Genomic DNA, 114,764 nt, shown 5'->3' with positions numbered 1-114,764 from the left:
ATGCCTCTTGCAGCTCCCGCAGGTTGCGGTCGGTCGCTACGTACTGCGGCCAGTCGTCAGTGTGGCACTCGGCCGCGTGTAGAGCTGTGCGGATCTGGACCAGCAGGGCGTTGGCGGCGCTCTCGAAGTCAGGGGCCTCGATGCTCGTGGCGAACTCGACCGTGCGGTCAGCGAGACTCGCGGCCATTTGCACCTCGTGCTCCAGCTCGTCCAGGTGCTCCTGGACGGCGTCGAGGAAGTCTTCGTACTGCGCGTCAGTCCCGTGAGGGTCGCTTTCGAGCGTCATCTGGATCGCGATGCGATGCTGCCGCATGATCAACCTTTCTCCCAGCATGTAGCCCGCTTGAGCTGCCCGATCAGGTCTCTCAAGTAGTTCGCCCCCGAGGGGGTGCACTTCACGGTCTTCCAGTGCTTCTCCGGACAGGGGCAGTACATCTTGAAGTAGCTCTTCCCACCGCCGGTGATCCTCCAGTCCTTGCGCTCGGCGTCCTGGAGAACGTCCTCAAGTTCTTTGTACCTGTGCTTGGGGCGTGACACTTGGTAAACGCTCCTTGCCTCTTGAGGTTACATACCCAGAAGATCGACTAACAGGCGCGCTCGGTCACAGCCACGTCAACGGGATCAGACCGAGAGTGAGCACGGTATGGAACACCTGCGGCGAAACGCCCTACTCGGGTCGTCAATGCGACAGTCCAGGAGTTCGTAGGCATAGCGCGAAGCGCCCCCGGCCGGTATGACCGGGGGCGCTTCCGTGTGTCGGTGGTGGCGGTTACCTCCCACACCCTCCGCCAACCCGAACGCCGAGCTTGATCCACTCGGCTTCCCGGAAGCCGGGGTGTTCGGTGCTCAGGAATACGCCGATACCAGTGAATGCGAGTGAATCAACTACCGCAGCGAGTAGGCATCGACGGGTGCCTAATCGCGGCGTATGGTCGGGTACACGATGTACCCCACACGGCGAGGTGCTTCATGGCGGATCAGCAACCCACCCCCGGCCAGCGCGTCGAGCGGCTTCGTCGAGCCGCCGGCCTCTCCCGCGAGCAGCTCGCCGGCCTTGCCGGGCTGTCGCCGACCACCATCAAGTTCGTGGAAAACGGGCGTCGCGGCCTGACCCTGCGGGCCGCCCAACAGGTAGCACCCCACCTCGGCGTGCGTGACCTTGGTGATCTGTTCGGCCCACAGGTGACCCTGTCCCTGGATGGTCGACCCAGTCATCCCGCGATCGGCGATGTCCGCCGGGCACTCACCGCCTGGCACATTTCTATCTCCGGTGAACCGGATTCCCCCGACTACCTGCGCGGCGCTGTCGACTCCGCGTGGCAGACCTGGCACACGTCTCGGCATCAGCGCACCGAGGTGAGCGTCATCCTTCCCGGGCTGCTCGACGCCACTCAGCGGGCTGCCCGGCTGCACACCGGCGACGACCGGCGTGACAGCCTCGCTCTGCTCGCCCAGGCGCACCACCTCGCGCAGGCCTACCTTGCCTGGCACGGTGACCGCGAGCTGTGTTGGCTGACTGTCGACCGCGGCATGGCAGCGGCCCTCGACGCTGACGACCCCCTCGCCATCGCCCAGTCCACCTGGTACGCGGCGCACCTGTTGCGGGCCGTCGGCCGGGGTGACGAGGCGTTGGAGCGCTTGCGGGAGGCTCGCGGTCTGATCGAGCCCCGAGTTGCCGATGGTGGCAGCGAGTGGGCCGAGATGCTGGCCGACCTGCATCTCTGTACCGCGTTGACGCGGGCTCGTACCGGTGACCAGGGCGCCTGGTCCGACTGGGATGCCGCTCGGCGGGTGGTCGAGCAGGCCCTGCCGGCTGGTTTCGTCGGCCTTCGCACTCGGGTGTCGCGACCGTTGGTCGACGTGTACGCGGTGATGTGCGCGGTCGACCTGGGCGATCCTGACGAGGCGCAACGGCGGGCGCATTCGCTCGACCCGGCGTCGATCCCGTCGACTGAGCGGCGGGGCCGGCACTACGTGGAGTTGGCTCGCTCGGCCGACCTGGAGGGGGCGCAAGAGGCAACGCTTCACCTGTTGGGCCTCGCGGAGGCCACCTCTCCCGAGACGGTCCGATACTCGCCAGCGGCTCAGGAGTTGGCGGGCCGACTGGCCCGGGAGGCACCGGCTGCCATCCGTGCCGAGGCGATCCAGTTGGAGAGCAGGATCGCGGTGCCAGAGCTGTAGGGGTACCTCCTGTCGCTGGGTACGCCGCGTACCCTGCACCCCCTCCTTCGCTGCCTAGCGTGTGCTCACGATTGCAGTGGGTGCGCGGCATCGCCCTCGATTGGGGGATGACCCGTCGCCCCTAGACGGGAGGGCACCGCGATGATGTGGCCGTTCAACCTGCTCCGTCGGCAAGCTAGGCGGCTGGCGGCTTTTGTTCCGCTCGGTGCTGCCGGCCCGGCGATCCAACGCGCAGAGCAGGAAGCTGCCCGGGAACGGTTGTTGGCTCAAGCTCGGCGTCACTCCGCCGGCAATCGGGACTGCGGTGCTGGCCGATGATGGGCGAGGTCCCCACCACAGTCAGAGCGGCCGTGGATGCCCGATCGGCACAGGGCCAACGGGCCGCCGCTGTCTTGGCGAGCCGCCTCGACGACCAACACATCCCGCGCCGGCCCGAGTGGACCTGCCGCAGCTGCGAGCAGGACACGCCGTGGCCCTGCGCGCCGGCCCGAGTGCGGCTGTCCGAGGCGTACGGCCAGGATCGGATCGGGCTGTCCATGTACCTGGGCAGTCTGCACGCGGTGGTGGTCACGGAGTTGCCCGCCGTCGCCGCTGGCGAACTGTTCGAGCGCTTTGTCGGGTGGGCTCGTTGAGCGGCGTGGTCACTCTGGTGGGTCTGCGGCCCGCCGCTCCTCGCGGATCGTCTCTTCGGCAAGTCGTTCGACAGCGCGTCGGCGTTCCCGGGCGAGCGACTGCTCGTCCGGTTTGCGGAGCGCGGTGACGACGGCGACCAGGAAGTCGCGCCAGATGTTCAAGAATTTCCCCCGTGGACGTTGCGGCGATGATCATATCCGCGCTGGCGATGCCCGGACAGCGCCCAACCGGTCGTCGGCGGCCCCGGAACGGGGTAAGAAGGGGCTGATATCTCCGCACACCGGAAGGACGCGTTCTGATGACCCTGGAACGACCGATCGCCCCGGACCCGTACGAGCTGCTGCCGACGCTGCCCTCGTTCACGCTGACAAGTGACGACGTGCAGAACGGTGAGCCGATGGACGCCCGGCACGCGCATGGCAGCACCGGGGGTGACAACGTCTCGCCGCAGCTCACCTGGTCGGACTTCCCCGCCGAGACGAAGAGCTTCGCGGTGACCTGCTACGACCCCGACGCGCCGACCGGCAGCGGTTTCTGGCACTGGGTGCTCGTGAACGTGCCGGTCGCTGTCACGCAGTTGCCAAGCGGCGCCGGTGGCGCGGCCGGCGCGGACCTCGGTGGGGCGTTCGCCGTCCGTAACGACTACGGCGAGCAGGCTTACGGCGGTGCGGCGCCGCCGCCCGGCGACCGCCCGCACCGGTACGTCTTCGCGGTGCACGCCGTGGACGTCGACCGGCTGGACCTGACTCCGGACGCCAGCCCCGCCTACGTCGGCTTCAACCTCACGTTCCACACCCTGGCCCGAGCGGTGATCCGCCCGACCTACCAGATCAAGGAATGATCCGTACCCCGCGATCTTGTGCTTGACCATCGGGGCGAGCGCAAGATCGCGGGGTGGGCGGGTCAGGACGGGACGCGGGCCACGGCGAAGACCGACTGGCCGAACGGGGGGCGGACGACCTGCTCGGCGGCCTTGGTGGCGGGCAGGACCACTGTGTCGTACACCTTGACCATCGGGCCCTCCTTCGGCATCAGCCGGAAGACCTTGGTGGCCATGAAGTAGCCGATCAGCCCCAGCGCGTTGGCGTAGTGCATTTTCTCGACAGTCAGGCCGGCCTCGGTCATCGCCGCGTGCAGTGTCTTCTTCGTGTAGCGGCGGACGTGCCCGGTGGCGATGTCGGCCGGGCTCATCGCGAACTGGAACGCCGGCACGATGATGATCACGGCACCGCCGGGTCGGACCAGGTCGCGCATGCTGCTGAGCGCGCCCACGTGGTCCTCGATGTGCTCCAGGACGTTGTACGAGACCGCGGCGCTGTAGTTGCCCCGGTCGCTGTGCGGCAGCAGCATCTGCCGGACGTCGATGTTCGGCCGGTCGGCGAGGCGCTCCTTGAGCTGCACCAGCCGGTCCGGGTCGGCCTCGGTCGCGGTGAACCGGGGCAGCAGCTCGGACCACTCCAGCGCGTAGTCACCGAGGCCGCTGCCGATCTCGATCGGGTCGTCGCCGAGGTACGGCACGGCCAGCTCGATGAACCAGCGACGGTGGTTGACAGCGGTCGCCAGGCCTTCCAACACCTCGGACTGAACGCGCTGATCCCCAGTGATTTCTGCCATGCGTCGATTCCTCACGATATGAACTCGACCCGTGCCTGGACCGACAGAGTGAATCATCCGCTGGGACGGCAGAAGAATCGGGGCATCGGGGGTGGCCGAATTGTGGTCGGGGGTGGGTTCGTGATCGGCGGTCGGCGAACCCGGCACATAGTACGGCAGTACCCCGAAACATGTCACGGCAGCGCCATGCCCTGACTACTCTGTGAATTGTCATGACTACTCCTGAGCCGGACGCGCCCAGCGACAGCGACGGTTCGGCCGCCGCGCCGTCGGCGCAGGGGGAGCCGGGGCGGGTTCGGCCTTCCCGCAAGGGGAAGTGGACCGATCTGCTCGCCGTGCTGAGCTTCGTGGCCCTCGGTCTGTGGGTGACCGCTCGACTCTGGTTGGACCCGGGCAGTGGCGTACGGGACAACCAGTCCGATCAGTCGCAGTTCGAATGGATGATGGCGCACGGTGCACGAGTCGTCACACAGTTTGCGTATCCGTTCCATTCCAATCAGATGAACGTCCCGGACGGCGTGAATCTGATGGCCAATACGTCCGTATTATCCATTTCGTTGCCACTGACGCCCGTCACCCTGCTCCTGGGGCCGAGAGTGGCATTCCTGGTCTTTCTCACCGTCGGCATGATTGCCACCGCCACCGCCTGGTACTTCCTGCTCTCCCGCGTCCTGATCGGCAGCCGTGGGCCGGCGTGGCTGGGTGGCGGCTTCTGCGCGTTCGCGCCGGCCATGGTGTCGCACGCCAACGGGCACCCGAACATCGTGTCGCAGTTCGTCGTCCCGTTGATCATCTGGCGGACCCTGCGGCTCGGTGAACCGGGCCGCTGGCTGCGCAACGGCATCCTCCTCGCGCTCGTGATCGTCTGGCAGGCCTTCCTCAACCTGGAGATCCTGCTGATGACGGCGATCGGGCTCGGCCTGGTCATCGGCGTGCTCGCCCTCGGTCGTGCCGAGCTACGGCCGCGGGCCCGGTCCTTCCTCGCCGGCCTCGCCGTGGCCGCCGGGCTCTCCGCGCTGCTGCTCGCGTACCCCCTGTACGTGCAGTTCTTCGGACCGGACGCGTACTCCGGGCTGTCCCGGCTGATCCGCGGCTATTCGAGTGACCTGGCGTCGTTCGTCGCGTACTCCCGGGAGTCCCTGGCCGGCAGCCCGCGCACCGCCGCGGGCCTGGCCAAGAACCCGACCGAGGAGAACAGCTTCTTCGGTTGGGCGCTTGTGGTGCTGGTGCTCGCCCTGGTCTGGTGGTTGCGGCGCTCGGTCGTGGTGCTCGCCCTGGCCGCGCTCGGGCTGCTCTTCACGGTGCTCTCGCTGGGCCGGGAGATCCGCTTCGACAACCGGGGTACCGGGGTGCCGGGGCCCTGGGCGGCGCTGGAGAACCTGCCGATCCTGCACTCGGTGGTGCCGACCCGGTGGGCGTTGGCGATCACCCCGATCGTCGGGCTGCTCCTCGCCTACGGCGCCGAACGTGCCCGCGAACTGGCCGGCGCGCACCCGGTCGCCAGGGGGCAGGTCCGCTTCGTCACCGCAACAGTGCTCACGATGGCTCTGCTGCCGATCGTCCCGACTCCGCTGCCCGTGGCCGACCTCGATCCGGTCCCCACGTTCGTGACAAGTGGGGCCTGGCGTCAGTACGTGACAGGTGGGCGCAGCGTGGTGGCCCTGCCGCTGCCGGACACCACCTACGCGGAGCCGCTGCGGTGGGCGGCGGAGACCCGGCTGGACATGCCGCTGGCCCGTGGCTACTTCCTCGGCCCGGACACCCGCCCGAGCGCCGATCCTCCGCGCGTCGCGTTGTTCGGTGCGCCGCCCCGGCCCACAAGCAGCTTCTTCGCCACCATCCGGCGTACCGGGGCGGTGCCGCCGATCACCCCGCAGGCACGGGTCCGAGCGGTCGACGACCTGCGCTTCTGGCGGGCGGGGGTGGTCATCCTCGGGCCGCACGAGCAGGAGACCGCGCTGCGTCGGGGGATGACCGAGCTGACCGGGATCCAACCGGTCCGCACCGGGGGTGTGTGGGTCTGGGACGTCCGGTCGTTCACCGACTGACCCGACACGACTGTCTAACGGACGCAGCAGCCCTGGCAGACCTTGGGACGGGGCAGGGTGAAGGCGAGGCAGCAGGTGCGCCGCTGCACGCTCGGCTCACCTGTCGGCCCCGGCACCAGCTCGATGAGGTCGGCCAGGTCGAGCGCGCCGAGCAGGGTGTCGATGCTCTGCACCGTCGAGCCGGGCAGGCCGTCCGCGGCCCGCAGGATGCCGTGCGCGATGCCGGAGGCGACCGAGCCGAGCAGCGTCCGGGTGCCCACCCGGACCTCCGACTGGATCGCCGTGATGAGCGGTGCGAGGTGCGCGTCGAGCAGTGCGGCGCGCAGCGCGGCCAGCAGCTCCGCCTCGTCGGCGACGACCCGCACCTCCGGCAGGCCGGCGAGGGCCAACGGGTCGTTCGGCAGCACCGCGACGGTGGTCCCGCGACGCAGGCCCATGGTGAGCAGCTGCCGGTGGTCCTCGAAGTGGATCAGCACGTCGGCCGGATCGACAAGCGGTACCCGTCGGGCGGAGGCCCAGCCGAGCACTACCGGCAGCGACGTCCAGTAGCTGTACGACTTCCAGGCCAACGCCGCGCAGGCGTGCGGGGTGCCACCCCAGCGGACGGCGGCGCCGCGCAGCAACTCCGGCAGCCGACTGCCGTCGATCAGGGTGGTGGCGGGCGCCCAGCCGAACTCGTCGTCGACCACCAGGCCCCGGGCGAGCCCGGGAACGTCGTCGGTGCCGAACATGGCCCGGAGCGCCGCGGTGACGGGGGCGAGCGGCATGGCGACGGCGTCCCGCCTCGGCATCACCGCTGTCACCTGAGTCATCCCCCGTTTGCGTGACCGGGGAGGTGCCCCGGCGGACGGGCGAGTGCCGTCCTGAGCTAAGGCTAGCCTAACCAGACGTGCGGGTCTAAGGGAAGCCTCACCTTGGTCTGACCCGGGAGGCCCAGGTCACCTGCCTGTGGTGCGAGCAGCGCTCCGCGTTCCGCGTACTACCCGCCGTGTGGGCCGAGAAACGGCGCCGCACGATTGACGGCGGTCGGTGGATTGTCAAGCGGTGTGTCGAAAAGATGCCAGTTGCGTGTGTGCTCAGGCACAGAACGTGAAACTTAATGCCCCGGCCACGAGGAAGCCGATGACGACCTCACCCCTCGAACGGGCTGCCGACTCCTTCGCGGCCGAGCTCGCCAGGCAACGGACCGGGCGCGGGCTGTCCAAGAAACAACTGGCCGTTCTCATGGGGTTCGACCCGTCCTACGTGAGCCACGTCGAAGGGCGCCGACACCGCCCGACCGAGGACTTCGCCCGCCGGGCCGAGGCCGTCCTGGAAGCCAACGGCGCGATCTGGCAACGCTTCCGGGAGTACGACGACCTGCGGCACGCCCGCGCGGGTCAGTCGCACCGCGAGTCCCACCTGCCCGGACAGTGGTTGCCGCCCGGCACCGGCCTCGTCGTGGAACGGGAACTCGCCGTCCTCACCCACACCGACGACGGTTACCGGTGCATGATCCGCCGTGAGCTGTACAACGCCGGGACCGAGCCGGTCACCCGGTACCTGATCCGGGTCGCCGTCGACCGCTACCCGAACGATCCCGGCCGCTCCAACCGGCACCACCGCGAGCACCAACTCACGTTCGCCGAGCTGCAACTGCAGGCCCGCCGGGACGACGGCAGCGGCGACCCGGAGCCGATGCACTGGCGAGCCAAACACGATCGGGACGCGTTCAAGGAGATCTGGCTGCTCTTCGAGAACGGGGAACGCCGCTTCCCGCTCTATCCGGGCGACCGGGCCACCATCGAGTACGCGTACAGCGTCGGGCACGAGAAGTGGGGGCCCTGGTTCCAGCGGGCCGTCCGGCTCCCCACCCGACAGCTCGCCGTACGGCTGGACCTGCCCGCGGCGCTCGACCCACAGGTCTGGGGCGAGGAAACCTCGCTCTCCGCGGAGGAGGGCCCGCTGCGGACGGCCCCGCAGCGCCACGACGAGGGTGACCGGGCGATCTACGAGTGGCAGACCGACGACCCGCCGCTGAACGCCCGCTACCGGATGCAGTGGCGCTTCCGCGCCCGACCGGACACCGAACCGGACAACGGCCCCGGCGGTGTCCGGGTACGCCCCAGCGACCGGATGCGCGGCCTCGGCATCGTGCAGCGCGGCGACGACCTGCTCCGCCAGCGCGTCCGCCCGTTCGACCTGCCCGGGGAGGAGCCGGTCGCGCGGGATGTGGTCGACCGGCTCACCATGGCCCTGGCCCGACTCGACGAACTGCACCCGTTCAACAAGGGGGTGGGCGTCGCCGCCCCGCAGCTCGGCATCGGCCGGGCGGCGGCAGTGGTGCGGCCCCCCGACCGGTCGGCAGAACCGGTAGTGCTGCTCAACCCCCGGGTGGTCGACGCCGCCCCGGACACCGACGAGCAGTACGAGGGCTGCCTGTCCTTCTTCGATCACCGAGGTCTGGTGCCCCGACCGCTGCGACTGGACGTCGAACACGCCCAGTGGGACGGCAGCCGGATCATCACCTCGTTCGAGTTCGGCATGGCCCGGCTCGTCGCACACGAGATCGACCACCTGGAAGGCCGCCTCTACGTCGACCTGATGGCACCGGGCGTGCCGCTGGTGCCGGTCGAGGAATACCGCGAGACCGGGCACCCCTGGCGCTACTGACAAGCGAGGGACCGGGGCGCGTGCCCCAGGGGGCAGGGGCACGCGCCCCGGTGTGGGGGGAGGAACGTCTAGAGGTCACCGAAGGTGTCGTAGCGGATGTGCGGCGGTGGCACCTCGTCCGCGGCGAGCACCCGCAGCGTGGACCGGACCATCCGGGCCGAGCCGGAGACGTAGCAGTCGTGCGCGGTCCACGGGCCGTACCGGGCCACCACCTCCGGGATGTCGCCCAGCTCACCGTCGAAGTCCGGGTCGTCGCTGCACGCCGCGGTGACCGACAACCACGGGTGTACGGCGACCAACTCCTCCAACCCGGCCAGGCCGTACAGGTCCGCTGCCTGCCGGGCGCCGTAGAAGACGTGCACCCACCGGGTGCGGTTGTAGGTGGCGAGGTCCTCCACCAGCGCCTTGATCGGTGCCAGGCCGACTCCGCCGGCCACGCAGAGGATGTCCCGTTCCGAGGAGCGGTCCAGGGTCATCGACCCCATCGGCGCCGCCAGGCGGAGCAGGTCACCCGGCCGCACCCGACGCACCAGTGCACCGGACACCCAACCGGCCCCCGGCGACCGGACGTGGAACTCCAACACGTTGTCGTCGTTCGGGGCGTTCGCCACCGAGTAGTTCCGCCACTCCCGGGGGCGGTGGCGCGGCACCTCCAGGCTGACGTACTGCCCGGCCTGCCACCGCAGTGGATGCTGCAACGCCCGGCAGGTGAACACGGCGGTGTCCGGGCCGTAGCGCTCGTGGGTCAGCACCTCGGCGTGCCAGAACGGCGGGCCGTCGTCATCGGCCGCCCCGGCCATCATCCGGGCGGCGACCGCCCCGTAGGCCTCCCGCCACGCCTGGTCGTACTCCAGGTTCCAGCTGTCGCGGGCAGTGCCGCGCAGCGCGTCCAGCAGGGCCGTGCCCATCGTCGCGTAGTGCCGGTCGTCGACGTGGTACTTCCGGTGGTCGCGGCCCAGCGCCCGGAGAAACTCGTCGAAGCTCTCCGGGTCGTCGACAGTGTGGATCGCCGTGATGATCGCTTCCAGCAGCCGGTCGCCCTGGCCGGTCATCTGCACCGGGAAGAGGTGCCGCAGGGCGGGATCGAGCAGGAACATCCGGGCGTAGAAGTGGTCGGTCAGTCGGGCCCGATCGTCCTCGACCAAGGTCCAGCTCTCCTTCAGCAACCGTGCGAGGTTGTCCACGGGGCGCTCCTCCTCCAGTCGACAGCGGATCGGGCGCCCATAGAATCTCCACGGAGAGTGTCGACTGGTCGCACAGAATGTGCGATCGGCTCATGCTGACCGGTCGCCCGTGCCACCGGTCTCGCTCGTCGGGCAGAGTGGTGCGGTGACAGTTGAGCTGACCCGCCCGGTGTCCCGCCGTCTGCTGGGCACCGAAACGCTGCTGGTCCTCGGCCTGTCCCTCGGTCAGTCGGCGGTCTACGCGGTGGTCTCGATCATCGCGAAGCTGACCGCCGAGGGTCCGCTCTCCAAGCAGACCGCCTCGCTGAACACGTCAGCTTCGACCCGGCCCTGGCTGGACCTCACCTACCAGCTCCTCGGCATCGTGTTCGCGCTGCTGCCGGTGCTGCTCGCCGTACACCTGCTCAGCCGTGACCCCGGCGACCCGGCGCGGACCCTCGGCGTGGACGCCCGGCGGCCCGGCCAGGATCTGGCCCGCGGCGCCGGTCTGGCCGCGCTGATCGGCCTGCCCGGACTGGCCCTGTTCTTCGTCGCGGCCCAGCTCGGCCTCAACGCCACGCTGGTGCCGGCCGCGCTGCCGTCGGTCTGGTGGGCGGTGCCCGTACTGATCCTCGCCGCCGTGCAGAACGCCGTGCTGGAAGAGGTGATCGTGGTCGGCTACCTGGTCACCCGGCTGCGCCAGCTCCAGTGGCGGCTCGCCGCGATCATCGCGGCCAGTGCGCTCCTGCGCGGCTCGTACCACCTCTACCAGGGCTTCGGCGCGTTCGTCGGCAACGCGGTGATGGGCGTGATCTTCAGCCTCTTCTACCTGCGTACCAGGCGGGTGCTGCCGCTGATCATCGCGCACACCCTGCTCGACGTCGTCGCCTTCGTCGGCTACGCGTCGCTGCCCAAAGAGTGGTTCGACTGGCTCTGACGGATCAGCGCCGGTAGGCGGCCACCGTTCGAGCGGCGAGCCGGTCGGTCGCCGCCGCGTCGCCAAGCGCCGCCGCCAGCACCGCCGCGCCCGGCAACAGCCGGGCCACCAGCCGCAACGCCACCCAACCGCCAGCCTGCGCGGTGAGCGGCGCGGCCAACCGCCAGGCCGCCTCCGCCGCCCGCGGCCAGGCGCCCTCGACCGGATCGCCGGCCGTCCGCGCGGCAGTCAGGGCCTCCCGCGCGCTCACCGCGTCCGGGTGCACCTGGGTCAGCACCAGCAGCTCGACGGCCCGGTCGGGATGCGCCGGATCCCTGCCGTACACCGCCGCCAGGTGCAACACCAGGTTCGCCTGCGTCCACAACACCGAGGCCAACTCGGCGAGCGGCGCGAAGAAACCAGCAAGCGCCGCGGTCGCCCCGCCCGCGCCCGCCGCCCGCACATACCGCCGGGTCACCAGCCGGGCCAGGCCGTCCGCCGGCGCGTCCGGATACCTGTCGCGCAGCCGCGCGGCCCACTCGGCCGCGCCGGGTCCGAGTGACCGCACCGCAGCCAACGCCAGCAGCTCCGGCGCGAAGCCGGGGTGATCGAGAACGCGCGCGGCGACCGCCCGCAGCTCCGATTCCGGGGTACGCCCCGAAGTCGGCACCGGGTTGCTGAGCTGCGCTCGGGCCTGCGGTGCTGGGGTGACTTCCGCGGAGGCGGCGTTCCGGCGTGGGGTCCCCGCGCGCTCGGCCGTCGAGGCGGTCCTTCTGGCCGGGACGGCGGGTTGGGTGGCCGGGTTGGCCGCCTTCTCCGTCGGTGGGGCCTTCTTGGTGGGGGCGGCCTTCTTGGTCGGAGCGGCCTTCTTGGTCGGAGCGGCTGTTTGGGTCGGCGCGGCTTTTCGGGTCGGCGCGGTCGTCGCGCTGGCCGGGGTTGGCGCCTGGTCGGTCGGGCTGTCCGTCGTGCTGGTCTGGCTGTCCGTCGTGCTGGTCGCAGCGGGTACGGCCGGGGCTGTGGCGGTCGGCTTCGTGGCCTTCCCGGCGGCGGCCTTGCGAGGGGTGGCCTTACGAGGGGTGGCGCGAGCCGTCGGCGTGCGTGTCGACGTCGCGGTGGATGGTTGCCGGTCGCGGGCGGGTGCGTCGGCCTGCTCGGTGGCCGGTGCGGGCTCCTCGGGTGGGCCGGTCCGGTTGGCGGCGGGTGCGGGCTCCTCCGACGGGCCGGCCTGGTCGACGGCGGGTGCGGCCAACTCGGTTGCGTCGGCCTGGGGGGCGGCGGCCTTCTTGGGTGGGCCAGCCTGGTCGGGGGCGTCCGCCTTCTTGGGTGGGCCAGCCTGGTCGACGGCGGGTGCGGCGTCGTCGGGTGGGGCGCTCGGCGAGGATGCCGAGCGGAGCGGCTGCCGAGGCAGCGGGCGGTCCGGCTCCGGAGGCTGGAAGATCACCGCCGGGGCGGCCTTGGCCCGGCGCGGACGCGGGCTCGCCGGAACGGCTGCCGGTGGTGGCACCGTCTCCCCAGGCTGCTCGACGGCGGTCGGCGGTGTGAAGGTGGGCCGCGGGGAGCGCCGGCGCGCTCTTTCAGCAGGCTCTCGACGGGTCGACTCGCTGGGCGGCTGCTCCTGCATATCGATGGAGCGTAGTCCCGATCACGCCGCCGCACAGCGCTGAAACACGGGGGCGGGCTGCCCCTGGTCGGCGTACCCCGGAAGTCGTTTTGCTCCCGGCGGGTGGCGACCTGTATTCTCGGGCGCGGTGGTCTGCGGATCACCGGGGAGACTTCGCCTAGTCTGGTCTATGGCGCCGCACTGCTAATGCGGTTGGGGTCTTAAAGCCCCTCCCGGGTTCGAATCCCGGAGTCTCCGCGCGAAAGCCGGGTGTGTAGACTGGCTGAGCACGAGCGCCCGTAGCTCAATGGATAGAGCATCTGACTACGGATCAGAAGGTTAGGGGTTCGAGTCCCTTCGGGCGCACAAGATCAAACAACGTCTGGCCTGCGGAAACGCGGTCAGGCGTTTTTTGTTGATCGTCCCGGTTGGACAGTGGGTGTCGCGTGGGTGTCAGGTGGGCGTCGTCACTTTCCGTAATCATGCTTGGGTCGCTTGTGTGGTTGACCTGCTCTCGGTTCTGCATTGTCGAATGATTCGGCAAGAAGATGGGCGGCGTGAGATCGGCTCGTGATCTACCCGGGCGCGGGAACCCCCGCGCCCGAGTAGACCTCACAACGATCGTCAGGCGGTCACCGGCGGTCGGACTTGTCAACCACCTCTGCCACTGGTCAGGCGGGTACGAACTGCCACTGCTGGTTGGTCCCGCCGTTGGCGGTCCACTGCACGACCTGCGCCCCGTCGCTGGTCGAGGCGGCGGAGACGTCGGCTGTCAGTCCGCTGCTGCGGCTGACGATGGTGTAGTAGCCGTCACCGGTGGGCCGCAGGTACCACGACTGGTTGGTGCCGCCATTGGCCGACCACTGCTGTAGTTGCAGGCCCTGCGTGGTGCTGCCGGCGTTGACGTCGAGCATCTTTCCGGAGGCGGTGTAGCGCAGGGTGTAGGCGTCCTGGGTGGTGCTGATCGTCCAGGTGGGGGTGCCGCTCTGCTGGATCGCCTTGGCGCCGTCGGCGGTGGAGTTGCCGGCGATGGCGAGGGGCTTGCCGCTGTTGCGGTTGACGATGCGGTAGGTGCCTGCTGCGGGCCCGGTTCCGCCGCCTCCGCCGAGGTTCAGGTATTCGACCGAGTCGGTGAAGACGGTGCTGCCGGACTTCGCGGTCGACAGCTGTAGGTACACGCGGCTGCCGGTGGCGGGGGCGGTGAAGGACACCGGTTGGGTGACCCGTGAGCCGAGTGGGATGGTCAGGGTGTTGTTGCCGGACGCGACGACAGTGCCGGTCGGGCTGTCGAGCCGGGCGGTCCAGGTGAAGTTCACCGAGGTGTTGGTGAAGTCGTCGTTGAACACGGTGATGTTGCGGGTCACCGTGGCGTTGCGGGCGTAGCTGGGTACCGCCTGCGGCAGCGGGAAGGTGCCGTTCGAGTCCGAATTGCCGGAGGCGGACCAGTAGGGGAGGTCGACTGCGGCCACCGGGTTGAACGCCGCCTGCACGCGCTGGATCTGTGCGTTGCTCCACGGGTCGGGCAGATTGTCCGCGCCGTAGATCGGGTGACCACCCTCCTCCGGGGTGAAGTCGGTGCTCCGCACGCCGGGCACGACGCTGGCCCAGGCGGACAGCAGCGTGTACGGACGCAGGTCGGTGGCGCCCTTGCCGCGCTTGGCCAGGGTTGCCGTGGCGAACCACTCGAAGCCCTGCTTGTTGTTGCATGCCGGCCAGATGAACTCGCCCTCGCCGTCGGGCCGCCCATTCACGGTGATCAGGCCCTCCCCGTACCTGCCGAAGCCGTCGACGTAGTGCGGGATCACCGCGAAGTTGGCGTACGTCATCCCGGGATACAGGCTGACATTGTTGCCGACGCCCACCTCGACAATGATCGGCCGGGTGCCGTCGGCGCCGTTCATCGCCGCGTACAGGTCCTTCTCGAACTGTTCGGAATCCTGGCCGCTCTGGTTCGGCTCGTTGTTCTGACTCCAGCGGATGATCGCGGGGTGGTTGCGGTCGCGCAGGACCAGCGCGCGGGCGTGGTTGATCATGTTGTCGCGCCCGACGGAGTTCTGCCACTCCTGCGAGGATTGGGAGCCGCGAATCGCCACCTCGTCGATGATCATCAGGCCCATCTCGTCGGCGACATCCAACATGTACGGGCTTCCGGGCTCCTGGTGGATGCGCACCACGTTGTAGTTCAGCCGCTGGTAGTTGTCCACCGCCTGCGGCCAGCCGCCGTTGCCGGACGACGGGGGCAGGAAGCCGGGCAGGGTGTGGTACGCGTCGCCCTTGCCGCCGTTGTTGATCCGGTCATAGTCGCCACCTTGGAGGTTGTCGCCGCGGAAGTTCGCGCGCACACCGTTGAGGTAGTAGTAGTCACCGTTCTGGGTGGCCTCCCGGAACCCGAACCGGGACGTGGCGTCGCTGGTGTGCCCGTCGTCGGTGACGGCATGCACCGTCAGCCCGTGCAACTGCGCCCGGTACCCCGACCGGTACGGCACATTGGGCCACCAGTACGAGGTGCTGTCGAGGTTCCACGCGACCGGCCCGACGGTCACGGTCACGGTCGAGCGGGCCGCCACGGTGACCGTACGGCTGGGCAGTGCCGGGTAGCTGAAAGCCGTTCCGTTGTGGGACGACAGCGACCCGGTCAACGTCACCGACCGGGAACTGCCCGACGTGTTCCGCACTGTCACGTCGTAGGTCAGCGTCTTGTTCGCCACCGACGTACGCACGAATGTGTCGCTGACGTACACCGCCGGGTACACCCGCAGGAACGCGGACCCGAAGATCCCCTGCGGTATCGCCTCGGACCACGTGGCGGCGTCGGGCACCAGGTACCGGCCGTTGGATGCCTTCAACGCGCCGCGGCCCTTCACGTTCACCGTGATCGTGTGGGTGGTGCCGGGCGCCGCGTATGTGCTGATGTCGAAGTTCGACGGGGTGAACGCCGTCGTCTGGGTGGCGACCACGCGGCCGTCGACAGACAGTGTCGCCTGGTGGTTGACGGCGCCGAACTCGATCCAGGTTGACTGCGGCTGCCCCGAGTCCGGCACGGTGATGCTGCGTGAGTACACCGCCTCGTTCACGTCGGTGAAGCCCTGCTTGTACCAGCCGCCACCGGGTACCGCGATCGTGGTCGCCCCCCGACCCGCGGGCGTGAAGGTCCACGTCCCGGCCAGGTCGACCGAGGCGATCGCGGCGTTGCCGGCCGCCACACCGTCAAGTCCGGCGGCCGCGACACTCTGCGTCGCGACCGGCGCGGCCAGGGTCGACCCGGGGGGCGCCAGGGTCAGGCCACCCAGCGTCAGAGGCAGGCTGAGCGCCACGGTCGCGGCCAGCCCTCTGGCCAACGCCGACAATCGGCCACCCCAGTGGACGTTCGTATGATGCACGGCTACCTCCTGTGACTCATCCGCCAGCTCCGCAAGACCGGTTCAGGGCACAGCCTCAAGGCCGATACTCGAATCGATTCGACAAGTCTGCCGGCGTCGCCGACCATCCGGGAAGGATGGTTGCGGCCCGAATACATAGGTATGCATTAATGGGTGCAACGAGCGTGAAGTCAAGGTTTCAAGACGGTTACTTCCTGCTCCTGACGCCTCGCAGGCTTCGAGTGGCCACCGATGAGTACGACCCTTCCGGAGTGCTAGGGCATCGCGCTCAGGCATTCCGTGTCGCCGGCTCATCGACGCAGCGCCGATCGATTAGCGAATCGATTCGCCTCTGCGGCACCCGGCCGCGTGACACGTCAAAGGCGTGGACAGCACCGGCCCCGGCGACGTCGGCGGGCGGCCCGGCCTGACCTGTTCGGTTCGAAACTGGGGTTAGGGTGTTGGCACGGAACGTGTTTTGTCAGCGTCACGGGCGGGTTACGGGGATGGCGAGCGTCTGACTGCGTAGACATGACAGCGCAATCATAGAGGACGATGGCCGGCGATGGGAGGTGCCGTGACGCGACTGGCGAGGCCGGGTGAAAGCCCTCCGACGCCGCGCAGCGTGGACGTCGCGCGGCTGGCCGGCGTCTCCCAGAAGACGGTGTCCAGGGTCCTCAACGACGAGCCGTATGTCTCGGCCGACGTGCGCCGGCGGGTCCTGGACGCCGCCGAGGAGCTCGGCTACCGGCGCAACCAGGCGGCCCGGGCGTTGGCCTCCGGGCGGACCCGGTCGATCGGCGTGGTGACGCTCGGCAGCGCCTTGTACGGGCCGGCGTCGTGGCTCATGGGCATCGAGCGGGCGGTCCGGGAGGTGGGCTACACGCTGCGGGTGGCCGCCACGATCGAGGGCGACCCGGGCGGCATCGCGAGCGCCCTGGCGTCGCTGCTGGGCCAGGGCGTGGACGGCGTCGTCATCTCCGAGCCGATCGACGAGGGCGTCGGCCTCATCAGCGTCGACGTGCCGGTCCTGGTCCTCGGCGCGCCGCCCACCTTCGCCGCGCCGCAGGTGGTGACCGCCAGGGTCGGCGCGGGCCGGCTCGCGCGGGCCGCGACCGAGCACCTGCTGGAGTTGGGGCACGCGACCGTCCATCACCTGGCCGGCCCGCAGCGGTGGTATTCGGCACGGGACCGTCTCGCCGGCTGGCGCGAGGCGCTTCGAGCCCACGGCGCGGACGAGCCGCCGGTCGTCGAGGGCGACTGGTCGGCCGCGTCCGGCTACGCGGCGGGCCGGAAACTGGCCGGCGACGGCACCGTGACCGCGGTGTTCGCCGCGAACGACGACATGGCGATCGGTCTCATCCGCGCGCAGCTCGAGGCCGGGCGCCGCGTGCCCGAGGACATCAGCGTCGTCGGGTTCGACGACATCCCGGTCGCCGCCTACGTCACTCCCCCGCTCACCACCGTGCGGCAGCCGTTCGACGAGGTCGCGCGGCAGGGCCTCGCGCTGCTGGTGCAGGTCATCGAGAAGCCGGACGTCGAGGTTCCACCGGCGGCCGACCAACCGGTCGAGCTCGTCGTCCGCGCCTCGACGGCGCCACCACCGCCCCGGCCGATCCCGGAACGTGGCCGCCGAGCGATCCCCCAGGCCCGCGGTGGCCCGCACGGTCAGCCCGCCGGCAGCGAAGTCCCTTCTGGCTCGATCTCGTCGAGCGCTGGTTCGCCGAGCTGACCAACCGCAAGCTCTGCTGGTCCAGCGCAGCCTCGCCGATCCCGTCACTCCATCAAACTGGCTTGATGCATCACTTCTGCTTGATGTAACTTGTGGCAGTGACGTCGTCGAGTCAGGAAGCTCCGCCGTTTGTCCGCCTGGCCGCCCATCCGCTGCGCTGGCGGCTGCTGACCGAACTCGCGGCCGGCGACTACCGGGTCCGGGAGTTGGTGACGCTGACGGGCGAGCCGCAGAACCTGGTGTCGTACCACCTACGGCTACTGCGCGACGGCGGGCTGGTCTTCGCTTCCCGCAGCAGCTTCGACGGCCGCGACACCTACTACCACCTGGATCTGGAGCGCTGCGCGGACGCACTCGCCGACACCGGGGCGGCCCTGCACCCGGCGCTGAGCCGGGCGCACGTCGCGCCAGGTGGATCCCCGGGTGATCTGCCGCGCCCGCCCCGCGTCGGCGTGCTGTTCGTTTGTACTGGTAACAGCGCCCGCTCACCGATCGCCGAGGCCCTGCTGCGTCACCGCACCGATGGCCAGGCCGAGGTAATCAGTGCCGGTAGCCGGCCCAAGCCACACCTGCACGCCGACGCCGTACGGGTGCTCCGTGAGGAGTTCGGCATCGATATCACCGACCAGCGCCCCCGGCACTGGGACACTCTGTCCGGTCGACGCTTCGACTACGTCATCAGTCTGTGCGACAAAGCCCGCGAGGCGTGTCCCGACTTCCCGGGTCAGCCCCGACGGGTGCACTGGAGCATTCCCGACCCCGCCGCCGCCGACGGCACCGATCAGGCCGGCTACCTCGCCTTCCGTCGCACTGCTGCCGACATCGAGACCCGCGTCAGGCACCTGCTGCCTGTCCTCAGCACCATCCGATCCTGAAGGAGACCAGCCGTGACAGCGTCCGAACAGTACGCCAATGTCCGCTACATCGTGGACGACGTCCAAGCAGCCGTCGACTTCTACACCACCCATCTCGGCTTCACCCTCAACACCAGTGCCGCACCCGCCTTCGCCGACGTCGTCCGCGGCCCGCTGCGGCTACTGGTGTCCGGTCCTGCCAGTTCCGGCGCTCGCGCCACCCCCGACGACGCCGCCACCGCTGGACGCAATCGCATCCACCTCACCGTCAACGACCTGGAGGCCGAGATCGACCGGCTACGCAGCGCCGGGTTGTCGTTCCGTAGCGACGTCATCGCCGGCCCCGGCGGACGCCAGATCCTGCTCACCGACCCCGCGGGCAACCTCGTCGAACTCTTCCAACCCGCCGACGGTCCCACCCCTTGACGAAGCCCATCCATCGGTGGGCAGGTCGTCGGGGGACCAGAAGAACGGTCTGGGCGGGCGCGCGGGATGGCAGCCCGCGGATCGCGGACCGCTGCACGGAACCGGATGGGCGGAGCCGGGACCAACGCCGGCTGCTCGACGCCGATTCGCCACCTCAGGTCCGGCGAAATGGCACTCGACGACCCCCCCGGCCGTCAGTCGGCGACCACGAGCGCCTGGGGCGCGGCGGCCTTCATCCGGGTACGCAGCCACTTGAGCTGGATCGCCGTCTGCCCTTCGCAGCGCCGCACGACCGCGAGCAGGTCCTCGTCGCGGACGCCGTAGGCGGCTTGGCCGACGACGGTCCAGCTGATGTCGCACTCGGCGGCCATCAGGTAGAGATCCTGGAGGTCCCGCAGGAGGCCGATCCCGCCGGTGCGGGTGCCGGTGAACAGTTGGGAGTGCAGCCGGTCGGGTTCGTCGGGGGCGTCCTCGGAGTAACGGGCCACGAACGAATTCAGCTGTTCGGCGTACGTGTCGCAACGCTTCGCCTGCTGCTGGCAGAGGTGCTGGATGTCAGGTTCCTCGGCGTGCGCGTCAGCGACCTGGCGGAACGCGTCGGCGAGGTTGATCTGCGCGCGGTGCAGCAGACCGAGATAGTGCGCGAGGTGCACGGCTCACTCCTTCCCGCTTGTGGCTTCGGCGGCCGGCCCGCCGAGGGTGGGCGGCACGTGGGCGTCCGCCGGCGGCGCGCTGCCGCCGACAGTGGGTGCCGGTGAGGGTTCGCCCCGCCCGTCGGCGAGTTTCGTCACGGCGACGGCGGCGACCTTGAAGAGGGGCTGTTTGGAGACCGGGTCCCAGGCGGTGATGGTCAGCTCGTTCGCCGCCCGGGGGGTGCGGTCGGCGGGATCCTGGTCGAAGTAGCCGTAGTGGAAGGGCAGGAACACCACGCCGGGGCGGATGCCGCAGAGCCGGGCGCGGGCCTGGATGGCGCCCCGCGCCGAGGTGACGCCGACCAGGTCGCCCTCGGCGATGCCGAGCCGCTCGCCGTCGGCCGGGTTGAGCTCCACCCACACGTCCGGGGCCGCCTGGTTGAGCTGGGGGGCGCGGCCGGTCTTGGTGCGGGTGTGGAACTGGTAGACGGTGCGGCCGGTGGTGAGCAGCATCGGGTGGTCGTCGTCGGGCACCTCGGGCGAGGGTTGGTAGTCGACGATGTGCAGGAACGCCCGTCCGCGTGGCTCCTTGGCCCGGTATTCGGGCTCGGTGAACTCCGCCCCGGTGGCCAGGTCGTGGCCGTACGTCTCGCAGTAGTCCGGGTCGGTGTTGAAGGTCCCGTCGGTGTAGAGGCGCTCGGTGCCGTCCGGGTGCTCCGGGGTGCAGGGCCACTGGATGCCGGAGCCGCCGCGCAGCTTGTCGTAACTGATGCCGGTGTAGTCGCAGGGCCGGCCCCGCGTGCACTCCTTCCACGCCTCGAACACCTCCTCCGGCCCGGTCCACCGGATCAGCGGGTTGCCGTCGCGGTCGCGGAAGTCCATCCGGCGGGCGTAGTCGAGGAAGATGTCCAGGTCCGGCTTCGCCTCGCCCGGCGGGTCGACGGCCTTGTCGGAGATGTGCACGGTCCGGTCGACGCTGGTGAACGTGCCGGTCTTCTCGCCCCACGTGGCACCGGGCAGCACCACGTCCGCCAGTTCGGCGGTCTCGGTGCGGAAGAGATCCTGGACCACCACGAGCAGGTCCGGCTTGGCCAGGATCCGCCGGATCCGGGACAGCTCCGGCAACGAGACGGCCGGGTTGGTCGCGGTGATCCACAGCAGCTTGATCGAGCCCTGCTCCGCGTACCGGAAGATCTGCATGGCGTGCGTCGGTGGCGCCCAGTGCGGGATCGTGTCGACCTCGACGTTCCAGAGCCGGGCCAGTTCCTCGACGTGCGCGGTGTTCTCCCAGTTGCGCAGGCCGGGCAGGTCGCCGTCGGCGCCGGCCTCCCGGTTGTTCTGCGCGGTGGGCTGGCCGTTCATCTGGTAGATCCCGGCGCCGGAGCGGCCGATCATGCCCCGGATCAGGTGCAGGTTGTTTACCGCGCACGCGGCGGCGGTCGCCTGGTTCGACTGGTAGAAGCCCTGCAACACGGTCGACAGCAGCCGCTGTGCCGAGCCGAGCAGCTCGGCGGCGCGTTCCACGTCGGCGGCCGGCACGTCGCAGATGTCGGCGACCCGCCGCGGTGGGTAGCCGTCGACGATCCGGCACAGTTCGTCGAAGCCGAGGGTGTGCGCGTCGACGTAGTCGCGGTCGTACCAGCCGCGCCGGATGATCTCGCGGAGCAGGCCGTTCAGCAGCGCCATGTTGGTGCCGTTGCGGACCGCGAGGTGCAGGTCGGCCTCCCGGGCGACCGGGGTGGCGCGCGGGTCCACCGCCAGCATCGCCGGCGGGTTCGGCCCGCGCCGACGGTCGAGCATCCGCATCCACAGCACCGTCTGGGTCTCGGCGACGTTGTGGCCCCACAGCGCGATCGCGTCGCAGTGGTCCACGTCGGTGTACGACCCGGGCTGGCCGTCGGTGCCGAAGCTGGCCTTCAACGCCGCCGCGGCGGTCGCCGTGCACAGCCGGGTGTTGCCGTCCATGTGCGGCGTGCCCAGCCCGGCCTTTCCAATCACGCCGAGCGTGTAGTACTCCTCCAGGAAGAGCTGCCCGGTCGTGTAGAAGCCGAAGTGCCCCCACCCGCCGGGCTCGTCCAACAGTTCCTTGGAACGGGTCACGATGCGGCCCATCGCGGTGTCCCAGTCCGTCTCGACGAGGCGGTCGCCGTCCCGGACCAGCGGTCGGGTCAGCCGGTCGGCGCTGTGGTTGGCCTGCCAGCCGTACAGGTCCTTCGGGTCGAGCCGGCCCCGGTTGATCCGGTCCACCGCGCGACCACGCACCCCGACGATCCTGCCGTCGGCGACCGCGATGTCCATGGCGTCGCCGTTCGAGTGCAGCACCGACGCCGACTGCACCCACCGGTCCACGTCCGCCTCGTCGCGGCCACCATCGAGGAAACGGTCCACCCGCACCGGCCACTCCTGCCCCGGCCCGTACGGGGTGCGCTCACCCCACGGGTCGGCGATCCGGTCCACCATCACGCTCTCCTTCCGCGGCCAGACCCAGGCTCACGATGAGTGTCGTCGCGCCGGCCGGCGGATGGGACGCCTTCAGCAACACCAGCACCAGCAGGGTCACCGCCAGCGACCCGGCCGCCGCGACGATCCGCAGCCCGGTGACGTCCCCTCGCCTCGACCATCCCTGTCAGCATGTGGCCCTACCCCGGGACGGCACCCCGAACCGGACCGGACCGCACCTTTTCGGGATCGTCGCGACCAACGCCAGAATCGAACGTCCTCCACCGGGCGTGGTGACGGGCCGACCCGATGCCCAGGGTGCTGGCTGCGGGCGGCGTTCGAGTGACCTAAGCGGAACGGGTGCTGCCTGGCGTTGCCGAACCCCAGGCGCAACCCCACGTCTCCTGAACCTGGATCGTGACCGGCACACTCTGCGTCTGCACGCCGTCCGACGCGGTCAGCTCCGATTGGTAAACCCCGAACGGTAACGGCGGCAGGGTCATCGCCACCAGATTGAGCACCGTGTGGCCGTCGCTGGATCCCGGGGGGATCGGCGCGTGCGGGAGACTCGTGGTGGTGCCGGGGGGCAGATCGCGTGCTCCCACCTCGATGGGTGTCGACCAGGTCCCGTCAATGGTGATCCAGAAATAGGTGAACCACGACTGGTCGGCCGGGATGCAGATGCGCTGCCCGACGTTCGTCAGCGTCCAGGTGGCAGTTGGTGTGTCAGTGGGTGACGCGGCGGCGGGCTGGCTGCCGATCAGCGCCAGCGTTGCTGCGGCTGCCAGAGCGAGCGCCAGCCGAGCGACGCCGAAGGTCGATCGCACCATCAATGCCTCCTACCTCTGCACAATAGGCCGATCAGGACCTGAACCGGTCACTCACACATAGGCTCGTGTAAATATCAGAGCCCACCGTGCTGGTTTTGGCAAGACGCCGGATTCGGCCCGGCGCGGCGATCCCGCTCGGGCTGTGCATCAACTGGTGTGCCCCCACCGGCTGGCACCCGGCGCGATGGTGGTGTCGCACCGCTGGTGTCTCTCGCACGGCTGACGTCGCGCCACCGGCAGGCCGGCCGGCCGGAACGTGCCAGGCTGGGGGTTGCTCCCAAATAATGGGCAAACGTCGATGTTAGCGCCAACGAATCGGCTCCTCAAGAGCCCCCGCTGCGGTCGGTGCCGGCGAGCTGCGGGCGATGCCTGCGCAGTACTGGTGGCGAGCGGTCGGACCCTGGGTCACGGCCCGCCACCGCCAGATGTTCCCAGCACGTTACGTCTTGACGAACGGCATGTTATCGCTCACAGTCGATGGCTAAGGGCGACGACATCTATGGCTCACCGGGGAAGCCTGCTTCGTCGACCCCCGAATCGGTCGTGCGCCAGGGCGTGCAGGCGTGTTGTTAGCGCTAACTTCCCCGACGCAACGCCCGGACACGTGTCGCGGTGCGCCCACCCTCGGGCAGGCCGTTCGGCTTTGGTCATTGAAGGAGGATCATGTCTGCCCTCGATAGGTCTCCATCGATCGCGCCGCCGTCGCGGCGGCGTTGGTGGTTGCCCCGCATTCTCGCCGCTGGCGCGGCGGCGGTGCTGGTCGGCGGTGCTGCCGTAGCGGTGGTGTCGTCACCCGCCGCCGCGGCGACGGTCGACACGAGCGCGTGGTACGTGTTGATCAACCGCAACAGCGGCAAGGCCCTGGACGTGTACAACCTGGCCACGAACGACGGGGCCCGGATCACCCAGTGGACCCGCAACAACGGCAACCAGCAGCAGTGGCAGTTCGTCGACTCCGGAAGTGGCAACTACCGGGTGAAGTCCCGGCTGTCGGGCAAGGTGCTTGACGTCTCCGGCTTCTCGACCGCCAACGGCGCGAGCATCGTGCAGTGGGCCGACAACAACGGCACCAACCAGCAGTTCCGGTTGGCAGACTCGGACAGCGGCTACGTCCGGCTGATCAACCGCAACAGCAACAAGGTGATGGAGGTGCAGGGCGCCTCGACCGCCGACGGCGGCAACATCGTGCAGTACGACGACTGGAACGGCACCAACCAGCAGTGGCAGCTCGTCCGCGTCGACGGTGGGAGCAACCCCACCACGCCGCCGCCGACGTCCCCGCCGCCGGGCGGCGGCTGCGACCTTCCCTCGACGTACCGCTGGTCGTCGACGGGTTCGCTGGCGACCCCGAAGTCCGGGTGGGTGTCGCTCAAGGACTTCACCGTGGCGCCCTACAACGGCCAGCAGTTGGTCTACGCCACCACGCACGACTTCGGGTCGAGCTGGGGTTCGATGAACTTCGGTCTCTTCACGAACTACTCGCAGATGGCCTCGGCGAGCCAGAACGGGATGAGCTCGGGAACCGTCGCGCCGTCGCTGTTCTACTTCGCGCCGAAGAACATCTGGGTGCTCACCTACCAGTGGGGTGGGCCGGCGTTCTCCTACCGGACCTCGACCAATCCGACCAACCCGAACGGGTGGTCGGCGCCGCAGACGTTGTTCAGCGGCAGCATCACGGGTTCGGGTACGGGTCCGATCGATCAGACGGTGATCGGTGACGGTACGAACATGTACCTGTTCTTCGCCGGGGACAACGGCAAGATCTACCGGGCCAGCATGCCGATCGGGAACTTCCCGGGCAGCTTCGGCAGCAGCTACACGACGATCATGAGTGACACGACGAACAACCTGTTCGAGGCTCCGCAGGTGTACAAGCTGCAGGGTCTGAACAAGTACCTGATGATCGTCGAGGCGATCGGTTCGACGGGTCGGTACTTCCGCTCGTTCACGGCGACCAGCCTGAACGGTTCGTGGACGCCGCAGGCCGCGTCGCAGAGCAACCCGTTCGCGGGTAAGGTCAACAGTGGTGCGACCTGGACCAACGACATCAGCCACGGTGAGTTGCTGCGGACCAGCGCCGACCAGACGATGACGGTCGACGCCTGCAACCTGCAGTTGCTCTACCAGGGTCGTTCGCCCAGCTCTGACGGCGTCGACTACGGCCTCCTGCCGTACCGGCCGGGTCTGCTGACCCTGCAGCGCTAACCTGCCTGACCGCGAAGCGGGCGGGCTCGGCGAATGCCGAGCCCGCCCGAATCGTGTGAACCTCAAGCGGTGCCAGGGGCACCGCGATCAGCCCGACCTATTCGACAGCGGTGCCGGTGACGCAGGTGAGCACCTGCCGCTGACCACGGGTGGCGCTCGATGTGGTCGTGGCGAAACCGTGGGATTCGAGCAGCAGTCGGGTCGCGGTGAGGTTCGCTGTGGCGTGTGCGGCAGTCGGCCGCTCGCCGAACACGTAGAGCTGCCCGCTCGGTGCCAGCAGGCTTCGCATCCGGGCGATCTGTTGCGCTGCGTCGCCCAACCAGAAGAGGCTGACGTTCACCGCGAATATCTTGGTGAAGCGGTCAGTGGGTAGGTGGGCCGACTCGAACCCGGCACATCGAATCTCGGCTCTGCCGGCGCTGATGTGGCTCAGGTTGCGGTGGGTGGCGAGCCGCACCATCGTCGCCGCGCGATCGATGGCGACGATCCGGCCGGTGGTGAGTCGGCTGGCGACCAGGGAGACGGCTGCTCCCCGACCGCACCCGATCTCCAACACCTGATCGTCGGGCAGGACAGCCATCGTTTCGACCGCCCAGCGCTGCCGGTGAGAGGTCGTCGCCCGAATCGGTTCGTCCGCTGCGGCGGCGCTGCCAGCGCCGGGGGAACCCGGACCGCGGTCGGAAAGGGTGGACCTCACGACGTCACTCGCCGGTGCCTCTTCTGCTCACACATCTGATTCCACCCTCTCCGAGGTGTCGGTGCACCGTGTCCTCGGTCACCACACCCGGCCGACGGATGCGCCGACGCGCGGAGCCGCACCGGTCAGTGCACTGGCACCGGCGTGCCGCTCGGGCCGCCCTCCACCGGGACCGGCACCTGCTTCGGAGCGCCGGCGTTCACCAGGACCGCCGAGACCAGAGCCGCTGCGATCACGAAGCCGACGGCCATCCAGTACGCGACCGAGTGGATGCGCTGCACCACGCTATCCGCGTTATGGAACGCCCACCACAGAATGTGCCTCCGCTAACAGCCCATGCGACACGACCACCGGGCGGTAGATGAGTCTTCTGCACCCTTGAGTCCGACCCGGAGCAGGTCATTGTGAGGGCAGTTACTTTGTCGATCGTTCCAGAAAAAGCTAGCGTTCCGCCTCGTGAAGTCCCACGGACCGGTCGGCGAGGCCCGACATCACCGGCGCCCCTCCGTGGATCTTCAGCCCCGCCGCGCAGCGGCATACCGGAGTGAAGGTGGAACGAGATGTCTGGACGGTTGGATTCGAAGGTGTTGGTCGTGACCGGCGGTACGCAGGGCATGGGCCTGGCGTTCGCGCAGCGGGCGGCCACGGAGGGCGCGCGCGTCGTCATCGGCGCCCGGGACAGGGACCGGGGCGAGGAGGTGGCCGCGCAGATCCGCAACGCGGGCGGCAGCGCCCTGTTCGTGCCGACCGACGTGACGGTCGAGGAGGAGATGGCGCGGCTCGTCGAGGCCGCGGTGTCGGAGTTCGGGCGGCTGGACGGCGCGTTCAACAACGCCGGTGGCGGCCCGATGGCCAGTGTCCGCGAGACCGACAGTGACAACTGGCAGCGGTCGCTCGCCCTCAACCTGACGAGTGTCTTCTACGGCCTCAAGTACGAGATCCCGGCGATCATCGCCTCCGGCGGTGGCTCGATCGTCAACAACGCCTCCGTCTCCGGCGTCAAGGGCGACCCGACGCAGGCCGCCTACAGCGCCTCGAAGCACGGCGTCATCGGCCTGACCCGCTCGGCGGCGCTCGACGTCGCCCGCTCCGGTGTGCGGGTCAACGCCCTGGTCACCGGCCTGATCGACACCCCGCTCTGGCAGGGCGTCGTCAGCCAGGCCCCGGAGACGGCGGAGCGCTACCTGTCTGCGCAACCGACCGGACGGGCCGGCACCTCCGACGAGGTCGCCGCGCTCACCACTTTCCTGATCAGCGACGAGGCCGCCTTCATCAGCGGCGCGTCCATCGCCATCGACGGTGCCCTCACCGCCTGAGGCGCCGAGGACGCCCCGAGCGCGGGACGGCGGTCGCCAGCGACCGTCCACCTCGCACTCGGGGCGTGCCCGTCAGGCGATCCGGTAGGCCCGCTGGATCGTCTCGGTGACAGTGTTGCCGGCGGTGTCCGCCGCCGTCACCCGCAGCGACACGAAACCGGGCCGGCGGGGGTGCGCGATGAGAGCGACGCCCCGCAGCACCGGCAACGCGACCCACGTCCTGCCGTCGTCGAACGACGCGGAGACGCCGAGCGTCCGGTTGGCCGCCGCCGTCGAGCCCGCCTGCCGGTCCAGCGCCACCGGGATGGCCATGACCTTGCCCGTCCGGGCCGTGTTGGTGTCGTCAAGCACCGGCGTCGGTCGGGCCGTCGTCAGCGGTAGCCGCTGCGGTGACGACGTGTGCGCCGAGGTGAAGGTCCACGCCACCGACACCGAGGTCGACAGCGTGTCCGGGGCGGCACGGGTGATTGTCGCCTCCAGCCGGTAGTTGGCCTTGTCGGCGGGCACTGCGAACTCCGCCCACGGGCTGTCCGAACTACCGATCTCCGTGCCGTTGCGCGACAGCCGGAACCGCACCGGCCGGTCGTCGCGGGTCGCGGGGCGACCGGCCGCGTCGCCGAACAACGGCAGCGACGCGATCGAGATGGTGTCGCCGTCGCGGCCCGCGTACCCCAGGGGCGCCAGGCTCGGGGCCTGGGCCACGGTGGGGCCGAAGGGCGCCGCGTTCCAGGTCTGGGTGTACGTCCGGCCCGGCTGGAACGTGGAGTCCTGCGTGCTGGAGTTGTCGCCCTCGACGAACGTGGACGTCCAGGTGATGCCGCCGTCGGTGTTGTAGTACTCGGTGCCGTGGAACGGCAGGTCGAGCGGCGTGTTCGAACCGATCGGGCCGGACCCTCCGGGTGCCGACGCGCGGTGGAACCGGACGGCGGTCGCCGCCGTGGACTGGCTCCGGTAGGTCGTCCTGACCGTGGCGAGGTTCTTCGCCGACAGCTTCTGGGTCAGGCCGGTGAACATGTCGCCGGGGCGGACGTACGCCAGGTCGTACGTGTAGGGGCTGTTCCGGAAGGTCCCGTCCGCGCCGGGGCGGGCGAGCCCGACACCAAGCGTCGCGGTGAACTCCGGCGCGGCGACGGCGGGTCCGATCCGGCCGAAGAAGACGTCAGTGAACGACACCCCACTGAGCTGAACCCCCGGGTAGCGGAAGCCGTCGTCCCAGTTCGCGCTCACGTTTATCGCGATGGGTGCGGCGTCCCGCTGCGGCACCGTCAGCGCGACCGGCTTTGCGGTGCGGGCGTCGACGGCCTCGGTGATCGGGCCGCGTACGTCCAGCACGGGCTGGACGAGCAGCGTCGACGCGTCGCCCTCGTGGATGGTGCTGTAGAGCGCGTACCGGCCCTTGGGCAGCCGCAGGATGCCGCCGCCCGGTGCCCCGTCGAGGGTGCTGAACTCGCCGGTGGCCAGGCTCGCCGCCACTGTCGTGTACGAGGTGGCCGGTCGACCGTCGCGTCCGGTGTGGATGAGCCGTACGTCGTAGCTCTCGACCTCGCGGTTGAGCGCGAACGGCGTGCGTACCCGCAGGTCCCCGGCACCGGTCGCGGTCAGCGCGCCCTGGTAGACGCCGTCCGCGGCGTCCACCCGGGTGTCCACGGTGATCGTCGCCTCGGCGCGACCGCCGGCCGGCACCACGAGCGTTGTCGGGCTGACGGTGAGCATGCCGGCCGGAGCCGGGGCGATGCCCAGTGTCAGGGTGACCGGCGCGGTACCCGTGTTGCGGTAGCCGACGACCTGGGTGATCGGGGTGTCGTCGGCGTGCGGCCAGCGCTGGACCGGGAAGTCGATGGCGGCGACGTCGGCGGCGACCGGCTGGGTGACCGCGCGGGCGATGTCGACCCGGCCGGCGCCCTGCTCGTAGAGGGTGTCCTCGCCGGTCGGCTTGGCGGAGTCCATCAGGGCGGCCTTGAGCTGCGGGCCGGTCCAGTCCGGGTGCTGCCCGGCGAGGATCGCGGCGGTGCCGGCCACGTGCGGAGTCGCCATCGACGTGCCCGACATGGTGGCGTAGTCACCGCCGGGGGCGGCGGCCACGATGTCGACGCCAGGCGCGCTGATCTCCGGCTTGATGTGGTTGTCGCCGATGCGCGGGCCCCGGCTGGAGAAGTAGGCCCGCTGGTCGTCGGCGTCGACAGCGGCGACGGCGAGGGCGTCGTCGGCCGAGGCCGGGGAGGAGACCGACTTCGGTTTGCCCTCGTTGCCGGCCGCGATCACGAAGAGCGTGCCGTACCGATCGCTGAGCTCCTGAACCGCGGTCTCCAGCGGGTCGAGGCCGGGAGCGTCGTCGCCACCGACGCTCAGGTTGACCACCCGCGCCTGCGGCGCGAGCCACTGCATGCCGGTGATGATGTCCGAGTCCTGGCATTCGGTGGTGGCGCAGACCTTGCCGACGAGCAGCTTCGCCCCCGGTGCCACACCGCGGTACCTGCCGCCGGAGGCAGCGCCACTGCCCACGATCGTCGACGCCACGTGGGTGCCGTGGCCCACCGCGTCGCCGGGATCGTTGCCCCCGGTGAAGTCCCGGACCTCGGTGAGGTGCCCGGCGAAGTCGGGGTGGCTGGCGTCGATTCCGGTGTCCAGCACGCCCACTGTGACGCCGGTGCCGTCGAAGCCGGCCTGCCAGGCCGTCGGGGCGCCGATCTGCGGCACGCTGCGGTCGAGGGAGACCTTGCGCTTCCCGTCCAGCCAGATGTGGGTGACCCCGGCGGCGAGGGTGCGCGCGGAGGCCGTCCCACGGGTGAGGGACCCCCAGAGCGTGACCCGGTCGTCCGGTTTCGCCCGCACTGCCAACGCGTGGGTGGCGGGCAGGTCGGCCCGTACCCGTGCGGCGCCCCCGACGGTCGCGGCCCTCGCCTGCGCCGCCGCGTTCTCCGGGTACGCGACAAGCAGCGGCAGCTCGGCGGCCCGGTCGTCGTAGCCGAACCCGCCGAGCACTGTGAGGTCGAACAGCCGACGGTCGAGGCGGCCGTCGCGCAGCAGCGGCATCGCGTCCACCGGGATGACGAACTGGTGGCCGCCCTCGCGGCTGGTCACGAACCGCATGCCGGCCCGTCCCGGCCCGCGCTTGATCGTCGGGTGGCCGTCCGCGTCCAGCGTGACCTCGTCGCCGGTGATCAGCGTGAAGGTGCCGGGTCTGCCGTCGACAGTGGCCCCCGGCTTCACCCGCGCGTTCGCCGGGGTGGCCGTCAGGCCCGCCGCCACCAGCGCGGTCGCGAGTACGCCGGCTGTCAGCGCGCGTCGTTGCCGTCGTCGCACATCGTCCTCTCCGCCACGGGCGTCTCCCGGGACGGCACGATGACGCCTGGCCAGGGCGTTAGGTTGATCACTGTGCTGTGACGGTCGTCACAAAGCTGCCCCGCGCCGAGGTGTCCGATTCACCCGGACGGGTTGCATGCGGCGGTGACCAGCGGACGCGGCAGGGAAGGGCACCGGTCGGATGCGTGATGCCGAGGAGTTCGACGCCTTCTACGCGGCCTGCGCGGGCCGGGTCGTGGGTCACGTGTACGCGCTGACCGGCAACCGGGCCGAGGCGGAGGATGCCGTCGCCGAGGCGTTCATGCGGGCCTGGCAGCGCTGGCGGACGGTACGGGAGGCGGACAGCCCGGAGGCGTGGGTCCGCCGCGTCGCGTCCAGGATCGCGGTCAGCAGTTGGCGTAAGACGTTCAACCGGGTACGCGCGCATCGCCGGGCCGCTGTCGACCAGGGCGTTCCCGGGCTGAACGAGGACCACGTCGCCCTGCTACAGGCGTTGCAGCGGCTGAGCGCCAACGAGCGCCGGGCCGTCGTCCTGCACCACCTGAACGATCTCAGCGTCGCCGAGGTGGCAGCCGAGATGCAGGCCCCCGTCGGGACCGTGAAGACGTACCTCGCCCGTGGTCGGAGAGCGATGGCCGGGTTGCTGACCGATGCGCACCAGGAGGAGACGTCCCATGGCTGATCCACGCGACGAGCTCACCGCGATCGTCGACGAGGTCCGGCGAGTCACCACGCTTCCCCCCGCGCAGACGTTGCGGCAGCGCAGCGACAGGCGTCGGCGGCATCGGGTGACGGTCGCCGCCGCCGGGCTGGCCCTGCTGGCCGGCACGGCGGGTGTCGCCGTCCTGACCGCACCGGGCGAGACGCCGGACCTGGGTGTCGGCCCGGCGAGTCCCGTCCCGTCGTCGGTCGTCCCGTCCGAGACCGCGGCGGCTGGACCGCAGGACATCCTCGCTGGCCGCCGTCAGGTCCGGATCGTGCTGCCCGGCATGCGCGGGGCCGCGTTGGCGATCGACGACGGCGGCGACCAGGTGCGGGCCAGCACCGACCCGGGCAGCGACGAGCGGGCGCTGTGGGTGTTGCGCCCCGACGGTGACAGGTTCCGGATCGTCAGGGCCGCCCCGCCCAGCGCCGACCAGGTCTGCATGACCGTCGTGCACGACGCCGCGCCGGGCAGCGTACGTGGGCGGACGTGCGATGCGGCCGCCTCGACGCAGCGCTTCCGGATCGAGCGGGTCGCCGACGGCAGCTACTCGATCTTTCAGGGGAAGCGCTACGTCCAGGTGGTCGACGGCACCAACGCCCTGGTCCCCGACCTGCCCGAGGGTCTCACCACCACCTACGAGTTCGAGGACAGTGGGCCGGCCCCACGCTGAACCGTTCGTGATCCCGCCTCCCGCGCGGCTCGCCGATCAGCCGATCGGTTGGCTGGCCGGCGTGGATTCGACGACGGCCGGGCTCGGGCGGACGATCGGCCGGCGTGGCGGAGGTCGCTCATCGCTGTCCGGGCGGACGATCGGCGGGCGCGGCGGGGGTCGCTCCGCACTGCCCCCGATGACCGCGGTCGTCGCGGCCGACACGGCGGACGCGTCGGCGTAGCCGTCCCGGCTGGCGGTCACCGCCACGGTGAGCCGCTTCCAGAGCAGCACCTGGGAGATCTGCAACGTCGCGCCGGTCGCACCCTCGATCGGGACGCCGTCGGCCGACCACTGGTACCGGTAGGTCGTCGTGGCGGGCGTCCACGTGCCCGGCGCCGCGCTGACGGTGCCGCCGACCTCTACCGCTCCGGTGATCGTTGGCGGGTTGACCGCGCGGATCGCCAGGGGCGGATTGATGGTGAACGCCTCGACAAGCACCTCCGGCCGGCCGGAGTCGTACGCGTACACCGTCAGGCTGGCCGTGCCGGCTGGCGCGGAGCTGAGATTCACCTCGACGGTCATGGACGTGCCGTCCGACGCGACCGTCTTCACCGTTGCGGTGAGCGGCTCCCCGCCGGCGGGCGTCACCTGGACCCGGTCCTTCGGGTTCAGCCCGGTGCCGCTGATGGTGATCGTCCGAACGGCGCCCGGCGGCACGACGGCCGGCGCCACCGACGTGACCGCAGCGGACTCGACCTCGAAGATGTACTGCGTGGCCGAGGAGCGGGTGCCGCTGGCCGTGACGCTGCGGACGCTCAGGTAGTACCAACCGACGTTCTCGGGAGTCCAGGCCAGTGTCGCGGTGCCATCGGCCCGGGCGGCGAGGGTGGTGTACGGCTCGTAGTTGATCGAATACTCGTATGCGGTAGTGCCCGGGAGACGTGGCGCGAAGCTGAAGGTGCCCGGAGCCAGCCGGCCCTTGCCGGTGGTCGGGAAATCCGTCGAGGTGATCCGAGGTCCATCCAGCACCGACCAGGACGTGCCGCCACTGTCGCTCTGCACCCCGTCGGCGTTGCGGGCGACGACTGTGACGTAGGTGTAGCCAGCCTTGGTCGGCGTGTAGGTGAAGGTGGCGCTGCCGTCGGCGGCCGGTCTGACGACCTGCTTGGTGGCCTCGTCGCCGTTCAGCGTCGTCACGTACTCGGTGACGTTCGCCATCCGGGTGCGGGCCGTGAAGGTGGCCGGCGTGCCCACGTCGGTGCCGCCGGTGCGGGTCACCGTCGGCGTCGCCCCGTCGACCGAGATGGAGGTCCAACGCGGCTCGGAGAGAGTGCCGTCCGCGCTGCGGCTCTGGATTCGCAGACCGATGACGCTGATCTCGCGGGCGGTCCAGGTGAGGTCGGCGGAGCCGTCCGGCTGAGCCGGGATGGTGACCTTCTCGATCGGTGGCGGGTAGAGGCCCAGGTATTCCGCCCAGTAGACGTAGGACTGCACCTGCGGCGACCGGGGCGCGAGATGGAAGTTGAGCGACGAGCCGATGGTGACACTCCGGTCGAGGTCGCCGGTGAGCTTCGGGCCGTTGTCGACAAGGAACTGGTAGGCGCGGGGGGCGTGCGCCGTGCCGTCGCGGGTGACGCTGTGGACGTAGAGGGTCTGCTTGCCGGCCCTGGTGGGGGCGATCATCGCCGTCGCCGTTCCGTCGGCCGCCGCCGGCACCGTCCCCGACGGGCCGCCCCCGTCGATCCGCCAGGCGAACGAGGCAGTGTCGGCGACGTTGGAGCGCAGCTCGAACGCGCCGGGCACGCCGATGTTGTAGTCCAGGTTGCCGCCCCAGTCCGGGTACGCCGAGGAGAAGATCGACGGCCGGGTCTCCCGGACGATGAACTCGTAGTAGGCCACGTCGGAGTAGTTGCCGGCCCTATCGATGGCGTACACCGAGACCGAGTGGTAGCTCGCCGTCAGGGGCGCCCACTCGACAGTCGCCGGACCGCCGAGCCCGTCGGCGGCCACCGTGCCCGCCGGGGGCTGCTCGGTCAGCTCGCTCTCGTAGAACTGGTATTCGTAGCGAACGGTGTCGGCGCTGGCCGAGGTCATCGTGAACACGCCGGGCACGCCGATCGCGCCGCTGGGGTGGTCCCATCCTCCCGACGGATACTGCGGGGACGCGACGGTCGGCGCCGGGCCGCCGGTGCGGTCGAGCGTGAAGTAGCACGTGCCGCTCCACGACGTCGCCGTGGCGCCGTCGAGGACGCGCACCCGCCACGCGTACGTGACGCCGTCGAGCTGCCGCGAATTGTCCTCAAGCTGGATGTAGACCTCGTCGTTGCTCGGGGCCATGCCGGTCAGCCACTGTTGCGGCTGTTCGGGTCGGGTGACGTCCCAGACCTGGAAGTCGGCCTGCAACTCGACGCCCTCCTCCGCGCCGGAGAGGGTTCCCTTCAGCACCACGGCGCGGGCGTCGTTGAGCCGGTCCGGGCTCAGGTACGGCCCCGGCGCGGTGGTGTCGCAGGGCTGGCCGGCGGTCTGGAGGGCGGTCGGCGCCGACAGGGCCGCGGCGGCCGGAGTGGCCGTGAGGCCCACCGCTGCCGCGCAGGCGAGCGCCGATGCCGCGATCACCGCCGTCATCCGGCGACGAGCACGCGAAGGTATACGCACGTTGGTCTCCCCATGAAGAAACGAGGGCCAGGGGCCACCCGCGCAGAGAGGATCGCACGCGGGTACCGCCGGCGTGGTCCCAGTTTGATGTCAGCGGTCAACCGGACAGCACCGATTTCCGTCGTCAGAGCCAGACCACGATTTTGGTCAGGTCGTTGAGGACGGCCGCCACGCCCTCCCAGTGGGCTGGCTCCACGCCGAAACGCGAACCGTTCGTAGTTCCGCCTGCCGCGCGGCTCGGCGGTCGACTGGTCAGCCGGCTGTCGGGGGGACGATCGGCCGGCGCGGCGGCGGTCGCTCGTCGCTGTCGGGGCGGACGATCGGCGGGCGTGGCGGGGGTCGCTCCTCGCTGCCCCGGACGACCGCGGTCGTCGCGGCCGAGACGGCGGAGGCTTCGGCGTAGCCGTCCCGGCTGGCCGTCACCGTCACGGTGAGTCGCTTCCAGAGCAGCGCCTGGGAGATCTGCAACGTGGCGTCGGTCGCACCCTCGATCGGGACGCCGTCGGCCGACCACTGGTACCGGTAGGTCGTCGTCGAGGGTGTCCACTCGCCCGGTGTCGCGGTGACGGTGCCGCCGACCTCTACCGCTCCGGTGACCGTCGGCAGGTTGACCGAGCGGATCGCCAGCGGCGGATTGATGGTGAAGGCATGGGTCAGGACCTCCGGCCTGCCGGAGTCGTACGCGTACAGCGTCAGACTGGCCGTGCCGGCTGGCGCGGAGCTGAGATCTACCTCGACGGACATGGACGTGCCGTCCGACGCGGCCGTCTTCACCGTTGCGGTGAGCGGCTCCCCGCCGGGGGCTGTCACGTGGACCCGGTCCTTCGGGTTCAGCCCGTTGCCGCGGATGGTGATCGTCCGAACGGCACCCGGCGGCACGACGGCCGGCGTCACGTAGTCGACCATCGCCGACACGACCCCGAAGCTGTACTGCGTGCCCAGGGAACGGGCGCCGCTGGCCGTGACGCTGCGAACGGTCAGGTAATACCAACCGACGTCCGGCGGTGTCCACGCCAGTGTCGCGGTGCCGTCGGCCCGGGCGGCGAGCGGGGCCCACGACCCGAAGTTGATCGCATATTCATAGGCGATCGTGCCCGGCAGGCGCGGCGTGATGCTGAAGGTGCCCGGCATCACCCGGCCTCTGCCGGTCGTCGGAAAATCGGTCGAGCTGATCCGAGGGCCATCCAGCATGGACCATGAGGTGCTGCCCTCGTCGGTCTGCACCCCGTCGGCATTGCGGGCGACGACGCTGACGTAGGTGTAGCCAGCCTTGGTCGGCGTGTAGGTGAAGGTGGCGCTGCCGTCGGCGGCGGGCCGGACGACCTGCTTGGTGGTCTCGTCGCCGTTCAGCGTCGTCACGTACTCGGTGACGTTCGCCATCCGGGTGCGGGCCGTGAGGGTGACCGGCTTGCCCAGGTCGGTGTCGGCGGGCCGGTTCATCGTTGGTGCCGCACCGTCGACCGAGATGGGGGCATAGCGCGGCTCGGACAGGGTGCCGTCCGCGCTACGGCTCTGGATGCGCAACCCTTCGAGACGCGTCGTCAACTCACGGGCGGTCCAGGTGAGGTCGGCGGTGCCGTCGGCCCGGGCCGGGATGGTGATCTTCTCGATCGGTGGCGGGTAGAGGCCCCCGTATTCCGCCCAGTAGACGTAGGCCTGTACCTGCGGCGACCGGGGCGCGAGGTGGAAGTTGAGCGACGAGCCGATGACGACACCACCCTGGTCGCCGGTGAGCGTCGGGCCGTTGTCGACGAAGAACCTGTAGGCGCGTGGGGCGTGCGCGGTGCCGTCGCGCGTCACGGCGTGGACGTACAGGGTCTGCATGCCCGCCCGGGTCGGCGCGATCATCGCCGTCGCCGTGGCCGCCGTCTTGCCGGCAGCCACCGTCGCCGGCACTGTCCCCGACGGGCCATCCCCGTCGATCCGCCAGGCGAACGAGGCCGTGCCAGCCACGTTGGAGAGCAGCTCGAACGCGCCGGGCACGCCGATGTTGTAGTCCAGGTTGCTGTGCCATTCCTGGTACGCCGACGAGAAGATCCCCGGCCGGGTCTCCCGGACCATGAACTCGTAAACGGTCCGTTCGGAGTAGTTGCCCGCCCGGTCGATGGCGTACACCGAAACCGAGTGGTGGTTCGCCATCTGGGGCGCCCACTCGACAGTCGCCGGACCGCCGAGCCCGTCGGCGGCCACCGTGACCGCCGGGGCCTGCTCGCTCAGCTCGCTCTCGTAGAACTGGTATTCGTAGCGGACGGTGTCGGTGCTGGCCGAGGTCAGCGTGAACACGCCGGGCACGCCGATCGCGCCGCCGAGGTAATCCATCCCTCCCGACGGATACTGCGGGGACGCGACGGTCGGCGCCGGGCCGCCGGTGCGGTCGAGCGTGAAGTGGCACGTGCCGCTCCACGACGTCGCCGTGGCGCCGTCGAGGACGCGCACCCGCCAGGCGTACGTGACGCCGTCGAGTTGCCGCGAATCGTTCTCGAGCCGGAGGTTGACCTCGTCGTTGTTCGGGCCGACGGTGGTGAGCCACTGTTGCGGTTGTTCCGGGTGGGTGACGTCCCAGACCTGGAAGTCGGCCTGCAACTCGGCGCCCTCGTCCGCGCCGGAGAGGGTGCCCTTCAGCTCCACGGCGTAGGCCCAGGTGAGCCGGGCCGGGTTCAAATACGGCCCTGGTGCGGTGGTGGCGCAGGGCTGGTCCGCGGTCCGGAGGGCGGTCGGCGCCGACAGTGCCGCAGCGGCCGGTGTGGCCGTGAGGCCCACCACTGCCGCGCAGGCGAGCGCCGATGCCGCGATCCCCGCCGTGATCCGGCGGCGAGCACGCGAAGGTGTACACACGTTGGTCTCCCCATGATCAAACGAGGGCCAGAGGCCACTCGCGCAGAGAGGATCGCATGTGGGTACGGCCGCTGTGGTCCCGTTCTGAGCCGGGCGGCGTGGCGGGCCAAGAGAAGATGGTCCCGCGCGGTCCTCGAAAGGTTTCCGATATTCGGGGCGCTGTCGCTGCTGCGGAGCTGGTGTGCGTCCGAACCTCCGGCGGTCAGGTCGCGCGGAGTCGCGCCGTGCTGGTTGGCTGCCGAACCCTCCATGAGCTGCCGAAAGTTTCGGAAATTCATTGACGCGTAGCGATGGCCATGCGCAGACTTGGCGTGGCTGGCATTCGTGATCATCGATCACGCTTCGTTCCTTCCCACCACCACCCTCGGAAGGAGAGCCCTGGTGACCATCCACTCGGGCCGTTCAGGGATCCGGCCCACCGTCGTCGCGCTGGCCGTAGCAGCGCTCACGGTCGGATCCGCATCAGTAGTAGCAGGAACGACAGTCGCGCAGGCTGCCCCCGGCGTCATGGCCGCCGCGACGGTGGAGGACGAGGGCGCCGACTGCGCGGTCTCCGGCCTGCCCGACCTGGGTTCGCTGCCCACCAACGCCAAGCTTCCCGATCCGTTCCGGAAGCTGAACGGAGCGACAATCACCACCAGGTCCGACTGGCGCTGTCGCCGGGCGGAGATCAAGGAGTTGGCGGAGAAGTTCGTCTTCGGCGAGAAGCCGGCCCGGCCGGCCACCGTCACGGGGACGGTCTCGAACACCACAATCAATGTGAACGTGTCGCACAACGGCCGGAGTTCCAGCTTCTCGGCGCGGGTCGAGCTGCCGAGCGGCACCGGCCCGTTCCCGGCTGTCGTGGTGGTGGGTGGGTTCGGCGCGGACACGGCCACCATCAAGGCCGCTGGCGCCGCCGTCATCAGCTACGACCCGCTGGCCGTCGGCCGCGAGGGCACACCCCGGAACAACAAGCAGGGCGCGTTCTACAGCATCTATGGCTCGTCGAGCAGCACCGGCCTGCTCGCCGCCTGGAGTTGGGGCGTGAGCCGGATCATCGACGTGATCGAGCAGTCCGGCAACGGGCTCCTCAAGCCCGACGCGATGGGCGTCACCGGCTGCTCGCGGTACGGCAAGGGAGCCTTCGCGATCGGCGCGTTCGACCAGCGCATCGCCCTGACCATGCCGATCGAGTCGGGCAGCGCGGGCGTGCCCATCTTCCGCGGCATACCCGGGGAGGGCGCCCAGAGTCTCAGTAGCGCCTACGGCGAGCAGCCGTGGTTGGGTGACGCGTTCGGCTCCTTCACCGGCAACCCCAACCGACTCCCGGTCGACACCCACGAGATGGTCGCCATGGTCGCGCCGCGCGGGTTGTTCATCATGGACAACCCGCACATCGCCAACCTTGGCCCCCGGTCGGCGAGCGTGGCGGCCCTGGCCGGCGCGGAGGTCTACCGGGCGCTCGGGGCCGGCGACAACATCACCTACTGGTCCGACGTGCAGGACGGCAGCCACTGCGCGAACCGCCCCGAGTGGCGTACCCCGCTCCAGAACAACATCCGGAAGTTCCTGTTGAGGACGGGCAACGAGCCGGGTGTGATGCGGATTTCCAGCAGGGCGCTCGGCCGGTTGGCCGACTGGCGGGACTGGCCGACCCCGGTCCTGACAGACGGCCCGACGACGCCGCCTCCGACCACGCCGCCGCCCCCGACGACGCCGCCTCCGACGACGCCGCCTCCGACGACGCCGCCTCCGACGACGCCGCCTCCGACGACGCCGCCTCCGACCACGCCGCCCCCGACGACCCCGCCTCCGACCACGCCGCCGCCCCCGACGACGCCGCCTCCGACGACGCCGCCTCCGACGACGCCGCCTCCGACGACGCCGCCTCCGACCACGCCGCCCCCGACGACCCCGCCTCCGACCACGCCGCCGCCGACGAATGGTGGTTGTGCGGCGACGGTGTCGATCAACCAGTGGGCCGGCGGCTTCGTCGCCACGGTGCGGGTGACCGCCGGCGCCACGCCGGTCAACGGGTGGACCGTCACGATGACCCTGCCGTCGGGCGCCAGCATCACCGGTGTCTGGAGCGCCAACCGCAGCGGCGACACCGGCACGGTCCGGTTCACCAACGTCGCCTACAACGGTTCCGTCGCGGCTGGGCAGTCGACCGAATTCGGCTACCAGGGCACCGGCACCGGTGCGGGGATGACGCCCACCTGCTCGACCCTCTGACCCAGTAGGCCCGGTGCGGAGGTCGCACGACCTCGCACCGGGCCCTGCCGACAGCGGGGCGGACAGCCCCGATCCTCCGCCGTCAGAGCCAGACCACGATCCCGGTCAGGTCGTTGAGGACCGCCGCCACGCCCGCCCGGATGGCCGCCGCGCAGCGCTCGGCGGTGAACGACTTCGGGTCGTACGTCGAGGACATGCCGAGCCCTTCTCCGCGGAACGACGCGCCTTCCCAGTCGACCGCTGTGACGTTGTGGGTGGGCTCGGCGAGCTCGGCGCCCACCACGAGGAACTTCTCGTCCAGGTGGTTCGGGGTGACCAGGGCGAGGGGATCGATGAGGTCTCCCCCGGCGCTGACGATGAGATCCGGGTTCATCTCCATGGCCCTGGCGATGCTGGGAACGGCATCGTGGGCATTGCCGACGACGATCGTCCGGAGATCCGCGTGCTCGTCGTCGGCCCACTCCCGTACGGCCGTCACGAGCGCCTTGGTCGGGTCGTCGGCACCGGCGGTGAGCAGGACGACCCGGTAGTCCCTCGGCGGATGGACCCCCGCCCACGAGCCGGGTCGCGGCGTGATCGTCGCCTCCGGAGCGGGGGTGGTGGAGGGGTCGACGAATCCGGGGCCGAGAGTCCCCACGGCGCTGGGCGCGGGGTGCGGCTGTGACCAGTCGTCGCCGGAGTTGCAGGCGGTGACCAGCGCGGCGGTCGCGGCCAGCATGGCAACGGCCCGAAGCGGGGGGCGCAAGGTGGTCGTCCTTTCGAGTGGTGGCGGCAGCTTCGTATTCCTATCTCAATTCCCTGCGCCGTTTATCTGCGCGCGACCGTTCGGGGCCTTTGTTCTCCGGCGGTTCGTCGGCACGCGGGCTGGTGTTCACCCGCGCCATGCAACGTGCACTGGCCAACCGAGGGAGCCGCATGTTGGGGCGCGTCCGCCGTACCGTTATCGTCACCGCTGTCGGGATTGCCGCAGTGGTGCTTCCATTTTTGGGCGCCGGAACGGCATCCGCACACGGGTTTTCGTCGACTGTGTACGCGAAAATAACGGCCGGAGACGAGGGTCACATCCGTACGGCGATGGACCTCGAATACGACCTTCTCGTCGTGTCCGCCGCGGATGCGGTCGACGACGATCCGCTCTTCCAGACGGGCACTGCCGCCTTCGATGCGGGCGACAGCGACGCCCAGGCCGCGGCACTGAAGAGCCACTCGTCGACGGTCCTCAGATATGTCTCCGACCGGTTCTCGGTCACCGCGCGGGATGCGGCGTGTCGGCCGACCCAGGTGGGCGACGCGACGATCGGCGAGCGCGAGGGCGTGCCGTACGCGAATCTGCTGCTCGACTGGACCTGCCCCGAACGGGTCGACGAGCACGAGGTGCGCAGCGCGCTGTTCCCGGACGACGAGGGGTACGTCAAGGGCACCAAGACGATCGTCACGTACGAGATCGACGGCCGTTCGGGCAGTGCGGCGCTGGACAGCGCCAACCCCACCTTCTCGACCGGGCAGGCCTGGTACGAGCGGTTCGGGGAGTTCTTCCTGCTGGGCGCCGAGCATCTGCTGTCCGGGATCGACCACATCCTGTTCCTGCTGGCGCTCATCGCCGGCTCGCGGCGGCTGCGGGAGATCGTGCTCGCGGCCACCAGCTTCACCCTGGCGCACTCGGTGACGTTCATGCTCGCGGCCCTCGGGCTGGTCGAGGTGCCGGGGGCGATCGCGGAGCCGGTCATCGCGTTGTCGATCGCCGTCGTCGCCGGTTGGCACCTGTGGGGAATCTGGCGACGCGGCGCGCACGCGACCGACCTGGAGACGGCGGGGGCCGGTCACTTCAGCCTGGACCGGGCCGGCTGGATCCGGCTCGGTGTGGTGTTCTGCTTCGGTCTCGTGCACGGCCTGGGCTTCGCTGGCGCGTTGGGCATCGACGAGGCCTGGTCGTGGACCCTGCTGTGGTCGCTGCTGGTGTTCAACATCGGCATCGAGGTCGTTCAGTTGACGATTATCGCGGTGGTCTTCCCGCTCCTGCTCGTCCTGCGGCGGCGTGCGCCGAAAGCCGGCATCTGGGCGACCGGGGTTGTTTCCGCAGCCGTGTCCGTCATGGGGCTCATCTGGTTTGTGCAGCGCGTTTCCGGGTCCTGAGTAAGGCTAAGTAGTTCGCGAAGTGCAGGCTTTCGCAAGATCACGTTCATGGTCGGTTCATCAGGCGGCGAAAGCGTGGATTTACTTCCCCGGCGTCGGGTGAAGTCACCATCCATTTCTCTATTTGAAAAGGGAACAATGTCGATGACATTGAGCACCTCGACACGGGCCCCCGGGCTTGTGCGGCGGCGCGTGGTCGCCGGGGTCGCAGCCGGCTTCCTGGGAATGGGCGCGGCCCTCGGCAGCGGCCTCACGGCCACTGCCAGCGCGGCCGAGCCCACCACGATCACCGGCGTGATCCTCGGCGTCGGCGCCAACGAGACCCAGCGGATCGTGAGCTGGTACTCCTCCGCGGACACCGCGCAGAAGATCCAGCTCGCCCCGACCGCCGAGATCGTCAACGGCGAGTTTCCGGCCAGCGCCGTCAGCTTCGACGCCGTCGGCGCGGCGAACACCTCCACCACCGGGTTCAACCGGCACGCCACGATCAGCAACCTGCGGGAGAACACGGCGTACTCGTACCGGGTCGGCGACGAGGGCAGCTGGTCCCCGGCGTACGCCTTCAAGACCCAGGACTTCGAGGGCGACTACGACTTCCTGTTCTTCGGTGACCCGCAGATCGGTTCCTCCGGTGACCGGCTGAAGGACCAGGCCGGCTGGGAGGAGACCCTGAAGGTCGCCACCGGGGCCAACCCGAACGCCGAGCTGCTGGTCTCCGCCGGTGACCACGTGGAGAGCGCCAACGACGAGGGTCAGTGGACCTCGTTCCTGGCCCCCGACACGCTGCGCCAGTACCCGCTCGTGGCCACCATCGGTAACCACGACGTCGGCGGCAAGTCCTACGAGCAGCACCACTTCACCCCGAACACCGACCGGTCGGCCCAGTACTACAGCGGCGACCAGGCGACCCGGTCCGGCGGCGACTACTGGTTCATCCACAAGGACGTGCTGTTCATCGACCTGAACAGCAACAGCTACGCCAACCCGGCGGACGGCTCCGCCGGCGGCGACGCGGCGCACGTCGCGTACGTCACCGACGTGATCAACAAGCACGGCTCCGAGGCCAAGTGGAAGGTGCTGGTCTACCACCACTCCATCTACTCGCCGGCCACCCACGCGACCGACACCGACAACAAGCAGCGTCGGGAGGACTTCACCACGGCGTTCTCCAACCTCGGCGTCGACATGGTGCTCCAGGGTCACGACCACAGCTACTCCCGTAGCTACTCGATCAAGAACGGCCAGAAGGAGAACCCGGCCGAGCAGCCCGGCGCTGCCGACGTGTTCCCCGGTCCGGGCGGCGTCATCTACGTGACGGCGAACTCGGCCTCCGGCTCGAAGTACTACGACATCAAGAAGCCGGACACCTCCGGCACCGGCATCCGCGGCAACGGCCCGGACCCGCTGGACCCGGGCAAGTACTGGTACAACTCGACCCAGAACCAGGAGCACGTCCGCAGCTACGTCAAGGTGCAGGTGCGCGGCGACAAGCTGGTCCTGGCCAACGTCCGCAGCGGCACCTGCGCGGCGCCGAACGCGGCAGTCGAGAAGGGCCTCTCCTGCGTCAACACCCCGGACGGTCAGCCGATCGGCTCGGTGACCGACAAGGTCACGGTGCACCCGTACCACGGTGACGGTCAGGCCATCCAGGTCAACGTGCCGAACCCGGCTCCGGGCGAGTTCGGCTGGACGATCGACGGCTACAACGGCCTTGTCGACCTGGGTACCGCCCAGGAGCGCGACGGCACCTTCTTCGGGGCGGCCGGCAAGATCAACCCGATCCTCGTGTCGGACAGCCGCCGTTCGCTCGCCCCGTGGTCGATCTCGGCCAACGTCGGCGACTTCCAGGACGCCGACAAGAAGTTTTCCGGCTCCTACCTGGGCTGGACCCCGTACGTGCTCGACGGCGGCGCGGGCGCCGAGGCCGGCGCCCCGGTCCTGTCGTCCTTCGACGACCAGGGCAAGGGCCTCTCGGTCTCCAGCGCCCTCGCCGCTGCCGCGCAGGGTCACGCGCGGGGCGGCGCCCGGCTCGGTGCCGACCTGGATCTGAAGATCCCGGACAGCATCGCGAAGGGTAGCTACCGCACCACGCTCACGATCACCGCGCTGAGCAGCTGACCGAACCGTTCCATCGGGCGGGGTAGGCACCTTCGGGGGCCTACCCCGCCACCCATTTGCCATCCTTCCAAGATCACCTCAGGGATCCGACATGTACCCGTCCGTAACACGCTGGAAGATGCTCGTTCGTACCACCGCGCTGTCAGTGCTCGCCGCCGTCGCGACCGTCGGCGTCGGCGCCGGCCCCGCCCTGGCGGCGGACGGCAACGTCGCCTGGACGGTCCGCACGGCCTCCAACGGCTACGGCGAGGCTCGGTCCAGTTACAGCTACAACGTCAACCCCGGCGGCGCCGTCGAGGACGCCATGGTGGTGGCCAACCGCGGCAAGGCGCCGCTGACCCTGTCCGTGTACGCCGCCGACGGCTTCACCACCGACGCGGGCCAGCTCGACCTGCTCACCAGGGACGCCAAGTCCGTCGCGATCGGCGCCTGGGCGAAGCCGAAGGCCGGCAGCGTCGTGATCCAGCCCGGGAAGACCGCGCAGGTTCCCTTCACGGTCAGCGTCCCGGACAACGCCACGCCCGGTGACTACGTGGGCGGGATCCTCACCACGCTCACCCAGGGCGACCAGGCCGAGGGCATCAACGTCGACCGGCGCCTGGGCATCCGGATCAAGCTGCGGGTCGGCGGCGAGCTGAAGCCGAACCTCGCGATCGAGGACCCGCACGTGACGTACGCCGGCTCGGCCAACCCGTTCAGCAAGGGCGACGCCACCGTCACCTACCGGATTCACAACGTCGGCAACGCCGCGCTCTCCGGGCAGCAGGCGGTATCGGTCTCGGGGCCGTTCGGCGTGCTGCGGGTCCGGGCGAAGGACATCGCCGCGCCGCCGGAGCTGCTCCCGGGTGAGAGCTGGGACGTGACGGTGCCGATCGCCGGGGTCGCCCCCGCCGTCTCGCTGGCCGCGACAGTGACCCTCACCCCGCTGCTCACCGACGCCTCCGGCTCGACCACCTCGCTCAAGCCGGTCCAGGCCACCGCGCACGGCTGGGCGCTGCCGTGGACGGTGGTGCTGGCGCTCGTCGTACTGGTCGCCGCGGCTGTCGGCGCGTACCTGTACCGCCGCCGCAACCGGACGCAGCGCAAGGCGCGCGAGGACGCCCGCGTACGCGACGCCGTCGCGCAGGCGCTGCGTGGCCAGGAGCCGCAGACCTCCTGATCGCTCAGCCGGAGGCGGCCGACGGCAGCACCGCCCGGTTGGCCCCCTCGGGACGCACCCGGCGTGGGCGGTCGCCCTTGTGGGTGAACGGCACTCGGCTCCGGACCACCCCCCGTCCCCGAGCCGGCATGCTGCGACGGTGACGCCGGCACAGAGGGGGAATCCAGATGGTTGACGGGGATGTGCCAGAGCGGATGCAGGCCGCGGCACTCGACGAGTTCGGCGGGCCGGAGGTGATCACCCTGCGGAAGCTGCCGATCCCGCAGATCGCCGACGACGAGGTGCTGGTCAAGGTCCTGAGCGCCGGCGTGGGGGTGTGGGACGTCTACGAGCGGCAGGGTGTGCTGGTGCCGGAGGGCTCCGCGCTGCCGATCGTGCCCGGCTCCGACGGTGCCGGCACCGTCATCGCGGCTGGCAAAAAGGTGTCAAACGTCGTGGTCGGCGAGCTGGTCTACGTCTCCGCCACCACCCGCCCGAAGGGCGGCTTCTACGCCGAGTACGCGGCGGTCAAGGCGGACTACGCGGCGAAGGTGCCCGATGGCGTACCGGCCGAGCACGCCGGGGCCATGCCCACCGACGCGTTGACCGCGCTCGCCGGGCTGGACACCCTCAGCCTGTCGGCCGGCGCCTGGTTGCTGATCTTCGGTGCGAGCGGCGGTCAGGGCCACCTGGCCGTGCAGTTGGCCAAGCGGCAGGGCCTGAACGTGATCGCCGTGGCGTCCGGGTCGGACGGCGTCGCGCTGGTGACCCGACTCGGCGCCGACGTGTCCCTCGACGGCCACGGCGACATGACCGAGGTGCTGGCCCGGATCCGGGACGCGGCGCCGGCCGGGGTGGACGCCATCCTGGCGATGGCCGGCGGCAAGACGCTGGACCGGCTCACCGAGGCGCTGACCGACGGCGGCGTTGTCGCGTTCGCCCACGGGGTGCGGCCGGAGCCGCAGGAACGGCCGGGTGTGGTGGTCCGGGCGTACGACGGCGAATCGAGCCCCCGACAGTTGCAACGCCTCAACGAACTCATCGAGGCCGGCCCGTTCGTGGTGCACGTCGCGCAGACGTACCCGCTGGGCAAGGTGCGGGAAGCGCACCAGCGTCTGGCGTCCTCCTACCCGGGCAAGCTGCTGCTGACGGTGGCCTGAGACCTCAACGCGGCGTGCGCTGTTGCGGCACGCGTACCGATGCCATGCCGGCCGCGGTCGCGGCCTGGATGCCCAGGTCGGTGTCCTCGAAGACCAGGCACGACCCCGGGGGTACGCCGAGGTGCTCCGCCGCGAGCAGGAACGCCTCCGGGTCGGGCTTGGCCCGGGTGTAGTCCTCGGCGCAGACCAGCACGTCGAACCGGTCCAGCAGGCCGAGCGCGTCGAGCGAGGCGGTGACCGAGGCGCGGGTGCTGCCGGAGACGACGGCGAACGGGACCCGCCGGTGGGCGTCGTGGATGTGCGCCACCACCTCGGGTACGGCGGCGAGCTGCGGCAGCAGCTCCTCGTAGTAGCTCTCCCGGCGCTCGACGACTGTCGCCACCGGCATGGCCAGACCCTGCTGCTCGTTCAGGGCGACGATGATGTCGGCGGTCGGCCGGCCACCCCACGCGTAGAAGAGGTCCTCCGGGAACTCGCAACCCCACTCGTGCAGGGCCCGCTGCCAGGCCAGGTAGTGCAGCGGCATCGAGTCGACGATGGTGCCGTCGCAGTCGAACAGGTACGCCGCGAACTCACCGGCTGGCAGAGGCAGAGTCATCGGGGAAGGGTACAGCGGCACCCCCGTTCAGTCTTCGGTGACGGACGCCAGCCGGCGCAGCAGGTGGGCCCGTTCCGGCTCGGTCCCGACCAGCGCCAACGCGCTGCGGTACGCCGCCGCGGCCTCGTCGTCGCGACCGAGTCGGCGCAGCAGGTCCGCCCGGGTGGCGGGATAGAGGTGGTAGCCACGCAGCCGCGGATCGTCGGCCAACTCGTCGAGCAGGGCGAGCCCGGCGTCCGGCCCGTCGCGCATGGCCACGGCGGCGGCCCGGTTCAGTGCCACGACCGGTGAGGCGACCATGCCGAGCAGCACGTCGTAGAGCGCCACCACCTGGGGCCAGTCGGTGCTTGTCACGTCGGCGGCCTCGTCGTGCAGCGCGGCGATGGCGGCCTGCACCCCGTACGGCCCGGGTGCCGGGCCGGTCAGCGCGACGACCACCAGCGCCCGCCCCTCGTCGATCATCGCGTGGTCCCACCGGCCGCGGTCCTGGTCGTCGAGGAGGACCACCGCGCCGTCCGGACCGGTGCGGGCGTCCCGCCGAGCATGGACCAGCAGCAGCAATCCGAGCAGACCGGCGACCTCCCGTTCGGCGGGCAGCAGCCGGCGCAGGATCCGGGCCAGCCGGATGGCCTCCTCGGCGAGGTCGGTTCGCTGGAGAACCGGGCCGGTGCTGGCGGCGTACCCCTCGGTGAAGACCGAGTAGATGGCCTGGAGCACCGTGGGCAGCCGGGCGGGCAGCTCGTCGACGCCCGGCACCCGGAACGGGATGCGGGCGTCGCGGATCTTCCGCTTGGCCCGGACGAGTCGCTGCGCCATTGTCGCGGGCGGCACCAGGAACGCGCGCGCGACCTCGGTCGTGGTCAGGCCGGCGAGGAACCGCAGGGTGAGCGCCGCACGGTCCGGCCCGGCCAGGGCCGGGTGCGCGCAGGTGAAGAAGAGCGCCAGTCGGTCGTCCGGCAGGTCCCGGTCGGTGTCGGCGGGTGGGGCGGGATCGGCCCGCTCGGCCTCCGCCCGGAGTACGGCGAGCCGCGTCGCCAGCACCCGGTCGCGGCGTAACCGGTCGACGGCTCGGCGGCGGGCCGTGGTCAGCAGCCAGGCGCCGGGCCGGCTCGGGACGCCGTCGGTCGGCCAGTGCACGAGTGCCGCCTCGATCGCCTCGGAGGCGACCTCCTCGGCCAGGTCGAGGTCGCCGAAACGGTGCACGAGCGAGGCGAGCAGCCGGCCGTGCTCCTCCCGGAACACCGCCTCCACCGACCCGGCTGCCGCCTCTCCGCTCGCCACGGTCAGACCTCGACCTCGATCTCGGCGACCGGACGCACCTGCACCGACCCGTTGCCGGTGGCGCCGGGGCTGCGGGCGGCCCACTCCAACGCGACGTCGAGATCCGGCACGTCGATGATGTCGTACCCGCCGAGCACCTCGCGGGTCTCGGCGAACGGCCCGTCGGTGATCGTGCGTTCGCCGTCCGGGCCGACCTGCACCGTCGTGCAGGTGGTCAGGTCCTGCAACGGGTGCCCGGAGACCCAGATCCCGGCATCCTTCATCGCCTGGTCGTAGCGGATCCAGTCCTCGACGGTGCACCCGTTGCCGGCTTCGTCGTTCGCGGGGCTCATGAACAGCAGCATGTACTTCACGTTTCGGCTCCTCTCGGTGCGGCCGGGTTGCCGTACAGCATGACGACGGTCGAGGCCCGGCGATATCGACACGGCCTGTCAGGTTTTTCCGGCCGGGTTCACGAGGCCGAGTCGCGTCGGTCCACCCGTCCCTCGAACCAGGTGACAGCGATCAGGAGGACGGTCAGCAGGGCGAGCGCCGCCAACGGGGCCAGAGATCGGCCGACCGGCAGCAGCGCGACAGGCAGCAGCGCGGCCCCGACCTGCGTCGCGTCGACGGCGCCGACGGTCAGTCGGCGGAAGACCAGCCTGCTGCTCAGGTAGAGGGCCGCGCCCCCGTACAGGGCGGTGGCGGCTACCCAGCCCAGCGGCTCAGCGGGGGACGCCTCCCCGCTGAGCCGATCGATCACCTCCTCGATGCCGAGCGCCACGAAGATGGCACCGATGATCAACGGGGAGTGCCCGAGGCCGTACGCGTCGCCGGCCACGCCGACCCGGCGCTCATCCGGCACGGCGCCGATCGCAACCCGTGCGGCGGGCGCCAGCCGGTCGAAGTACAGGCACCACAGGCAGACAGTGCTGGTGAGGCCGAGCAGCGCGGCCGCCATCGCCGCACCGGGCGGCGCCATCGTCCGTGGCCCCGCGCCGGCGGAGATCAACGACTCGCCCAGCGCGATGATGAGCACCAGGCCGAACCGCTCGGTGAAGTGGTCCAGGCTGCGCAGTTGCCATGGCCGGAAGGTGGACGCGACCCGCGCGCCCCCGATGTCCACAAGCAACGCGGCCGTCCAGAGCACCGTCTGGGCCGTGCCGCCGAGCAGTGCGCCGCCGATCAGCGGGAGCCACGCCAGCACCACCGGGACGCTGAAGAAACGCAGCGTCGAGCGCAGCGGCGGATTCGTCGCGCTCACCCAGAACAGGATCACGAGCTGCACCGCCCGGACGACCACGTAGGCCAGGGCGAGGGTCAGTGGCGGGTCGAGGAGTTCCGGTTCCTGCCGCCACGCGTCCGGCAGCACCAGCGCGGCCACGAAGATCGCCGCCATCGCGACGAGGGTCGCCCCGCGGACCAGGCCGACGTCCGCGCGGACCAGGTTTCCCAACCAGGTGTACGGCCCCCAGGAGTAGAGCAGCAGCAGGAGGAGCAGCAGCCCCTGGGCCAGGGTGAGCGCGGTCGGCGAGCCGGCCATGAACGTGATGACCCGGGTGAGCGCGAAGACGAAGACCAGATCGAAGAAGATCTCGAACATCGTGGTCCGGTGCGTCTGCGCGGCCGGCACCGGACGAACGCCGAAAATCCCCTTCATCAACGCATTCTGCGCCAGATTGGCCGGCGATTCATCCGCTCTCCCCGCCGAGCGTCGCCGAGGAGAGCGGATAGAACCGACCGGGTGCCCCGCCTCAGGCCGAGGCGTCGGTCCGCCGCCGGCTCCGCTCAGCCCGCCGCCGCACCTGCTGGTACGCGCCGGTCAGCCCCATCGCCCGGCGTACCTCGACCAAGGTCTGGCGTACCTCCTGGCGGGTCCGCTCCGTGCCCTCGACGATCAGCCGGTCCACCAGCCCCCGGTCCGCTTCGATCTCGGCCCGGCGCTCCCGGATCGGCGTCAGGAACCCCTCCAGCGCGACGACCAGCCGTTCCTTGACCTCCACGTCACCGACCCGCCCGGCCCGGTAACGCCGGGCCAGGTCGGCCACCTCGTCCCGGTCCGGATTGAAGACCTCGTGGTACGCGAAGACCGGGTTGCCTTCCACAGTGCCCGGCACGTCGGCCCGCACCCGGTTCGGATCGGTGTACATGCCGAGCACCTTGCGACGCACCGTCGCCGCATCATCGGAGAGAGCGATGGTGTTCCCTCGACTCTTGCTCATCTTGGCCGCCCCGTCGGTGCCCACCAGGCTCGGCGTGTCCGCCGCGATCAGCTCGGGCACCGGGAAGACCGGGCCGTACAGATGGTTGAACCGCCGCGCTATCTCGCGGGTCACCTCGACGTGCGCCGCGTTGTCCCGACCGACCGGGACCACCTCGCCCTTCACACAGAGGATGTCCGCGGCCTGGAGCACCGGATAACCAAGCAGTCCGTACGGCATCTCCTCCTTGCCGGCATCGCGGGCCATGTCCTTGAGCGAGGGCACCCGTTCCAGCCGGGGAACGGTCACCAGGTTCTGGAGCAGGGTGTTGAGGTCACCGACCTCCGGGATGGCCGACTGGAGGTAGAACGTGGCCCGCTCCGGGTCGACGCCGGCGGCGAGGATGTCGGTGACCATCTCCCGGGCGTTGCCGGAGACCTGGTCGATGTCCTCGCGGCGGTTGCGCGTGGTGAGCATGTGCAGGTCGGCGATGATGAAGAAGCTCTCGTAGCGCCGGTGCAGCCGCACCCGGTTGGCGATACTGCCGACGTAGTGGCCGAGGTGCAGGCGGCCGGTCGGCCGGTCGCCGGTGAGCATTCGTGCGACGGACATGGTGATGCCTCTCGTATCCGAAGGTGGGTCACGCGTGGGCGCGCGCCGAGCGGGGCAGGTCGGCCCCCTCGGTCAGCGGGATCGGCTCAGCGAGCCGTCCGCCATCGCGCGCCGGCGCGGAACCGCAGACCACCGGCACGGAGGACGTTCAGGAGTTGCTCACGGCCGTCGCCGGAGCTGGTGGGGACGCCGGGCTCTGCACCGAGCCGGAGGCCGTCGACCACGTCGACCGCCTCCGTTGCGCAACTGCCCGTCCGGACCACGGCCTCAGATTACCCGCGGGACGGCGCCGGCCGGGGGAAGGTGACCGTCGGCGTAGTAGCTGCCGACGCGTTCCCGGTACTCCGGGTCGGCCGGATCCGCATCGAACGGTGGAGCGTCCTTGATCTGCTGCTTGGTCCGGTCGACGTGCACGACGCGTTCCTGGTGATCGACCCGCTCCACCGTGCCGGCCGGCAGCAGCACCTTCTGACCGAAGATCCAGGGGCCGGTGTCCACCACCAGGTACCCGGCATCCGCCTCGTCGCTCGCCTCGTCGATGGTGCCGATGCGCCCGTCACTCGCCTGCACCTGGTAGCCCACCAGGTCCACAGGCGTGCCGGGGCCGGGAGCGTCCGGACCGTCGTGGCCACGGTGCTGGCCTTCCCGCGGGGTGACCGACGGGGTGGTCTCGGTGTATCCGCCAGCCAGAGCCGACGGGTCGCGCCAGGCCCAGGGATTGAAGATCGAGGGTTGCATGGGACACCTCCGGGGGACGGTCCTCAACTGTCCTGTTTCGAAGTGCCCACCAAGCTGGTGTCGAAAACGGATCGATGGGGGCGACCTCGTCGCGTCTCCTGCCACCGCAGGTTGGTGGCCGGACGGTTGTTCGGCTTCCGTGCCCGCTTGGTGGCGGGTGGGTGTTCGGCCGGCGTGTTCACGAACGGCCAGGTGAACAGCGGCGCTGGCATACTCGGCTGCCATGGTGCTGTCGCGAGGGTGGGCTGTCTTCCTGGTCGGGGTCGGGGTCTGGACCTGGGTGATCTGGCCGAGGTTCGCGGTCGCCATCTGGCAGGACCCGAGGTCCTGGACGTCCGGCACCGTCGCTGAAGGCCCCGCCACCAGCTTTCTGTGGGTGCACGCGCTGTTGATCGCAGCGTCGATGGCAATCGGGACGACAGCCGGTGTCCTCGGCATCCGGGCATGGCTCGCCGCCCGTCGGCAGCGGGCCTCCTGACTCGTTCGCCCTGGTGGCAGCGCCGAATCCGGGGCCGAGCGGGCGGTCCAACGGGACCGGGCAGTCGGTCGGCGACGCAAGTGTGACGGGCGCCGCTACCCGCGGATTTGACGATCAAACCCGCAGACGCGTAACTTTCTCTCTGCCAGCGCGGAACGGGGCAAACGGGACGGAAGTCCTGAGGCACCGAAACGAACTGGCAGCCGGGTCACGGAGGGGTTCGCTCCTTCGAGACACGGTCCGGGCGGGGCTCGCCGGATCGGCCGCGAGGCGGATTTGGTGCAGCGGAACCGACCGGGTAAGGTTCACGACCGGCAGGGAACCGGGCGCGACTGTGGGAGACCGCAGCGGCCGGCCTGCCAAATCCGACGACCTGACACAGCGGTTCGCTGCTGGGTGAGTGCGGCGGTGCCTACCCGTACGAAGCATGACAGACCGGGACACACGGTTTGACACAGCCAAGACGGTGAGGTAACGTAGTAAAAGTGCCCAGCGCGAGAGCGGCGGGCACGCGGAACGAAAAGCCCCGGTTGGGGTTCCACTGAGGTGGGGCTTCTGGTCGGTGTGTGGTTGTTCTTTGAGAACTCAACAGGGTGCTTGTAAAGCCAGTGCCAATTATGATTTATACCCCGGACTGGTCAGTTTTTCTGGCTGGTTGGGATTCCTTTGGCAACATTTGTTTGTTGTCAGGATGCTGTTCAACATAGTTTTTTGTTGGAGAGTTTGATCCTGGCTCAGGACGAACGCTGGCGGCGTGCTTAACACATGCAAGTCGAGCGGAAAGGCCCTTCGGGGTACTCGAGCGGCGAACGGGTGAGTAACACGTGAGCAACCTGCCCCAAGCTTTGGGATAACCCTCGGAAACGGGGGCTAATACCGAATAGGACTTCCGGCCGCATGGCTGGGGGTGGAAAGTTTTTCGGCTTGGGATGGGCTCGCGGCCTATCAGCTTGTTGGTGGGGTGATGGCCTACCAAGGCGACGACGGGTAGCCGGCCTGAGAGGGCGACCGGCCACACTGGGACTGAGACACGGCCCAGACTCCTACGGGAGGCAGCAGTGGGGAATATTGCACAATGGGCGGAAGCCTGATGCAGCGACGCCGCGTGAGGGATGACGGCCTTCGGGTTGTAAACCTCTTTCAGCAGGGACGAAGCGAGAGTGACGGTACCTGCAGAAGAAGCACCGGCCAACTACGTGCCAGCAGCCGCGGTAAGACGTAGGGTGCGAGCGTTGTCCGGATTTATTGGGCGTAAAGAGCTCGTAGGCGGCTTGTCGCGTCGACCGTGAAAACTTGGGGCTCAACCCCAAGCCTGCGGTCGATACGGGCAGGCTAGAGTTCGGTAGGGGAGACTGGAATTCCTGGTGTAGCGGTGAAATGCGCAGATATCAGGAGGAACACCGGTGGCGAAGGCGGGTCTCTGGGCCGATACTGACGCTGAGGAGCGAAAGCGTGGGGAGCGAACAGGATTAGATACCCTGGTAGTCCACGCTGTAAACGTTGGGCGCTAGGTGTGGGGGGCCTCTCCGGTTCCCTGTGCCGCAGCTAACGCATTAAGCGCCCCGCCTGGGGAGTACGGCCGCAAGGCTAAAACTCAAAGGAATTGACGGGGGCCCGCACAAGCGGCGGAGCATGCGGATTAATTCGATGCAACGCGAAGAACCTTACCTGGGTTTGACATGGCCGCAAAACTGTCAGAGATGGCAGGTCCTTCGGGGGCGGTCACAGGTGGTGCATGGCTGTCGTCAGCTCGTGTCGTGAGATGTTGGGTTAAGTCCCGCAACGAGCGCAACCCTCGTTCGATGTTGCCAGCGCGTTATGGCGGGGACTCATCGAAGACTGCCGGGGTCAACTCGGAGGAAGGTGGGGATGACGTCAAGTCATCATGCCCCTTATGTCCAGGGCTTCACGCATGCTACAATGGCCGGTACAATGGGCTGCGATACCGTGAGGTGGAGCGAATCCCAAAAAGCCGGTCTCAGTTCGGATCGGGGTCTGCAACTCGACCCCGTGAAGTCGGAGTCGCTAGTAATCGCAGATCAGCAACGCTGCGGTGAATACGTTCCCGGGCCTTGTACACACCGCCCGTCACGTCACGAAAGTCGGCAACACCCGAAGCCGGTGGCCCAACCCTTGTGGAGGGAGCCGTCGAAGGTGGGGCTGGCGATTGGGACGAAGTCGTAACAAGGTAGCCGTACCGGAAGGTGCGGCTGGATCACCTCCTTTCTAAGGAGCACCTTCACCCGAAAGGGTGCAAGGAGCCCGCGGCCCACGAATGTTGGGTCGGGGTGCTCAGATGGCGGAGACACTGGCAAGTTTTGCCCTGGCAACGGCCGGCGGCGCCTAGTACAGCCACTCTTCGGGGTTGGTGGGAACGGTTGCTTCTGGTGCGGCTGGGGGGGAATGTAAGCACCCTGTTGGGTCCTGAAAGAACAACCATGGGTTGTTGTTTCAGAGCCTTGAGTGTGGCGTGAGCGTCGCACGAGGTTGCCAGGCATGGCCTGGCCTCACATACCGATCACTGTGGTGGTGCTGGTGTGGGGCGGATCGGGTTGTGGGTTGGTCGTTTGTTGAGAATTGCACAGTGGACGCGAGCATCTTTGTGGTCAAGTTGTCAAGGGCGAACGGTGAATGCCTTGGCACCAGGAGCCGATGAAGGACGTGGGAGGCCGCGATAGGCCTGGGGGAGCTGTCAACCAAGCTGTGATCCCAGGGTGTCCGAATGGGGAAACCTGGCACCAGTCATGTGGTGTCACCCACACCTGAACACATAGGGTGTGTGGAGGGAACGCGGGGAAGTGAAACATCTCAGTACCCGCAGGAAGAGAAAACAATTTAGTGATTCCGTGAGTAGTGGCGAGCGAAAGCGGATCGAGGCTAAACCGGCTGCGTGTGATACCTGTCAGGGGTTGCGTGGTCGGGGTTGTGGGACCCTGCTGAACAAGCTGACACTTGTTCGAGAAGTTACAAAGTCAGTGGCTAGTCGAACAGTCTGGAATGGCTGACCGTAGACGGTGAGAGTCCGGTAGGTGAAAGTTGCTGACCTTCTGTGGGTGTTCCCGAGTAGCGGCGGACCCCTGAAATCTGCCGTGAATCTGCCAGGACCACCTGGTAAGCCTAAATACTTCCTGGTGACCGATAGCGGACAAGTACCGTGAGGGAATGGTGAAAAGTACCCCGGGAGGGGAGTGAAATAGTACCTGAAACCGTTCGCCTACAATCCGTCGGAGCCTTGCGGGGTGACGGCGTGCCTTTTGAAGAATGAGCCTGCGAGTTAGTGGCATGTGGCGAGGTTAACCCGTGTGGGGGAGCCGTAGCGAAAGCGAGTCTGAATAGGGCGATTCAGTCGCGTGTCCTAGACCCGAAGCGGAGTGATCTAGCCATGGGCAGGCTGAAGCGCGGGTAAGACCGCGTGGAGGGCCGAACCCACCAATGTTGAAAAATTGGGGGATGACCTGTGGTTAGGGGTGAAAGGCCAATCAAACTCCGTGATAGCTGGTTCTCCCCGAAATGCATTTAGGTGCAGCGTCGCGTGTTTCTTGCCGGAGGTAGAGCACTGGATGGTCTAGGGGGCCCACAAGCTTACCGAAATCAGCCAAACTCCGAATGCCGGTAAGTGAGAGCGCGGCAGTGAGACTGCGGGGGATAAGCTTCGTAGTCGAGAGGGAAACAGCCCAGATCACCAGCTAAGGCCCCTAAGCGTGTGCTAAGTGGAAAAGGATGTGGGGTCGCATAGACAACCAGGAGGTTGGCTTAGAAGCAGCCACCCTTTAAAGAGTGCGTAATAGCTCACTGGTCAAGTGGTTCCGCGCCGACAATGTAGCGGGGCTCAAGCACACCGCCGAAGCTGTGGCATTCACATTTTATCCTCGCTTGGACTTGATTCCTTGTGCAGGTGTGTGGATGGGTAGGGGAGCGTCGTGCCGCGAGTGAAGCAGCGGGGTGACCCAGTTGTGGACGCGGCACGAGTGAGAATGCAGGCATGAGTAGCGAAAGAAGGGTGAGAAACCCTTCCGCCGGATGACCAAGGGTTCCAGGGCCAGGCTAATCCGCCCTGGGTGAGTCGGGACCTAAGGCGAGGCCGAGAGGCGTAGTCGATGGACAACGGGTTGATATTCCCGTACCCGCGAAAGAGCGTCCCTGACGAACCTCGTTGTGCTAACCACCCGAACTTGGTGAGGTCTTCGGACTGAGCTGAGGGAGGCTGGGAACCTGATGGGTAGTAGTCAAGCGATGGGGTGACGCAGGAAGGTAGCTGAGCCCGGCCGGTGGTTGTGCCGGGGTAAGCGTGTAGGCCGTGTTGTAGGCAAATCCGCAACACACATAGGCTGAGACGTGATGCCGAGCCGATTCAGGTGAAGTCAGTGATCCTATGCTGCCGAGAAAAGCCTCTAGCGAGTTCTTAGCGGCCCGTACCCCAAACCGACACAGGTGGTCAGGTAGAGAATACCGAGGCGATCGGGCGAACTGTGGTTAAGGAACTCGGCAAATTGCCCCCGTAACTTAGGGAGAAGGGGGGCCGGAGACGTGAAGCCCCGCGCGGGTGGAGCGTTGTATGGCCGCAGAGAGCAGGGGGAAGCGACTGTTTACTAAAAACACAGGTCCATGCGAAGAAGTAATTCGATGTATATGGACTGACGCCTGCCCGGTGCTGGAACGTTAAGGGGACCTGTTAGCTCTTTCGGGGGCGAAGCGGAGAACTTAAGCGCCAGTAAACGGCGGTGGTAACTATAACCATCCTAAGGTAGCGAAATTCCTTGTCGGGTAAGTTCCGACCTGCACGAATGGCGTAACGACTTCCCCACTGTCTCAACCACAGGCCCGGCGAAATTGCAGTACGAGTAAAGATGCTCGTTACGCGCGGCAGGACGGAAAGACCCCGGGACCTTTACTATAGCTTGACATTGGTACTCGAATTAGCTTGTGTAGGATAGGTGGGAGCCGGTGAAGTCCATACGCCAGTATGGGTGGAGGCAATCTTGAAATACCACTCTGGTTGATTTGGGTATCTAACTTCGGACCGTTATCCGGTTCAGGGACAGTGTCTGGTGGGTAGTTTAACTGGGGCGGTTGCCTCCTAAAAGGTAACGGAGGCGCCCAAAGGTTCCCTCAGCCTGGTTGGCAATCAGGTGTTGAGTGCAAGTACACAAGGGAGCTTGACTGTGAGACTGACAGGTCGAGCAGGGACGAAAGTCGGGACTAGTGATCCGGCACTTGCGAGTGGAAGCGGTGTCGCTCAACGGATAAAAGGTACCCCGGGGATAACAGGCTGATCTTCCCCAAGAGTCCATATCGACGGGATGGTTTGGCACCTCGATGTCGGCTCGTCGCATCCTGGGGCTGTAGCAGGTCCCAAGGGTTGGGCTGTTCGCCCATTAAAGCGGTACGCGAGCTGGGTTTAGAACGTCGTGAGACAGTTCGGTCCCTATCCGCCGTGCGCGTAGGATACTTGAGAAGGGCTGTCCCTAGTACGAGAGGACCGGGACGGACGAACCTCTGGTGTGCCAGTTGTCCTGCCAAGGGCACGGCTGGTTAGCTACGTTCGGAAGGGATAACCGCTGAAAGCATCTAAGCGGGAAGCCTGCTTCAAGATGAGGTATCCCACCCACCTTGGTGGGGTAAGGCCCCCAGCTAGACGACTGGGTTGATAGGCCGGAAATGTAAGCCCGGTAACGGGTTCAGTTGACCGGTACTAATAGGCCGAGGACTTGACTACTAAGCTGCTACGCGTCCACTGTGCAACTCTCGATAAACGAACAACAGACCACTGTGTGGTGTTGTTTGACATGTCGATAGAGTTACGGCGGTCATGGCGGAGGGGAAACGCCCGGTTACATTCCGAACCCGGAAGCTAAGCCCTCCAGCGCCGATGGTACTGCACTCGTGAGGGTGTGGGAGAGTAGGACGCCGCCGGACAATCTTTCCAGAAAGGGTCACCCAACAGGGTGGCCCTTTCTGCGTTTCCGCAGGCCCTCGTCCCGGCGGAGCGACCACCACTCCACCACTCCACCACTCCACCACTCCACCAGGCCATCGGCGGCCCGCGCCGACCACCGGCCGCCCTGCGCCGCCCGATCCGCCGGGACGCCGACGCCCTGGGCTGATCGACTCGGATTCCTGGAAACCGGGGCATCAACAGGTAGGGGACGCCCCGATATCCCGGAAACCGAGTCGATCAACCACAGACCAGGCGGGCGATGAGCGCTACGCGCCAGGCCGCGGTGAGCGCTAAGCGCCCGGCCCGCGATGGGCGGCGTGGGCCTGTCCGGAGGAGGGCGCAGCCTTCCCCGGGTAATGACGCCCGCGGCTAGGCTCGGCGTGTGGCAGACGTCCTGATATTCCTGGTGTTCGCGGGATGCGTGGCGGCGGTTCTCGGGATCCTCTGGTGGCTCGCGTCCCGGGTGCGCAGTCGTGGCATCGGTGGCGAGGTCATGGGCCCGTTCGAGGAGATATGGCATCCGGCGGCACACCGGTTCCGGGCCGAGATCCGGGTGCAGGAATCTCGGACGGTGCCGACGCCACCACAGGGTGGCAGGCGCAACAGGCGCGGCGACATCGCCGCCGAGCCAACCCCAGAGCAGGGCTGACCCCAAGCAAGCCCAACCTCAGACCTGGGGATGAAACCCAGAGCGGGCCGGGTTAGACCCCGGGCCTGGGTAGGTCCCAGAGCCGGTGAAATCAGGAGGGCTTCGGACCGCAGACGTAGCGGGGTTCCGCGTCGTAGCGCCAGGTGAACTTCTCCCGCTTGACCACCGCGCCGGCTTTCTTGATGACCCGGAAGGCGTCCTGGGTGAAGCCGTTGATGCCATTGGTCTCGATGCACGAGGGGCCGGGCTCCAGGTGGATCAGCTTTGGCGCGGTGATGTTGCGACGCGGCCCGTACTCCGTCTTCACGCTGTCGTAGATCTTCGTGCTCCAGATCGACACGGTGATCGTGCTCGACGTGTACGAGGTGTCGATGAGGACGCCGTACTCGGTGTTGTTACGGAACTTGAAGTCCAGGTCCGGCCAGAAGATCGTCGACTCGATGACCGCCGGGTAACGGTCGAACCAGTACGAGTGGGGCTTGTGTTCGACGTCCTCCAGCCCGGCGTAGTAGGTCGCGTTGAACAGTGTCGTGGTGAACTGTGAGGTGCCGCCGCCGACGCCCGGCACGAGCTTGCCGCCGAGGATGACCGGAGCGTCCCGGTAGCCCTGGGCGTAGCCGCGCTCGCCGGTGTGGCCGTTCAACGAGAACGTCTTTCCGGGCAGGACGACAGCGCCGTCCACCTGCTTTGCGATGGTCGCGATGTTCTGGCTGCGCGACGAGGCCATGCCGCCGGTGAAGCGGGTGGTGAAGGTGGACACCCGCTCCTTGATGCCCAGTCCGGCCAGCTTCTCGACGGTCAGCTCCGGTGGCGTCGGCTTCAGCTCACCGGTCACCTCGCGGCCGTCGGCCTTCGGGAGTACCGCCAGTAGGTCCCGACCCAGGGTCGCCGTGTCCAGCTGCTGACCCGGTCGCCCTTCGGTGGTGGTGGGCCGGCCACCGGAGATGGTCATCGTGGCGTTCTTCGGCGGCACCTCGATGGCGGCCAGGGTGTTGCCGAGCGCCGCCCGCAGCCGCTTGACGTCCACCGATGGGGTCAGCTTGCCGGTCTTGTCGGCGGTGAATCGCAGGCTCTTCGCGATGGCGGCCGGCGGGATCTGCGCCGAGCCCTTGTCGGTACGCAGGGTGACCGGTGCGGCGACCGCCGGCTTGGCCAACTCGGTGACCAGCCGGTCCAGCTCCTCCGGGGTGGTCGCCGGGTGGCTCTCCACCAAGGGCACGGTGACCGGGGTGCCGGCCAGCCAGCCGGCGCGAACCACCTCGGCCGAACGTTCCGGGTCCAGGGCCAACCCCGGCTTGGGCTGCACGACCTTCGGCGTGGTGCCCTGGTAGGTGATTGCCGGCATCGTCATCCCCTGGGCCTGGTCGCCGAGCACCCTACGGAGGGCGTCGTCCAACCGGGCCACGTCGACGGTGACCACCGGGTCGACAGTGCGGGAGCCGACCAGGCGGCTGACCGGGTGCGCGTCGGCCGCAGCCGCTGCCGCGACCGTCGCCGGCACGTCGACGACCAACCCCACATCGGCGGGGTTGATCTCGGCGGTCCGCCCGTCGATGGTGATCTTCAACGGGCCGGCGAGAGCCGCCGCCCGCCGGTCCAGCTCCGCCCGCAACTCCCGATCGGCGTCCGCGCGGCTCCGGCCGCCCAGCTCGGTGCCGAGCACGGTGGTGCCGCGGGGAACGTCACCGGCATAGGCCCAGGCCCCGGCACCCGCCACGGCGGCGAGCACGCCACCGGTGACGCCGGCGGCGAGCAGCATCCGGACCCGGCGGGGCCGGCTCGGGCCGCCCGCCGGCTCGCCGGGCGCGGAGGTCGTCACCGGTCCGTCGTCCGGCCAGGTGACAGCGGTGACCTGCACGGTGGGCCGGTCGTCGGCGGGGGGACTCTTTTCGCCGTACAGCGTCACTGCAACCTCGATCGCCAGGGTGCCGCGGGAGGTACGCCCTCCCGGAGGCACCTACGGTAACGAATGCCCGGCCCTCCTTGCGGCTGCGCCTGTCCGGTGCTGCTACCGCGTGTCGTGCGGCGTGTCGTCGGACCGCGGGGGCGGTGCCGGTGGCGGACCACAGACGTGGCACGGTAGCCGGGTGGACACTGCGGAGCGGGTGTTGGCGTACGGCGGCGGTTGGCTGGACCGGGCGGCCCCCCTGCGCACCGATCCGACTCGGATCAGCGCCCTGCTCGCCGAGCCGACCACGGTCGTGTTGGCGTTGTGGCAGGACCGCTGTCTCGTCGACGCGGACGGGCCGGTCCGGCTCACCGCGGAGCGGGCGTCGCTCGTCCGGTCCGCCGCGGGCGAGACGGTCTTCCTGGGACTCGACGGTGACGTTGCCGTGTTTGCCGTGGACCTGTCCGCACTTCCCGAACGGGCCGCCGTCGAGATGGCCGGCGCGGCACGTTCCGTCGACGTGCGGGCGCTGGTCGGGCGGCTCGAACCGGGCGACGCGGCAGTCCAGGCGTACGCCAGGGGTCTGCTGCACTGGCACCGCCAGCAGCGCTACTGCGGTGCGTGCGGGGCGCCGACCGCCGCGGACGGCGGCGGGCACATGCGTACCTGCACCGGCGGCGAGTGTGGGCGTCTCCTCTTCCCCCGGATCGAACCGGCGATCATCGTGCTGGTCGAGGCGCCCGGGCCGCCGGGGCGCTGCCTGCTGGCCCGGCACGCCGGTGCCGCCGAGGACGCGTTCTCGACGCTGGCCGGCTTCGTGGAGGTCGGCGAGAGCCTGGAGGACGCGGTCCGTCGGGAGATGGCCGAGGAGGCGGGCGTGACCGTCACCGACGTGACCTACCAGGGGTCGCAGGCGTGGCCGTTCCCCGCCGGCCTGATGGTGGGCTTCCGGGCCACCGCCACGTCCGACGAGGTACGCGTCGACGGCGAGGAGTTGCTGGAGGCGCGCTGGTTCACCCGGGCGGAGCTGCGGAAGCGGGTGGCTTCCGGCCGTACGCTCGGGCGGCTGGACGCGATCGACCACCGCCTTCTCGAAGACTGGTTGGCTGCGGGATCCTGACCGGTCGGGCTGTTGTTACTCGGTAGTACGGCCAGCTGTTCAGGTGTGTCGCCGACCCGTACCCTTTGCGCTCATGCCGCCCTCGACCGGTCTGCTGACCGCAGTGAGTTCGCACCTCGCGTCACTGCTGCCCGAGCGCGCTGTGGCAGGGGCCATCCGCGCGGTCTACCCCCGGGTCGAGCCGGAGCTGGCGCACCTGGCCGAGTTCATGCCGAAGGGCGGCACCGCGCTCGATGTCGGCGCCTGGTACGGGCCGTGGACCCGACGCATGCGCATGCTTGCCGACCACGTCGTCGCCATCGAGCCCAACGAGGTGCTCGCGCGCAGTATCGCGCACGCCTTTCCCGAGGTGCGGGTCGTCCGCGCGGTGGCGTCCGACCACGAGGGCAGCGCCGAGCTGTTCCTGCCGGAGAACGGCCCCGCGGTGGGCACGTCGTCGCTCGAGTACGGTGCCGGTCGCTCCGTGACCGTTGCGCGGGTCACGATCGACGGCCTCGGCCTCGACGACGTGCGGTTCCTGAAGATCGATGTCGAGGGGCACGAGCTGCCGACGTTGCGCGGTGCGGCCGAGACGATTCGCCGAGACGGTCCGGTGCTGCTGGTGGAGGTGGAGGAGCGGGTCCAACCGGTCGCCCCGATCATCGACCTGCTGACCGGGTGGGGCTACCGCGGCTACGTGCTGCCCGAGCGCGACTGGCTGCCGCTCGCTGACTTCGACCTCCGTGGCCACCAGCGCGACGCGTTGGCGCGGATACACCAGAGCTTCGTGCGACGGGTCGTGCTCCCCCGGCCGCGGTACGTCAATTCGGTACTGTTCCGGCGGGAAATCGGCTGACCTGGCCGGCCAGGTCCGGGGGGCCGACGGGCAGCGGCACCGGCCCGGCCGATGGGCTGCGCCGTGTCGTCGTGACGCGGACGACGATCGCCAGGGCGAGCGCGGCGGCCGCGGCGGTGCCGGTGGCGGTCCACATGATGCCGGCGAAGGTGTGCGGTGCCACGAAGACCGCCACGAGCACGAGCCCACCCGCCGCCACCCAGAGCGGCACCGAGGGCCAGCGCGCCCCGCTCGCGATCTGCGCGTTGACCAGCACGAAGGCGAGCGCGTAGCAGGCGCCGGTGGCGGCGAAGACCGGCGCGTACCTGCCGAGGGTGGCGTAGTCCTGCCCACCGGCGAACCGGAAGGCGAGACCGCCGGCCAGCGCGGAGGTGATGACCAGGACGGCACCGCACGCCCCGACGACGGCCCAGGCGGCCCGCCGGGTCCTGCCGTCCTGGCGGGCCATCCGGGGAAGGGCCAGCACGGTGACCACCTGCGGCGCCCAGAGCGCCCCCTTGGTGAGCACGGTCCCGACCGAATAGGCGCCGGACTCGGCCGGCGTCAGCAACTGCCGGGCCAGGATGAGATCGGCGTACGACGCGACAAGCATCGCCAGGGTGGCGCTACTGGCCGTGACGACCTGCCTCAGCCCCAGCGTCGACCCGCCGGACGCGGACCCCTCAGCGGGCCGCCCAGTGTCGGTCACCGGGGCTGCCGGCCCGGCGACCAGCCGCAGGATCGGCAGGGCGACGTAGCAGCAGACGAGACCGGTCAGCAACGAGCCGACCAGGCCAGCGCCGAGCGCGAGCCCGCCGATCACACCGCCGTAGCGCCCGATGGCCAGCACACCCATGCCCAGCGCCAGACGCAGGAAACGCTGGTCCCCCTGCAACTCGCCGAGCCACCTGGCGGCCAGGACGACGGGCGGCGTCATGCCCACCAGCAGGGCCACCACCTCGACCGGTAGGTGCAGGCTCGTGACGATCAGGGGAATGGCCGCGACCAGAACACCCGCGGTGACCGCCGCCGTGCTGATGGTGACGCGTGCGGTGGGAGCGTGCGGATGCCGTGCCCGATGGACGGCGACGGCGGTCTGGAGACCCGCGCCGGCAACGCCCGCGATGGCGGCGAGAGCCTGCACGGTCGCCATGGCGCCGAGGTCGGCGGCGGTGAGGTGGCGGGCACCGAGCATGGGAACCAGATAGGCCAGCCCGTTGGTCAGGGTCGCCGCTACCATCACGGCGCCGCCGGTCACCGCCATCCGACCCGCGCCGGAAGCCGGTGCGCTGGTGCCTCTCATACCGGCCGTCTGACTCCACTTCTCCCCGCCGCGGTGGGGGCGACAGGGTGGGCCAACCTTCGGGCGCACACAGGGTACCGAGACGAGGGGCACGGCGCGGGGCGCCAGTAGGTCCGTCCGGCCGGTCGACCTGCGTCCACGGACGGGCTAACGTCTCCCCGCGCCACCGGGTCGGGGCGGGGTCTCACCCCTGCACGATGTCCCGGCGTCGCCAGCACACCGTCCCGTCCTGGCCCACACATAGGAGCCACGCGTGAAGCTCCCCGGTGCCCACCGTGCCGACCTGGCACGATCGGTGCGCCTGTTCCGTGCGTTCCGCAAGGAGCAGACCGACCCCGACTTCTTCTACGGCCTGCTCGCGCGGGACACCGCCGACCAACTCCAGACGTACGCCGACCTGGCGGGTGCCGTCGTCCTGGACGTCGGAGGGGGTGCCGGCTACTTCGCCGAGGCCCTGACCCGGGCCGGGGCGCGGATCGTCTGTGTGGATGCCGACGCTGGCGAGATGTCCGCGCGAGGTGAGGTCGTACCCGGCGGTGTGCTCGGTAGTGCCCTCGACCTGCCCGTTCGTTCCGGTGCGGTCGACGTCTGCTTCTCCTCCAACGTGCTGGAACACGTGCCGCAGCCGTACGTCATGGCCGACGAGATGCTCCGGGTGACCCGGTCCGGTGGCACGATCTTCCTGTCCTTCACCAACTGGCTGTCGCCCTGGGGCGGTCACGAAACATCGCCCTGGCACTACCTGGGCGGCCACCGTGCGGCGCGACGGTACGAACGCAGGCAGGGCCGGCGGCCGAAGAACGTCTTCGGCGAGAGCATGTACGCCGTCTCGGTCGGGGACATGCTCCGCTGGGCCCGGCAACAGTCCGAGGCGGAGGTCGTCGACATCATGCCGCGCTACCTGCCAGCCTGGGCCAAGGGAGTGGTCCGAGTGCCCGGCGTACGCGAGATCCTCACCTGGAACCTGGTCCTTGTCCTCCGTAAGCGCTGATCGACTCGGGCGGCTGCGGCTGCACGTCGCCGCCCTGGTCACCGCGCTCCTCGTGTTGGCGCCGCTGGCCCGACCGGGCTACGTGCTGCGCTACGACATGGTGTTCGTCCCCCGGCAGCCGCTGCGATGGGATCTGTTCGCCTCGGGCGACGCGCTCCCGCGTGCGGTGCCGCAGGACGCTGTGGTGTCGCTGCTCAGCGTGGCGGTGCCCGGCTGGCTGCTGCAGCGGATCGTGCTCATCGCGATCATCTGGTTCGCCGTGGTGGGCGCGGGCCGTCTGGTGCCGGCGCGACGTGAGCTGACCCGCCTCGTCGCGGCCATCGGGTACGCCTGGACGCCGTTCCTTGCCGAACGGCTGCTGCTGGGACAGTGGGGTCTGCTGCTGACGTACGCCGCACTGCCCTGGCTGGTCCGGGCCTTGATCGGGCTGCGCGAGGGTCGACCCGGGGCGCTGCCGCGGCTGATTGTGGCGGCCGGTGCCGCGGCGATCACTCCCACCGGTGGCCTGCTGGCCCTGACCACGGTGTCGGTCCTTCTGCTGGGCCGGGGTGGGCCAGGTAGGCGTGCGTGCGGCGCGGCGGTGGGTGCGGTGGCCGCGCTCAACCTGCCGTGGCTGGTCGCGGCCGCGGTGACCACCGCCGGTGGTCGCTCGGATGCCGATGGTGTGGCGGCCTTCGCCGCTCGCGGTGAGAACTGGGCCGGCCCCCTCGTCTCGCTCGCCGGCACGGGTGGGATCTGGAACTCGCTGACCACCCCGGCCAGTCGGGGGGCCGTGCTCGTCCCGGTGGTCACGGTCGGGCTGCTCGTTCTCGCCGCCCTCGGCTTCGCGGTGCTGCGCGATCGTTGGCCGGCGGGGGTGGCGGCCCGGCTGGGCGTGCTGTCGATCGGCTCGTTCGTGGTCGCCGCCGTCGCGGTGCTGCCCGGCGGCGCGGCCGCGCTGCGCTGGCTGGTGACGGAGGTGCCCGGAGCCGGTCTGCTCCGCGACGGTCAGAAGCTCCTCATCCCGTACGCGCTGTGCCTGGTGCTCTGCGCCGCGCTGGGCGGGGAACGAGCGGCAGCCCGGCTCCGGCAGCCCGCGGATCGCCTGGTCCTGATCGGGCTGGTGCTGCTGCCGGTGGCGGTCCTCCCGGATCTGGCCTTTGGGGTCGCCGGCCGGTTGCAACCGGTCCGGTACCCATCGGAGTGGTCGATCGTCGCGCGGGCGGTCGCCGAGGAACCGGGACCGGCTCTCTCGCTGCCGATGAGCATGTACCGGTCGTACCTGTGGAACCACGGCACCGTGGTGATCGATCCGTTGGCGCGTTACCTCCCGGTGGAGGTGGTCACCGACGACACCCTTCTCGTCGGTGACCGGACGGTGGACGGGGAGAGCGGCCGGGTGGCACACCTGCGTGCGACGCTCGCCGAAGGGCGCCCGCTGGCGGGCAGCGACCTGCGCTGGGTCGTGGTGCAGCACCGCTCGGGAGGGTCGGTCCCGCCGCAGGTGCTGGAGGGGCTCCAGGTCGTCCACAGTGGTGCGGAGCTGACGCTGTACCGGAACCCGACGATGTCGCCGGCCGGGGTGGGGCAGCGCGCCGGGTGGCCCCTGATCCTGAGCCTCGGCTGCGCTCTGACGATGCTCCTGTTCGCGATCGTGAGCCTGTCGCGGCGCTCTACTGCGTGGTAACGTGCCGCCACGCATGTCGATGGAGGAGGGGTCCTGATGCCGAAGCCGCTTACCTTGATGCTGGCCGCAGTGGTCGGTGCGGTGCTGGCGGTGGTGGCGCTGGGTGCCATGACGCAGCAGCTCGTCGTTTCGTCGGGCACCGCCGCGAGCACCTCCGACGACACCGGCGACCCGCAGCACTACGGCGCCAGGTAGCCTGCCGCCACCTTCGGCCCGTCGTCGGTCACGGCCCGGACAAGGTCGGCGAAACGGTTTCCCGACGTAGACCAGGAAAAGCCGGCGGCGTGCGACTGTGCCGCCTTTCCCATGTCGTGCCGGAAAACGTCGTCGGCCAGCAGACTTCGTACCTGTGCGATGAAGTCAGCGGTGTCATGGGCGAGTAGGCCGGTTTCTCCGGCGACGATTGCCTCGGTGACGCCGCCCGCTTCATGAAACGCCACGGTTGGCGTGCCGACTGCGGCCGCCTCGACGATCGTCAGGCCCCATCCCTCTTTCAGGGAAGGGGTCAGGGCGACCCATGTCGAGCAGAGTAATTCGTGCTTCTCCGACTCGGACACGAAGCCGGCGAAATGCACCCGATCACTGATGTCCAATTTGTCCACGAGGTCGCGTAGTCGCGTTTCCCACCAGCCCTGGCCGGCGATGGTCAGCCGCAGGGTGGGGAATTCCCCGGCCAGTTGTGCCACCGCTTCCAGGGCAATCTCCACCCTCTTGTGGGGCACGAGCCGGCACAGCACCAGGAGGGAGGGATAAGGGGTACGGGGGGCGGTGTCGGGCGTCAATTCCGGCGTGCCGTTGTATACCACCGTGACGCGACCCGGGTCGACGCCGAGTGCTGCCAGTTCGTTGCGGGTGGCGGCCGAGACGGTGACGTAACGGCACCGCCGGTAGACGCGCTTCGCGAAGCTCGACTCGATCCACCACCCGATGCGGGCGCCCCAGGCCCCGAGGACCACCGACCACTGCTCACGGTGGACGTGGTGCACGAGGATGACGACGGTGCAGCGTGCGTACAGCGGGGACAGGAAGGGCAGCCCGTTGCACACGTCGACGATCAGGTCGGGGCGGCCGAGCGATCGCGCCCGCAGTGGGCCGAACCCGGCCAGCCCGGCGAGATAGGCCAGGGCGGCTCGCAGGTAAACGGTGTGCCGACCGCCCCGACGGAGAATCCGTAAACCGGAGTCCGTCGTCTCCTCGCCGGGTGCGCCCGGATGGTTGGCGCACAATAGCGTGGCGCGGTGACCGTGCGCTATCAACTCTTCGGCGATGCGCTCGACGTAGACCTCCGAACCTCCGCCTTCCGGATTGCGCGTGTCGCGCCAGTTGAGGAACAGTACGTGCTGTCCGGGGCCGTCGAGGGTCTGCACCCGCTGCTCCTACTGCCGAGTAGTGTTCGCGATCGCGCCACCTTAAGGCGCTCGTGTCGGAACCCGCAATGGGTTGACGCGTCGGTCCTATGTGTGCGCCAGGCGGCAAGCAGCAGACGGGAGAGGCGAAATGCGCGAGGCACCGCAGCCGGCGGAAGGTTCGGCGCCGGAAGGTGCTTCCTCGGTGGTGTGGCGATTGCGGGCAGCATGCGTCTGCGTCGCACTCACGGCGTTGGCGTTCCTTCAGGAACCCGGCAAGATCGTGATGGACACCAAGATAGATCTCGCGACAAATCCCGTCGGATGGCTCGAACGCTCATTGCACGTCTGGAATCCAGCGGGGACGTTCGGTCAACTGCAGAACCAGTCGTACGGCTATCTATGGCCGATGGGACCATTCTTCGCGGGCGGCGATGCCATCGGTGTGCCCGCCTGGGTGGTGCAACGGCTCTGGTGGGCACTGCTGATGTGCGTCGCCTGCGTCGGAGTCGTCACGCTTGCCGAACGACTGGCCATCGGCACGCCGGCCGCCCGGCTCATCGCGGGGGTCGCGTTCGCCCTCTCCCCCCGGATCGTCACCGAACTCGGCCCGATCTCGGTCGAGGCCTGGCCCAGCGCGATCGCCCCCTGGGTGCTCGTCCCCCTGATCGGACTGGCCCGCGGCGCCTCGCTGCGCCGGGCCGTCGCCTGGTCCGCACTGGCCGTGGCCTGCGCCGGCGGCGTCAACGCCACGGCCGTGCTCGCCGTCGTACCGTTGGCGGTGCTGTGGTTGGCGACCCTGCGGCCGATGCGGCGTCGCCTCGTCGCACTCGGCGCGTGGGGCGTGGCGGTGGGCGCCGCGACCGCCTGGTGGTTGGTGCCGCTGCTGGTGCTCGGCCGATACAGTCCGCCGTTCCTCGACTACATCGAGACGGCCCCGGTGACCACCAGGGTGACCGATCTCGTCACGACGATGCGCGGGGCGTCGCACTGGCTCGCCTTCGGCCGGTCCTGGGAAGCCGGCGCCCAACTCGCCACCGTCGGCCCACTTGTCGTCGCCACCATCGTGGTAGCCGGCCTCGGTCTCGCCGGCCTGGCCCGAAGCGGGATGCCGCACCGGCGGTTCCTCGTCACCGGCCTGCTCGTCGGCATCGCCCTGGTCGGCATGGGGCACGTCGCCGCCGTGGACGGCCTCTTCGCCGAGTCGCAACGGTCCTTCCTCGACCGCGCGGGCGCACCGCTGCGCAACGTGCACAAGTTCGACGTGGTGGTGCGGCTGCCGCTGATCCTCGGCCTGGCTCACCTGCTCGGCGTGCTGGCCCGCACCGCCGCAGTGGCCGGCCGGCGATGGCACTCGGCGCGGAAGCGGGCGATCGTGGTGAAGGTGGTCGCGCTGACCGGGATCGCCGCCATCGCGAGCCCGGCCCTCGCCGGCCAGCTGCCGATCAAGGGCAGTTTCGACAGCGTCCCCGGTTACTGGCAGGCCGCCGGTAGTTGGCTGGACGACAACCTCGGGCGCGACCGTGTGCTGGTGGCGCCCGCCGCTCGCTTCCCCGACTACCAGTGGGGCAGTCCGGCCGACGAGATGACCCAGCCGCTGCTGAAGAGCTCCTGGGCGGTGCGCAACTCGATCCCGCTCACCCCACCGACGACGATCCGGCTCCTCGACGCCGTCGAGTCGGTGCTGAGCACCGGCGCCGGTTCCGCCGGCCTTGCCGATCTGCTCTCCCGGTCCGGCGTGCGGTACGTCCTGTTCCGGTCGGACCTCGACTACGGAGCGTCCAAGGCCGCCCGCCCGTTGCAGGTCCGGCAGGCCATCGCCCGAAGTCCCGGGCTGCGACTCGTCGCCGCCTTCGGCCCGATGATCGGTGGCGGTTCGGCTTTCGGCGGCTATCGGGACCAGGGCCTGGACGTGCCGACCCGCGCGCTGGAGGTGTACGAGGTCCAGCGGGTCGTCGAGCCCGTGGTCGCGTACGACGCCACAGCGATCTCGACGGTGGTCGGCGGACCGGAGTCGCTGCTGGACGTCGCCGCAGCCGGCAGCCTCGACGCGGCACCGACGGTGCTCGCCGGTGATCTGCCGTCCGGTTCGGCTCTGGGACCGGTGCTGCTGACCGACGGGATGCGTCGTCGAGAGGTGAGCTTCGGCCTGCTGCACGACAACGCGTCGGCCACCACCGAAGCCGACACGCGGTCGCTGCTCCGGGAGGTCGCGCGCGACTACCTGCCGGCCTGGGGAGACGAGTACGCCACTGTGGCGCGCTATGTCGGGATCAACGGGGTCACCGCGTCCAGCTCCTGGTCGCAGGCGCACCCACTGACCGGATCCCGCCCCGCTCACCTGCCGTTCGCGGCGGTCGACGGCGACCCGTCCACCTCGTGGCGCACCGCCCCCACCGCCCCCACCCGCCAGTGGCTGGAGGTCGAGCTCGCCGAGCCCAGGAAGATCTCCGAGGTGCGGCTGCGTTTCGACACGGAAGCGGACGCGTTGCCCACGAAGGTCACCGTCCGCAGCGGCGTCGAGCAGGTCACCGTCGAGTCGTTCGATCCGACGGTGAGCGTGCGGCTGCCCGGCGTGCATTCCAGCACCCGGATCAGGGTCACCATCGAAGCGGCGTGGTCGATCCGGACCGGGCAGGGTCGGGTCGGCATCGCGGAGCTGGAGATTCCCGGGCTCCGGGCCGCACGGACACTTGTCACGCCGCCGAGCCCCGGCACCCAGCAACCCGCCACCGTGGTGCTCACCTCATCGCCGGCTGTCGACTCCTGCTTCTTCGTCGACGACGTGCCGCGGTGCGGATCCGGCGTGGGTCGGGAGTCGGAGGACGGCGGTCAGCTCGACCGGACGGTGACCCTGCCGGTCGGTGCCTCGTACGCGCCGACGATCTGGGCGCGACCGAAGGCCGGCCCGCAGCTCAGCGCCCTGCTCGACGCGGAAGTAGCGAAGTCCTGGCCGCTGACCCTGCCGCCCCGGGCCACCGCCTCGTCCAGCGCGGTACCCGACCCGGTGGCCCGACCCGGCGCGGTCCTCGACGGTGATCCCGCCACGGCCTGGCTGCCGGCGAGCGAGGACGAGGGGCCGTGGCTGAAACTCAACTGGCTCACCACCCGCACGATCAACGGTCTGCGGTTGTCGTCGGCGGATTCGGTCGCCCGCGCGCGCCCCTGGCGAGTCACCGTCATCGGCGACGGCGGCGTGCGTTCGGGCACTGTCGGCAAGGACGGGCTGGTCAGGTTCGACCGGCCGTTGCGCACCGACGAGATCACGATCCTCTTCCGCACGAACACCTCGGTGAAGAGCTTCGACCCGTACAGGGGCACGTCCGAGCGACTGCCGCTGGGCATCGGCGAGGTGAACACCCTGCCCCTCGGGCCACCGATCGGGGTGAACCTCGATGCGCGCGTCGCGCTGCCCTGCGGCAGCGGACCAACGCTTCAGGTCGCCGGCAGGCAGCTGCGCACATCCGTCACGGCGAGCCGGCGGGAGCTGCTGGAACTCCGGGAGGTACCGGCCACGGTGTGTGGCGAGAAGGTGTCGAAGCCGCTGGCGCTGCCGGCCGGCGAGCTGCGGGTGGTGGCGGCCGGCAGTGACCTGGCCACACCGACGAGGCTGGTGCTGGAGCCGGCCGGCCGCACCGGCCCGGTCGCGACGCCGAGCCCGGTGCGCATCGACCGCTGGTCGGCGACGGAACGACGGCTGCACGTAGCGGCACACCCGGGTGGGACAGTCCTCGCGGTACGGGAGAACGAGAACCCTGGTTGGCAGGCCACCATCGCGGGACAGCGGCTGACACCCATCGTGCTCGACGGATGGCAACAGGGCTGGTTGCTGCCGCCCGATGTGGGCGGGGATCTCGTCCTCCGCTTCACGCCGGACCGTACCTACCGGGCTGGCCTGGTGGCTGGCGCGGCGCTGCTCGGGATCGTGCTGCTGCTCGCGGTGCTGCCGTCGCGCCGCCCGCCGAAACCGCTCGCGGCCGCCCCTGGCCGACGCCGGCGGGGATGGCTGCTGCCCGGCGTCGTCGGTGCTGCGGCGCTGGTGAGCTTCGGTGGGATCTGGGCGGTCGTACTGGCGACGGTCGGAGTGGCGGTGCTCGTCGCTCTCGGGTTGCTCGCGCCGCACTTACACCGTAGTGAGCTGCGAAGGCTCCGTCGGATCAGTCGGCTGGTGGGATGGCTGCTCCCGGTCCTCTGCTTCGGCGCGGCGGGGTGGATCTCGCTCGTCGATCCCCTCCCGCACACGTCCGCGGCACCTCAGTTGGCGGCGCTGGCCGCGGTCACCGCCCTCTGGTGCTCGGTCGCCCTGCCCGCGCGAGGTTTCCCGGTCGCCGCTGCCCAGCGCAGCGCAGGTCGCTCGACGACGTAGTAGCTGATCGCCGCGAACGTGATCGCACCGCCGACGGTGAGCGCGTAGATCCGCAACGGGTTGCCGGTGAAGTAGGCGCGGCCCTCGATTCGGAAGATCAGTTCGAGCACCAGCGGGTGCCAGAGGAACATCCCGTAGGAGAGCGTGCCGAGCCAGCGGACCGGCGCGCTACCGAGGGCCAGCGACATCAGCGTGGCCGGGCCGAACACGAGGGGGATCATGATCATTACCGCGACGCCGGCGTAGAGCCCGAGCTGCGCGGCGAACTGCCCGGCCGTCGGGGCGGCCACACCCCTCGGCCCGGTGACCGAGGTGCTGGCCACCGCGAGCAGCCCGAGCGCGATGCCCCAACAGGCCAGTGGCGCGGAGCCGAGCTGGTCGAAGACATGCCACGAGCGGGGGGCCGTCGACGTCCGGAGGGCCACATGGATCGTGGCGAGCACGATGCCCGCGGCGAACCACAGCGCGTACGACGGGAACCACATGATGTGCAGGCCGGTGTCCAGGAGGCCCACCCCCATCGCGGCGATCCACCCCACCGTGATCGCCAGGCCGATGCCCGCCAGCGCCACCGTCCGGGCGGGCCTCCACCGCCTCCCCACGAGTGCCGCTGCCGCCAACGGCAGCACCAGGTAGAAGACCACCTCGGTGGCGAGGCTCCAGGTCTGACCCAGGCCGGGTCTGATCTGTGCGTGCTCGTAGATCTGGGTGAAGGTGAGGTGCCGCAGCCAGTCGCCCGCCGGAGCGACGCCCTGCTCCGGAAGCACCGTGAGGCAGACGACGACCGCGAGCCAGTACGCCGGCAGGATCCGAACGGCACGTTTCCAATAGAAGCGTCGGGTGCCCGGCGTCGCGGAACCGGTGGCGACCGCGCGCGCCCACGGGCGGAAAAGCAGGAAGCCCGAGAGGGTGAAGAAGAGCGCGACCGCGAAATCCATCATGGCGATCCAGCCGCCCCAGGTTTCCCTGGTCGTGACGCCAGTGATGAATCCGACGTGTTGGGCAATCACCGCGGCAGCACCGATTACCCGCACCCCGTCGAGGGCCGGCAGACGCGGAAGCGCAGGGGCGGAAGACGCAGTGAACATCAAGCTTCCCGGGGGTCGCGGAGAGAGGTGACTGGAGAGTAACGTGCCGCCATGCCAGAGGCGTCCACTCGTGACGTCGATGTCTTCAGCGCTTGGCTGGCTGGCGCCTTTTCGCCTTGTCATCGAAGGAGGAGCAGTGAAGAGGATTGTCGGCGCCGCGCTTTTTGGCCTTGGCGTCCTGCTGGCTGTCGCCGCTGTGGGGCTGCCACTGTACGTCGCGCCCCTGGTCAGTCAGCTGCCGTACGACCTGGAGCGGTCGGAGTCCGTGGCCGAGTCGGCGAACGCCGAGTTCCTCCAGATCAAGGCGGGCGCGGCGAATGTCGAGCGGGGGGCGCTCCGGTCGACTGTGGAGGTCGTCCCGCAGCCGAAGACCACCGACGAGAAGATGACCGGTGAGCTGAAGGACAAGGCCGTTGTCTGGGATGTGTTCCAGTCGGTGAGGCGCATCGACAACGACGAGATTATTAGCGAGTACAGCACCGAACTCGCCATTGACCGGGTTAGCGGCGCCGCCGCCAAGTGGGACCCGGCCTGGCTCGATGACGGCACCGAGCAACCCGCGAACTACTCGGGCCAGGTCTACAAGTTCCCGTTCGGCACCGAAAAGAAGGACTATCCGGTCTACGACCGTGAGATTCGCAAGACGGTCCCGGCGCAGTTCAAAGAGGTCGCCAAGGTGCGCGGGGTCGAGGCCTACCGCTTCGAGCAGACGGTTCCCGAAGCGCAGTTGGTGGTGGCCGACAGCAGCCTGAAGCTGCTGTTGGCGCGCTTCGCCCCCGGGGCCAAGACCGCCCGACTCATGTACAGCAACACGCGGACGTTCTGGGTGGAGCCCGTCACCGGCGCGTACGTGGATCTCCGCGACCAGCCGCGGAAGGTGCTGGTGCCGGACGTGGGCACGCCGACGGTGCTGCTGAACGCCGACTTCCGCTACAACGAGGCGACTGTGGTCGCCAGTGCCGAGCGCGCCGCGGACAACGCGCGGTCCATTCAGCTGGTACGTCTGTGGGGGCCGGTCACGCTCGGAGCGCTCGGTCTGCTGTTGATCGTCGGCGGCGTGCTGTTGGCGACGCGCGGCTCCGGCAGGCGTGCCGCCACCGCGCCCACCAAGGAGGCGCGGGGTGGCAGCCACCGCGCCGGCGAGGCCGGCGAGGGTGGCGAGGGCGCCGCGTCCGACGCGCCGTCCGCCGATGCGCCGTCCGCCGACGCGCCGTCCGCCGATGCGCCGTCCGCTGACGCGCCGTCCGCCGATGCGCCCACCGCTGATGCGCCCTCCGCTGACGCCGCCGACCAGACGGTGCCCGACCAGCGGTCGGCGGCTGAGCGTACGGCGCGGCTCTGAGCCTTGCGAGGCCACGTTCGGTGGGTCCGGTTCGCCGGGCCCACCGAACTGCTTTTCAGCGCTTGACGGCAAGCACCACGAGGATCGAGGCGAGCGAGGGCCGGCGGCACATGGCCGCGTCGAACCAGGCCATGCTCGAAGGAACGCCGTGAAAACCCGCGCCTCGCAGGGTGACCGGTTCGAACCCCTCGTGGCGTAGCAGGTCGAGTAGCGCGGTGCGGTTGAAGAGGCGCAGATGCCCGACCGGCATGGTGTCGGTCTTGAGGCGACGCAGTGCCCCGGCGCCGACCTCGGTCGACCGCGTGGAGGTCTCGTAGAAGATTGGCTGGACGCCGGCCAGGAAGAGCGCCCTGTTGTACCAGGCCTGCAGGTTCGGCGTGGTGAGGACGAGGTGACCGCCCGGCCGAAGCACGCGCGCGCACTCCTCGAGCAGGTGGTCGGGGTCGTACAGATGCTCCAGCACCTCCCCGGCGTGCACCAGGTCGATCGAGGCGTTCGGCAGCGGCAGTCCGTCGCCCAGGTCGCAGCGGTGGAACTCGTACGGCAGAGCGGCCGCCCGCGCGAGTTGGTGCTCCGAGTAGTCGACCCCGATCCATCGGATGTCCCGGTCGGGGGCGACTGACGCGAGGTGGGCCAGGAAGGTGCCGTCGCCGCAGCCGACATCGAGGACGGCGGTCGGTGCTGCCGAGTCGGCCAACGCGGAGAGGACCAGGTCGGCCGCGACGTGCTGGCGCTGCCGCAACGGGGGTGACTGGCTGCCCCAGCCCTGGGGACCGTAGTAATCGATCAGCGGCACGCCGCAGAGCATAGCCATCCAGCAGCCCCTGAGGGAGAGGTGCAAGACGCGGAATCGCAGGCCTGCTTTACATTCGTTACCTTTTTGTAATTCGTCGATGGGTCAGTAACTCTCCGTTGCTCAATCAGAGGCATAAGTCGATTTTGATAGTGATTCATCGGCTACGCGGACCCACGGCGGGCACGGATGGTGACGCTGTGTCGCCCTTCCGGTGCCCGACTGTTGCCGCCGGGTAATCGGGGGGTTGTGAGCTGGGCCTCACCGGGTGCACCATCAAGCGCGATGGTTACCAGCCGGTAACAGATGACGGGCCCGATGGGCCGCCAGTTCGGGACCGGCCACCCGCACGCATCCAGCCGAGGAGGAACCCGTGCAGGATCGGTTACACAGTCAGGGTCGTATCCGGTGGCGGCGGTTCGCCGCCATGATGGTGCCCGCCACAGCCGCCGCCGGCGCCATCCTGTTCGGAATGTCGACGGGCGCGATCGCGTCCGACATCACGGTCTCCGGGCAGACGTTCAAGATCGGCGCCGATCGCCTCGAAGGCGACGGCTTCAAGCAGTACGGCGGCATCGTCCGGGAGAAGGGCAAGGACGGAAAGGCCGGTCAGGTCCACCCGATCGCGCTCTCCGAGATCAGCAGCGCCGAGCTGTACAGCCTCTGCCAGTCCGTCCGCGCCGACCTGCCGGGCCTGCCGGTGGTGCTCACCATCAACGCCGGTGAGGGCAAGGAACCCGCCCGCGCCAAGGACCTCCTTATCGCGATGGACTCGTTGAACGGCAACGCGACCTTCACCAACATCAAGATCGGTCGGGACGCCACCGACCTGAACCCGACGGCGCAGGACGGCTCGTTCGGCCAGAACTCCGACCACGTCACCATCACCAACCTGCAGCAGGTGTCCCGCTACACAACGGCGGCCACGTTCAACCTGGTCGGCCTCCGACTCAAGGTCAACGTGGGCGAGGACGCCAAGGGCAAGGAGTGCTTCTGAACTGAGTCGAGGCCCGCGGCACCTCACCGCCGCGGGCCCGGCCCGTGTCCCCGTTCCCGCTCGGCCAGGAGGAGTACGTGACAACCGCGAAGTCGTCCCACGCCCGGCCCGGTGGTCCGGCTCAGGCGTGGCGGCTCTTCCGCCGCTGGAAGCGCAGCCGACCGTTCTGGGGCGGACTGCTCACCGCCCTGGCCGGGCTGGAGATGTTCGGCTCCACCCGGATGACCATCAACGGCCTCAGCTTCCACAGCGGGGCGAGTGGTCTGCTCTCGCTGCTGATCCCGGTCATCCTGGTGGCCTGCGGCCTGCTGCTCTGGTTCAGCCCGGCGCAGCGCCTGTTCTACTCGGTCGTCGCGGCGGTGACCGCTGTCTACTCGCTCATCGGGCTCAACCTCGGCGGCTTCTTCATCGGTCTGCTGCTCGGCATCGTCGGCAGTGCGCTCGGCTTCGCCTGGACGCCGACCGACCCGGCCCCACCCGCGCCGCCCGACCCGATCGACACGTCGACCCGAGAGCAGCCGCTCGTCGAACAGCCCTCTCCCGAGCAGCCCGAGCGCTCAGTGCCTGAGCGGCCCGTCGTCGTGGAGCCCGTGCGGCCGGTGCCTGAGCAGCCCGTCGTCGAGGAGCCCGAGCGGGTCGTTCCCGAGCAGGCTTCCCCCGGTAGGGCCGGGAACACGCCGGCCGACGCGAGCCCGCCGCCCGAGTGGCCGGGGCGTGCGGTTGATCCGAGGGCGTTCGGCATCGCCCTCGTGGTGCTCGGCCTCGCCGCTGCCGCGCTGGCCGCCCAGCCCGCAGCGGTGCAGGCGGCCCCGGGTCGGCTCACCACGACCGCCTGCCCCACCCCGTCCCGGACCGTCACGCCGTCACCCAGCCGTGGGACCGCCACGCCGACGCCGACGCCGACGAGGGGTGGCAACGTGATCACCGGCATTGTGGACGGCCTTGGTGACCTACTCACCGGTGGACGCCGTAACCAGAGCCCGACGCCGTCGGCGAGCCCGACCGCACAGCCGAGCGGCACGCCGACGACAGGCCCGGGACCCGTCACCTGCCCGTCGTTGCCCGACAAGCCGGGAGCACCCAACGACCCGGGAGCACCCGACGAGACGCCCAACGAGCCGGGGACGCCCGACAAGCCGGGCACTGTCGAGCCGGGCAAGCCGCTGCCGCGCATCGCCGACGATCCAACCCTGCCGAGGGTGGCGCAGAGGCCGTCCAAGCTCACCGGGTCGTCGGTCCGGATGACGGGGCTGCGGTTCGAGGGCATCACCGACCTGCACACGGTGCAGGGCGACCTCAAGGTGCTGAAGTTCAGCATGCGCGAAGCGGTGACCGACGACTTCCTGCTCACCGCCGACGGCCCCGCAGGGCGCAACCAGCGGTACGCGACGGACCGGCTGACCGTCAGCGGAGACGTGGCCTTCTACGCCACCCGGTTCGTCGGCCGGCTGCTCGGCATCAAGATCACCCTGACGCCGGATCTGCCGCTGCCGGACGGCATTCCGGTCACGTCGCCCATTCCGATCACGTTCACCGACCCGGCGATCGACCTGGCGTACGTCACAAGTGACACGCTGACCGCGCGACCGGCGTTGGCGCTCAACCTCGGCTGAGCGCACGCGAGCGCACGGCTGCGCACGCCGGCGGTACGACGAGTCCGCCGCCGTGCGCAGCCGCGGCCGGTCAGAGTCGAGCCAGCGCCTGACGCAGCGGGTCGAGGCCCAAGCTACCCAGGTCCAGCGCCTGCCTGTGGAACTCCCGCAGGTTGAAATCCGCGCCCTTGCGGGCCTTGGCGTCCTCGCGGGCCTGGAGCCAGATCCGCTCACCCACCTTGTACGACGGCGCCTGCCCCGGCCAGCCGAGGTAGCGGTTCAGCTCGAAGCGCAGATTCTCGTCCGGCACCCGGCAGTGCGCCCGCATGAACTCCCAGCCCAGCTCGGGCGTCCACCGCTCGCCGGGGTGGAAGCCGAACGGGTTGTCCTTGGGGATCTCCAGCTCCAGGTGCATGCCGATGTCGACGATCACCCGTGCGGCACGCATCGCCTGGCCGTCGAGCATGCCCAGTTTGTCGCCCGGGTCCTCCAGATAGCCCAGCTCGTCCATCAGCCGCTCCGAGTAGAGCGCCCAGCCCTCGCCGTGCCCGGAGACCCAGCAGAGCAGTCGCTGCCAGCGGTTGAGCAGGTCGGCCCGAACGGCGGTCTGCGCCACCTGGAGGTGATGGCCGGGCACACCCTCGTGGAAGACCGTTGTCACCTCTCGCCAGGTGGAGAAGTCGGTGATGCTCTGCGGCACCGCCCACCACATCCGGCCCGGGCGGGAGAAGTCCTCACTGGGGCCGGTGTAGTAGATGGCGCCGTCGCTTGTCGGGGCGAGGCAGCACTCGATGCGCCGGACCTGCTCGGGGATGTCGAAGTGGGTGCCGTGCAGCTCGGCGATCGCCTTGTCGGCGAGGGCCTGCATCCAGTCCCGGAACGCCTCCTTGCCCTGGATGGTCCGCGCCGGGTCGGCGTCCAGCTTGGCCACTGCCTCGTCGACGGTGGCACCGGAGCCGGCGATGCGCCCCGCGACGACCCGCATCTCCGCCTCCAGGCGGGCCAGCTCGGCGAAGCCCCAGGCGTACGTCTCGTCGAGGTCGATCTTCGCGCCGAGGAAGTACTGCGAGGCCAGCTCGTAGCGCTCCCGCCCGGCGGCCTGCTTGTCCCGCCCGTGCGGGGCCAACTCGCTGCGCAGGAACTGGCCGAACTCGGCGGTCGCCGCGGTCGCCGCCGCCGCGCCCCGACGCAGCTCCGCGCCGAGCGAACCTTCCGCGCCCAGCCGCTCGACCAGCCCGTGGAAGAAGTTGTCCTGGGTCGGGTCGACCCAGACGTCGCACTGCTTGGCGACCTCGACCAGCTGCACCTTCGAGCTGATCTGACCGGCGGCGAGGGCCTCCCGGAGGGTGACCTTGTAGTTCTCCAGCGCGCCGGCGAAGCCGTTGAGCCGGGCCGCGATGTTCGCCTGCTCGTCGTTGGTAGCGGTCGGCATCAGGTCGAACACCATGCGGATCTCGTGCAGCCCGCTCTCGATGACGCTGATGCCGCTCGTCGTCTCGCCGGTGTCGTACCGGGCCAGGTCCAGCCCGAGCCGTTCCTGCATGGCCTCCTTGGCGATCCGTTCGGACTCGGTCTGCGGGTCGGTCACCTCAAGCTCGGCGAGCGTCCGGCGGGTGAGGTCCGCGCGCGCCCGGTAGCCCTCTGGGGAGAGGTCGTCGAGCTGATCTTCATGGCCGGCGATGCCGACGAATGTCGCGCCGGTGGGGCTCAACGGCGCCCACTCGGCCACGTAACGGTTGGCGATTTCATCGATTCGTCCCACGCTGCGACCCTACGTGACCACCCCGGCCCCGTGTCGACGCCGTTTGGCGTGTTCAGGCCGCTGACGTGACGCGCGGCGCACCGTCCGAAAGGCGCGCGACTTTGTCGGTGGGTTCCGGCAGAGTGTCAGGGGTGACTGCCGACATCACTCCTGACAAGGCGCCGGTTCGTGCCTGGCTGCCGGGCTTCGTCGCCCTTGCCGCGATCTGGGGTTCCAGCTTCCTGTTCATCAAGGTCGGGGTGGCCGAGTTGCACCCCGTCCAGCTCACCCTCTACCGGGTCGTCGCCGGCGCGTTGACCCTGTTGGTCGTCCTCGCCGTGCTGCGTGACCGGCTGCCCCGCGAGCCCCGGATCTGGGCGCACCTGACCGTCGTCGCCGCGTTCGGGGTGGCCGTGCCGTTCACCCTGTTCGGCTACGGCGAGCAGCGGGTCGAGTCGATGCTCGCCGGCATCTGGAACGCCACCACGCCCCTGATCGTGCTGCCGCTGGCGGTGCTTGTCTTCCGCACCGAGCGGCTGACAGTGCGCCGCGCAATCGGGCTCGGGCTCGGCTTCCTCGGGGTGCTTGTGGTGCTGGGGGTCTGGGAGGGCATCGGCGGAGCGCACTTCACCGGGCAGCTGATGTGCTTCGGCGCGGCCGCCTGCTACGGCGTCGCCATCCCGTACCAGAAGCGGTTTGTCGCCGGTAGCACGCACTCCGGCCTGTCGCTCTCCGCTGCCCAACTGCTGCTCGCCGCCGCGCAGCTGGCCATCGTCACCCCGTTCGTCGCCGGCCTGCCGCCGCTGCCCACCGAGTTGTCGGCGGGGGTGCTCGGCAGCGTGTTGACCCTCGGCGCGCTCGGCACGGGGCTCGCCTTCGTCATCAACATGCGCAACATCCGGGTGGCCGGCGCGAGCACCGCGTCCACCGTCACGTACCTGATTCCGATCTTCGCGGTGTTGATCGGCGCAGTGGCGCTCGACGAGCGGCTCAACTGGCACCAGCCGGTCGGGGCGCTCATCGTGCTGCTCGGGGTCGCGGTCGCGCAGGGTGTGTTCGGGCGTCGGAAGCCCCGCCCGGTGGTCGGCGTCGGCGCTCCCGCCGCACCCGCCGCCGAACCGGCCCGCCGCTGAACCCCGGCCGCTGCTGAGCCCCGGCCGCCGCTGGCAGACCAGCTGATCGACTCGGTTTCCTGGAAGTCGGGGTGTCCGGCGGACCTGGAGACCCCGCTTTCAAGGAACGCGAGTGGATCACCGCCGAGGCCGCCCGCGCGGCCAGCGCGCGCGGCCCGGCGCCCGCCCGGCCCGGGGCTCACGCGGCCGGCCCGCGCGGCCCGGCGCCCGCGTGGCCGGCGCCCGCGTGGCCGGCGCCCGCGTGGCCGGCGCCCGCCCGGCCGGCGCCCGCGTGGCCGGCGCCCGCCCGGCCGGCGCCTGCGGGGCCGGGGTGGGGAGGTCAGGCGCGGTTGTGCGTCCAGGCCACCAGCTTCTCCGCCGGCCAGGTGTTGACGACCGAGTCGGCGGGGACGCCGCAGAGGGCGGCACGTTCACAGCCGAACCGCTGCCAGTCGAGTTGGCCGGGCGCGTGCGCGTCGGTGTTGATGGCGAACCGGCAGCCAGCCTCCAGCGCGCGTCGGATCAGACGCTTCGGCGGGTCCTGCCGCTCCGGCCGTGAGTTGATCTCGACGGCGGTGTCGTGCTCGGCGCAGGCGGCGAAGACCGCGTCCGCGTCGAAGTCACTCTCCGCCCTGGTCCGGGCGCGGTGCCCCCGGTCGCCCGGACCGGTCACCCCGGCCGGGCGGGACGAGACCATCCGGCCGGTGACGTGACCGAGGATGTCCAGGTGCGGGTTGGCGACCGCCCTCAGCATGCGCCGGGTCATCTTCGACCGCTCGTCCTTCAGGCCGCTGTGCACCGAGCCGACCACCACGTCCAGCCGGGCCAGCAGCTCGTCGTCCTGGTCGAGGGAGCCGTCGGCGAGGATGTCCACCTCGATGCCGGTGAGGATCCGGAAGCCCTCGGGCAGCGCCGCGTTGACCTGCGCCACGTGGTCGAGCTGCCGGCGCAGGCGGTCGGCGGTCAGCCCCCGGGCCACCGTCAGCCGTGGCGAGTGGTCGGTCAGCACCAGATATTCGTGGCCCAACTCGACGGCGGCCAGCGCCATCTCCTCGATCGGCGAGCCGCCGTCGGACCAGTCCGAGTGGGTGTGGCAGTCGCCCTTCAGGGCGGCGCGCAGCGCCGTGGCCTCGGCATCCAGGTCGCTGCCCTCGGTCGCCAGCAGTCGGCGCAGGTAGACCGGCTCCTCACCGGCCAGTGACTCCGCCACGCAGCGGGCCGTCACGTCGCCGACACCGGCCAACTCGGTGAGCGTGCCGTTGCCGGCCCGCGCGGCCACCTCGGTCGCCGGCAGACCCGCCAACGCCGTCGCCGCCGACCGGAACGCCCGGACGCGGTACGTCGCCTCGTTCGCCCGCTCCAGCAGGAACGCGATGCGGCGCAGGTCGGCGATGGGGTCCCGGGCCTTCATCCCACCGAACCTAGTCGCTGCGGGACCGGTCAGGGAGCCTTCGGGCAGCCGTGTTTGCGCTGCCATGCGACGACCTCGGCGGCCGGTTCCCGATTGCCGCCAGCGCGCCACGAATCCAGGTACCGCGCCGGCCAGAGCACGCCGCGCCGGATCCACCAGCCGTCCTTGCCGGTGCACGGGGGCGAGATGCCGAAGTGCACGTGGCAGACGTTGTTGGCGTTGCCGGTGCGGCCCACCTTGCCGAGCTGCTGCCCGGCGCGGACCCGCACCCCGGCGTCGACGCCGCTGGACACGACGCTCAGGTGCGAGCCGTAGTAACGCACCCCGTCGTCGCCGAGCAGGGAGACCGACAGGCCGCCGTTGTCCGGGCCCTGCGGCCCACCCTTTGTGTACCGGTCGACGCGACTGACCTCCAGCACCGTCCCGTCGGTCACCGCGACGAACGCTTCACCGCAGTCGGCGAAGAGATCCGTGGCGGGGTACGCGCCGTGGGTCGGGTGGTAGTCGACGTTGCCGGCGCGTACCGGAAAGACATGCCGCAGCCCGCTGCGCGGTGCCGTCGCGGACGGGCTGGCCGACGGCGACGGCTTCGGGCGGGCCGGGCCGGTCGCCGTCGGCGCGGCCGTCGGCGACACCGGCTGGTCGGCGGTCGCCCAGACCGCCGACGGCGTCTGTGGGGCGCCCTCGGACGGCACCCCCGGCCGGGTGGTCGCGCAGCCGGCGGCCAGCAGCGGGGCGAGAAGCAGCAGGATCGGGTACGCCGGACGCGCGCGGCGGCTGATCGTCGGCGAGGGCATCGGGCCATCCTCGCAGAGCCGGTACCGTGAGCACGAGCGGCGCGCGCGTGAGGAAGGGGCAGCGACGGTGACCATCGCCCGACCCGATCCTGGCGCGGATCCTGGTGCCGCCGCGTACCAGGTGGCGCGTATGCCGTCGGGGCTCTTCCCGGCCGGCCCCCCGTCCCGCCCCACCTACCGCGAGCCGCACCCGGTCACCGGCGGTAGCGTCGCCGCCGGCGGTGGCGCGGCGGCCACCTGGCTGCTGCTGTTCGGCCTGCTTGGCACCGATGTGACGAGCTACGCGTGGTGGACGGTGCTGGCGGGCCTGCTGGCGTGGCTGACCGCGCTGGTGCTGGTCCGCTACGGCGACCGTGGGGTTGCCACCGGGGTCGCCATCGTCACTGCGGGTGGTTGGAGCATCGCCGCCGCCGTGGTGGCGGTCCGCTGGGCCACCAGCGGGAACTGGCCGCTGTGGTGATCGGGGCGCCGCGGCCGACTGCGCCGCGTGCCCGGTTGGCTGCGTAGCGAACGCCGTCTTGACGTGGCCGCCGAGACTCGGCACGCTCGGGACTATGGCCTGGACCACCCCGCGACAGGACCCCGATCGCAGTCGCCGCCGCCTGCAGTTGCTCGCCGAGTTGGCGGGCGCCCGCGCGGTCCGTCAGCGCAGCCGACCGCAGCGGCAGCGCACCGAGCGTCTGCGCCAGCTCATCGCTACCCGCCGTCGAGTATCCGGCTGATCCAACTTTGTCAGGAATGAACGACCCTTCGGGGCGTTGACGAGTCGCCTGCCGACCCGACCGGCTAACGTGCACGCGTAACGAGTCGACGCAGTGTCGAGGGCTATTGGGGGGACCGTGTCGTACTTCGCTGCGGCCGTGGTGCGCGACGACAGTGGCTGGACCGCCGCCGAGGTCAGCCTGCGTGGCGCCACCGACATCGACGAGGTCGCCGAGCGGCTGCGTGACGTCGACCAGGAGGCCGACGTGTCGCTGCTCTTCGTCGAGGCCGATGACGCGTATCTGGTGATCCTGCGTCTCGACGAGGGCGAAGATCTGCGGGTGTTCGGTTCGGATTCCGCGTACGCCGAGGAGTCTCCGCTGGGTGCGCTGCTGGTCGGTGACCTGAAGACCTCGGTCACCGGGCTCGACGGCGACGAGGAACCGCGCCCGCTGACCACCGGTGACGAGGAGAGCGAGCAGCCTGCCGTCGACCCGGAGGCCGATCCGGTGGGTGAGGCTGACCTGCTTGCCAACCTGGGCATCTCCGCGCAGAAGCTGCTCGCCCTGTGCACGCACGAGGGGATGCTGCCGGCGGACGTCACCGCCGAGATCTGCCAGGTGCTCGGCTGCGCCGACGAGGTCGAGGAGCTGCGTGAGGTCTGAGCCGGCCGACGCCACCGACCCGGCTCTGGAGACGATCCGGCCGGGGCAGCCGACTCCCGGTGCGGTGGGACATGCCGGACCGGGCGCGCACGAGGGCCTGGCCGACCCGGGTGAGGTCGGCCGTCGGCAGCGGCACGAGCTGTGGATGCGCCGTGCCCTGGAGGTCGCCGTCACCGGCGCCGCGGGCGGCGACACCACCGACGTGGACGACGTGCCGGTGGGCGCGGTGCTCTACGGGCCGGACGGGACCGAGCTGGCCATTGGACGCAACGAACGGGAGCTGTCCGGCGACCCCACCGCGCACGCCGAGGTGCTGGCCCTGCGCCGGGGCGCCGAGCGGACCGGCCAGTGGCGGCTGGACGGCTGCACCCTGGTGGTCACCCTGGAGCCGTGCACCATGTGCGCGGGGGCGCTGGTGCTGGCCCGGGTCTCCACAGTCGTCTTCGGCGCGTGGGAACCCAAGACCGGCGCGGCCGGATCGCTCTGGGACGTGCTCCGCGACCGCCGGCTCAACCATCGACCCGAGGTCTACGGCGGCGTCCTGGAGGCCGAGACCGCCGCCGTCCTGCGCGCCTTCTTCCGCTGAGAACACCCGCCCCGGCGGTCAGGCCACGGGCAGGGTGACGGTGACGATCAGGCCGCCCGCCGGGCGGGGCTGGGCATCGACGGTGCCGCCGTGGGCGCGGGCCACCGCGCGGACGATGGACAACCCCAACCCGAAACCCCGCGCACCCGCGACCCGCTCCCGCGACAGCCGGCGGAACGGCTGGAACATCGGTTCGATGTCGTAACCGGCGATCGCCGGACCGGTGTTTGTCACAGTCAGGGTGGCCCGGCCGTCGGTCAGGCCGGTGCGAACCTCGACCCAACCGTCGGTGGGCAGGTTGTGCCGCACCGCGTTCTCCACCAGGTTGAAGGTGAGCCGTTCCACGAGCACCGGGTCGCCGCTGACCGGGGCCGGTGCCAGCGACCGACGCACCGGGACCCCGGGCGCCTGCCTCCCCGCCTGATCGATGACGTGCGCGCAGACCTCGGCCAGGTCGATCGGCGTACGCTCGGTCAGCTCGTTCTCCGAGTCGGCAAGGGTCAGCAGGCCGTCGATCAGCCGCTCGTGCCGCTCGTTGATCGCCAGCAGCGACTCGCCCAGCCGACGCGTCTCCGCCGAGGCGTCCGGCCGGCTGACCGCCAGCTCCACCAGGGCCCGGTTGAGCGCCAGCGGGGTCCGCAGCTCGTGCGAGGCGTTCGCCACGAACCGGCGCTGCCCGTCGAAGGACCGGTCCAGCCGTTCCAGCATCTCGTCGAACGTGTCGGCGAGCTCGCGTACCTCGTCGCGCGGGCCGGTGAGCGCGATCCGCTCGTGCAGGCCGCGGCCGGCGGTGTCCGCGCCGGCGATCCGGCGAGCCGTGCCGGTGATCTGATGCAGTGGTTGCAACGCCCGGCCGGCGAGCAACCAGCCGAACGCGGTCGCCACCGCCGACACCACGATCAACGCGATGCCGCCCTGGGTGAGCAGCGACTCCAACGCGTTGCGCTTCGCTTCGTCCTGCACCTCCTGCACCAGGACGCGCAGTTTGTCGACGCTCTGCCCGCTGGGCATCGTGGCGGTGGTCTTCGGCAGGTCGCGCAGTTTCACCCCGAACGACTGCGGCATCCGCTGATCCACGAGCACGTACGTGACGGCGAGCAGAATCACCCCGGCCAACAGGAAGAGCCCACCGTAGATGAGGGTGAGCCGGGCGCGGATCGTCAGGCGTTTCATCGGATCTGGTACCCCGCTCCGGGGACCGTCTCGATCACCGGCGGGTCGCCGAGCTTGCGGCGCAGCTTCATGACTGTCACCCGGACGACGTTGGTGAACGGGTCGATGTGCTCGTCCCAGGCACGTTCCAGCAGGTCCTCGGCAGAGACCACAGCGCCGTCGGCGCGCAGCAACTCGACGAGCACCGCGAACTCCTTGCGGGACAGCGCCACGTGCCGGTCGTCCCGGCGTACCTCGTGTCGGGCCGGGTCGAGCTGGATGCCGGCGCGACGCAACGTCGGCGGGGCCGCCGGACGGGACCGGCGGGTCAGCGCGTGCACCCGAGCCGACAGTTCGACCAGGGCGAACGGCTTGGTCAGGTAGTCGTCGGCACCGAGCGCCAACCCGGCCACCCGTTCGCGGACCGCCGCCGACGCGGTCAGCATCAGCACCCGGGTCTCCCCGCCCGCGTCCACGATCGCCCGGCACACGTCGTCGCCGTGCACCACCGGCAGGTCGCGGTCCAGGACCACCACGGCGTACTCGTTGACGCCGAGCCGCTCCAGCGCGGCGTCACCGTCGTACGCCACGTCGACAGCGAACGACTCCCGGCGCAGCCACTCGGCGATGGCGTCCGCCAGCACGTTCTCGTCCTCGACCACCAGCACTCTCACCCCTCCATGGTGCTCGGGGTGCGGTAACGGCGGCATAACCGCCGACGGTAACGCCGTGGATACGTCCGCTGCCGTGCACTTGTGCCATGTTCGGCGAACCGCGCCGGACCCGAGCGGAAGCGGACACCATGCGACGACACATGCTCGCGATCCCTGTCCTGCTCGCCCTGGCGCTGGCCGGGTGCGGCGCGGGAGGCGACGACGGCGGCGGGGTCGCGACCGCCGGTGGGGCGAAGACCGAGGCCACGGCGAGCGGCACGCCGGTCAGCGACTCGGACCGGCAACTCGCCTTCGCCCGGTGCATGCGGGAGAACGGGGTGGATCTGCCCGACCCGGAGCCGGGCAGCCGTCCCGGCTTCCGGTTCGGCGCCGGCACGGACCGGCAGAAGGTCCAGGCGGCCATGGAGAAGTGCCAGGACAAGCTGCCCAACGGTGGGCAGGGACCGCAGCTCAACCCCGAGAAGGCGGAGCAGATGCGCGCGCTGGCCAAGTGCATGCGCGAGAACGGGGTGCCGGACTTCCCGGACCCGGACGCCGACGGGCGGGTCCGGATCGGGGTGGGGGACAACGCGATCGACATCGGCAATCCGGCCATGAAGGCCGCGCTGGAGAAGTGCCGGCAGCACGCGCCGCAGTTCGGGGGTGGCCGATGACCGGCGTCTCCCGACGCAGGCGGCTGCGCGCTGCCGTCATCGGCGGCGTCGTTCTGCTTGTCGCCGCCGTGGGCGTGAGCGCCGCTGTGGGTTTCGGCGGTGGCGGAGACCGTGCCGAGGCCGGCAGCGCAGCACCGGCCACCGCGAAGGTCACCCGGCAGACCCTCGCCGACTCGGAGACCGCCGAGGGTGAACTGGGGTACGGCGCGACGCGTAGGGCCACGGCGAAGCTCAGCGGCACCGTCACCGCGTTGCCGCCGACCGGGTCGACGGTGCAGCGGGGCCGGGCGCTCTACGCGGTCGACAACGAGGAGGTGGTGCTCCTCTACGGCGGGTTGCCCGCGTACCGGACCCTCGCCCCGGGGGTGGAGGGTGCCGACGTCACGCAGTTCGAGCGGAACCTCACGGCGTTGGGCTACACCGGCTTCACCGTCGACGACGAGTACACCGGCGCCACCGCCGACGCCGTCCGGGACTGGCAGGAGGACCTCGGCCTGGCCGAGACCGGTCGGGTCGAGCCGGGGCGGATCGTGTACGCCGACCGGGAGGTCCGGGTGGAGAGCCACCAGGCGGACGTCGGCGATCTCGCCCAACCCGGCCAGGCGGTGCTCGCCTACACCGGCACGAGCCGCCTGGTCACCGTCGAGTTGGACGTGGACGACCAGCGGCTGGCGAAGCGGAACGCGAAGGTCACGGTGCGGCTGCCGGACGCCCGGACGGTGGCGGGCACTGTCAGCACTGTCGAGACCGTCATCCAGGCCGGTACCGCCGGAGCCAACGGGCAGTCCGGCGACGCCGAGACGAAGATCGAGGTGACAGTCGCGGTCGCCGACCCGAAGGCGCTCGCCGGCTTCGACAAGGCCAGCGCCGACGTCGTCTTCACCGCCGCGGAGCGCAAGGACGTCCTCACCGTGCCGGTGTCGGCGCTTCTCGCGCTCGCCGAGGGCGGCTACGGCGTCCAGATCGCCGAGGGGGAGGCGAGCCAGGTCGTCGCCGTGACCACTGGGTTGTTCGCCGACGGCCGGGTGGAGGTCACCGGCGGGGACATCGCCGAGGGTACGACGGTGGTGGTGCCGACATGACCGGCGAGGTGATCGTCCTCGACCGGGTCAGCAAACGGTACGCCGGCGACGTCGTCGCGCTTGACGACGTGTCGTTGCGGATCGGCCACGGCGAGCTGGTGGCGATCGTCGGCCCGTCCGGGTCGGGCAAGTCGACGATGCTGCACCTGATCGGCACGCTGGACCGGCCGTCGTCGGGCAGCGTGCTCATCGACGGGTACGACGCGGCGAAGCTGACCGACCGGGAGTTGTCCGCCCTGCGGGCCACCCGGATCGGCTTCGTCTTCCAGCAGTTCCACCTGGCCCCCGGCGTGCCGATCGTGGACAACGTGGCCGACGGGTTGCTCTACTCCGGCGTACCCCTGCGGCGGCGGCGCGAACGCGCGGAGGCCGCGCTGGTCCGGGTCGGCCTGGGCCACCGGCTCGGGCACCGGCCGCACGAGCTCTCCGGCGGGGAACGGCAGCGGGTGGCAGTGGCGCGGGCCGTGGTCGGCGAGCCGGCGGTGCTGCTGGCCGACGAGCCGACCGGCAACCTGGACTCCGTGTCCGGCGCCGGGGTGCTGGAGCTGCTGCACGAGCTGCACCGAGCCGGCACCACAGTTGTGGTGATCACGCACGACCGGGAGATCGCGCAGGGGCTGCCCCGACAGGTGCGGATGCGCGACGGCGCGGTGCGGCACGACTCGGCCGGTACGCCGGGTGGGGTCGGCTGATGGCGACGTTGACCCCGGCCCGGCTGGGACCGGCGGACATCCTGCGGGTCGGCGGGGTGGGGCTGCGGACCCGCCCGCTCCGGGCGTTCCTCTCCGCGCTGGGCATCGCCATCGGTATCGCCGCGATGATCGCGGTCGTCGGGATCTCGTCGTCGTCCCGGGCGGAGCTGGACCGCGCGCTCGACGCGCTCGGCACCAACCTGCTCACCGTCGAGCCGGGCAACACCCTGTTCGGGGCGGACGCCCAACTGCCCGAGGAGTCGATCGTCATGATCGGCCGGATCGGCCCGGTGACCGAGGTGTCCGCGACCGGGCAGGTCGCCGACGCCAAGGTCTACCGTTCGGACCGGATTCCGGCCGCGGAGACCGGCGGCATCGCCACCCGGGCAGCCCGGCTGGACCTGCTCGGCACCGTCGGGGCCGAGCTGACAAGCGGTACCTGGCTCAACGAGGCAACCGCCCACTATCCGGCGGTGGTGCTCGGTGCCACCGCGGCGCAACGGCTCGGGATCATCGCGGCCGACCCGCAGGTGCAGGTGTGGTTGGGTGGGCGGGCGTTCACAGTGGTCGGCGTCCTCGCCGCCGCGCCGCTCGCGCCGGAGCTGGACACCTCGGCGCTTGTCGGCTGGCCGGCGGCGGCCGACTACCTGGGCTTCGACGGGCACCCCACCACGGTCTACACCCGGGCGCAGGAGTCACAGGTCGAGGCGGTCCGCTCGGTGCTCGGCGCTACCGCCAACCCGGAAGCGCCGAACGAGGTCGAGGTGTCCCGTCCCTCGGACGCGCTCGCCGCCGCCGAGGCGACCGACGACGCGTTCACCGGCCTGCTGCTGGGCCTGGGCGCGGTCGCCCTGCTTGTCGGCGGGGTCGGCGTGGCGAACACCATGGTGATCTCGGTGCTGGAACGGCGGGCCGAGATCGGCCTGCGCCGTTCGCTCGGCGCGACCCGTGGCCAGGTACGGACCCAGTTCCTCGCCGAATCGCTGCTGCTCTCCGCGCTCGGTGGGATCGGCGGCGTGGTGCTGGGCATCCTGGTCACCACGGGGTACGCGTTCTCCCAGGACTGGCCGACAGTGGTGCCGGCCTGGGCGATGCTCGGCGGGGTGGCCGCGACCCTGGTCATCGGCGGTTTCGCGGGCCTCTATCCGGCGGTGCGGGCGGCCCGCCTCGCGCCGACGGAGGCGCTGGCCGCGGTCTGACTGGGCAGGCGGGCCGGCCTGGTGCGGCGGCCTGGGCCGGCGCGGGCCGGCCTGGTGCGGCGGCCTGGGCCTGGCCTGATGCCGAAGAGCGGTATGCCTCAGAGGAATATTTATACCCCTGAGTCATACCGCTCTCGGCGGTGACACCGCCCCGTCGGGACGGGTCAGGCGATGATCGTGTCCAGGGCGATCTCGACCATCTGGCTGAAGGTCTGCTCCCGCTCCTCGGAGGTGGTCTTCTCGCCGGTCTTGATGTGGTCGCTGACGGTCAGCACGGTGAGCGCGCGGGCCTTGAACCGGGCGGCGATCGTGTAGAGCGCCGCCGACTCCATCTCCACCGCCAGCACGCCGTAGTCGGCGAGGGTGTCGTAGAGGTCCGGCCGGTCCGTGTAGAAGGCGTCCGCCGCCAGGATCGGCCCGACGTGCATGGTGATGCCGCGCCGCTCGGCCACCTCGACCGAGGTACGCAGCAGCCCGAAGTCGGCCACCGGGGCGTAGTCGATCAACCCGTCGAAGCGCATCCGGTTCATGTTCGAGTCGGTGGACGACCCGATCGCGGCCACCACGTCGCGCAACTGGAGGTCGGTGCTGAGGGCCCCGCAGGAGCCGACCCGGATCAGGGTCTTCACGCCGTACTCGTTGATCAGCTCGTGGGCGTAGATGGAGGCCGACGGCATGCCCATGCCGGAGCCCTGGACGGAAACGTCGACGCCGTTCCAGCGGCCGGTGAAGCCCAGCATGCCCCGAACCGTCGAGTAGCAGGTGGCGCCCTCGAGGTAGGTCTCCGCGATCCACTTGGCCCGCAGCGGGTCGCCCGGCATCAGGACCCGCTCGGCAATCTCGCCCGGCTTCGCGCCGATGTGCGTACTCATGGCAAAGATCCTGCCAGGCCGGCCTGGGCGATACCGGTTCGGCGTCCGAACCGGCGGTCCTGTACCCTCGTCGGCGGTGGCGTGTCCGAGCGGCCTAAGGAGCACGCCTCGAAAGCGTGTGAGGGTTAACGCCCTCCGAGGGTTCAAATCCCTCCGCCACCGCTCATGAAGTGCAGAAACGCCCGGTTGATCCGCGAGGATCAGCCGGGCGTTTTCGGTTGGTTGCCCCAGGTCAGAGGCCCGACTGGTCGGCGTAGTTGCCGGTGGCGATGTCCCACGAGAGGCAGTCCCAGTAGCTGTCTCCGATCACCGCCGGCGCGTCCCATTCGGCGATGATCCGCTGCATCTCGCTCTCGGCGTCCTCCCAGCGCGGCTGAGTGAGTGCCCGCGCCGGCTCCCTTGCGGAGGGGACGCGGCTGGCTCGCCGGAGGGATTCGGTCGTCTCGGCGGGTGGTGATGCTGAAACGCGTCAGCGACGGATGGTCGGGAAGGAACGACGTGTTCAGATCTGGATTGCGTGCGACGACGTTGGCGGCGGTTGTGGTGGCGGGCGTGGTGGCGGCGCCAGCCGTCGCCCAGGCCCAGCCCGGGGCGACAGGCGCTGCCGCCGGGCGGTCGATGGTCGTCGGGCTGGGGCATTTCGTGTACGACGAGCCGAACACGGAGGGGCACCGGATCTGGTTCGGCGTCCAGGCGGTGGCGGCCTCCGAGGGATCGGCGCACGGTCGGTTTCTGTACCGGCACGAGCTGGCGGACGGCGCGCTGGTGGCGCAGGGATGGGCCGACGTGACGTGTCTGCGGGTCACCGGAAACGTCGCGCTGTTCACCGCGATCGTCCCGGAGGGGCAGGGCGCTGCGAAAAACCACGGCTTCTACGTGAAGATCATCGACGCGGGTCGAGGGCCGGACCAGATCGTCGACGCTCAGGCGACGAACGGCAGCGAGCGACCGCCCACCGGCTGCTTCGATCCCGAGACGGACCTTCCTCCGGGCTCGCCAACGCGACCCCGGTACCCGGTTCTCGCTGGCGGATACGCCGTACATGCCGCCACGGTTCCCCCATTGGAGCGCCGGGAACGGCCGCTGCCGTGAGGTGGCGGTGGTGGGCGCACTGGCCGACCTGGTCCGGGTACGCGGCCGCGGCCTTCTCGCTCGTGTACGGCGGGTTGGGGCTGTACTGGTGGGCCGGCGGGGACGGGTTCCCGTTCGCGCCGACCCATGAGGACCGGGCGTCGGGTTCGATCCTGGAAGGTAGCCGCGTCGAGGTCGTCGCGCCGATCATCGCCGTACTCGGGCTGGCTGGCGCGGTCATCGCGCTGGTGATGACGCGACGTGCCCGACCCGGTCGGATGTCCGTGGGGCTGGCTGTCTTCGGGTGGGTGATGGCGGGCGGGCTGGTCCTGATCATTCCCGACTACACCCTGCTCGTCCTCGTGGCGTTCGCGCCGCTGCTGTTGGTCTTCGCCTTCACCGGCGTGCCCGGCGAGCAGGGCGGTATCGGTGACATCCTCTACTGGCACCGGACGAACCTGATCATCATCTTTGTCGGTGGTCTTCTGTGGGCCGCCGCCACCGTCGCCTACCGTCGGCGGGTCCGCGCGGCCTGTGCCCACTGCGGTCGCCGGCACGGGGGCGGTGACGGGCCGTCCCGGCAGACTCTGCTGCGGTGGGGCAGGTGGGCCGTCGTGGTCGCCTGCCTCGCCCCGCTGCCCTACGAGATCACCAGAATCGCCTGGGCTCTCGGGTTCCCGCTCGGCGTCCCCCCGGACTTCCTGCGGATGATGCAGGACACGCCGGGGATGCTTGCGGTCGGGCTCGGCTGCGCGGTGGCGTCAGTGCTGGGTGGGGTGCTCACCCACGGTCTGGTGGCGCGGTGGGGCGAGGTCTATCCCCGCTGGATCTGGTTCGGGGCCGGCAGACGCGTCCCGCCCGCTCTCGCCATCGTCCCAGCGTCGGTCGTCGCGGTGACGATCATTCCGGCCGGGCTGATGTTCCTCTGGACGCCCGAGGCCCGGGGTAGCTGGGCGGTGCACGTTCCGAGCCTCTTCTGGATCGCGTGGGGGGTCGGGCTCGGCGTCGCCACCATCGCCTACCACCTGCGCCGACGCGGGGCCTGCCGCCGCTGCGGTCTGGGTCACCAGCTGGACGGCCAGGTCACCGAGAACGCGGCCGTTCGGGAGCAGGTGGCGGTCGGCGGGCGCGGAACCGCGGGTTAGCGACCCGCCTGGGCAGGTGCGGCCAGGAGCGAGCCGGCTCCGTCATCGTTCGAGCAGCCCCGCCACCCCGTCGAGCAGGCGTTGCAGGCCGAACTCGAAGAGGCTGTCGACGTTGAGGTCGATCTCCGACCGGGACAGCCGCGCCAGGTGCGGAAACTCGCCGGCGGTGAGCAGACCGCCCAACACCTCGGCCTGCGTCACCATCCACTCGTCGTCGGTCAGACCGGTGTCCTGTTCCGCCTCGGCCCCCTGTTGCAGGTTCACCGCCGTCCCGCGTACGTGATTGGCCAGGGCAACCACCAGATGGAGCTGGGTGTGCTGGTCCAGGCCGTGCCCGGCGAGGGCGCGCAGCGCCCACTCGGTGTGCGCGACGGCGTGCGGCGCCATCAACGGACGGGTCAGCGAGATCACCTGGGCCAGCCAGGGATGCTGGCGGTAGATCGACCACTGAAGCCGGCAGAGCAGCTCCAACTGGGCTCGCCACCCGACCGGGAGCGTGCGGGGCAGACGGTGGGCGGCGAACGCGGCGTCCGCCATCAGCAGCAGAAGCTGCTCCTTGCCCCGCACCTGCCGGTACAGCGACATGGTCGGCACGTCCAGTTCGGTGGCGATACGCCGCATGCTCAGCCCGGCCAGCCCCTCGGCGTCGGCGATCTCGGTGGCGGTGCGTACCACCTGGTCGCGGGTCGCCCCTCGGGCCGGGCGCTGACGTGCGTCGACCCGTGCGGCCCGACCGGCCGGCGTCGACCCGGGGCCGGTCACCACCATGCCGACGCCGGGCACCGCCCGGACCAGTTCGTCCTGACGGAGCAGGGTGAGGGCGCGGCTGGCGGTCGCCATGGCGACCCCCCACTCCCGGACGATCTGGCGGGTCGACGGCACCCGGTCACCGGGGCTCAACTCGCCCGCGGTGATGCGCCGCCGCAACTCCCCGACGATGCGCAGATAGGGAGGAATGGACTCGTCGAACTCGGTCACGGTGCGCCTCCCGGCGGTCGCCAGTGACCGTAGCGCACTAGTGCGCCGACAGTCGCCCCCGTCACTGGCCTCCGGTCGCACGGCCGGCGTACTAGAGCTCTCTGGGCCAACGGTTGATGGATCGGCATGCTCACCGCAGGCGGCTCGTACGCCGTACCGGCTTCGACGAATGAGGAGAGTCATGACCAGGATCCCGTACTCCCGGTGGGCCGTCGCGATGGTCGCGGCCACGCTCGTCGGGCCGGCGCTGGCCACCGGCCCGGCCGCGGCGGCCGACGACCGCCGCAGCGTGGCCGTCGTCCGAACCGACCAGGGCGCGGTACGCGGCACCGTCGCGGCGGACCACCTGTCATTCCAGGGCATTCCGTACGCGCGTCCGCCGCTGGGCGCGTTGCGTTGGGCCCCGCCGCAGCCGGGTCCGGTCTGGACCGGTGTCCGCGACGCGACGAGGCCGGGTGCTGCCTGCGCCCAACTGCAGGGGCTGCCGATGGACAGTGCCTCGACGGCCGAGGACTGCCTCAGCCTGAACGTCACAACCCCGCGTACCGCCGCGCGAACGCCCCGACCGGTGATGGTGTGGCTGCACGGCGGGGACTTCCGGTTCGGCAGGGGAGACGTGTACGACGGGCAGCGACTGGCGGCCGACGGCGACGTCGTCGTGGTCACTGTGAACTACCGGCTCGGCGCGCTCGGGTTCCTGGCGCATCCGGCGCTGGCCGGTCCCGGTGGGGTCACCGGCAACTTCGGCTTGCAGGATCAGCAGGCCGCGCTGCGGTGGGTGCGGCACAACGCGGCGGCCTTCGGAGGCGACCCGGGCAACGTCACTCTGTTCGGCCAGTCCGCCGGGGCGACAAGCGTCTGCGCGCACCTCGCCGCACCGGGCTCCGCCGGCCTCTTCCACCGCGCGATCCTGCAGAGCAACTCGTGCGCCAACCCGGTCCAGACCCGGGCCGAGGCCGCCAGGGCGGCAGAGGAGTTCGCCCAGAACATCGGCTGCACCGACCCGGGTACGGTCGCCGACTGCCTGCGTGGGCGGGACCCCGCCCGGTTGGTCGAGACGGCCGGCTACCCGGGCGCGGGTGTCGACCTCGGCCCGGTCGTCGACGGTCGTACGTTGCCGGTGGACCCGGCCGCCGCGCTGGCCACCGGGCGGCTGAATCCGGTGTCGGTGCTGACCGGGATGAACCGCGACGAGTCCCGCCTCGTGGTGTGGGGCATGGAGCACAGCGGGCTGAACTGCCCGCAGCCGCAGCCGGGGGATGGGTCCGAGTCGTGCCCGCTCACCGACGACCAGTACCGGGACCAGGTACGCGGCATGTTCGGTGACCGGGCGGAGCAGGTGCTGGCCCGCTATCCCCGCACCGAGGGCCAGTTCGCCAGCGAGACGTTGGGGGCGGTGCTGACCGACCACGACTACGCCGAGCCGATCTACTCCGCCGCGTTGGCTTTCGCCCGCCAGGTGCCGACGTACCTGTACGAGTTCGCTGACGACGACGCCCCGTTCTTTGCCGAGGGGCCGGAACCGACCTTCCCCGCCGGGGCGTACCACTGCGCGGAACTGCCGTACCTGTTCGCTGTCGACTACGCCGAGGCGCTCACGCCGGCCCAGCAGCGGCTCGCCGACGAGATGGTCCGGGTCTGGAGCGACTTCGCCCGGACGGGTCGGGCGGATTGGCCGCGACTGCGCGGTGCCGCGCCGTACGTGCGGGTGTTCGCCGATGGCAGGGCGTCGGGCACGACGACCTTCGCCGCGGCCCACTCGTACGACTTCTGGCGGTCGTTGCGCTGATGTCGTCGCCCGGCCGGGTGCGACGGGCGGGCCGGTCCTCGGTTGACCGGCCCGTTCACCGGCCAGGGTCGTTGCTCACCGGCTGCGGTCGTTGCTTATCGGCCTGGGTCGTTGAGGAAGGTGAGCACGGCGGCGACGCGGCGGTGCACGTCGGTGTCGGGCGGTAGGTCGAGCTTGGTGAAGATGTTCCCGATGTGCTTGCTCACCGCGCGTTCGGTGATCACGAGTTGCGCGGCGATGCCGGTGTTGGTGCTGCCTCCCGCCATCAGCGCGAGCACCTGGCGCTCGCGTGGGGTGAGGCCGGCGAGCGGGCTACGCCGGGCGGCGACGAGTTGGGCCACGACCTGGGGATCGAGCACGGTGCCGCCGGCGGCGACCCGACGCAGCGCGTCGAGGAACTCCTCGACCCGGGACACCCGGTCCTTGAGCAGGTAACCGACGGCGCCCTGCCCGTCGGCGAGCAACTCGGTCGCGTAGGCGCGCTCCACGTACTGGGACAGCAGCAGCACCGGAAGCCCCGGGTGTTGCCGGCGGGCGGTCAACGCGGTCCGGAGCCCTTCGTCGCGGAACGTGGGTGGCAGTCGGATGTCGACGATGGCGACGTCGGGCCGCTGCCGGTCAATCGCCGCGATGATGTCGTCCGGCGAGTCCACCGCGGCCGTCACCTCGAAGCCGGCGGTGCTGAGCAGCAGGTTGAGCCCTTCCTGGAGCAGGATGTTGTCTTCGGCGATCAGGACGCGCACGGCAACTCCACCCGCAGCACTGTCGGCCCACCGACGGGGCTGCTCAGCTCGACCCTGCCGTCCAGTGCCGCGACCCGACGGCGGATGCCGGTCAGGCCGGTGCCTGTCGCTGTCTGTGCGCCGCCGACGCCGTCATCACTCACGTTGACCACGAGCTGGCCCGCCCGGTGTTCGACCCGCAGGTCGCCGCCTGTCGCTCTGCTGTGTCGGGCGATGTTGGCAAGCGCCTCCGCGACGACGAAGTAGGCGGCGCTTTCCAACGCCGCAGGCAGTCGTTGCAGCGGGGCGACCCGGACCGTGAGCGGCACCGGACAGTCGGCGGCGAGCGCGTGCACCGCACCGGGCAACCCGCGGTCGGCGAGAATCGGCGGATAGATGTTGCGCACCACCGCCCGCAGCTCGGCCAGCGCGGCCTCGACGTTCGTCCGGGCACGCTCGACGAGCTGGTCGGCGAGCGCGGGGTCGGCGGCTCGCCGACTTTGCGCGACGCCGAGGTGGATGGCGATCGCCACCAGCCGGGCCTGGGTGCCGTCGTGCAGGTCGCGCTCGATCCGTCGGAGCTCCGCCGCGTGGGCGTCGAGCGCACCGGCCCGGGTGGCGGTCAGTTCGCTGACCCGGCGTTCCAACCGGCTCCGCGACGACGGCGCGAGCGCCGTCCGGGCGGCCCGCGCGTACGCCACACCGAAGGCCGGAACGGCCCACCGTAGGAGCGTCATCGCGGCGAGCGCGAGCAGGGGCGGCACCAGCAGGGCCTCGGCCCAACTCGTGATGGGAACGACGAAGGTGAGCGGTGTCTCGACCGGCGCGATCCACCAGGTCAGCGGCACGATCAACCCGCCCAGCGCGATCAGCCAGAGCAGCAGCACACCGGCCGTGAGCGGCACACCGGCGACGGCGTGCACGGCCAGCCAGGCCGCACTGCGGTAGGTGACCGGATGCCCCGCGGCGGTAGGCGGCCGGGCGGCCGGCGCTGACCCGGGCGCCCGGGGCCCGGCCAGGGCCAGCGCGACGAGCAGTCGGTGCGCGCGGCGTCGCTCCAGGCCGGCGAGCGACCCGAGGAAGCGCACGGCCGGGGTCCGCAGCATGACGCCGACCAGGACGAGGCTCAGCCCGAGTGCCCCGGCCAGCGCGCCGATCGCGACCGCCGCGACGAGCGCGGTGGCCCCGCCGGTCACCAGGTACGTCGTTGCGAACCATGCCCGTCGCATCGCCATATTCTGCGTCCACAACGGAGGCGGGGCAGTGTAGCCAGCTACACCATCGGTTCGGGTCTCTGCTCCCTCGTCGGCGCATCCGGCCGTCCCTAGCGTCGATGGCATGAGAAAACCGCTACGCCTCGGCGTGCTCGCCGGCGTTGTTCTGCTCGCCGTCGGTGGTGCGAGTGCGCCGGCTGCGGCCCACCGACCAGGGCGCTGGTGTTCCAGTCGGCCGGCGACGACCGCCGCGCTGCACGACCTGACGACCACCCACCGGCTGGCCGGCGCGGCCATCGAGGTGCAGGGGCCCGACTGCGGTCGGTGGTCCGCCGCCAGCGGTCGGGCCGACCTGCGAACGGGCCGGCCGATGCGCGTGGACGAACGGATCAGGATCGGCAGCTCCACCAAGACGTTCACCGCGACCGTTGTGCTGCAACTCGTCGCCGAGGGCCGTGTGGGGCTGGACGCCCCCATCGAGACGTACCTGCCGGGCCTGGTGCGGGGCAACGGGCACGACGGCCGACGGATCAGCGTGCGCGATCTGCTGCGGCACACCAGCGGCCTGCCCGACCACGTCGACGCGCTCGACTGGGACCACGTGGATCGATGGCGGTACCAGAGCTTTTCCCCGGGCGAGCTGGTCGCCATGGCACTGGCCCAGCCAGCGCCCGGCGCCGGCTGGCACTACTCGACCACCAACTACGTCCTCGCCGGCCTGATCGTCGAGCGGGTCACCGGCCGCGACATCGGCGTGGAGATCACCCGGCGGATCATCGGCCCGTTGGGCCTGAGCGACACCTACTGGCCCGGTGACTCGGTGCGAATCCGGGGGGCGCACCCGCGCGGCTACGCGTTGGCCGGTGCCGAGCGACGGCGAGATATGACCGAGTTCAACATGTCGTACGGCGGGGCCGGTGGGGCGCTCGTCTCGACCCTCGCCGACCAGAATCGCTTCTTCGCCGCGCTGTTCGGCGGGCGGCTGCTGGACCCCGTCCGCCTCGCCGCGCTGACCCAGACCGTCCCGGCCGACCCGGACCGGCTGTGGCCCGCCGCCCGATACGGGCTCGGGATCATCTCGACGCCGCTTGCTGACTGTGGCGGATCCCTGTACTGGGGTCACGGCGGGACGACGCCGGGTTTCCGCACCCTGGGCGGCGTCACCGCCGACGGTCGACGGGCACAGCTCGTCGTGAACGACGAACCAGCGTCGTACGAGAGTTGGCAGGCGTTGTCGGCGACTCTCCACGCCGCTCTGTGTGAGGCCCGGTGAGCCGCCGCCGGGTGGGCTTCCCGACGACAAGGGAGACGAGAATGACCTGGAATGCTGTGATCACCAGTGCGGCGCGGACGATGGCGGCGTTGGCCGCCGTCACCGTCACCGTCACCGCTGCGGCGGGTCCGGTGCGGACCGATGCCGACGGGCTGACCGGCTACGAGCGACAACGACTGTCCTGGCACACCTGTCAGCGGGATTCGGCAGATCAGGCCGGTGCGGAGCTGGATCAGGCCGGCGCGAGCTGCACCGAGCTGACCGTGCCGCTGGACTACGCCCGCCCGCGCGGCGCCACGATCACCCTCGCGCTGTCCCGGCTCGCGGCCACCGACACCGAGCATCGGGTCGGGGCTCTGCTGCTGAACACCGGGGGTCCCGGGGCGCCGGGGATGTCGGATGTCCTGCCGGTGCGGCAGTGGTTGGGTGACGTTGGGGCGACGTTCGACCTGATCGGGTTGGACCCGCGGTTCGTCGGTCGCAGCACCTCACTGGACTGCGGCTGGCCAACCGGCACCTTCAGCCGCTCGGCCGGGCCGGACCGCGCGTCCTTCGACCGGCTGATCGCCTACGAGCGGGATCTCGCTGCCCGGTGCGCTCGTCGCAGTGGTGACCTGCTGCCGTACGTCACCACCCGAAACACGGCCCGCGACATGGATCTCCTGCGGGCCGTGCTCGGCGAGTCGAAGCTGTCCTACCTCGGCTACTCCTACGGCACGTACCTCGGCGCGGTTTACCTCCAGATGTTCCCCGAGCGCGCGGATCGGGTCGTTCTGGACAGTGCCGTCGACCCGGCGGCGTACGGCGCGAGGGTGCTGCGTGAGGCCGGGCCCGCCAACGAGGTCGGCCTGCGTGACTGGGCGGACTGGGTGGCCCGGCACCATGACCGGTACGGCCTGGGCAGCACCGGCCAGCAGGTGCTGGCCGTCGTGGACGGGATCTGGGCCGCCGCGACCCGCCGTCCGCTGCGGGTGGGCGACTACCAGGTCGACAGGCAGTCGCTGCCGTTCCTGCTGCTCAACCGGCTCAGCGACGACCGGGACGAGACCCACGCGGATCTCGCCCAGACGGTTCAGGTGCTTCGGCAGGCCGCGACGACGGGATCGGCGACACCCACCGCGTCGTTGGCGGACACGCTGTCGTTTCTGCTGACCGGCGGCGAGTCGGCGACGGGCAGCGTGCAGGCCGCGATCCTCTGCGGGGACGTGCCGGTGTCCCGCGATCCGGGGGACTACTGGCGGGACATTCGTCAGCATCGCGCCAGCGAGCCCCGGTTCGGGGAGTTGACAAGGGCGATCACCCCGTGTGCGTTCTGGCCGCAGGGGCCACGGGAGCGGCCGACCGTTGTGCGGAACGCCGTGCCCGCGCTGATCGTGCAGTCCACCGGGGACACTCGGACGATCTACCGGCACGGCCAGGCGATGCACCGGGCGTTGACCGGCTCCCGGCTGCTCACCCTGCGCGACGCTCGGATCCATGGCGTCTTCGGCAACTACGGCAACGCGTGCGTGGACGGGACGGTCATCGCCTACCTCGCCGACGGCAGGTTGCCGGCCGACGACCTCGACTGCGCCGGCGCCGCGTCACAGTGATTCGTCTGCGCCGGTCAGCATGGGCCCGCACCCTCCTCGAAGAGGCGGCGGGCCCAGTCGGCGTACCCGGCGATGGTTTTTCGGACAGTGCTCCCGTCGTGCAGGAACAGGTACGCGCGGTCGCCGCTGCGGGCGAGCAGCCCATCGAGGCGGTGTGTCCCCTGTGGAGCGCGCAGTCGGGTGACAAGCGGGTAGCGGGCCCAGACCTGGTCGATGGGCGATCCGGCGGTGATGCCCTCCGGTGTCCGCATCGGGTCGCCGACCCAGAGCAGCACCAGTTTGTCCTCCATGAAGACCGGGCTGACCGTGTCGTGGCCGGCGAGTGTCGGCCCGCAGGCGTCCAGATTGGTCAGCAGGATGCCCCGTTGGGTCAGCTCCTCCTCGGTGTCGCCGAACTCGATGTTGCGCAGGCCGTTCAGGTCAATGATCTCCACGCTGCCGGCGGGCCGGCCGTCCGGGATCTGCCCGGTCGGCGGCACTCCGCTGCCAGCAATCGAGGCAGCCGTCATCAGCGTGGCAATAAACGCAAATTGTCGCAATTTCATGGAATCCCCCAGTCCCCAACGGAACGCGGGCGTTCAGGTTGCTGCCGGTCCCCGTATTTCTGGGCGGCCGGTCGTGCGCGTCCGCGCCGGCCGACCGTCGAGCCGGCGATCGCCCCCGGAAAGCCCGGTTCCGTCGAGGAAGTGGCCTGGACAAGCGGTGCGGATCGTCCGGGCGTTTCCAGGTGTGTCAGGGCAGGGTACGGATTCGCAGGGTCAGGCCAGGAGGGCGAACACGCCCGCCCCCGCCATCCAGATCCGTGCGCCCCGTCCCGTGCGTGCTGCTCGGCTCATCGTTCCCCGTCCGTGCATCCGATAGGTGATCCGGGCCGGCATCGAGATCATGGCCCGCCGACCAGAAGGCGCTGCGGAGGGGCACAAGCGTTACGCGGATTCGTCGGGATCATCGACCGCCATCACGGTGCGTAGCGCGCCGGGCCGGGACAGCTCAGGCGGTCAGCGGTCTTCCTCCCACTGCTCGACCAGCTCATCCCAGTAGTCGGCGCTGAGTCGACGCCGCCCGTGCGCCAGCCAACCCTCGGTGTTCCGTTCCAGGTGCAACCCCAGCTCGGCGAACGGGTCGATCCACTCGCCAGGCTCGACACCGAGCCGGGTCAGCGCCGCATTGATCGGCCACTGCCCACGCGGCGCGTCCAACACGTCGTCGAAGCGTGGACCCCACGACAGCGTTCCGCCCAGCCACACCGCCGCCGACTGGTAGCCGGCGCCACCGCCGAACTCCGCCTCCAGGTACGCCACCGGCCCCGCCTCCGACCATCGGGTCAGCGACTCGGCAAGCGTCGGCGACAGCACCAGGCCGAAGGGGTGCTCGGCGCTCCGGTCGTCCGTTGCGAAATCCGGCAACGACCCGGTCAACTCCACCACCAGCTGCGGCGTGACAGGCAACAGCCCGAAATCCTGGCGCAGCTCGCCGAGGACCGCGTAATCCAGCTCGGCGGTCTGCTCACGGAGCAGTTCGGCGTCCGCGACCACCGCGCTGAGCTGGTAAGTCATCGAACCCTCCGCCGTCCACAGCCTGTGGATAGAACATGTGTACGACGGTTGCCGGGCTGGTCGCCGTCGATTCCCGGACCGTACCCGGCCAGCGGCGACGGATTCGCCGCCGGGACCCGTTGTACCGTCCTGGTCATGGCCGACCCACTCACCGTCCCCGGTATGCCGTCGCCGCTCACGCCCTCGCCCGAGGGGCTCTGGCGGGTGGACGAGACGACAGGTGCGGTGACGGTGGCCGCGCAGCCGCGTACCGACATCTTCATCGACCCCAGCGGTGGCGGCGTCGACGCGGCGCCCGTCCTCAACGCGGCGACACTGCTCGGTGACCTGCCGCCGGAGGGCGACTTCCAGTTCAGCGCCCGGGTCAGCGTGGCCTTCGCCGCGACCTTCGACGCCGGGGTGCTCCTGCTCTGGCGCGACGAGCGGTGCTGGGGCAAGTTGTGCTTCGAGTTCTCACCCGAGGGTGAGCCCATGATCGTGTCCGTCATCTGCCGAGGCGTCGCCGACGACGCGAACGCCTTCGTCGTGGCCGACCGCTCGGTGTGGCTGCGCGTCTCGCGGGCCGGTCGGGTCTACGCGTACCACGCCTCGGTCGACGGTCGGACCTGGCAGTTGATCCGCGTGTTCAGTTTCGACGGCGAGACGTCAGGCGATCGGATCGGCTTCGCCGGCCAGTCGCCGACCGGCGACGGATGCGGCGTGACCTTCGACGAGGTCAGCTTCCGGCCGGAACGCCTCGCCGACCTCCGCGACGGCTCCTGACGCAGGCCCCGACACCGCCGGTAGGTTTGCCCGCATGTCACCGATCCCGACACCGCTGCTACCCGAAACCCGCCGTGCGCTGGTACACCGGCTGGCCACTGGTCAGGTGGCGGGTAGGGCGCCTTCGGTCGTCGCTGCCGTGGTGCGTGATGGCCGTCCTGTGTGGGTGGACGGGTGGGGAGCGGTGGACGGCAGGGTGCCGGACGGCGACGTCCAGTACCGGATCGGTTCGATCACCAAGACGTTCCTGGCGGTGCTGGTGCTGCGCCTGCGCGACGAGGGGCGGATCGCGCTTACCGACCCGCTGGCCGAGCACCTGCCCGGCACGGCGGCGGGCCAGGCCACGGTCGGCGCCCTGCTGGCGCACACCGCCGGGCTGATTGCTGATTCGCCCGGCCCGTGGTGGGAACGAACGCCGGGCGCGCTGCGACCCGACCTGGCCGACGTGCTGGGCAGCGATCCGCAGGTGCATCCGGCCGGTCAGCGCCACCACTACTCCAGTCCCGGCTACGCCCTGCTCGGCGCGCTGGTGCAGCGGGTTCGTGGCCAGGCGTGGGGCGAGGTGCTGCGGCGCGAGGTGCTGGAGCCGCTCGCGATGACCCGTACCACAATGCTGCCGGTCGCGCCGCACGCGACGGGCTGGGCGGTGCATCCCTGGGCCGACGTGTTGCTGGCGGAACCCGCCGTGGACACCGGCCTGATGGCGCCGGCCGGGCAGCTTTGGTCGACCGCGACAGACCTGGCCAGGTTCGCCGCGTTCCTCATCGACGGCGATGAGCGGGTGTTGCATCCGGACACCGTCGCGCAGATGCGCGCCCCGGCGAGTCCATCGGAGGCGACGGACTGGGACACCGCCTACGGGCTCGGCATGCAGCTGCTGCGCCGCGACGGCCGGCTGTTGGCCGGGCACACCGGCTCAATGCCGGGCTTTGTCGCGAGCGTGTGGGTCAGCCCCGATGACGCGCTGGGCGCGGTCGTGATGGGTAACGTGACCGCCGGCCTGTCCGCCGGTGCTCTCGCCGCTGACCTGCTGGAGACGGTCGCCGAGCGGGAGCCGCGGATCCCGGCGCCGTGGTGCCCGCTGCCCTCGGTCGACCCGCAGCTGCTGGATCTCGCCGGCCCGTGGTACTGGGGGCCGGCCCCCTACGTGCTGCGCCCGCAGGCTGACGGCTTCGTGGAGCTGGCACCGTTGTCCGGCGGGCGCGGCACCCGGCTGCGCCCCACCGGCGACGGCGGCTGGGAGGGAATCAACGGCTACTTCGCCGGCGAGCGGCTGCGGGTGCAACGCGACGCAGCTGGCGCCGTCAGCCACCTCGACCTTGGCACCTTTGTCTTCACCCGGCAGCCCTACGACCCCGCGACGACAGTGCCCGGCGGTGTCGACCCGGCCGGCTGGCGAGCTGGCTGATCTCACCGATCTCGGCAAACCCGGAAGTCGCCCACACCGGCGAGCGTGCCGCCGTCCACAGCCTGTGGATAGAACATGTGTACGACGGGCTCCGGGTCCGGTCAGATTCGCATGGCGAGCCGGCTGACGAACGCGCGCCAGGTCGCTGGCGCGAAGGTGAGCGCCGGGCCGCTCGGGTCCTTGGAATCCCGTACGCCGATGACGCCGGGCAGGTTGTCGGCGACCTCGACACACGCGCCACCGTTGCCGCTGCTGCGGCTGCTCTTGCGCCATCGGGCGCCGTTCAGCTCCATGACTCCGCCACTTCCCTCATCAGATCGACCGACTGCCGGTGGGACAGCGCCTCCCCGCGCACGTTCTCCCATGCCGCCATCATGGCCGCGATGTCCTCGGGGTCGCTAGCGACTTGTCCCTGGAGTTGGTTGTCGAGGTAGCCGGCGACCCGGTGGTCATGACTGTGCGCGATCACGAACGGCCCGTTCAGGCCGGCGTACGCGCCGACCGCGCTGGGCACGACGTGCACCCGGATGTGCGGCTCGGCGCACGCCGCGACGACTGCCAACAGTTGCTCGCGCATCGTCGACCCGCCGCCCACCGGGCGACGGATGATCGCCTCGTCGATCACCGCCGTGAACTGCGGCGGGTCGTCGCGCTTGAGCACGCCCTGCCGGCCGAGTCGGACCGTGAGATGCCGCTCGATGTCACCCCGGGGGATCAGGCCCGCGCCGCTCAGCACCGCCCTGGCGTACGCCTCGGTCTGCAACAACCCCGGCAGGACGGTCGACTCGAACCAGCGCAGCGACACCGCCTCCCGCTCGATTTCCTGCCACGGACGAAACCAAATGGGGTCACGACGTCTTGAAGTGTCCGGCCAGATGTCCGACACGTCCTTGTGGAGGGCCTCGGCCGCCGCCAGGCGGTGCCGAGGGTGCGGGATGCGCCCTTCGGCCAACCACCGCCCCACTGTCTTCGGGTCGACGCCGACGGTCTCGGCGAGAGATTCGGCGGTGTGTCCGGTGTCGCTGAGCGCCATCCGCAACGCGTCGTTCACGGCCCCTCCATCGAGATGTTTCGAATATCTGAGGACCATATCGCTACGGGGTGTATCTGTCCGGTGACGCACCCAAGAGTGGTCTGCAGAAGACGGCGCGACCGGTGGAGGCGCAGCAGCCCGGCGGTGGGCGTCAGTCAGCGGGTCGCCCCGGCGGGGAGGGCGGGGCGACCCGCTTCCACAGCGAAGGAGGCCCGCCCATGCCCCGCCGCCGCCACCGGAACCACCTACCGACCCGACCCACCTGGCGCTGCGCGGCGTGCGGCATCGCCTGGCCCTGCTCGGCGGCGAAGCTGCGGTTGCTCGGCGAGTACCGGCATGACCGGCTGGCGTTGACTATCTACCTGGCGACGCTCCAGGCCGAGGCCGGCGAACAGCTACCCGAGGTGGAACCCGCCCGGCTGAGCGAACGCTTCCTCTCCTGGGCCCGCTCCCGTGGTTGAGCGGCCGTTGTTTCCCCTGGCCCCGCTCCCGTGGCTGAGTGGCTGTCTGCTCTGCTGGGGTCGCTCCCGTGCGCGGCCGACCGTCAGGGTCGCCAGATCGTCATCGTGATGTCCCGTCGCCGCTCGGCGAAGCGGCCGTCTCGTGCCGCCGTCGTCAGGAGTTGGCGCAGCTCCGCCGAGAAGGCCGGAAGCCGGTCGCCGAACAGGTGCGGTGCCGAACTGGACAGTGAGAACACCGCCGAGGCGACCTCGTCCACTGAGCGTTCCACGACGATCCCCTGCTCGACATTGATCCGGGTGGGGTCGGTGAAGCCCGCCCCGAGCATGATCTCGGCCTCGCCGGAGGGGGTGCCCGCTGGCAACAACCCCTGGCCAGCCCGACGGACCGGCCCCAGGTAGGTGGCGACCAACTCGTCGATCTGCGGCCAGGGTGCGCGGGGGTACGGCAGTGGGTCGTCCCCCAGGACGCCCTGATGCGTGGTGGCGCCGACGTGCACCCAGGCCCCGTCCGGCGTGAGCATGTCGCGGACCCGACGCGCCACGAGCGGGCGATCCATCCAGTGGAACGACTGGGCGAACGTGGCCACCCGGAAGACACCCAGATCGGCGGGCAGGGCCTCGGCGCGCAGGTGTCGCCACTCGACGTTCGTCACCCCGACGCCGTCAGCCCTGCGCCGCCCCTCGGCGAGCATGTCCTGGTCGGCGTCGACGCCCACCGCCGCCTCGAACAGGGGCGCGAGCAGCAACGTCAACGATCCGGGCCCACAGCCCACGTCCAGGAGTCGACCGGTGCCGTCGAGATCGAGCGCGTCACGGAGGGCGTCGGCGAGACCTGGTGGGTAGGGCAGCCGCCCGACGCTGTAGTGGCGGGCGCTGCCCGCGTACAAGGTCTCGTCCCACTGCCACGTCGTCTCGGTCACGACGTCGATGAGACCACAGGGCGTCTCGCCTGGACGGTTGCGACAGCCGGCTCATGTTAATCTCCCCCAGCTCACATGATCACCTTGAGCGACCGAGGGGACACATGACTGCCGAGGTGCCACACACGGGCGGGCTGCTGGATCCGGACGGCGCGATGGATCGGCTGGCGGAGTGGAAGGGACGCCTGGACCAGTTGGCGACCGCCACCGACGCGATGAGCGAGCGGGTCCAGGAGTTACGGGTGACCGTCGCCGACGGCAACGGGCTGGTGGAGGTCACTGTCGACTCCGTGGGGGCGCTCGTCGACCTACGGCTCGGCCAGCGGATCCAACGGGTCGCACCGGACGTCGTCGCCAGGACGATCATGAGCACCATCGACCTGGCCAAGCGCCAACTGGCCGACCGCGCTCAGGAGATCATCGGCGAGACCCTGGGGACCGATTCGCCAGCGGCGCGGGCCATCGCCGAACGCGTCGGGCAGCAGTTGCGCGAGGCCAACCCCGCGGTGGACGGCCCGGACGAGCAGCACGACCGGTGGTGACCGCCGGCCGGTTGCCGAGCGCATCTGCCGACATCCGGTCGCGGGTCGCCGACCGTCCGGCGTGCGACGGCACTGTGGTGTTCGACAGATGAGCACGTACGGGCGGACCAGCGGCGACGTTCGGTGGCCGGTCAGCCCCGACGCTCGGGCAGCGCTCGCGGAATGGTTCGCCGATTCTTCCGCTGGGGCGTACCTGTCGGGTGACTCTCTTGATTTTCGCGGTGCGGACCTCAGCCGCCTCGACCTCACCGGCGCCTACCTCGCCAGTGCCCACCTGGTCGGCGTGCGGTTCGAGGACGCCAACCTCGGCGACGCCAACCTGACCAACGCCGAGGCGCGGGGCGCGGACTTCTCCCTCGCCGACCTGGCCAAGGCGGACCTGGTCGGCTGCGCCGCGGGCAATGCCCGGTTCCGTTCGGCCCGGTTGTTCGCGGCGCACCTCGACGACGCCGTGCTGGACGGTGCCGATCTCAGCCACGCGGTCCTCAACTCCGCCAAGCTCTACGGAACGGGACTGCGCGACGCCAACCTTGAGTACGCCAGCCTGCGCTGGTGCACGCTCGGCGGCCCGAGCATGCCGACCGTGCTGAGCGGGGCGCGGATGGCCGGCTGCCAGCTCGACGGCGCGACCGGGGCTGTTGTCGGCCCGGTCTTCGTCGACGAGGGCGCGACCCGGTCCCTCGGTGGTGTGGATCTCGAAGCGTGGCTCTCGGCGCAGGGCGCGGAGAGTGTCCGGGTGGTGGGCTGACGCCGGCACAGAGACGACTCAGGGCCGGTCCCCGTGGGGCCGGCCCTGTCGTTCGTGCAGCTCAGGCGAGCGGAGGATACGAGATTCGAACTCGTGAGGGTGTAAACCCAACACGCTTTCCAAGTCTGTCGTCTCGCGTCCGCCGAGAGCTGGCGCCGTACGGAGCAGCAGCGCTGTCGTATCGCACGAGCTGGGCGGATAACCTTGAACGTGGCCGAACGAGACGACAACTGAGACGGCTGCCCTCCCACGCTTCCAAGGCTGCGAGCCTCTGGCCACCGAGGTCCCGAACTGTCCTTGACCTGTTTGTCCGTTCTCCGCCGAACGCCGGTGACCGGCTTCGCACGGCGGTGAACGAGACCAGATCTGAGACCAACAGTAGGGCTGCCTCCCACACCCGCCGACCTGCCCGCCCGTGACCGCGTGCCGTGGCCCACGTCACGTCTGCGGCACTAAGGCGACGAACCACAAAGTCGCGTTGACGGCTAACGATCGCGGAGCGTAACTCATTCCGACACGCTGAGTCTCCGCCGAGCAGCTGTCCGTGTTGATGAGTGGCGCTGTCGCCGGCTCAAGGTAAGTTCGGATCATTCTGGGGAAGATGAGGTTAGACGACACCGTGACGAAGACAGCTTCGAGGGTAGGGACCGGCACTCCGGTGACGTGCGACGACTGGCGCTTCGTGTCGCTCTTCTCTGGGGCTGGCGGACTCGACGCAGGGCTAGAGGCCGCTGGATGGATTCCGATTGCACAGGTCGAGATGGACAAGGATGCGGTCGGGACTCTAGAGCTTGCCGCTCGACGCAGAGAGAAGACCGAGGGCGCAGTCGAGACGAAAATCTATCCTGAGCGTATCGAAGATATATCGCCTCAAAAAATTCGCGAAGAGTTGCATTTAGATCGTGGCGAGCTTCCCCTAATGGCAGGCGGCCCCCCTTGTCAGCCATTCACCACGCATGGCCTACGGCTGTCTATCAGCGATGCGCGGGCGTCTGGTGTTTGGCCCGCTTATCTTACCTATGTCGACGAATTCCTTCCTAAGGCGCTTCTCATCGAGAACGTTGATGGACTCTTGTCTGCGGCTCTGCGCCATAGGCCTCTGAATCGTCGCGGCAAAGGGCATGATGCTCTCGCGTTGGAGGAACAGAAGGGGTCATTCCTTCTGTGGTTAGTGCGAGAACTTGTGAGCCGAGGCTACACATTAACATGGGGGGTGGCTGAAGCAGCAGACTACGGGGTTCCTCAGCTTCGTCAACGCTCGATAATCATTGGTGTGCGGTCAGATCGTCCATGCTTCTTGCCCCCCAGACAATTCGGCGGCGATGGACAGAAGCCTTACCGCACTTTGAAGGACGCTCTCGCTTCGCTGGAGTCGTTGGGGGCGGTGCAGCCGTTGAGCGAACGCAAGCGCCGCGTGTACGAAAACGTGCCGCCAGGGGGGAATTGGCGGAATTTGCCAGCGGAGATGCAGCGGGAAACGATGGGAGCGGCGCACGTCGCAACAGGAGGTAAGAGCGGATGGTGGAGGAGACTGGCGTGGGATCAGCCGGCACCGACCATTCTGGGTATGCCTGACCACAGTTCAACGGCGTTGATTCACCCCGCAGAGGTTCGATGCCTGTCCGTGCTGGAGTGCGCTGCTGCTCAATCCTTCCCGCCGGGCTATGAGGTCGCCGGCAACCCGCGATCGCAGTACCAGCAGATTGGGAACGCTGTTCCTCCACTGCTGGGCGAGGCCGTCGGTGGCCAGCTGCGGCGGTATTTCCTCGGGGAACCCCAAGTCGAGCCTGAAGAGCCAGCCTGGCGGAAGACATCGGCCAATCGCCGCATCGGAACCCACGGCTGGGTGACTGCCGGGCCTGGCAAAGCTCCCTCCCTGACCCTTAAGGTGAAAGTACGACCCGATCATGTTTGGTCCCATGTCGCGGAGAATTTCCTTGCCTGAAGATCCTGAGAACGTAGCGATCACCGATGCGGAGATCGTCACCAGCGTCCGTCAGCGAGCCGGTTTACTCGGTCGCAACGACGGGCCATCTGACGCGCATATCGTTCAAGGCGTCAGGGGATTCGCGCGGGAGTTTACGTACTGGTACGGACGTGTACTAGAGGAAGCCATCCCGAAGTTTCATAATCTCGTAACTTCGCGAATTAACCCGATGATTCGGGGAATGGAGTACGAGGGTCTTCCGCTGGCGGAAGTGGTGCGCGGGTTGGTCGGTGATTACGCAAGGCGAAATTACGTTACCGCCGGCGGTTGGGCCATCGAGCAACTAGCCATCGCCGGCAGTCCTCGACTGCACAAGTCCAGCGCTGCGGGGATTGATGCCGAGTGGCACGAGGCTGGAGCGACGCCGGTATCTAACCTTTATGTCATCAAGAGCGGGACCGTCACAAGGAATTCCGACATCTTGAAGGCGTTGAAGTCGCACGGCCAAGAGGCGCAGAAGCGCCTCATCCAGACCAACAAAAAGGCCGTCGTCCGGGTCCACTACGTGGTCACGGCGGGCCGCCGAAAATCCGGTTACGAGGATGGCGTATATAGGCCGTCGTCAGCGGAGTTCTGGGCTCAAGCATTCGCACTCGAGAACGAGAAGGAAGCTGTAGATCTCGCACTCGCGATGTCCCAGCAGGCCGGCGAGTTGCTCAAGCAGTCAGATGCTGCGACTCATATTCGTGGCATGGAAAGTGCGGTGGCGGCATATCTTGCGAATCCAGCAAGTCCGGCCCAGGTTGACTGGGAGTTCTTGGCTCAATTCAATATGCTAAAAGATCCTGAGCTAGAGAAAGACCACAAGAACCGCTTAGCGAGGGCCAAAGCCGCAGTCATGAAAGCGGGACATAAGTGGCCCTCCGGGCGAAAAAGTAAAGATTCGGAACTCGCCTCCGATCTCGCTAATGCCGCCGCTTCGCTAAGCCCGGAAGGCTCGGTGGATCTGCTCGAATTGCTACCTCAACAAGAATAGTCTTCGGTGGTCCACAGGCGGTCCCGCCAGTTAACCCTGGGCGTGGAAAGCACCGCGGAAATAGCTCAAACCATGATGGAGCACTCAAAAACGGGCCAGCTATGGGATGACTGCACAGCAAGGGCGAGGCCTGTCAAGGCCTAGCCGATACCCGACACGAACATCGTGAACGGCCAGCACTCCTGGTAGGTAGCAGAGGATGGACACTCCCGAGGAACCCACTGCACCGGAAACCTTGCCTAGGCTTCGGTTTAGCTGCTATCTGTTGAAGGGTGATCTGCCCCGTATCGAATCAGCGATCCGGCAGCAGTACCGACCCGCGACCTCCGACGGACAGGGCGGAGGGCGGGCGCGGATGTCTCGGCTAGCCCCAAACCCAGAACTTCCCGGTGTTACTGCCTATTTCCACGCAAAATCCGAGAAGGTTCCGCCGTGGGCGAAGGCCCTGCAGCGTCTCTTTCCGGAACTTGAGAATGCCCTCAACACCTCGAACCGGCTAGTCATCTTCCTGCCTGTTCGCGATCGCCACTTTGCTATTTGTTTCGGCTACGGAAGCAGTACGCTGGAGTGGTCTGCAGTTGAGGCTAACTTTGGGCTTCGATTTGCGGCACGGCGGGTTAACCCCGGATCGGTTCGGGCATACAGGAGCCGTCGCATTGACGCAGCCGGACGCACACAGTCCATCCAGGTCCCTTCCGGTTCTGACATTAAAGACCTGGATGTTCCCTTCGATGGGGAGTTCGTCCGCCAACTGGCAGGTGAACTGGATACCGCCGGGCTTGAATTCAAAGAAATAAGCGCCATCGTCGCGAGCGATGCGGTCATGTTCAAGGCCGAGACGGATCTGGTCAAGGTGCAGGGCGTGCTGGAAATGATGCTGCGTGAAGTCGAAACACAGCCCGTCAAGGAGGGTTTGGAGTTCGTTGACTCGCTCGAGCCTCTTAAATCCAGCAGCGAGACCGCCAAGACGCTCGATCAATTGCTGGCCTCCAAACTTTTTGCAGGCCTGCCCATGTCTGCCCCCCGCGAAGACCTTGGACCGGATTTCGCCGACCTCAACGAATATCTCTTGGAATTCTGCACGCCAGACGATGTGGACCTACACAGCATTGCGCGGGCAAAAATCTACAAGAAGGATCGATCAGAAGATCTCGCATCCTTGGACCTAGAGGGGCTTCGCGCGGCTTTGGTCGGGTTGAAGGTTCGCCTCGGCGTGCGTGCCCTCCAAGAGATTCGACTAGCCGCCTACGACGAAGATGACAACCCGGTCAGCTCGCACATGCCCATAAGGAACTGGATCGTCTTCGAGGCCGGCGACAAAGACAAGCGGTTCATTTTAACGCTAGGCAGATGGTTTGCTCTAGCCGAGAATTACACCAAGCAACTCAATGACGACCTCAAAAAAATCCCCGTAATTGGTGACGAGTTCTCACTCCCAGCATGGCCCAGCAAGTTCAATTCCGAGACGAGATATAATGAATGGGCGCCGGGGCAATGCGACGGCACCATTATAACGTTGGACACCGTAGATATCCGGGCCGAAGACGGGGATGAGGTCGAAGCATGTGACCTCCTACACCGAGACGGATATCTGATCCACGTCAAGCCCTACTCGGGAAGCCAAACTCTCAGTCACCTTTTCGCGCAAGCCCTCGTGTCAGTCCAGCTACTGCGAGGTGATGATACGTATAGAGACAACTTCCGTAGAGCGGTTCGAGAGATCGATCCGAGTTTCGCCGAGGTCGCTGAAAGCGTGCCAGAAGTGGTCACCTACGCTCTCGCCTTCACGAAGGAGAGGGACCTACCCCTTGACCTGCCGAGCTTTAGCAAGGTCAACCTTCGCGACTTCGCCAAGAGGCTGCGAGGATATGGCGTGCGGCCGACGCTCTATCGCATCGCACGTGAGAAGCCGGAGAAGAAACTTGCCCTCGCCTAGCTCAGACTGAAGGGAACGCCGCTGGAGGAGCTACTACCGCTCCTCCAGCCGAATCGGGAAGTGTCTCACCAACGAGGCTGGCGGGGATGTCGGCGCGGTTGATTGCCTGCCCAGGGCCGATGAAGCGGCGGGCGACCAGAAGCCCTGCATTGTGCGCTTCAGGGCCGGAGTGGCTAGCAGAAGCGTCAGTAGAGCAGGCTGCCCGCAGGATTGCGGTCTCACCTGAAGCGTTGGCGGTGCTCGCAGCGGACCATGATGTCCGGTTGATTTTCAGGGCTGTAGAACTTCAGCGGCGTGCCACAGGTTTGAGTAGCCTGCGTAAGGTAGTCGAAGACCCGAAGCGGATGAGCTTGATCTGCAGAAGGCGCTTGGAGATCAGCATGGGATTTCGGTGGCAAGTTTCTCGGTGAGGCTGCTCGTCGTCGGTTGGTCTCAGGTGATTAGATCGATATTCCGCTAATCCGTGGTGACGGATCCCCCCATGTAGTTGAACTTAAGCGATCGATGAAACTGAGGCCCGCGCTTCTGGTGAAGCGGCATTGGAAGGCTTGGGTTCCTGCGGCGGGGGTGCATGACACTGTGGGGCAGGCCGTGAACTATTTACTTGGACAGGACGAGAATAGGGAGCGTATTCGCCGCGAATTCGGCATCGAGATCCGCCGGGTGATTGCTGTTGTGCTAATTGATCATCCGGATCTGCAGCCGCAGGTGGCGGAAGATGAGATCAACGAGGCATTACGTACTTTCAACACGCATTTGAACCGAGTCGAGGTCATGACCTACAAAAAACTTGTGGAGACTGTCGAGCCTAGCCTCGGCGGCTCCCTCCGTCGTGCCACTTCGCCGCAAGGTTTCGGCCAGACACCCCAGCTGTCTGTCTGACCGGTGTGTCGCCGGCTGGTCGGGCTGCTCTGGATTGACTGCTCCGGGCGGGCTGCGGTAGGCCGCCCTCGCCGACAGCGGGGGCGTCTGAGCCGACCAACTGAGACCAGAGGCGACTCAGGGCCGGTCCCCGGTGGGCCGGCCCTGCTGTCGTGCCTGCTCAGGCGAGCGGAGGATACGAGATTCGAACTCGTGAGGGTGTAAACCCAACACGCTTTCCAAGCGTGCGCCCTAGGCCTCTAGGCGAATCCTCCGCGAGCCAGGATACAGGCCCCCGCCGGCCGGGCCACCCCACCACCCCCTGAGGATCGACGGGCGGTCGGGTAGGCTTGGCGTCACCTCCCGTGCGGCGGTATCTCGTGAACCTCCCCAGGGCCGGAAGGCAGCAAGGATAAGCGAGCTCTGCCGGGTGCACGGGAGGCCTTTTTGTCTGCGGG

Annotated in this window: 95 protein-coding genes, 4 tRNA genes, 3 rRNA genes, 1 other RNA gene and 1 pseudogene (1 of these 104 running past the window's edge); 59 read left to right on the top strand and 45 right to left on the bottom strand. The window is 69.6% G+C overall.

The annotated features are described in order from the left end of the window. A protein-coding gene (locus ACQPWW_RS33670; protein ID WP_355004434.1) for a hypothetical protein crosses the window boundary here: on the bottom strand, positions 1-313 show its 5' portion. The gene continues 2 nt to the left of window position 1, outside the view; the window shows 313 of its 315 coding nt (coding positions 1-313); it begins with the start codon at positions 311-313; the stop codon is cut by the window's left edge — 1 of its three bases falls inside, at position 1. Positions 314-315: 2 nt separating this feature from the next. Further along, on the bottom strand, positions 316-537 hold the full coding sequence (locus ACQPWW_RS33665) for a hypothetical protein (RefSeq protein WP_355004433.1): 222 nt from the start codon (positions 535-537) through the stop codon (positions 316-318). Positions 538-969: 432 nt separating this feature from the next. Between ACQPWW_RS33665 and ACQPWW_RS33660 the strand changes: the two genes are divergently transcribed. Both ACQPWW_RS33660 and ACQPWW_RS33655 read left to right on the top strand, forming a co-directional pair. Next, complete coding sequence (locus tag ACQPWW_RS33660; protein WP_433127817.1) at positions 970-2,181, top strand: helix-turn-helix domain-containing protein; 1,212 nt, start codon at positions 970-972, stop codon at positions 2,179-2,181. A 350-nt stretch (positions 2,182-2,531) separates the two neighbouring features. Then, a complete protein-coding gene (locus ACQPWW_RS33655; RefSeq protein ID WP_433127816.1) occupies positions 2,532-2,813 on the top strand; it encodes a hypothetical protein in 282 nt (93 codons plus the stop codon). Between the two features lie 9 nt (positions 2,814-2,822). On the opposite strand, the gene ACQPWW_RS33650 is transcribed toward ACQPWW_RS33655, so the two are convergent. Continuing rightward, entirely contained in the window at positions 2,823-2,975 is a 153-nt protein-coding gene (locus ACQPWW_RS33650; protein WP_433127815.1) for a hypothetical protein, read from the bottom strand. 137 nt (positions 2,976-3,112) lie between these two features. Here ACQPWW_RS33650 and ACQPWW_RS33645 point away from each other — a divergent pair, with 137 nt between their 5' ends. Beyond that, complete coding sequence (locus ACQPWW_RS33645; protein WP_433127814.1) at positions 3,113-3,655, top strand: YbhB/YbcL family Raf kinase inhibitor-like protein; 543 nt, start codon at positions 3,113-3,115, stop codon at positions 3,653-3,655. Positions 3,656-3,717: 62 nt separating this feature from the next. Here ACQPWW_RS33645 and ACQPWW_RS33640 read toward each other — a convergent pair whose 3' ends face one another. Further along, complete coding sequence (locus ACQPWW_RS33640; protein ID WP_433127813.1) at positions 3,718-4,428, bottom strand: class I SAM-dependent methyltransferase; 711 nt, start codon at positions 4,426-4,428, stop codon at positions 3,718-3,720. 212 nt (positions 4,429-4,640) lie between these two features. Here ACQPWW_RS33640 and ACQPWW_RS33635 point away from each other — a divergent pair, with 212 nt between their 5' ends. Beyond that, positions 4,641-6,476: a hypothetical protein gene (locus tag ACQPWW_RS33635; RefSeq protein WP_433127812.1), complete on the top strand. Its 1,836-nt coding sequence runs from the start codon at positions 4,641-4,643 to the stop codon at positions 6,474-6,476. A gap of 14 nt (positions 6,477-6,490) precedes the next feature. On the opposite strand, the gene ACQPWW_RS33630 is transcribed toward ACQPWW_RS33635, so the two are convergent. Further along, positions 6,491-7,267, bottom strand: a complete 777-nt coding sequence (locus ACQPWW_RS33630) for a hypothetical protein (RefSeq protein WP_433134738.1) — start codon at positions 7,265-7,267, stop codon at positions 6,491-6,493. Positions 7,268-7,598: 331 nt separating this feature from the next. Here ACQPWW_RS33630 and ACQPWW_RS33625 point away from each other — a divergent pair, with 331 nt between their 5' ends. Further along, entirely contained in the window at positions 7,599-9,128 is a 1,530-nt protein-coding gene (locus tag ACQPWW_RS33625) for a peptide deformylase (protein WP_433127811.1), read from the top strand. Between the two features lie 68 nt (positions 9,129-9,196). On the opposite strand, the gene ACQPWW_RS33620 is transcribed toward ACQPWW_RS33625, so the two are convergent. Continuing rightward, positions 9,197-10,312, bottom strand: coding sequence for a globin domain-containing protein (locus ACQPWW_RS33620; RefSeq protein ID WP_433127810.1), 1,116 nt, complete (start codon positions 10,310-10,312; stop codon positions 9,197-9,199). A gap of 145 nt (positions 10,313-10,457) precedes the next feature. Between ACQPWW_RS33620 and ACQPWW_RS33615 the strand changes: the two genes are divergently transcribed. After that, a complete protein-coding gene (locus ACQPWW_RS33615; RefSeq protein ID WP_433127809.1) occupies positions 10,458-11,228 on the top strand; it encodes a CPBP family intramembrane glutamic endopeptidase in 771 nt (256 codons plus the stop codon). Positions 11,229-11,232: 4 nt separating this feature from the next. On the opposite strand, the gene ACQPWW_RS33610 is transcribed toward ACQPWW_RS33615, so the two are convergent. After that, a complete protein-coding gene (locus tag ACQPWW_RS33610) occupies positions 11,233-12,711 on the bottom strand; it encodes a hypothetical protein (RefSeq protein WP_433127808.1) in 1,479 nt (492 codons plus the stop codon). 263 nt (positions 12,712-12,974) lie between these two features. On the opposite strand from ACQPWW_RS33610, the gene ACQPWW_RS33605 reads away from it, so the two are divergent. Together ACQPWW_RS33605 and ACQPWW_RS33600 are read left to right on the top strand one after the other, a co-directional pair. Then, positions 12,975-13,065: transfer RNA gene (locus tag ACQPWW_RS33605), tRNA-Ser, on the top strand. Between the two features lie 35 nt (positions 13,066-13,100). Continuing rightward, positions 13,101-13,173 (top strand) — tRNA-Arg (locus ACQPWW_RS33600). Between the two features lie 305 nt (positions 13,174-13,478). Here ACQPWW_RS33600 and ACQPWW_RS33595 read toward each other — a convergent pair. After that, complete coding sequence (locus tag ACQPWW_RS33595; protein ID WP_433127807.1) at positions 13,479-16,187, bottom strand: RICIN domain-containing protein; 2,709 nt, start codon at positions 16,185-16,187, stop codon at positions 13,479-13,481. Positions 16,188-16,743: 556 nt separating this feature from the next. Here ACQPWW_RS33595 and ACQPWW_RS33590 point away from each other — a divergent pair. From ACQPWW_RS33590 to ACQPWW_RS33580, 3 genes are all read left to right on the top strand, one after another. After that, on the top strand, positions 16,744-17,898 hold the full coding sequence (locus ACQPWW_RS33590) for a LacI family DNA-binding transcriptional regulator (protein WP_433127806.1): 1,155 nt from the start codon (positions 16,744-16,746) through the stop codon (positions 17,896-17,898). 98 nt (positions 17,899-17,996) lie between these two features. After that, on the top strand, positions 17,997-18,773 hold the full coding sequence (locus ACQPWW_RS33585) for an ArsR family transcriptional regulator (protein ID WP_433127805.1): 777 nt from the start codon (positions 17,997-17,999) through the stop codon (positions 18,771-18,773). 12 nt (positions 18,774-18,785) lie between these two features. Next, entirely contained in the window at positions 18,786-19,178 is a 393-nt protein-coding gene (locus tag ACQPWW_RS33580) for a VOC family protein (RefSeq protein ID WP_433127804.1), read from the top strand. Positions 19,179-19,372: 194 nt separating this feature from the next. Here the strand turns inward: ACQPWW_RS33580 and ACQPWW_RS33575 are convergent, their stop codons facing one another. The 4 genes from ACQPWW_RS33575 to ACQPWW_RS33560 all read right to left on the bottom strand — a co-directional run bounded on the left by ACQPWW_RS33575 (position 19,373) and on the right by ACQPWW_RS33560 (position 23,079). Further along, positions 19,373-19,831, bottom strand: coding sequence for a hypothetical protein (locus ACQPWW_RS33575; RefSeq protein ID WP_433127803.1), 459 nt, complete (start codon positions 19,829-19,831; stop codon positions 19,373-19,375). A gap of 3 nt (positions 19,832-19,834) precedes the next feature. Then, positions 19,835-22,270, bottom strand: a complete 2,436-nt coding sequence (locus ACQPWW_RS33570) for a molybdopterin oxidoreductase family protein (protein ID WP_433127802.1) — start codon at positions 22,268-22,270, stop codon at positions 19,835-19,837. Then, positions 22,239-22,352, bottom strand: a complete 114-nt coding sequence (locus tag ACQPWW_RS33565) for an HPP family protein (RefSeq protein WP_433134736.1) — start codon at positions 22,350-22,352, stop codon at positions 22,239-22,241. The genes ACQPWW_RS33570 and ACQPWW_RS33565 overlap by 32 nt, the downstream gene beginning before the upstream one ends. Before the next feature lie 244 nt (positions 22,353-22,596). Then, positions 22,597-23,079, bottom strand: coding sequence for a DUF5980 family protein (locus tag ACQPWW_RS33560; protein WP_433127801.1), 483 nt, complete (start codon positions 23,077-23,079; stop codon positions 22,597-22,599). Positions 23,080-23,742: 663 nt separating this feature from the next. Between ACQPWW_RS33560 and ACQPWW_RS33555 the strand changes: the two genes are divergently transcribed. Further along, positions 23,743-25,284, top strand: coding sequence for a non-reducing end alpha-L-arabinofuranosidase family hydrolase (locus ACQPWW_RS33555; RefSeq protein ID WP_433127800.1), 1,542 nt, complete (start codon positions 23,743-23,745; stop codon positions 25,282-25,284). A 97-nt stretch (positions 25,285-25,381) separates the two neighbouring features. Here the strand turns inward: ACQPWW_RS33555 and ACQPWW_RS33550 are convergent, their stop codons facing one another. Further along, positions 25,382-25,864, bottom strand: a complete 483-nt coding sequence (locus ACQPWW_RS33550) for a class I SAM-dependent methyltransferase (protein WP_433127799.1) — start codon at positions 25,862-25,864, stop codon at positions 25,382-25,384. Between the two features lie 242 nt (positions 25,865-26,106). Beyond that, complete coding sequence (locus ACQPWW_RS33545; protein WP_433127798.1) at positions 26,107-26,265, bottom strand: hypothetical protein; 159 nt, start codon at positions 26,263-26,265, stop codon at positions 26,107-26,109. 276 nt (positions 26,266-26,541) lie between these two features. On the opposite strand from ACQPWW_RS33545, the gene ACQPWW_RS33540 reads away from it, so the two are divergent. Beyond that, a complete protein-coding gene (locus tag ACQPWW_RS33540) occupies positions 26,542-27,297 on the top strand; it encodes an SDR family NAD(P)-dependent oxidoreductase (RefSeq protein ID WP_433127797.1) in 756 nt (251 codons plus the stop codon). Between the two features lie 72 nt (positions 27,298-27,369). Here ACQPWW_RS33540 and ACQPWW_RS33535 read toward each other — a convergent pair whose 3' ends face one another. Next, complete coding sequence (locus tag ACQPWW_RS33535) at positions 27,370-30,600, bottom strand: S8 family peptidase (protein WP_433127796.1); 3,231 nt, start codon at positions 30,598-30,600, stop codon at positions 27,370-27,372. Between the two features lie 181 nt (positions 30,601-30,781). Between ACQPWW_RS33535 and ACQPWW_RS33530 the strand changes: the two genes are divergently transcribed. Both ACQPWW_RS33530 and ACQPWW_RS33525 read left to right on the top strand, forming a co-directional pair. Continuing rightward, positions 30,782-31,282, top strand: coding sequence for a sigma-70 family RNA polymerase sigma factor (locus ACQPWW_RS33530; protein ID WP_355033172.1), 501 nt, complete (start codon positions 30,782-30,784; stop codon positions 31,280-31,282). Continuing rightward, on the top strand, positions 31,275-31,976 hold the full coding sequence (locus tag ACQPWW_RS33525) for an RICIN domain-containing protein (protein ID WP_433127795.1): 702 nt from the start codon (positions 31,275-31,277) through the stop codon (positions 31,974-31,976). The genes ACQPWW_RS33530 and ACQPWW_RS33525 overlap by 8 nt, the downstream gene beginning before the upstream one ends. Positions 31,977-32,012: 36 nt before the next feature. Here ACQPWW_RS33525 and ACQPWW_RS33520 read toward each other — a convergent pair whose 3' ends face one another. Together ACQPWW_RS33520 and ACQPWW_RS33515 are read right to left on the bottom strand one after the other, a co-directional pair. Next, positions 32,013-34,613 carry a hypothetical protein gene (locus ACQPWW_RS33520; protein ID WP_433127794.1) on the bottom strand — a complete coding sequence of 867 codons (2,601 nt, stop codon included), beginning with the start codon at positions 34,611-34,613 and terminating at the stop codon, positions 32,013-32,015. 252 nt (positions 34,614-34,865) lie between these two features. Next, positions 34,866-37,448, bottom strand: a complete 2,583-nt coding sequence (locus tag ACQPWW_RS33515; protein WP_433127793.1) for a hypothetical protein — start codon at positions 37,446-37,448, stop codon at positions 34,866-34,868. 507 nt (positions 37,449-37,955) lie between these two features. Between ACQPWW_RS33515 and ACQPWW_RS33510 the strand changes: the two genes are divergently transcribed. After that, entirely contained in the window at positions 37,956-39,665 is a 1,710-nt protein-coding gene (locus ACQPWW_RS33510) for a glucuronyl esterase domain-containing protein (RefSeq protein WP_433127792.1), read from the top strand. An 82-nt stretch (positions 39,666-39,747) separates the two neighbouring features. Here the strand turns inward: ACQPWW_RS33510 and ACQPWW_RS33505 are convergent, their stop codons facing one another. After that, positions 39,748-40,410 (bottom strand): hypothetical protein, encoded by a 663-nt coding sequence (locus ACQPWW_RS33505; protein WP_433127791.1) that lies wholly within the window; start codon positions 40,408-40,410, stop codon positions 39,748-39,750. 170 nt (positions 40,411-40,580) lie between these two features. Between ACQPWW_RS33505 and ACQPWW_RS33500 the strand changes: the two genes are divergently transcribed. The 3 genes from ACQPWW_RS33500 to ACQPWW_RS33490 all read left to right on the top strand — a co-directional run bounded on the left by ACQPWW_RS33500 (position 40,581) and on the right by ACQPWW_RS33490 (position 45,075). Beyond that, positions 40,581-41,798 (top strand): HupE/UreJ family protein, encoded by a 1,218-nt coding sequence (locus ACQPWW_RS33500; protein ID WP_433127790.1) that lies wholly within the window; start codon positions 40,581-40,583, stop codon positions 41,796-41,798. 144 nt (positions 41,799-41,942) lie between these two features. Further along, positions 41,943-43,916: a fibronectin type III domain-containing protein gene (locus ACQPWW_RS33495; RefSeq protein WP_433127789.1), complete on the top strand. Its 1,974-nt coding sequence runs from the start codon at positions 41,943-41,945 to the stop codon at positions 43,914-43,916. Between the two features lie 118 nt (positions 43,917-44,034). Next, a complete protein-coding gene (locus ACQPWW_RS33490) occupies positions 44,035-45,075 on the top strand; it encodes a WxL protein peptidoglycan domain-containing protein (RefSeq protein ID WP_433127788.1) in 1,041 nt (346 codons plus the stop codon). A 4-nt stretch (positions 45,076-45,079) separates the two neighbouring features. On the opposite strand, the gene ACQPWW_RS33485 is transcribed toward ACQPWW_RS33490, so the two are convergent. After that, positions 45,080-45,205 carry a hypothetical protein gene (locus ACQPWW_RS33485; protein ID WP_433127787.1) on the bottom strand — a complete coding sequence of 42 codons (126 nt, stop codon included), beginning with the start codon at positions 45,203-45,205 and terminating at the stop codon, positions 45,080-45,082. A gap of 37 nt (positions 45,206-45,242) precedes the next feature. On the opposite strand from ACQPWW_RS33485, the gene ACQPWW_RS33480 reads away from it, so the two are divergent. Further along, positions 45,243-46,214 (top strand): NADP-dependent oxidoreductase, encoded by a 972-nt coding sequence (locus tag ACQPWW_RS33480; RefSeq protein WP_433127786.1) that lies wholly within the window; start codon positions 45,243-45,245, stop codon positions 46,212-46,214. A 4-nt stretch (positions 46,215-46,218) separates the two neighbouring features. Here ACQPWW_RS33480 and ACQPWW_RS33475 read toward each other — a convergent pair whose 3' ends face one another. The 6 genes from ACQPWW_RS33475 to ACQPWW_RS33450 form a co-directional block, all read right to left on the bottom strand. Continuing rightward, the gene (locus ACQPWW_RS33475; protein WP_433127785.1) at positions 46,219-46,812 is read right to left on the bottom strand and encodes an HAD family hydrolase; all 594 of its coding nucleotides are present in this window, start codon (positions 46,810-46,812) and stop codon (positions 46,219-46,221) included. 27 nt (positions 46,813-46,839) lie between these two features. Then, positions 46,840-48,093 carry an RNA polymerase sigma factor gene (locus ACQPWW_RS33470; protein ID WP_433127784.1) on the bottom strand — a complete coding sequence of 418 codons (1,254 nt, stop codon included), beginning with the start codon at positions 48,091-48,093 and terminating at the stop codon, positions 46,840-46,842. 2 nt (positions 48,094-48,095) lie between these two features. Then, positions 48,096-48,437 carry a YciI family protein gene (locus tag ACQPWW_RS33465; RefSeq protein WP_433134734.1) on the bottom strand — a complete coding sequence of 114 codons (342 nt, stop codon included), beginning with the start codon at positions 48,435-48,437 and terminating at the stop codon, positions 48,096-48,098. A gap of 107 nt (positions 48,438-48,544) precedes the next feature. Then, positions 48,545-49,732, bottom strand: coding sequence for a low temperature requirement protein A (locus ACQPWW_RS33460; RefSeq protein ID WP_433127783.1), 1,188 nt, complete (start codon positions 49,730-49,732; stop codon positions 48,545-48,547). Positions 49,733-49,826: 94 nt separating this feature from the next. Then, positions 49,827-50,885, bottom strand: a complete 1,059-nt coding sequence (gene trpS, locus ACQPWW_RS33455; protein WP_433127782.1) for a tryptophan--tRNA ligase — start codon at positions 50,883-50,885, stop codon at positions 49,827-49,829. A gap of 267 nt (positions 50,886-51,152) precedes the next feature. Continuing rightward, on the bottom strand, positions 51,153-51,623 hold the full coding sequence (locus ACQPWW_RS33450; RefSeq protein ID WP_433127781.1) for a PRC-barrel domain-containing protein: 471 nt from the start codon (positions 51,621-51,623) through the stop codon (positions 51,153-51,155). Between the two features lie 223 nt (positions 51,624-51,846). On the opposite strand from ACQPWW_RS33450, the gene ACQPWW_RS33445 reads away from it, so the two are divergent. The 5 genes from ACQPWW_RS33445 (at position 51,847) to ACQPWW_RS33425 (ending at position 58,688) form a co-directional block, all read left to right on the top strand. After that, on the top strand, positions 51,847-52,101 hold the full coding sequence (locus ACQPWW_RS33445; RefSeq protein WP_433127780.1) for an SCO4848 family membrane protein: 255 nt from the start codon (positions 51,847-51,849) through the stop codon (positions 52,099-52,101). Positions 52,102-52,812: 711 nt separating this feature from the next. After that, positions 52,813-54,327 (top strand): 16S ribosomal RNA (locus tag ACQPWW_RS33440). 378 nt (positions 54,328-54,705) lie between these two features. Then, positions 54,706-57,817 (top strand): 23S ribosomal RNA (locus ACQPWW_RS33435). A gap of 83 nt (positions 57,818-57,900) precedes the next feature. Beyond that, positions 57,901-58,017, top strand: a 5S ribosomal RNA gene (gene rrf, locus ACQPWW_RS33430). The 16S, 23S and 5S rRNA genes sit together here, the layout of an rRNA operon. A gap of 404 nt (positions 58,018-58,421) precedes the next feature. Next, positions 58,422-58,688 carry a hypothetical protein gene (locus ACQPWW_RS33425; RefSeq protein ID WP_433127779.1) on the top strand — a complete coding sequence of 89 codons (267 nt, stop codon included), beginning with the start codon at positions 58,422-58,424 and terminating at the stop codon, positions 58,686-58,688. Positions 58,689-58,779: 91 nt separating this feature from the next. Here ACQPWW_RS33425 and ACQPWW_RS33420 read toward each other — a convergent pair whose 3' ends face one another. Beyond that, positions 58,780-60,594, bottom strand: coding sequence for a VanW family protein (locus ACQPWW_RS33420; RefSeq protein ID WP_433127778.1), 1,815 nt, complete (start codon positions 60,592-60,594; stop codon positions 58,780-58,782). Positions 60,595-60,775: 181 nt separating this feature from the next. Here ACQPWW_RS33420 and nudC point away from each other — a divergent pair, with 181 nt between their 5' ends. After that, positions 60,776-61,696, top strand: a complete 921-nt coding sequence (nudC, locus tag ACQPWW_RS33415) for an NAD(+) diphosphatase (RefSeq protein ID WP_433127777.1) — start codon at positions 60,776-60,778, stop codon at positions 61,694-61,696. Positions 61,697-61,769: 73 nt separating this feature from the next. Next, entirely contained in the window at positions 61,770-62,531 is a 762-nt protein-coding gene (locus tag ACQPWW_RS33410) for an FkbM family methyltransferase (RefSeq protein ID WP_433127776.1), read from the top strand. Here ACQPWW_RS33410 and ACQPWW_RS33405 read toward each other — a convergent pair. Next, on the bottom strand, positions 62,497-63,813 hold the full coding sequence (locus ACQPWW_RS33405) for a lipopolysaccharide biosynthesis protein (protein WP_433127775.1): 1,317 nt from the start codon (positions 63,811-63,813) through the stop codon (positions 62,497-62,499). The genes ACQPWW_RS33410 and ACQPWW_RS33405 overlap by 35 nt on opposite strands. A gap of 253 nt (positions 63,814-64,066) precedes the next feature. On the opposite strand from ACQPWW_RS33405, the gene ACQPWW_RS33400 reads away from it, so the two are divergent. Genes ACQPWW_RS33400 through ACQPWW_RS33390 form a run of 3 tightly spaced genes read left to right on the top strand, consistent with a single transcriptional unit; the run spans position 64,067 to position 66,665 of the window. Continuing rightward, the gene (locus ACQPWW_RS33400; protein WP_433127774.1) at positions 64,067-64,804 is read left to right on the top strand and encodes a class I SAM-dependent methyltransferase; all 738 of its coding nucleotides are present in this window, start codon (positions 64,067-64,069) and stop codon (positions 64,802-64,804) included. Further along, on the top strand, positions 64,785-66,470 hold the full coding sequence (locus ACQPWW_RS33395; protein WP_433127773.1) for a hypothetical protein: 1,686 nt from the start codon (positions 64,785-64,787) through the stop codon (positions 66,468-66,470). Before ACQPWW_RS33400 ends, ACQPWW_RS33395 begins: the two co-directional genes overlap by 20 nt. A 36-nt stretch (positions 66,471-66,506) precedes the next feature. Then, positions 66,507-66,665: a hypothetical protein gene (locus ACQPWW_RS33390; protein WP_433127772.1), complete on the top strand. Its 159-nt coding sequence runs from the start codon at positions 66,507-66,509 to the stop codon at positions 66,663-66,665. On the opposite strand, the gene ACQPWW_RS33385 is transcribed toward ACQPWW_RS33390, so the two are convergent. Continuing rightward, complete coding sequence (locus ACQPWW_RS33385; RefSeq protein WP_433127771.1) at positions 66,650-67,837, bottom strand: glycosyltransferase family 4 protein; 1,188 nt, start codon at positions 67,835-67,837, stop codon at positions 66,650-66,652. The genes ACQPWW_RS33390 and ACQPWW_RS33385 overlap by 16 nt on opposite strands. A gap of 130 nt (positions 67,838-67,967) precedes the next feature. On the opposite strand from ACQPWW_RS33385, the gene ACQPWW_RS33380 reads away from it, so the two are divergent. Continuing rightward, complete coding sequence (locus ACQPWW_RS33380; RefSeq protein WP_433127770.1) at positions 67,968-72,182, top strand: alpha-(1->3)-arabinofuranosyltransferase; 4,215 nt, start codon at positions 67,968-67,970, stop codon at positions 72,180-72,182. Here the strand turns inward: ACQPWW_RS33380 and ACQPWW_RS33375 are convergent. Then, a complete protein-coding gene (locus ACQPWW_RS33375) occupies positions 72,071-73,270 on the bottom strand; it encodes an acyltransferase family protein (protein WP_433127769.1) in 1,200 nt (399 codons plus the stop codon). The two genes, ACQPWW_RS33380 and ACQPWW_RS33375, sit on opposite strands and share 112 nt — an antisense overlap. A gap of 136 nt (positions 73,271-73,406) precedes the next feature. Between ACQPWW_RS33375 and ACQPWW_RS33370 the strand changes: the two are divergent. Beyond that, positions 73,407-74,414 (top strand): annotated as a pseudogene (locus ACQPWW_RS33370) (DUF3068 domain-containing protein); the annotation flags it as partial. 253 nt (positions 74,415-74,667) lie between these two features. On the opposite strand, the gene ACQPWW_RS33365 reads toward ACQPWW_RS33370, so the two are convergent. Next, on the bottom strand, positions 74,668-75,408 hold the full coding sequence (locus ACQPWW_RS33365; protein WP_433127768.1) for a class I SAM-dependent methyltransferase: 741 nt from the start codon (positions 75,406-75,408) through the stop codon (positions 74,668-74,670). A gap of 370 nt (positions 75,409-75,778) precedes the next feature. Between ACQPWW_RS33365 and ACQPWW_RS33360 the strand changes: the two genes are divergently transcribed. Then, entirely contained in the window at positions 75,779-76,402 is a 624-nt protein-coding gene (locus ACQPWW_RS33360) for a DUF6230 family protein (RefSeq protein WP_433127767.1), read from the top strand. 77 nt (positions 76,403-76,479) lie between these two features. Further along, positions 76,480-78,015 (top strand): DUF6114 domain-containing protein, encoded by a 1,536-nt coding sequence (locus tag ACQPWW_RS33355; RefSeq protein WP_433127766.1) that lies wholly within the window; start codon positions 76,480-76,482, stop codon positions 78,013-78,015. A 70-nt stretch (positions 78,016-78,085) separates the two neighbouring features. Here the strand turns inward: ACQPWW_RS33355 and ACQPWW_RS33350 are convergent, their stop codons facing one another. Next, positions 78,086-79,756: a DUF885 domain-containing protein gene (locus ACQPWW_RS33350; protein ID WP_433127765.1), complete on the bottom strand. Its 1,671-nt coding sequence runs from the start codon at positions 79,754-79,756 to the stop codon at positions 78,086-78,088. A 131-nt stretch (positions 79,757-79,887) separates the two neighbouring features. Here ACQPWW_RS33350 and ACQPWW_RS33345 point away from each other — a divergent pair, with 131 nt between their 5' ends. Next, positions 79,888-80,868, top strand: coding sequence for a DMT family transporter (locus ACQPWW_RS33345; protein ID WP_433127764.1), 981 nt, complete (start codon positions 79,888-79,890; stop codon positions 80,866-80,868). Positions 80,869-81,187: 319 nt separating this feature from the next. Here ACQPWW_RS33345 and ACQPWW_RS33340 read toward each other — a convergent pair whose 3' ends face one another. Both ACQPWW_RS33340 and ACQPWW_RS33335 read right to left on the bottom strand, forming a co-directional pair. Continuing rightward, positions 81,188-82,258, bottom strand: coding sequence for a PHP domain-containing protein (locus ACQPWW_RS33340; RefSeq protein WP_433127763.1), 1,071 nt, complete (start codon positions 82,256-82,258; stop codon positions 81,188-81,190). A 29-nt stretch (positions 82,259-82,287) separates the two neighbouring features. Beyond that, complete coding sequence (locus ACQPWW_RS33335; protein WP_433127762.1) at positions 82,288-83,055, bottom strand: M23 family metallopeptidase; 768 nt, start codon at positions 83,053-83,055, stop codon at positions 82,288-82,290. Positions 83,056-83,185: 130 nt separating this feature from the next. On the opposite strand from ACQPWW_RS33335, the gene ACQPWW_RS33330 reads away from it, so the two are divergent. The 4 genes from ACQPWW_RS33330 to ACQPWW_RS33315 all read left to right on the top strand — a co-directional run bounded on the left by ACQPWW_RS33330 (position 83,186) and on the right by ACQPWW_RS33315 (position 85,008). Continuing rightward, complete coding sequence (locus ACQPWW_RS33330) at positions 83,186-83,515, top strand: hypothetical protein (protein WP_433134732.1); 330 nt, start codon at positions 83,186-83,188, stop codon at positions 83,513-83,515. A 94-nt stretch (positions 83,516-83,609) separates the two neighbouring features. Continuing rightward, positions 83,610-83,777, top strand: coding sequence for a hypothetical protein (locus tag ACQPWW_RS33325; protein ID WP_433127761.1), 168 nt, complete (start codon positions 83,610-83,612; stop codon positions 83,775-83,777). 117 nt (positions 83,778-83,894) lie between these two features. Beyond that, on the top strand, positions 83,895-84,422 hold the full coding sequence (locus ACQPWW_RS33320; protein WP_433127760.1) for a tRNA adenosine deaminase-associated protein: 528 nt from the start codon (positions 83,895-83,897) through the stop codon (positions 84,420-84,422). 145 nt (positions 84,423-84,567) lie between these two features. Next, positions 84,568-85,008: a nucleoside deaminase gene (locus ACQPWW_RS33315; RefSeq protein ID WP_433134730.1), complete on the top strand. Its 441-nt coding sequence runs from the start codon at positions 84,568-84,570 to the stop codon at positions 85,006-85,008. Between the two features lie 18 nt (positions 85,009-85,026). On the opposite strand, the gene ACQPWW_RS33310 is transcribed toward ACQPWW_RS33315, so the two are convergent. Continuing rightward, positions 85,027-86,181 carry a sensor histidine kinase gene (locus tag ACQPWW_RS33310; protein ID WP_433127759.1) on the bottom strand — a complete coding sequence of 385 codons (1,155 nt, stop codon included), beginning with the start codon at positions 86,179-86,181 and terminating at the stop codon, positions 85,027-85,029. Beyond that, positions 86,178-86,834, bottom strand: a complete 657-nt coding sequence (locus ACQPWW_RS33305; RefSeq protein ID WP_433127758.1) for a response regulator transcription factor — start codon at positions 86,832-86,834, stop codon at positions 86,178-86,180. Before ACQPWW_RS33305 ends, ACQPWW_RS33310 begins: the two co-directional genes overlap by 4 nt. 140 nt (positions 86,835-86,974) lie before the next feature. Here ACQPWW_RS33305 and ACQPWW_RS33300 point away from each other — a divergent pair, with 140 nt between their 5' ends. The 4 genes from ACQPWW_RS33300 to ACQPWW_RS33285 are packed head-to-tail and all read left to right on the top strand — an operon-like array spanning position 86,975 to position 90,460. Then, the gene (locus ACQPWW_RS33300; RefSeq protein WP_433127757.1) at positions 86,975-87,487 is read left to right on the top strand and encodes a hypothetical protein; all 513 of its coding nucleotides are present in this window, start codon (positions 86,975-86,977) and stop codon (positions 87,485-87,487) included. After that, a complete protein-coding gene (locus tag ACQPWW_RS33295) occupies positions 87,484-88,569 on the top strand; it encodes a peptidoglycan-binding protein (protein WP_433127756.1) in 1,086 nt (361 codons plus the stop codon). The genes ACQPWW_RS33300 and ACQPWW_RS33295 overlap by 4 nt, the downstream gene beginning before the upstream one ends. Next, the gene (locus ACQPWW_RS33290) at positions 88,566-89,261 is read left to right on the top strand and encodes an ABC transporter ATP-binding protein (protein ID WP_433127755.1); all 696 of its coding nucleotides are present in this window, start codon (positions 88,566-88,568) and stop codon (positions 89,259-89,261) included. The genes ACQPWW_RS33295 and ACQPWW_RS33290 overlap by 4 nt, the downstream gene beginning before the upstream one ends. Further along, a complete protein-coding gene (locus tag ACQPWW_RS33285; RefSeq protein WP_433127754.1) occupies positions 89,261-90,460 on the top strand; it encodes an ABC transporter permease in 1,200 nt (399 codons plus the stop codon). Before ACQPWW_RS33290 ends, ACQPWW_RS33285 begins: the two co-directional genes overlap by 1 nt. Before the next feature lie 164 nt (positions 90,461-90,624). Here ACQPWW_RS33285 and deoD read toward each other — a convergent pair whose 3' ends face one another. Further along, a complete protein-coding gene (gene deoD, locus ACQPWW_RS33280; RefSeq protein ID WP_355052577.1) occupies positions 90,625-91,332 on the bottom strand; it encodes a purine-nucleoside phosphorylase in 708 nt (235 codons plus the stop codon). 75 nt (positions 91,333-91,407) lie between these two features. Between deoD and ACQPWW_RS33275 the strand changes: the two genes are divergently transcribed. The 3 genes from ACQPWW_RS33275 to ACQPWW_RS33265 all read left to right on the top strand — a co-directional run bounded on the left by ACQPWW_RS33275 (position 91,408) and on the right by ACQPWW_RS33265 (position 93,548). Next, positions 91,408-91,494: transfer RNA gene (locus tag ACQPWW_RS33275), tRNA-Ser, on the top strand. A gap of 336 nt (positions 91,495-91,830) precedes the next feature. Continuing rightward, positions 91,831-92,424 (top strand): hypothetical protein, encoded by a 594-nt coding sequence (locus tag ACQPWW_RS33270; RefSeq protein ID WP_433127753.1) that lies wholly within the window; start codon positions 91,831-91,833, stop codon positions 92,422-92,424. Further along, the gene (locus ACQPWW_RS33265; RefSeq protein WP_433127752.1) at positions 92,421-93,548 is read left to right on the top strand and encodes an NYN domain-containing protein; all 1,128 of its coding nucleotides are present in this window, start codon (positions 92,421-92,423) and stop codon (positions 93,546-93,548) included. The genes ACQPWW_RS33270 and ACQPWW_RS33265 overlap by 4 nt, the downstream gene beginning before the upstream one ends. 42 nt (positions 93,549-93,590) lie before the next feature. Here ACQPWW_RS33265 and ACQPWW_RS33260 read toward each other — a convergent pair whose 3' ends face one another. Further along, positions 93,591-94,526: a TetR/AcrR family transcriptional regulator C-terminal domain-containing protein gene (locus ACQPWW_RS33260; RefSeq protein WP_433127751.1), complete on the bottom strand. Its 936-nt coding sequence runs from the start codon at positions 94,524-94,526 to the stop codon at positions 93,591-93,593. Positions 94,527-94,707: 181 nt separating this feature from the next. Between ACQPWW_RS33260 and ACQPWW_RS33255 the strand changes: the two genes are divergently transcribed. Further along, complete coding sequence (locus ACQPWW_RS33255) at positions 94,708-96,315, top strand: carboxylesterase/lipase family protein (protein WP_433127750.1); 1,608 nt, start codon at positions 94,708-94,710, stop codon at positions 96,313-96,315. A 95-nt stretch (positions 96,316-96,410) separates the two neighbouring features. Here ACQPWW_RS33255 and ACQPWW_RS33250 read toward each other — a convergent pair whose 3' ends face one another. Together ACQPWW_RS33250 and ACQPWW_RS33245 are read right to left on the bottom strand one after the other, a co-directional pair. Next, positions 96,411-97,058, bottom strand: coding sequence for a response regulator (locus tag ACQPWW_RS33250; RefSeq protein WP_433127749.1), 648 nt, complete (start codon positions 97,056-97,058; stop codon positions 96,411-96,413). Beyond that, entirely contained in the window at positions 97,046-98,266 is a 1,221-nt protein-coding gene (locus ACQPWW_RS33245) for a sensor domain-containing protein (RefSeq protein WP_433127748.1), read from the bottom strand. The genes ACQPWW_RS33250 and ACQPWW_RS33245 overlap by 13 nt, the downstream gene beginning before the upstream one ends. Before the next feature lie 109 nt (positions 98,267-98,375). On the opposite strand from ACQPWW_RS33245, the gene ACQPWW_RS33240 reads away from it, so the two are divergent. Together ACQPWW_RS33240 and ACQPWW_RS33235 are read left to right on the top strand one after the other, a co-directional pair. Then, positions 98,376-99,524, top strand: coding sequence for a serine hydrolase domain-containing protein (locus ACQPWW_RS33240; RefSeq protein ID WP_433127747.1), 1,149 nt, complete (start codon positions 98,376-98,378; stop codon positions 99,522-99,524). Positions 99,525-99,565: 41 nt separating this feature from the next. Further along, positions 99,566-101,116 carry an alpha/beta hydrolase gene (locus tag ACQPWW_RS33235; protein ID WP_433127746.1) on the top strand — a complete coding sequence of 517 codons (1,551 nt, stop codon included), beginning with the start codon at positions 99,566-99,568 and terminating at the stop codon, positions 101,114-101,116. Between the two features lie 14 nt (positions 101,117-101,130). Here the strand turns inward: ACQPWW_RS33235 and ACQPWW_RS33230 are convergent, their stop codons facing one another. Further along, positions 101,131-101,625: a hypothetical protein gene (locus ACQPWW_RS33230; protein WP_433127745.1), complete on the bottom strand. Its 495-nt coding sequence runs from the start codon at positions 101,623-101,625 to the stop codon at positions 101,131-101,133. A 489-nt stretch (positions 101,626-102,114) separates the two neighbouring features. Then, a complete protein-coding gene (locus ACQPWW_RS33225) occupies positions 102,115-102,672 on the bottom strand; it encodes a hypothetical protein (protein WP_433127744.1) in 558 nt (185 codons plus the stop codon). Positions 102,673-102,807: 135 nt separating this feature from the next. Here ACQPWW_RS33225 and ACQPWW_RS33220 point away from each other — a divergent pair, with 135 nt between their 5' ends. Continuing rightward, positions 102,808-103,434, top strand: a complete 627-nt coding sequence (locus ACQPWW_RS33220; RefSeq protein ID WP_433127743.1) for a DUF1349 domain-containing protein — start codon at positions 102,808-102,810, stop codon at positions 103,432-103,434. Positions 103,435-103,468: 34 nt separating this feature from the next. Continuing rightward, positions 103,469-104,842, top strand: a complete 1,374-nt coding sequence (locus ACQPWW_RS33215; protein ID WP_433127742.1) for a serine hydrolase domain-containing protein — start codon at positions 103,469-103,471, stop codon at positions 104,840-104,842. A gap of 101 nt (positions 104,843-104,943) precedes the next feature. Here ACQPWW_RS33215 and ACQPWW_RS33210 read toward each other — a convergent pair whose 3' ends face one another. Continuing rightward, positions 104,944-105,135, bottom strand: coding sequence for a DUF397 domain-containing protein (locus tag ACQPWW_RS33210; protein WP_433127741.1), 192 nt, complete (start codon positions 105,133-105,135; stop codon positions 104,944-104,946). Next, positions 105,126-105,893, bottom strand: coding sequence for a helix-turn-helix domain-containing protein (locus ACQPWW_RS33205; protein ID WP_433127740.1), 768 nt, complete (start codon positions 105,891-105,893; stop codon positions 105,126-105,128). The genes ACQPWW_RS33210 and ACQPWW_RS33205 overlap by 10 nt, the downstream gene beginning before the upstream one ends. A 200-nt stretch (positions 105,894-106,093) precedes the next feature. On the opposite strand from ACQPWW_RS33205, the gene ACQPWW_RS33200 reads away from it, so the two are divergent. Further along, on the top strand, positions 106,094-106,336 hold the full coding sequence (locus tag ACQPWW_RS33200; protein WP_433127739.1) for a flavin reductase: 243 nt from the start codon (positions 106,094-106,096) through the stop codon (positions 106,334-106,336). A gap of 83 nt (positions 106,337-106,419) precedes the next feature. Here ACQPWW_RS33200 and ACQPWW_RS33195 read toward each other — a convergent pair whose 3' ends face one another. Further along, positions 106,420-107,256, bottom strand: a complete 837-nt coding sequence (locus ACQPWW_RS33195; RefSeq protein ID WP_433127738.1) for a class I SAM-dependent methyltransferase — start codon at positions 107,254-107,256, stop codon at positions 106,420-106,422. A gap of 104 nt (positions 107,257-107,360) precedes the next feature. Here ACQPWW_RS33195 and ACQPWW_RS33190 point away from each other — a divergent pair, with 104 nt between their 5' ends. From ACQPWW_RS33190 to ACQPWW_RS33165, 6 genes are all read left to right on the top strand, one after another. Further along, positions 107,361-107,798 carry a YbaB/EbfC family nucleoid-associated protein gene (locus ACQPWW_RS33190; RefSeq protein WP_433127737.1) on the top strand — a complete coding sequence of 146 codons (438 nt, stop codon included), beginning with the start codon at positions 107,361-107,363 and terminating at the stop codon, positions 107,796-107,798. 88 nt (positions 107,799-107,886) lie between these two features. Further along, complete coding sequence (locus ACQPWW_RS33185; RefSeq protein ID WP_433127736.1) at positions 107,887-108,546, top strand: pentapeptide repeat-containing protein; 660 nt, start codon at positions 107,887-107,889, stop codon at positions 108,544-108,546. Between the two features lie 658 nt (positions 108,547-109,204). Beyond that, positions 109,205-110,491 (top strand): DNA cytosine methyltransferase, encoded by a 1,287-nt coding sequence (locus tag ACQPWW_RS33180; protein WP_433127735.1) that lies wholly within the window; start codon positions 109,205-109,207, stop codon positions 110,489-110,491. Continuing rightward, positions 110,466-111,509 (top strand): PmeII family type II restriction endonuclease, encoded by a 1,044-nt coding sequence (locus ACQPWW_RS33175; RefSeq protein WP_433127734.1) that lies wholly within the window; start codon positions 110,466-110,468, stop codon positions 111,507-111,509. Before ACQPWW_RS33180 ends, ACQPWW_RS33175 begins: the two co-directional genes overlap by 26 nt. Positions 111,510-111,708: 199 nt before the next feature. Continuing rightward, complete coding sequence (locus tag ACQPWW_RS33170; RefSeq protein ID WP_433127733.1) at positions 111,709-113,445, top strand: DUF6119 family protein; 1,737 nt, start codon at positions 111,709-111,711, stop codon at positions 113,443-113,445. A gap of 504 nt (positions 113,446-113,949) precedes the next feature. Further along, positions 113,950-114,327 (top strand): hypothetical protein, encoded by a 378-nt coding sequence (locus ACQPWW_RS33165; protein ID WP_433127732.1) that lies wholly within the window; start codon positions 113,950-113,952, stop codon positions 114,325-114,327. A 169-nt stretch (positions 114,328-114,496) separates the two neighbouring features. On the opposite strand, the gene ACQPWW_RS33160 is transcribed toward ACQPWW_RS33165, so the two are convergent. Further along, positions 114,497-114,581: transfer RNA gene (locus tag ACQPWW_RS33160), tRNA-Ser, on the bottom strand. 82 nt (positions 114,582-114,663) lie between these two features. Here ACQPWW_RS33160 and ffs point away from each other — a divergent pair. Then, positions 114,664-114,753, top strand: an RNA gene (gene ffs, locus ACQPWW_RS33155) — signal recognition particle sRNA small type. The last annotated feature ends 11 nt before the right edge of the window (positions 114,754-114,764 follow it).

It is taken from the genome of Micromonospora sp. CA-240977, assembly GCF_050942285.1.
Classification (GTDB): Bacteria; Actinomycetota; Actinomycetes; order Mycobacteriales; family Micromonosporaceae; genus Micromonospora.
Note: the sequence above shows the minus strand (reverse complement) of the source record. Positions and strands in the feature narration are given on the sequence as shown.

Coding starts and splice junctions, on each gene's coding strand:
- ACQPWW_RS33625 (WP_433127811.1), top strand. CDS start 7,599: ATGACGACCTCACCCCTCGAACGGGCTGCCGACTCCTTCGCGGCCGAG.
- ACQPWW_RS33640 (WP_433127813.1), bottom strand. CDS start 4,428: ATGGCAGAAATCACTGGGGATCAGCGCGTTCAGTCCGAGGTGTTGGAA.
- ACQPWW_RS33295 (WP_433127756.1), top strand. CDS start 87,484: ATGACCGGCGTCTCCCGACGCAGGCGGCTGCGCGCTGCCGTCATCGGC.
- deoD (WP_355052577.1), bottom strand. CDS start 91,332: ATGAGTACGCACATCGGCGCGAAGCCGGGCGAGATTGCCGAGCGGGTC.
- ACQPWW_RS33555 (WP_433127800.1), top strand. CDS start 23,743: ATGTCTGCCCTCGATAGGTCTCCATCGATCGCGCCGCCGTCGCGGCGG.
- ACQPWW_RS33175 (WP_433127734.1), top strand. CDS start 110,466: ATGTCGCGGAGAATTTCCTTGCCTGAAGATCCTGAGAACGTAGCGATC.
- ACQPWW_RS33460 (WP_433127783.1), bottom strand. CDS start 49,732: ATGAAGGGGATTTTCGGCGTTCGTCCGGTGCCGGCCGCGCAGACGCAC.
- ACQPWW_RS33330 (WP_433134732.1), top strand. CDS start 83,186: ATGCCGTCGGGGCTCTTCCCGGCCGGCCCCCCGTCCCGCCCCACCTAC.
- ACQPWW_RS33190 (WP_433127737.1), top strand. CDS start 107,361: ATGACTGCCGAGGTGCCACACACGGGCGGGCTGCTGGATCCGGACGGC.
- ACQPWW_RS33185 (WP_433127736.1), top strand. CDS start 107,887: ATGAGCACGTACGGGCGGACCAGCGGCGACGTTCGGTGGCCGGTCAGC.
- ACQPWW_RS33215 (WP_433127742.1), top strand. CDS start 103,469: ATGTCACCGATCCCGACACCGCTGCTACCCGAAACCCGCCGTGCGCTG.
- ACQPWW_RS33480 (WP_433127786.1), top strand. CDS start 45,243: ATGGTTGACGGGGATGTGCCAGAGCGGATGCAGGCCGCGGCACTCGAC.
- ACQPWW_RS33245 (WP_433127748.1), bottom strand. CDS start 98,266: ATGCGACGGGCATGGTTCGCAACGACGTACCTGGTGACCGGCGGGGCC.
- trpS (WP_433127782.1), bottom strand. CDS start 50,885: ATGTCCGTCGCACGAATGCTCACCGGCGACCGGCCGACCGGCCGCCTG.
- ACQPWW_RS33255 (WP_433127750.1), top strand. CDS start 94,708: ATGACCAGGATCCCGTACTCCCGGTGGGCCGTCGCGATGGTCGCGGCC.
- ACQPWW_RS33495 (WP_433127789.1), top strand. CDS start 41,943: ATGACATTGAGCACCTCGACACGGGCCCCCGGGCTTGTGCGGCGGCGC.
- ACQPWW_RS33235 (WP_433127746.1), top strand. CDS start 99,566: ATGACCTGGAATGCTGTGATCACCAGTGCGGCGCGGACGATGGCGGCG.
- ACQPWW_RS33315 (WP_433134730.1), top strand. CDS start 84,568: ATGCGCCGTGCCCTGGAGGTCGCCGTCACCGGCGCCGCGGGCGGCGAC.
- ACQPWW_RS33660 (WP_433127817.1), top strand. CDS start 970: ATGGCGGATCAGCAACCCACCCCCGGCCAGCGCGTCGAGCGGCTTCGT.
- ACQPWW_RS33475 (WP_433127785.1), bottom strand. CDS start 46,812: ATGACTCTGCCTCTGCCAGCCGGTGAGTTCGCGGCGTACCTGTTCGAC.
- ACQPWW_RS33410 (WP_433127776.1), top strand. CDS start 61,770: ATGCCGCCCTCGACCGGTCTGCTGACCGCAGTGAGTTCGCACCTCGCG.
- ACQPWW_RS33560 (WP_433127801.1), bottom strand. CDS start 23,079: ATGGTGCGATCGACCTTCGGCGTCGCTCGGCTGGCGCTCGCTCTGGCA.
- ACQPWW_RS33525 (WP_433127795.1), top strand. CDS start 31,275: ATGGCTGATCCACGCGACGAGCTCACCGCGATCGTCGACGAGGTCCGG.
- ACQPWW_RS33375 (WP_433127769.1), bottom strand. CDS start 73,270: ATGTTCACTGCGTCTTCCGCCCCTGCGCTTCCGCGTCTGCCGGCCCTC.
- ACQPWW_RS33390 (WP_433127772.1), top strand. CDS start 66,507: ATGCCGAAGCCGCTTACCTTGATGCTGGCCGCAGTGGTCGGTGCGGTG.
- ACQPWW_RS33340 (WP_433127763.1), bottom strand. CDS start 82,258: ATGAAGGCCCGGGACCCCATCGCCGACCTGCGCCGCATCGCGTTCCTG.
- ACQPWW_RS33550 (WP_433127799.1), bottom strand. CDS start 25,864: ATGGCTGTCCTGCCCGACGATCAGGTGTTGGAGATCGGGTGCGGTCGG.
- ACQPWW_RS33310 (WP_433127759.1), bottom strand. CDS start 86,181: ATGAAACGCCTGACGATCCGCGCCCGGCTCACCCTCATCTACGGTGGG.
- ACQPWW_RS33570 (WP_433127802.1), bottom strand. CDS start 22,270: ATGGTGGACCGGATCGCCGACCCGTGGGGTGAGCGCACCCCGTACGGG.
- ACQPWW_RS33485 (WP_433127787.1), bottom strand. CDS start 45,205: ATGCCGGCTCGGGGACGGGGGGTGGTCCGGAGCCGAGTGCCGTTCACC.
- ACQPWW_RS33500 (WP_433127790.1), top strand. CDS start 40,581: ATGTTGGGGCGCGTCCGCCGTACCGTTATCGTCACCGCTGTCGGGATT.
- ACQPWW_RS33540 (WP_433127797.1), top strand. CDS start 26,542: ATGTCTGGACGGTTGGATTCGAAGGTGTTGGTCGTGACCGGCGGTACG.
- ACQPWW_RS33240 (WP_433127747.1), top strand. CDS start 98,376: ATGAGAAAACCGCTACGCCTCGGCGTGCTCGCCGGCGTTGTTCTGCTC.
- ACQPWW_RS33635 (WP_433127812.1), top strand. CDS start 4,641: ATGACTACTCCTGAGCCGGACGCGCCCAGCGACAGCGACGGTTCGGCC.
- ACQPWW_RS33645 (WP_433127814.1), top strand. CDS start 3,113: ATGACCCTGGAACGACCGATCGCCCCGGACCCGTACGAGCTGCTGCCG.
- ACQPWW_RS33170 (WP_433127733.1), top strand. CDS start 111,709: ATGGACACTCCCGAGGAACCCACTGCACCGGAAACCTTGCCTAGGCTT.
- ACQPWW_RS33445 (WP_433127780.1), top strand. CDS start 51,847: ATGGTGCTGTCGCGAGGGTGGGCTGTCTTCCTGGTCGGGGTCGGGGTC.
- ACQPWW_RS33630 (WP_433134738.1), bottom strand. CDS start 7,267: ATGCCGAGGCGGGACGCCGTCGCCATGCCGCTCGCCCCCGTCACCGCG.
- ACQPWW_RS33380 (WP_433127770.1), top strand. CDS start 67,968: ATGCGCGAGGCACCGCAGCCGGCGGAAGGTTCGGCGCCGGAAGGTGCT.
- ACQPWW_RS33325 (WP_433127761.1), top strand. CDS start 83,610: ATGGCCTGGACCACCCCGCGACAGGACCCCGATCGCAGTCGCCGCCGC.
- ACQPWW_RS33165 (WP_433127732.1), top strand. CDS start 113,950: ATGAAACTGAGGCCCGCGCTTCTGGTGAAGCGGCATTGGAAGGCTTGG.
- ACQPWW_RS33230 (WP_433127745.1), bottom strand. CDS start 101,625: ATGACGGCTGCCTCGATTGCTGGCAGCGGAGTGCCGCCGACCGGGCAG.
- ACQPWW_RS33210 (WP_433127741.1), bottom strand. CDS start 105,135: ATGGAGCTGAACGGCGCCCGATGGCGCAAGAGCAGCCGCAGCAGCGGC.
- ACQPWW_RS33200 (WP_433127739.1), top strand. CDS start 106,094: ATGCCCCGCCGCCGCCACCGGAACCACCTACCGACCCGACCCACCTGG.
- ACQPWW_RS33290 (WP_433127755.1), top strand. CDS start 88,566: ATGACCGGCGAGGTGATCGTCCTCGACCGGGTCAGCAAACGGTACGCC.
- ACQPWW_RS33510 (WP_433127792.1), top strand. CDS start 37,956: ATGGCCGCCGCGACGGTGGAGGACGAGGGCGCCGACTGCGCGGTCTCC.
- ACQPWW_RS33405 (WP_433127775.1), bottom strand. CDS start 63,813: ATGAGAGGCACCAGCGCACCGGCTTCCGGCGCGGGTCGGATGGCGGTG.
- ACQPWW_RS33300 (WP_433127757.1), top strand. CDS start 86,975: ATGCTCGCGATCCCTGTCCTGCTCGCCCTGGCGCTGGCCGGGTGCGGC.
- ACQPWW_RS33285 (WP_433127754.1), top strand. CDS start 89,261: ATGGCGACGTTGACCCCGGCCCGGCTGGGACCGGCGGACATCCTGCGG.
- ACQPWW_RS33530 (WP_355033172.1), top strand. CDS start 30,782: ATGCGTGATGCCGAGGAGTTCGACGCCTTCTACGCGGCCTGCGCGGGC.
- ACQPWW_RS33335 (WP_433127762.1), bottom strand. CDS start 83,055: ATGCCCTCGCCGACGATCAGCCGCCGCGCGCGTCCGGCGTACCCGATC.
- ACQPWW_RS33450 (WP_433127781.1), bottom strand. CDS start 51,623: ATGCAACCCTCGATCTTCAATCCCTGGGCCTGGCGCGACCCGTCGGCT.
- ACQPWW_RS33220 (WP_433127743.1), top strand. CDS start 102,808: ATGGCCGACCCACTCACCGTCCCCGGTATGCCGTCGCCGCTCACGCCC.
- ACQPWW_RS33225 (WP_433127744.1), bottom strand. CDS start 102,672: ATGACTTACCAGCTCAGCGCGGTGGTCGCGGACGCCGAACTGCTCCGT.
- ACQPWW_RS33490 (WP_433127788.1), top strand. CDS start 44,035: ATGCTCGTTCGTACCACCGCGCTGTCAGTGCTCGCCGCCGTCGCGACC.
- ACQPWW_RS33465 (WP_433134734.1), bottom strand. CDS start 48,437: ATGCTGCTGTTCATGAGCCCCGCGAACGACGAAGCCGGCAACGGGTGC.